This is a genomic window from Variovorax sp. P1_G12 (assembly GCF_056405555.1).
In genome coordinates, this window is the sequence record NZ_JBFUBW010000001.1 from 219,521 (window position 1) to 331,483 (window position 111,963).

Here is a 111,963-nt window from a genome sequence, read left to right on the forward strand (position 1 = left end):
CCACGGCCTTGACGACATCGTTGACGCCGCTGGCGCGACCTTCGATGATCGCGTCGGCGATGCCGCGGGCGTACAGCATGACGGCCTTCGACGAGTCGTCGTTGCCGGGGATCACGTAGTCGATGCCTTCAGGCGAGTGGTTCGAGTCGACCACGCCGATCAGCGGGATGCCGAGCTTCTTGGCTTCGGCCACGGCGATCTTGTGGAAGCCCACGTCGATCACGAAGATGGCGTCGGGCAATGCATTCATGTCCTGGATGCCGCCGATGTCCTTTTCGAGCTTCGCGATTTCGCGCGAGAAGGTCAGTTGCTCCTTCTTGCTCAGGCTGTCGAGGCCGGCTTCCTGCTGGGCCTTCATGTCCTTCAGACGCTTGATCGACGTCTTGACGGTCTTGAAGTTGGTCAGCATGCCGCCGAGCCAGCGGGTGTCGACGAAAGGCACGCCGGCGCGGCGGGCTTCGGCAGCCACGATCTCGCGGGCCTGGCGCTTGGTGCCGACCATCAGGATGGTGCCGCGGTTGGCGGTGAGCTGCTTGGCGTACTTCATCGCATCCTGGAACATCGGAAGCGACTTTTCCAGGTTGATGATGTGAATCTTGTTGCGATGGCCGAAGATGAACGGGGCCATCTTGGGGTTCCAGAAGCGGGTCTGGTGACCGAAATGGACACCGGCTTCCAGCATTTCGCGCATGGTGGTCGACATAGGAATAACTCCAAAGGTTGGGTCTAAAATCCAGCCCGTTTTGTGTGCTTTCCTATTGGAAGAAAGGCGCACAACACCTTGAATGGGCTGGTTTGCGGATGCGTCTCGCTCAAGCGGTTCTTGCTCGGCCTTAGCTCAGCTATGGCTCGGCTTTTGCCTCTGGGCGAAACCCAAGGAGTATAGCACGCACCACCCAGACACCCCTCCCTTCACCCGCCCTCTGACCATGCGCCCAGACCTGCACGCCACCCGCCTCGCCCTGCTGGCGACCTCTTCCGACGCGCGCACCGAAATGGAGCACAGCATCGCCACCGCGGGCTCGCCGGCCTGCGAGCACGCGTTCACCCGCACCCTGTTCGACGAGGCGCGACAGGAGGCCGCCGCCGCCGTACCCGGCCAGCGCCTTGCCGGATTGGCCTTTTCGGTCAAGGACCTGTTCGACGTCGCCGGCCAGCCGACGCCCGCCGGTTCGGTGGTGCTGGCCCATGCACCAGCGGCCCGGGCCGATGCAGTCGCGGTGGCGCGCCTGCGGGCGGCCGGCGGCGCCCTGCTGGGCCGCACCAACATGACCGAATTCGCCTTCTCGGGCGTCGGCGTCAATCCGCACCACGGCACGCCGGCCAATGTCGCCGATCCCGGAACGCCGCGCATCCCGGGCGGCTCGTCCTCCGGGGCCGCGATTTCGGTGGCCAGCGGCGCGGCCTTCGTCGGGCTCGGCTCCGACACCGGCGGCTCGATCCGCATCCCGGCCGCGCTCAACGGCATCGTCGGCTTCAAGAGCACCGCGCGGCTGGTGCCGTCGGACGGCGCCCTGCCCCTGTCGACCACCCTGGACACCGTCTGCGCCATGACGCGCTCGGTCCGCGATGCGGTCACGGCGCACGAAATCCTCGCCGCGCGACGGGTCACGCCTGGTAGCGCGCCGCTGTCGGCCTACCGCCTGGCCGTCGTCCGGAACCTGTTCCTGGACGACCTCGATCCGGTGGTCGCCAGCGCTTTCGAGCGGACCTTGAGCGGGCTCGCCAGGGCGGGCGCCCGGATCGAGGAAATCGACCTGCCGGCGCTGGCCGATCTGCCCGTCATCAACGCCACCGGCGGGTTCTCCGCCGCCGAAGCCTACGCCTGGCACCGCCTGCTGCTGGAACGCAGCGGTGCGGGCTACGACCCGCGCGTGGCGCAGCGCATCCTCAAGGGCGCGACCATGAAGGCGCACGAGTACATCGACCTCGTCAACGCCCGCCGCGGCTGGATCCGGCGCATGGAGCAGGCGCTCGAACCGTTCGACGCCGTGCTGTCGCCGACCGTGCCGATCACCGCGCCGACCATCGCCAGCGTGGCGCCCGGAGAGGTGCGCGACGAGGCCTTCTTCCGCATCAACAGCCTGCTGCTGCGCAATCCCTCGGTGATCAACATGCTCGACGGCTGCGCCATCTCGCTGCCCTGCCAAGCGGCGGGCGAGCTGCCGGTCGGCCTGATGCTGTGGCATGCCGCCCTTCACGACGACGCGGTTCTGGCCGTCGCGCTGCAGGCCGAGCGGGCGCTATAAAGTCGGCAGGGTCGCCGTGCCTTCCGGGGCCGTCGACTCACACATTTCACCGCCAAAGAAACGAATGAAAATCGCGATCGTGGGAGCCGGGATCATCGGCGTCACCACTGCATGGGAGCTGGCCTCGGACGGCCACGAGGTGGTGGTCTTCGAGCGCCGCGGCGCCGCCGCCGAGGAGTCCAGTTTTGCCAACGCCGGCGTGGTCGCGCCCGGCTACGTCACCCCCTGGGCCGGGCCCGGCATGCGCGGCAAGGTGCTGCGCTCGCTGCTGTCGACGCATGGCGCCGTCAAGCTGCGCTGGCCGCTGTCGTCACGAGATCTGGGCTTCATGGCGCGCTGGCAGCGCGCCTGCAAGCTCGAAACCTACCTGGCCAACCGCTCGCGCATGCAGCGGCTTGCCTTCTACAGCCGCAACCGGCTGCATGCCGTCACGCAGGCCTGCGAGCTCGAGTACGAGCGCAGCGACGGCTACCTGGTGCTGCTGCGCTCCAAGCGCGAGAAGAAGCTGGTCCAGGCCGGACTCGAACTGCTGCGCGCCGCCGGCAGCAGCTTCCGCGAGATCGATGCCGACGAAGCCCGGAAGATCGAGCCCGCCCTGAGCACCGACACCGCTCTGGCCGGCGCCATCCATCTGCCGGACGACGAGGTGGCCAACTGCAGGCAGTTCGCGCTGTTGCTGAAGTGGGAGGCCGAGGCGCTGGGCGCCCAGTTCCACTTCAATTGCGACCTGGCGCCGATGAGTCGGTCGGCGCCGACCGCCCTCGCGCTGGCCGCCGGCTCCGAGGCCCACCGCTTCGATGCGGTGGTGGTCTGCGCCGGAGTCGACTCGGCCCGATTGCTGAAACCGCTGGGCCTGCACATTCCGCTCGCGCCGGTCTACGGCCACTCGGTCAGCGCGAACATCCGCGAACCGCTCAATGCACCGCGCAGCGCCGTGATGGACGAACGCTACAAGGTGGCGATCTCGCGGCTCGGCCTGCGCGTGCGGGTGGCCGGGAGCGCCGAGCTCGGCGGCTCGCCGGCCCTCATGAACCCGGCATCGCTGCAGACGCTCTACAAGGTGCTGCACGACTGGTTCCCGGGCGCTGCGACCCTGCGTTCCGGCGTGCAGCAATGGAAGGGCGCGCGCCCGATGCTGCCGGACGGACCGCCGATCATCGGCGCGAGCGGCGTACCGGGCGTCTGGCTCAACCTCGGCCATGGCTCGAGCGGCTGGGCGCTGTCCTGCGGCAGTGCCCGGGTCGTGGCCGACCTCATTGCCGGCCAGGATGCAGGCATCGACCTCGAGGGGCTCGGCATCGAGCGCCTGCTGCTGCGCTGACGCGCCCGCGCCACCATGCAACGCGTCACCACCGCCACCGCCGCAGCACTGTTCGACGTCGCGGCCACGCGGCGGATCGAGCAGGCCGCCGCGGCCGCCCTGCCACCGCACACGCTGATGCAGCGCGCCGGTCTCGCGGTCGCCCGCCTCGCGATGGCGATCGCGCCGCAGGCACGCACGGTCTGGGTCGCCTGCGGCCCCGGCAACAACGGGGGGGACGGCTTCGAAGCCGCGGCGCAATTGCAGCGGCGCGGCTTCAGGCCGGTCGTCACGCGCCTCGGTGACGAAGGCCGCTTGCCGGCCGACGCACGCGCGTCGCTCCAGCGTGCGCGCGACGCCGGCGTGTGCTTCGAGGACGCGCCACCGGCGCAGTTCGATCTGGCGATCGACGCCCTGCTGGGCATCGGCGCCACGCGAGCGCCCGAAGGCCGGATGCTCGAATGGTTGCGTCGCATGCACGCCGGCCCCGCGCCGCTGCTGAGCGTGGACACGCCCTCGGGCCTGAACCCCGACACGGGCACGCTGCCGCCGGATCTGCTGCCCGCGGCGGCGGCTTCGTCGAACGCCCGCCGACTCTGCCTGAGCCTGCTGACCCTCAAGCCCGGCCTCTTCACCGCCCACGGCCGCGATGCCGCCGGCGACGTGTGGTTCGACGACCTCGGCACCGGCCCCGGCGACGAACGGCCGGTGGCGCGCCTGCCCGGCGTGCCGGCCGCGCCCGGCCGATGGCAGTCCTCGCACAAGGGCAGCTACGGCGATGTCGCGGTGATCGGGGGCGCCCCCGGCATGGCGGGCGCCGCCCTGCTGGCCGCCTCTTCCGCCCTCGCGGCCGGCGCGGGACGCGTCTTCGTCGCCCCGCTGGATGCGGGGGTCGCGCCGCTGGATCTGCTGCAACCCGAGCTGATGTTTAGGCGCCCCGACACGCTGGACCTGGGCGCGATGACCGTGGTCTGCGGCTGCGGCGGCGGCACCGCCGTCGCCGAGGTGCTGCCCCGCGTGCTGGCGGAAGCCGGTGCGCTGGTGCTGGATGCAGACGCGCTCAACGCGATCGCCAGCGACGCCGGCCTGCAGCCGCTGCTGCTGGCGCGCCAGCACGCCGGCCGCGCGACGGTGCTGACACCGCATCCCCTCGAAGCGGCCCGCCTGCTGGCGACGACCACCTACGACGTGCAGGCGGACCGGCTGGACGCGGCCGCCCGGCTCGCGTCGCGCTTCGGCGCGGTGGTGATCCTCAAGGGCTCGGGCACGGTCATCGCCGCCACCGGTGAGGTGACGGTGATCAACTCCAGCGGCAACGCGCGGCTGGCCACCGCCGGTACCGGCGATGTGCTCGCCGGCATGGTCGGCGCCGCCCTGGCCGTCGGCCGGCCCGCGCTGGCGGCTGCCTGCGAGGCGGTCTGGACACACGGCGATCGGGCCGACCGCTGGCCCGCCGGCCTTCCGCTCACCGCAGGCGCCCTTGCACGAGGCGGCCTGCCCGTGCCCGCCGGCTGAAGAAACCTAACCCCGCCCAACGAAGGGCATCTTGGTGGCCATGATCGTGTGGAACAGCACGTTGGCTTCCAGCGGCAGGTTGGCCATGTAGAGCACCGACTGGCCGACGATGGCCACATCGATCACGGGCTCGATCGCGATCTCCCCGCTGGCTTGAGGAACGCCCTTGGTCATCCGGGCGGCGAGTTCGGTCATCGCGTTGCCGACATCGACCTGGCCGACGGCGATGTCGTACTTGCGGCCGTCCAGCGAAGCGGTCTTGGTCAGTCCCTTCACCGCATGCTTGGTCGCGGTGTAGGCGATCGAGTTCGGCCGCGGCGTGGTGGCCGAGATCGAGCCGTTGTTGATGATGCGGCCGCCGCGCGGCGTCTGCGTCTTCATGGTGCGAAAGGCCTGCTGGATGCAATAGAACATGCCGGTCAGGTTGATGTCGACCACGCCCTTCCACTGCTCCGGCGTCCAGTCCTCGAACGGGCCCGGCGGGTTGCCCACGCCGGCGTTGTTGAACAGCAGGTCGACCCGGCCGAAATGCTCGACCGCGGCCGCGAACAGCGCCTTCACCGACTCCGGGTCGGCGACGTCGGTCGGCACCGCGAGCGCTCTCGTCTCGGCGCCCGACTCCTTGGCAACCTGCGCCAGCGGCTCCTGCCGGCGGCCGGCCAGCACCACGCTCCAGCCATCGGCCAGCAAGGCCAGCGCGGCCGCGCGGCCAATGCCGCTGCCGGCGCCCGTGACGACCGCGATGCGGCTTGTCTTCTCACCACTCATTCCTGTGTCCTTCTTTTCAGCGGCGCGGCTTGCGCCCCTTCATCTTGTTGGCGGCCTTCTTGACCGCGGTCCTGAACGCCTGCATGGCGGATTGTGGCGCCGCCGCGGCGACCCGCTCCGCGCGCTCCGGACGCTCTGAACGTTCTGATCGCTCGGCACGCTCCGCCCGCTCGACGGGCGCCTCGGCCTTGCTGCGCGAGCGCTTGGCCGATGCCTTGGCGGGCACGCCGGCGGTGGCCGCGCCCTTGTCCTTCGTGGCGCGCGGCGCCAGTTCCTCGCCTTCGCGCACCAGGCGGAAGTCGATCTTCCGGCCGTCCAGGTCGACGCGACTCACCTGCACCCGCACGCGGGTGCCGATCGCATAGCGGATGCCGGTGCGCTCGCCGCGCAGTTCCTGTCGATGCTCGTCGAACTTGAAGTACTCGCCACCGAGCTCGGTGATGTGGACCAGACCCTCGACGTACATCGCATCGAGCGTGACGAAGATGCCGAAGGTGGTCGCGGCCGTGACCACGCCGCCGTATTCCTCGCCCAGGTGTTCGCGCATGTACTTGCACTTGAGCCAGGCCTCGACGTCACGGCTGGCCTCGTCGGCGCGCCGCTCGTTGGCGCTGCAGTGCAGGCCCGCAGCTTCCCAGGCCAGCGTTTCCTTGGTCGGCGCGACGGTCGCCTTCTGCGGCTTGCTCGTCGGCGCCTTGACGCGCGAGGCCAGCCGCTTCGCCAGCTTGGCGTGCGCCTCGCCCGGCGTCGGCAGCATCGGCAACTGGTACTTGGTCTTGCCGAGGATGGCCTTGATCACACGGTGCACCAGCAGGTCCGGATAGCGCCGGATCGGGCTCGTGAAGTGCGTATAGGCCTCGTAGGCGAGGCCGAAGTGGCCGCTGTTGATCGGCGTGTAGATCGCCTGCTGCATCGAGCGCAGCAGCATGGTGTGGATCTGCTGCGCATCCGGACGCTCCTTGGTGGCGTCGGCGATGGCCTGGAACTCGCCCGGCTTCGGGTCGTCGGTGATCGACAGCCCCACACCCATGGCTTTCAGGTAGCCGCGCAGGATCTCCTTCTTCTCGGGCGTCGGGCCTTCGTGCACGCGGTAGAGACCGGGGTGCTTGCCTTCGGCGATGAAGTCGGCGCTGCAGACGTTGGCCGCGAGCATCGCTTCCTCGATCAGCCGATGCGCCTCGTTGCGCGTGCGCGGCACGATCTTCTCGATCCGGCCGGCGTCGTCGCAGATGATCTGCGTCTCGGTGGTCTCGAAGTCGACCGCCCCGCGCTTGCCGCGCTGCTTCAAGAGCGCGCGATAGACGTCATGCAGGTTCAGCAGGTCCTTGACGCGGTCCTTGCGCTTCAGCGCCTCCGGGCCGCGCGTATTGCCGAGGATCGCGGCGACCTCGGTGTAGGTGAAGCGCGCATGGCTCCACATCACGGCGGGGTAGAACTGATAGGCGTAGATCTCGCCATCGGCCGCCACCAGCATGTCGCACACCATGCACAGGCGCTCGACCTCTGGGTTGAGCGAACACAGGCCGTTCGACAGCTTCTCGGGCAGCATCGGGATGACCCGGCGCGGGAAGTAGACGCTGGTGGCGCGGTCGTAGGCATCGATGTCGATCGCCGAGCCGGTCTGCACATAGGCGCTGACGTCGGCGATCGCGACCAGCAGGCGCCAGCCCTTGCCGCGCCCGACCTTCGCAGGCTCGCAGTACACGGCGTCGTCGAAGTCGCGCGCGTCTTCGCCGTCGATCGTGACCAGCGGCACATCGGTGAGATCGATGCGGCCCTGCTTGTCGGCCGGACGCACCTTGTCGGGAATCGCCTTCGCTTCGGCGATGCAGGCCTCTGAGAACTCGTGCGGCACGCCGTACTTGCGCACCGCGATCTCGATCTCCATGCCGGGGTCGTCGATCTCGCCCAGCACTTCCTTCACGCGGCCGACCGGCTGGCCGAACAGCGCCGGTGGCTCGGTGAGTTGCACCACCACCACCTGCCCGACCTTCGCAGTGCCGGTCGCGCCCTTGGGAATCAGGACATCTTGTCCGTAGCGCTTGTCTTCGGGTGCGACCAGCCAGACGCCGCCTTCGTGCAGCAGGCGGCCGATGATCGGCTGCTCGGGGCGCTCGATGATCTCGACCACGCGGCCCTCGGGGCGGCCGCGCCGATCCTGGCGCACGACGCGCGCCTTGACGCGGTCCTTGTGCAGCACCGCGCGCATTTCGTTGGGGGGTAGATAGATGTCGGCTTCGCCGTCATCACGCAGCACGAAACCGTGTCCATCGCGGTGTCCTTGCACCGAACCTTCAATTTCATCCAGCAAGCCGCTGGGATGGCCAATATTTTTGATATGATCTCCTTCGTTCCTGAAATTCAAAACCTGCTGCAAGGATTCATTCCAAGCAGCATGTGGGCCCAGATGGCGGAATTGGTAGACGCACTAGTTTCAGGTACTAGCGAGTAACATCGTGGAGGTTCGAGTCCTCTTCTGGGCACCATAGCTAAAGCCAACGAACCCCGGCAAGTCATAGACTTACCGGGGTTTTTTGCTTTCTGCAGAGACAGAACCAGGGGACGGTTCTGCCCACTTTCGCCATTTCCTGCCGAAAGAGACCTGATTGACACGGACCCGGGGCGTCCCCAACACTGTCCCCCGTCGATCAACTCCCCGGCGCCCCCTATGGCTTCCTTCGAACCTCGCGGCAATTCCATCAGAGTCATTGTCCGCGTGCCTGGTGGCGGAAAAAAGTCAGCCACCTTCGACACACAAGCCGAAGCCCAAGCCTGGGCCGCCCGCATGGAAGCAAAGAAGGCCCTCGGGCGCCTCAGCCCGGCAAAGGGCGCAGGCGCGACGGCGGGTGAACTTTTCGAGGCGTACCTCGAGGCGGTGGCCAAGGACACGGATTCGGGCAAGTGGAACGGACTGCGACTCATGAAGTGGTGTAAGGATCCTCTGGCGAGCAAACGGCTTTCCGACATTCTGACGCACGATATCAACGAATGGATCGCGCGTAACCTGAAGCAGGACAGCACCCGCACTGGCAAGCCGGTTTCGCCTGCCACGGTGAACCGTGAGCTCAACCTGATGAGCGCGGCGTTCAACTATGCCGTCAAGGATCGGAAGTGGATGGAAGTGAACCCCTGCCATGGGGCTCGGCGCCCTGAGCGCGGGCGGGCTCGCAAGAGGCCGCTACTCACACCGGACGAGATCCGCGCTCTGCGCATCTCGACTGGCTATGACACCGACCCGCACCTTAACACGTTGACCGCCCGGGTGGGCGCGTGCTTCCTCTTGTCGCTGGAAACGGGCATGCGCTCGGGCGAGCTGCTGCGTATCCGGCCGGCGGACTATTGCAAGGCCCGGCACCTGGTCCACGTTGCGGCCATCAAGAAGAGCCGCAGGAAGGCCGCACCGAGCGGCCGGGCGTCCGTCGATCCCAGCCGCAATGTCCCTCTCACCGCCCGCGCCGTGGAATTGCTGGATCAGCTGCTGGCCAGCATGCCGAAGGACCAGCCCTATGTCGTGGGCCTGGACGACAGCCAGCGCGACTCGCTCTGGCGCAAGGCCCGCGACCGGGCTGGCATCGAGGATCTGCACTTCCACGACACCAAGCACGAGGCGGCCACCAGGCTGTCGAAGTTCATCGACGTGCTGGCCCTGTCGCACGCGATCGGGACCAAGGATGTGCGGCTGCTGCGCGACACCTACTACAACGACGACGCGGCCGGGGCAGCCGCGCGGCTGCCGGTCCAGCTTTCGCCGGCCCTCAGCTGACTGGCCAAACGGCGTTCGAAGGAGCCCTTTCCGAGCACGATTCCGATGGCGCTCCCTGTTCAAGTCCAAGGCCCCCCTTAACAATGGGGACTGCATATCACCGGAGTCAACATGGACCTAGAAAAAATGGCACGCGGCCCCGCAACGCCGGGCGTCGACCTCGGACCGGCGGATCGAGGACTTGAAGGTGCGTATCGGCGCGGCTACTACCAGGCGGTCGCGGAAATCGCCCATCGACTTCAGTACGGGAGCCCCTTGAACGCCAGGGCATTGAACGGCTGGGTCGAGAACGAAGGCATGAACTGGCGCCGCCACACGCCGCTGGATCGCCACGTGCTGCCGCCTGAGTTCGAAAGCAGGTAGACGGGTAGAGGGAGCAGCGCGCACCCTCGGCCGGCGGACGGGCATCCCTCGTGGCGAGGTGTTGGTCTGTCGTGAGGGTGCCAGCGCAACGATCACCGGCACGATCCAGCCACAGCCGTTGCGGGCCGCCGGAATGGCAGACGCGCGACCGGCGAGCCCAACGCGACCGGCCTCGGGCAAAATCCATCGTGAACCCCAACCCAGCCCCCCCGGATGCCACAACTCCAAGTCACTGTCGCCAACCTCACCGGCCATGCCCAACTGGTCCATGTCTTCGATACGCTCACCGGCGGCACGCGCCCGGTGGAAGGAAGCCCCTTCTCGCTCGCGAATGGAGCCCGCTCGGCAGCCTTCGGCGTCAACGCGGATGCACGCGGGCGCGGCATCCTGGCCTACCGCTGCCAGAGCGGCATCCTCCGTTCCGGCATCGATGTCGCTGACGGCACCGGCGTCGATATCCGCTAGGGCCTGGCCGCGCCCCCGGCAGCCGGTGCAGAATCGGCAGCTTCAATCCTTCTTCTGTCAGGCAGTCTCCCCATGCGCTTGAAAATGGGCCTCTTGGCCATCGTTCTCCTTGCCTCCGCAAGCCCCACCTTCGCGCAGGCCGCGGAACCGACGGATGCCGCCAGCTGCAAAGCCGAGGAAACCGCGCTGGATCAGGACATCGCTCAAGCCCGCGCCCGGGGCCAGATGCTCAGGCGCCGCCAGCTCACCGACTCCCTGGCTGCGCTGCAGGCCCATTGCGAGGCCATGATGGCCGCGAAGGATCCGGCTACGCAGATCAAGCGGCAGGAACAGGAAGTCCAGCAACTGCGCATCGAACTCGAACGCGCCGAGGCCCAGCTGCGCAAGCTCAAAGCCGGAAAGTCCTGAACGCCGCCGCTGGCGGTGGTCCGACCGCCAGCGAGCGAGATCGCTGTCAGACGGGCAGCGCGATCAGGTCGTGTCCCTCGGCGCCGACGATGCGGGCCCGGGTGAACTCGCCCACCTTGAGCGTCTTGCTGATCTTCTCGGGCGGAAGCAGCCGCACGATGCCGTCGATCTCGGGCGCGTCGGCGTAGGTCCGGCCGACGCCTCCCTTGCGCCCCATGCCCGGCGCCGAATCCACCAGCACCTGCATCGTGGCGCCGATGCGCTGACGCAGCTTGGCGATCGAGACGCTTTCGGCCACTTCCATGAAGCGCGCCCGACGGGCCTCGCGCTCGGCCTCGGGCAGCATGCCCGGGATGTCGTTCGCCGCGGCGCCCTGGACCGGGCTGTAGGCAAAGCAGCCCGCACGGTCGATCTCCGCCTCGCGGATGAAGCTCAGCAGGTGCTCGAATTCTTCTTCGGTCTCGCCGGGGAAACCGGCGATGAAGGTGCTGCGGATGACCAGCTCGGGGCAGACCTCGCGCCAGCGTGCGATGCGCTCCAAGTTCTTCTCGCCGCTGGCCGGACGCTTCATGCGCCGCAGCACGTCCGGATGGCTGTGCTGCAGCGGCACGTCGAGGTACGGCAGCACCTGGCCGCTCGCCATCAGGGGAATGACTTCGTCGACGCTCGGATAGGGGTAGACATAGTGCAGGCGCACCCAGGCGCCGTAGGGCTCGGCGATCTCGCCCAGCGTGCGCACCAATTCGAGCATGCGCGTCTTGACCGGCTTGCCGTCCCAGAAGCCGGTGCGGTACTTGAGGTCGACGCCGTAGGCCGAGGTGTCCTGGCTGATCACCAGCAGTTCCTTGACGCCGCCTTCGAACAGCGCCTTGGCCTCCGACAGCACATCGCCGACCGGCCGCGACACAAGGTCGCCGCGCATCGACGGAATGATGCAGAACGTGCAGCGGTGGTTGCAGCCTTCGCTGATCTTCAGGTAGGCGTAGTGGCGCGGCGTGAGCTTGAGCCCCGCGACGCCGAAGGCCTGCGGCACCAGGTCGATGAAGGGGTCGTGCGGCTTCGGCAGGTTGGCGTGCACCGCGTCCATCACTTCCTGGGTGGCATGCGGTCCGGTGACCGCCAGCACGCTCGGGTGCATCTGGCGCACCAGATTGCCGCCCTGCTCCCCGGTCTTCGCGCCCAGGCAGCCGGTGACGATCACCCGGCCGTTCTCGGCCAGGGCCTCGCCGATGGTGTCGAGGCTCTCCTTGACAGCGTCGTCGATGAAGCCGCAGGTGTTGACGATCACCAGGTCGGCGCCCTCGAAGGTCTTGGAGGTCTGGTAGCCCTCGGCGCTCAATTGCGTCAGGATCAGCTCGGAATCGGTCAGGGCCTTGGGGCATCCCAGGCTCACGAAACCGACTTTGGGGGCCGCAGGCGCGGCAATTCGTTCAGGGGAGGCAGCTTCGCTCATATCCCCCCATTGTCCCAGCTATCGGCCGGCGGGGCCGAATCAGGGGCGTTTCAGCCCGAACGCGCCCAAAACCTGCTCGGTGTTCTTCTGCATCTGCTCCTGCATCTGCAGGAAGACGTTCTTCGACTGCTCGACGTAGTTGCCCATCAGGCCCTGCAGCATCGGCGACTGCATCGCCATGAACCTGGACCACATCTCGGGTGTCAGGCCTTCGGCTTTCTCGCTCAGCTGCGCCTGCACCTCGGACATCGCCTGGATGTTCTTCTCGAGGTAGGGCCCCATGTAGCTCTGCATCGTCTGGCCATAGAAACGGATGATGCTGGCCAGCACCTGCTCGGTGAACATCGGCGCCCCGCCGGCCTCCTCCTCGAGGATGACCTGCAGCAGGATGCTGCGCGTCAGGTCGTCGCCGCTCTTGGCATCGCGCACCACGAACGAGGCCTTGTCCATGACCAGCCGCTTGATCTCGGCGAGCGTGATGTAGCTGGACGTTTCCGTGTCGTAGAGCCTTCGGTTCGGATACTTCTTGATCACCCGCTGGACCGGCTTGGCGCCGGACTTCTTGCTCTGCACTAGGAACTCCTTCAGGTTGGGCGCCGTGACGCGCGAGCAATTCTAGGGAGCGGCTTTGCTGCGCCGCGCCAAGGTTTACCCTGACCGGGAAGTCAGTGAATGCACGCAGCTGGCACGGCCGCTCCAAGACGGCCTGCGACGGCGGCGCCTCAATCGAGCGTGGTCGTGTATTCCGCGCCGCAGACCTTGCAGCTGCCGGACTCGGGGCGTTCGTCGGTCTCGTCGCGGTAATGCAGCGGGCTCTTGATGCCGTTGAAGACCCAGCAGCGCGGGCAATGCTCCTGCCCCGCCAGCGGCAGGTAGGCGCGGGCCCGCTGCTCGGCCCGCTCACGCGTGACGGGCACGCCCTGGCGCACCGTGCGCGCGACATCTTCGGCCGCCATGGTGCCGGCGCGGCCATTGGCGCGGTCGTTGAGCCCGTAGACCACCCGCGCGAATTCAAGCGGCGCCTGGCGCACCAGTGCTGCGATGCGGAGCTCTTCGAGCGAAGAATCGAACTCGGCCACGGGCGTGTTCATCGGTTCCCTGGATCAGATGCTGTGGGGGGTGACGGACAATCAAGTTACCACAACTGAAGTCGGACTTGCAGTCGCCGAATGCCATAGGCCCTCTCGGCACACCCGACCTCGCTGTGGGGCATTTGCTCTCGTACCGACGGACGCATCGTTCACACTTCGCCGTCTCTTTCCCTCCACCAGGCCGTGACCGGACTACGCCAAAAGATGAAATACAAGTCGCTCGAAGATTTCCTGAACTGCGCGCAAGCGCGCAATCCCGCCCAGCCCGAGTATCTGCAGGCCATCGCCGAAGTGATGAAGAGCCTGTGGCCGCACATCGAAAAGCATCCCGGCTATGCCGAGCACGGCTTGCTGGACCGGCTGATCGAACCCGAGCGGATCGTCATCTTCAGGGTCTCGTGGGTCGACGACAGCGGCCAGGTCCAGGTTCATCGCGGCTACCGCGTCCAACACAGTTCGGCGATCGGTCCGTACAAGGGCGGGCTGCGCTTTCACCCGTCGGTCAATCTCTCGATCCTGAAATTCCTCGCCTTCGAGCAGACCCTGAAGAACGCCCTGACCACCCTGCCCATGGGCGGCGGCAAGGGCGGCTCCGACTTCGACCCCAAGGGCCGCAGTCCGGGCGAGATCATGCGCTTTTGCCAGGCTTTCGTGACCGAGCTGTTCCGCCACATCGGGGCCGATCGGGACGTTCCGGCCGGGGACATCGGCGTCGGCGCCCGCGAGATCGGCTTCATGGCCGGCATGGTGAAGAAGCTCAGCAACGGCGCCGATTGCGTCTTCACCGGCAAGGGCCTGAGCTACGGCGGTTCGCTGATGCGCCCCGAAGCCACGGGCTACGGCACGGTGTACTTCGCCGAGGAGATGCTGCGGCAGAAGGGCCTCGGCTTCGAAGGCCTGCGCGTCGGCATCTCCGGTTCGGGCAACGTGGCCCAGTACGCAGTGGAAAAGGCCATGGCGTTGGGCGCCAAGGTGGTGACCGTCTCCGACTCGAGCGGCACCGTCTTCGACGAGGCCGGCTTCACGCCGGCCAAACTGGCGCAACTGATGGAGGTGAAGAACCACCTGTACGGGCGCGTGGGCGAATACGCCGAGCAGGTCGGGGCCCAGTTCCTTCCGGGGCGCAGCCCCTGGCATGTGCCGGTCGACGTGGCTCTGCCTTGCGCAACGCAGAACGAACTCGACAAGGACGATGCCGCCACGCTCGTGAAGAACGGCGTGCTGTGCGTCGCGGAAGGCGCCAACATGCCCTCCACGATGGCGGCCATCGAGACCTTCGAACACCACGGCGTTCTCTTCGCGCCCGGCAAGGCCAGCAATGCCGGCGGCGTGGCGACCTCCGGTCTGGAGATGAGCCAGAACGCCATGCGCATTTCCTGGCCGCGCGAGGAAGTGGATGCGCGACTGCGCTCGATCATGCGCAACATCCATGAGGACTGCATGCGGCACGGCCGCCGGGAGGACGGCACGGTCAGCTACGTCGATGGCGCCAACGTCGCCGGCTTCGTCAAGGTGGCGGACGCGATGCTGGCGCAAGGCGTGGTCTGATTCCGGCGCCGGTCTGAGCAGCCTGTGCCGGATCGCCCCGCAGCCACCGCGATGGCTGCGGGGCCTCCAGACACGGAACTGGCGCGCGTTCGCGCGGGATGACGCGACACGCGACCATGCGTCGCATGGCGACGCACGTCTGTGCGATTCGACGGGAACAGGGAGACGGCAGCCGCAAGACTTGCCGAGAAGAGAAAAAAATTTCCCCCGTGGGCCTGAAGACTGGTTCTCTTCAGAGGGGAAATTTGGTAGGCGCGATTGGACTCGAACCAACGACCCCCACCATGTCAAGGTGGTGCTCTAACCAGCTGAGCTACGCGCCTGAGGTTGTATTCGAGAGGCCGAAGTATAGCAGGCTCTTGAGGCACTTTTCAGCGGCGTCGTGCAGAACGCACACCGGCCACCGCGGCGACCACGCCGAGCACCTGCTTGAGCCGCGTGACATCGGCGATCTCGATCGTGAAAGTCATCCATGCGGTGCCCTTCACCGATTGGGTCTGCACGCCAATCACGTTCATCTTCTCGCGCGCGAGCACGTCCGAGATGTCACGCAGCAGGCCCTGCCGGTCGGCCGCCTCCACCGCGATGTCGACGGCGTAGACGGAGCCCGCATCGCCCTTCGGCGCACCCCACTCCACATCGATCACACGCTCGCCGTTCTGCGCCGCCATCGTGCGGAAGTTGCTGCAGTCCGAGCGATGCACGCTCACGCCATGGCCCTTGGTCACGAAGCCGCGGATGGCGTCCGGCGGCGCCGGCTTGCAGCACTTGGCGAGCTGCGTCATCAGCGACGAGACGCCGACCACCAGCACGCCGCCGCGGCCCGCCTGCTCGCTGCCGCGCGACTTCTTGATGATGACGCCGTCATCCGGTCCCGGCGCGGGCTCCGGCGGGCGCAGCAGCATCTCGATGTTGCGCAGCGAGAACTCGTCCTTGCCCACCACCTCGAACAGGTTGTCGGCCGACTTGAAGCCCAGCTGCGAGGCGAGGTCGTCGAGCTTGAGCGCGGTCTTGCCTTCGCGCTGCAGCAGCTTCTCGACCGCCTCGCGGCCACGCGCCACGGTCTCGTGCGTGATCTGCGCGTTGAACCAGGCGCGCACCTTGGCGCGCGCCCGATGGCTGGCCAGATAACCCAGGTCGGCATTGAGCCAGTCGCGCGACGGGCCGCCCTCCTTGACGGCGATGATCTCGACCGTCTGGCCGTTCTGCAGCGGCGTGTTGAGCGGCACCATCGCACCGTCGACGCGCGCGCCGCGGCAGCGGTGGCCGAGGCTGGTATGCACGGTGTAGGCGAAGTCGACCGCCGTCGCGCCCTGCGGCAGCTCGACGATCGCGGCGTCGGGTGTCAGCACGTAGATGCGGTCGTCGAACAGGCCCTGGCCGCGCTGACCGCCCGAGAGGTCGCGCTCCCAGGCCAGCAGTTGCCGCAGCACCGCGATCTTGGCGTCGTATTCACCGCTGGCCCAGACGCCCGCATAGCCCTTGTGGCCGGCCTCCTTGTAGGCCCAGTGCGCGGCCACGCCGTGCTCGGCATGGTCGTGCATCTGCTCGGTGCGGATCTGGATCTCGATCGGCTTGCCGACATGGCCGCCGACCACGTCGCGCACCACCGTGTGCAGCGACTGGTAGCCGTTGGGCTTCGGTCGCGCGATGTAGTCGTCGAACTCCTCGTCGATCGGCTGGAAGTGCGAGTGCACCCAGGCCAGCGCCGCATAGCAGTCCTTGACATCGGCCACCACGACGCGCAGCGCCATGATGTCGAACACCTGTTCGAAGTCGAGCGACTTGCCGCGCATCTTCTTGACGATGCTGTAGATGTTCTTCGGCCGCCCCTGCACCTTGGCCTGGATGCCCTCGGCGGCCAGGTCGCGTTCGAGGCGGACACGCAACTGCTCGACATAGCCTTCGCGCTCGATGCGCTTCTCGTCGAGCAGGCGCGCGATCAGCTTGTAGGTCTCGGGCTCGAGGAATCGAAAGGACAGGTCTTCGATTTCCCACTTGACCTGCCAGATGCCCAGCCGGTTCGCCAGCGGCGCGAACACCTGCAGCGATTCGCGCGCCACGTTCTCGGGCAGCGGCTGCTTGCTGGCCGCTGCGTGCCGCAGGGTCTGCAGCCGCGAAGCCAGTCTCAGCATCACCACGCGCAAGTCGCGCGAGAACGCCAGCAGCATCTTGCGCACGTTCTCGGTCTGCGTGCCGGCACCGTCGGCCAGATGGGCGTTGGCGGCGGCCGTGCGGGCCTGCTTTTGCACGTGCACGAGCTTGGTGGTCTCGACCGCGAGCGCCGCGAAGTTGTCGCCGAACACCTTGGCGATCACCTCCTGCGGACGGTTCAGGTGCTGGCACGAATAGACCAGGTAGCTGGCGGCCTGCATGGCTTCGGAGCCGCCCATCGCGCGAACGATCGCGGCCACCGCATCGGCATGCGCGAGCGTGTTCTCGCCGGTGTCCAGCGTTTCGTCGGCGATCAGGGGCTCGGCGAAGGCGCGCGCGCGGGCCAGCATGTTCTCCATCACCGGCGTGCGCTCGGCGGTCGCCGCGGACAGCGGGTAGTCGACCACCAGCGAGTCGGACGGCGCGGACGCGTGCAGGTTGGACTGTTCGCGCTTCACGGGTTCGACCGCCTCGAAAGCGACTGCCGTCCGGCAAGCCCGCGAGCTTCACGAGGAACGTGAGAAAAGGCGGGCTCGATCATGGAAAGGGCGGAATCTCGATGAAGATAATGGGCTCGTTGCATCCTAATTCATTCGGAGATTGTCATCATGCTCAAAGGCAAAACCGCGCTTGTCACGGGGTCCACCAGTGGCATCGGGCTCGGCATCGCGAAAGCGCTCGCCGGCCAAGGCGCGAACATCGTTCTCAACGGCTTCGGCGATGCGGAGGGACCGAAGTCCGAGATCGCCGCGCTCGGCGTGAAGGTCGAGCACCACGGCGCCGACATGAGCCGCGCCGCCGACATCGAGGACATGATGAAGTTCGCCGCCAGCCGCTTCGGCCGCGTCGACGTGCTCGTGAACAACGCCGGTATCCAGCATGTCGCGAAGGTCGAGGACTTTCCGGTGGAGCGCTGGGACGCGGTGATCGCGATCAATCTCACGAGCGCCTTCCACACCACGCGTCTGGCCGTGCCGGCGATGCGCGAAGCCAACTGGGGCCGCATCATCAACATCGCCTCCGCGCATGGCCTGGTGGCCTCGGCGCAGAAGTCGGCCTATGTCGCAGCCAAGCACGGAATCGTCGGCCTCACCAAGTCGGTGGCGCTCGAGACCGCCACCACCGGCGTCACCAGCAACGCGATCTGCCCGGGCTGGGTGCTGACCGCGCTGGTGCAAAAGCAGATCGACGACCGCTCGGCGCGCGAGGACATTTCGCTGGCGCAGGCGCAGAACGAACTGCTGGGCGAAAAGCAGCCTTCGCTGCAGTTCACCACGGTGGAGCAACTGGCCGGTCTCGCGGTGTTCCTGTGCTCGCCGGCGGCCGACCAGGTGCGCGGCGTCGCCTGGCAGGTGGACGGCGGCTGGACCGCCCAGTAGCCGCGCCCTGCCCGGCTGCCCGCGGCTACTTCAGCTGCACCGAGCCCGAGACGTTGACCACCACGTTGGCCTTGCCGGGCTCGATCGGCACCGGGGCGTCGGAGGCGGACTTCGCCGCCGCTTCCATCGCCATCATGCGCGGCTGCACGGGGCCGCCGAGATGGGCGTTGACCGCCACTTCGCGCAGCGTGTAGCCGCTGAAGCCGAAGCGCTTGGCGAGCTCGTCGGCCCGCTGCTTGAAGTTGTCGATCGCCACGGCCTGCGCCTCGGTCTGGGTCTTCGCCTGCTGTTCGCGGCTCAGGCCGAAGCCGATGTTGGCGATCGTCAGCGTGTTGATCCGGGCCGCGGTCTGAGTGATGCGCGGGAAGTCCCGGCCCTCGAGCACCAGCGAAGCCGTCCCGCGCCAGCCGGTCATCTTGCCATCGCGGCTGTAGCGCGGCGCCAGATTGAAATTGCCGGTGCGAACGTCGAGCTGGCCCGGCTGGGCGTTCTTGCGCGCCTCGGCCAGCGCAGCGTCGAGCGCGGTGCGCAGCTGCGCCTGCACCGTCGCCGCATCCGCCGCCTCGCGCGTGGTGTTGAGCGTCATGCTCAGCAGGTCCTGCTGCACCTCGACCGTCGAATCGGCCGACAGCTGAAGCACGTTCTGGGGCGCAGGCAAGGTCACGCCCTGGGCCCAGGCGGCGCCGGCGCCCATCAAGACGGCACAGGCCGCCATCCATTTGACATTGTTCAAATCAGCAAATCCTCGGATGGAAGAAAGGAAGGCCCCGACAGGCCGCGGCTCAGGGCCGCTGGCTGCGCGGGGTGGTCAGCGCGCCCTTGGACGGCGCGTCCGGCATCATGCGCTCCGCCGGCTGCGACTCTGCCGACCGCACGACGCCCGGCGCCGGCGCCCACTGCTGGCGCACCTGCTGGCGCAGTTGGGCCAGCTCGGCGGGCGACAGGCGCCGCCCGGCGCCGCCATCTCGCGCTTCGACACGCGGGGCGCCGCCCACGCCCAGCATCCCGGCGGAACCGGCCCAGGTCGGCAAGCCCCAGGAGGCAAGCAGCAATGACAGCACGAGGAAGTTGGATTTCATGGCGACAAAAGGTGACGACAGGTCACTGTGCCATTGCCTTGCGAGGCTCAGACGTCCCGACCGCTAGCGTCCGCAAGTTTTGTAACTTAGTGTCAACACCTACCCCAAAGCCGGCCAATGGACCCTTAACGGCTTCAGAATTGGCGCTGTTACAAATTCGGCGTTGTGAAAATGAATCAAGCTCCCGCTCGCACAGACAAGATCGTGATCGTCGACGACGACGCACGCATCCGCGACCTGCTGCGTCGCTACCTGACCCAGGAAGGTTTCGAGGTCATCGTGGCGGAAGACGGCAAGGCTCTCAACCGCATCCTGCTGCGCGACACGGTCGACCTGATCGTGCTCGATCTCATGATGCCCGGCGAGGACGGCCTTTCGGTCTGCCGCCGCCTGCGTGCGGCCAACGACCGCACGCCCATCATCATGCTGACCGCCAAGGGCGAGGACGTCGACCGCATCGTCGGGCTCGAAGTCGGCGCAGACGACTATCTCGGCAAACCCTTCAACCCGCGCGAACTGCTGGCCCGGGTGCATGCGGTGCTGCGCCGGCGGCCGCCGCTGGAGGCGCCCGGTGCCCCGTCGACCGACAACGAGACCGTGAACTTCGGCCCCTTCAGCTTCGACCTCGGCTCGCGCACCCTCAAGAAGGACGGCGAAGAGCTCTCGCTGACCACCGGCGAGTTCGCGATGCTGAAGGCGCTGGTCCGCCATCCGCGGCAGCCGCTGTCGCGCGAGAAACTGGCGCAGCTGGCGCGCGGGCGCGAATTCGAGCCCTTCGACCGCAGCCTGGACGTGCAGATCTCGCGCCTGCGCAAACTGGTCGAATCCGACGCCGCGGCGCCGCGCTACATCCAGACGGTCTGGGGCGTCGGCTACGTGTTCGTGCCGGACGGCACGACCTGAAGCGCTGACGGACGTGGCCGCAGGCATCGGCCCCCAGACCACCCAGCCCAGCCCGCTCGAGGACAGCACCCAGGGCACGCTGCCGAGCCCTCTGGGCAGCATCGGCGCGCGCCGGCGCAGGAAGCGGCTGCACCTGGGGCTCAGTCTCTTCTGGCGCACCTTCTTCCTGCTGGTGCTGCTGCTGGTCGGCTGCACGGTGGCCTGGCTGCAGACCTTCCGCGCGCTGGAGTACGAGCCGCGCGCGATCCAGACCGCCCACCAGATCGCCTCGCTGGTGAACCTGACGCGCGCGGCGCTGGTGTACTCCGACGCCATCACGCGCGTGTCGCTGATCAAGACCCTGGCCGACCAGGAAGGCGTGCGGATCCTGCCGCGCGAGCCTGGCGACCGTTTCATGCCCTACACCAGCGGTGCGCTCGACCAGCGGGTGACCGAGGAGCTGATCGCGCGGCTCGGCGAAGGCACCACCGTCGCGAGCCGCGTCAACGAGGAGTCGGGCCTGTGGATCGGCTTCACGATCGAGAGCGACACCTACTGGCTGCTGGTCGACCCGACGCGCTTCAGCCGCCTCGACCGCCGCACCTGGATGATCTGGCTGGCGACCACGATGGCGCTCTCGCTGGCCGGCGCGGCGTTGATCACCCGGCTGATCAACCGGCCGCTGAAGCAGCTGTCGCAGGCCACGCTGCAGGTGCGCGAGGGCGAGTACGAGGCGCACCGACTCGACGAACGGGCCCGCACCAACGAGATCCGGGCGGTCAACGTCGGCTTCAACCGGATGGCCGACCAGCTCGCCAAGATCGAGCAGGATCGCGCCGTGATGCTGGCCGGCATCTCGCACGACCTGCGCACGCCGCTGGCGCGGCTGCGGCTCGAGACCGAGATGAGCGTGGCCGACGAGGACGCGCGCGACCACATGGCGGCCGACATCGCGCAGCTCGACGCGATCATCGACAAGTTCCTCGACTACGCGCGGCCCGACCACGTCGACTTCCGGCCGGTGCTGCTGCGCGACGTGATCGACGCCTGCACCTACGCGGTGCAGGACCACGAGGACATCAAGATCACGGTTGACGTGCCGGCCGACCTGCGGGTGATGGCCGACGAGGTCGAGCTGCAGCGGGTGATCTCCAACCTGGTCGAGAACGCTCGCCGCTACGGCAAGACGCCTTCCACCGGCGTCGCCGACATCATGATCCAGGCCCAGGCGCACAACGACGCGGTGCTGATCAAGGTGCGTGACCACGGCGCCGGCGTCGCACCCTCGATGCTGTCGCAGCTGAGCAAGCCCTTCTTCCGCGGCGATGTGGCGCGCACCTCGGCGGCCGGCGCCGGCCTCGGGCTGTCGATCGTGACCAAGAACATCGAGCGCATGGGCGGCACCTTCGCGCTCACCAGCACGCCGGGGCGCGGCTTGGCGGCGCACATCCGGATGCCGCGCGCGGCCTCGGTCAAGCCCGACGCCGCGGCGGCCAAGGACAAGCCGGGATCCGCGACCGCGCCGAACCACAAGGCCTGACGGGCTGGCCCCGACGCTGCGTCACTTCGTGTCATGCCGCCTTGCGCCGCGGCTCGCGCGCCGCGCCGCTGATTTCTTCCACCACGTCGGCCAGGATCTCGAATGCCGGCCTGATCCTCTCGCTCGGCACACAGCCGTAGCCGAGCAGCAGCCCGGCCTGGGCGGCCTTGGCCGTGCTGTAGTAGGCGCTCAGCGGCCGGGCGATGATGCCGCGCTCCATGGCCTCGCGGCACACCGCCCAGTCGTCGCGCAGCTGCGGCAGGCCCAGCACCAGATGCAGGCCAGCCTCGTCGCCCATCACCGGCAAGGCTTCGCCGAAGCGGCGCTCGACGGCGGCGATCAGCAGGCTGCGCCGCTCGGCGTAGAGGCCGCGCATGCGCCGGATATGCGAGGTGAGGTAACCCTCGTTGATGAACTCCGCCAGCACCGCCTGCTGCATCAGCTGGCCTTCGCGGTAGAGCTCGGCCAGGCCGAGCGAGAACAGGTCGGCCAGCGGCGCCGGCACGGCCATGTAGCCCACGCGCATGCCGGGAAACAGAGTCTTGCTGAAACTACTGAGGTAGATCACCTGGCCGTTGTTGTCCAGCCCCTGCAACGAGGCCAGCGGGCGGATGCCGAAGCGGAATTCGCTGTCGTAGTCGTCCTCGATGATCCAGCAGTTGTGCAGGCGCGCGTACTCCAGCAGCATGCGCCGCCGCGCCAGGCTCATCACCATGCCCAGCGGGTACTGGTGCGACGGCGTGCAGATGATCAGCCGCGGCGGGCGCGCCAGGTGTTTCGCGTCGGGGTTGATGCCTTCGCCATCGACCGGGATCGGCGTCAGCTTCAGCCCGGACGACAGCAGGATGCCGCGCAGCCCCCAGTAACACGGCTCCTCGATCCACACCTGGTCGCCCACGTCGCAGAGCAGGCGTACCGCCAGGTCCACCGACTGGTGGATGCCGGTGGTGATGACGATCTGCTCGGGCTGGCAGTTGGCCGAGCGGGCCACGCGCAGATAGTCGGCCAGGGCGCGGCGCAGCGGCCGGTAGCCGCCACCGGGCGCGTAGGTCATGAGTTCGGGCTTGGGGTTGCGCCAGATGCGGCTTTGCAGGCGGTTCCATGACTTGAGCGGGAACTCGGTCACGTCCGGCACGCCGGGCATGAAGGCGCCCCACTGCTGCTTGGACACGCCGCTGAGTTCGATGGTGCGCTTGCCGCGCGCCGACAGGCGGTGGCGGTCGCGCACGGCGCGGCGCGGCGCGCCGGCCGGGCCTTCGTCCACGCGGTCGGGCGTGGTGTCGGCCACATAGGTGCCGCTGCCACTTTGTGTTTCGACGTAACCCTCGGCCAGCAGTTGCTCGTAGACCTGGATCACGGTGTTGCGTGCAATCGAGAGATCGGCACCCAATGTGCGCGAGGACGGCAACTTGGCACCGGCGGCCAGCCGCCCGGAGAGGATGGCCTGCTGAAGCAGGCGGAACAACTGGCGGTAGGCGGGCTCCTCGGCAGCGGTGTCAAGATGTTCAAGCAGCCAATCGGACAGGATGGAGTCCATGCTTACCCCTAGAAAGTGGTTCCATGAGAATGCATCAAATGGCTCTTCAGTATAGGACCGAAAGTCTCGACACTCCGGCCACGCTTCAACCGATGCCAGCCGAACCGAGGACCACCCAATGAACAACCAGACACTGCAACAACGCAAAGATGCCGCCACCCCGCGCGGCGTGGGCGTGATGTGCAACTTCTACGCCGACCGCGCCGAGAACGCCGAGCTGTGGGACGTGGAAGGCCGCCGCTACATCGACTTCAGCGCCGGCATCGCCGTGCTCAACACCGGCCACCGCCATCCGAAAGTGGTCGCCGCGATCCGCGCGCAGCTCGACCGCTTCACCCACACCGCCTACCAGATCGTGCCCTACGCCTCGTATGTAGAACTGGCCGAGCGCATCAACAGCGTCACACCCGGCAGCCATGCCAAGAAGACCGCGTTCTTCAGCACCGGCGCCGAGGCGGTGGAAAACGCGGTGAAGATCGCCCGCGCCGCCACCGGCCGCCCCGGCGTGATCGCCTTCGGCGGCGGCTTCCATGGCCGCACCATGCTCGGCATGGCGCTGACCGGCAAAGTCGCCCCCTACAAGGTCGGCTTCGGCCCCTTCCCCAGCGACATCTACCACCTGCCCTTCCCGAACGCGCTGCACGGCGTGACGGTGGATGCGGCACTGCAGGCCCTGCAGCAGCTGTTCAAGGCCGACATCGACGCTGCCCGCGTGGCGGCCATCATCATCGAGCCGGTGCAGGGCGAAGGCGGCTTCTACATGGTGCCGCCCGAGTTCATGCGCGCCCTGCGCGCGGTGTGCGACCAGTACGGCATCCTGCTGATCGCCGACGAGGTGCAGACCGGTTTCGCCCGCACCGGCAAGCTGTTCGCCATGGAGCACTTTGACGTGCTGCCCGACCTGATGACGCTGGCCAAGAGCCTGGCCGGCGGCATGCCGCTGTCGGCGGTGTGCGGCCGCGCCGAGCTGATGGACGCGGCGCAGCCTGGCGGCCTGGGCGGCACCTATGCGGGCAACCCGCTGGCGGTGGCCGCGGCGCATGCCGTGCTCGACGTGATCGCCGAGGAACGACTGGCCGAGCGTGCGCAAGGCCTTGGCGAAAAGCTCAAGGCCCGGCTCGACCGCATCCGCAAGGAAGTGCCGCAGATCACCGACGTGCGCGGCCCCGGCGCCATGGTGGCGGTGGAGTTCGGCCACCCCACCACCGGCGAGCCCGACGTCGAATTCCTGCGCAAGGTGCAGTCACACGCGCTGGCCCATGGCCTGCTGCTGCTGAGCTGCGGCACCTATGGCAACGTGATCCGTTTCCTGTTTCCGCTGACCATTGCCGACACCACCTTCGACGAGGCGCTGGACATCCTGGAAGACGCGCTGCGCCAAGCCTGAAGCCAACCACCCCCCGCTGGAACCCACCATCATGCGCAACGACAACCACAGCGACAACGACGTCCTCGTCAGCTTCCGTGGCGTGAAGAAGACCTACGATGGAGAACACCTGGTCGTCAAACAGCTCGACCTGGACATCTACCGTGGTGAATTCCTGACCCTGCTCGGCCCTTCGGGTTCGGGCAAGACCACCTGCCTGATGATGCTGGCCGGGTTCGAATTCCCCACCAGCGGCGAGATCCGGCTCGACGGCAAGCTGCTCAACCGCGTGCCGCCGCACAAGCGCAACATCGGCATGGTGTTCCAGAACTACGCGCTGTTCCCGCACATGACGGTAGCCCAAAACGTGGGCTACCCGCTGCAGGTGCGCGGCATCGGCGGCGAAGCGCGCCAGCGCCAGGTGCACGAAGCCTTGCAGATGGTGCGCATGGAAACCTTCGGCGAACGTTTCCCCGCGCAACTCTCGGGCGGACAGCAGCAGCGCATCGCCCTGGCCCGCGCGCTGGTGTTCAAGCCGCAGCTGGTGCTGATGGACGAGCCGCTCGGCGCGCTCGACAAGCAGCTGCGCGAACACATGCAACTCGAACTCAAGGCGCTGCACCGCCAGCTCGGCGTGACTTTCGTCTACGTCACGCACGACCAGGGTGAGGCACTCACCATGTCGGACCGCGTGGCCGTGTTCGACCAGGGCATCATCCAGCAGATCGATCCCGTCGGCGCCTTGTATGAAACGCCGGGCAACGCCTTCGTGGCCAGCTTCATCGGCGACAGCAACCGCCTGCAAGGCCAGATCGGCCAGCGCGACGGCGACCGCTGCACGCTGAACCTGCCCGGCGGCCATGTGCTGCGCGGCATGCGCATCGGCGAAGCGACGCCCGGCCAGACGGCCACCGCCAGCATCCGCCCCGAACGCATGCGGCTGGTGGACGCAGCCGACACCGCAGCGGCCGGCAACATCCTGCGCGGCAGTGCCGCCGGCATGATCTATTTCGGCGACCACGTACGCCTGCAGTGCGACTTCGCCGACCAGCCGCAATGCTTCGTCAAGGTGCCGCTCGACACGCCCGCGCTGGCGCGTCTCGCACCGGGGCAACCGGTCGCCCTCGCATTCGAACCCGAACACCTGCGCATCTTTTCCTGAGTCTTCTTCCCCCGCCCCCGCCCCCGCCAAAACTGAAAGGCTTTTCACCATGCAACGCTTCACCCTCTACTCCACCGCGGCTGCCGCGCTGCTGACCTGTGGCCTGGCCAATGCCAAGGATCTGACCGTCGTCAACTTCGGCGGCGCCAACGGCAATGCCCAGAAAGCGGCATTCACCCAGCCCTACGAGAAACAGACCGGCAACAAGATCGTCGGCGTTGAGTACAACGGCGAACAGGCCAAGGTGAAAGCCATGGTCGAGGCCAAGCGCGTGACCTGGGACCTGGTCGAAGTGGAAACCGGCGACCTGGCGCGCGGCTGCGAAGAAGGCCTGTACGAGAAGCTCGACTACAGCAAGATCGGCGCGAAGAGCAGCTTCATCCCCGAAGCTCCGCAGGAATGCGGCATGGGCATCTTCGTCTGGTCCACCGTGCTGGGCTACAACAGCGACAAGCTCAAGACCGCCCCCACCGGCTGGAAGGATTTCTGGGACGTGAAGAAGATCCCCGGCAAACGCGGCATGCGCAAGACCGCGCTGTACAACCTCGAATTCGCCCTGATGGCCGACGGCGTGCCCGCCAAGGACGTGTACAAGGTGCTGGCCACCAAGGAAGGCGTGGACCGCGCCTTCAAGAAGCTCGACGAAATCAAGCCCTTCATCCAGTGGTGGGAAGCCGGTGCGCAGCCGCCGCAGTTCCTGGTGGCCGGCGACGTGGTGATGAGCACCGTCTTCAACGGCCGTATCGACGCCGCGCGCCGCGAAGGCAAGGCGCTGAACGTGGTGTGGGACGGCGGCATCTACGACCTCGACTACTGGGCCATCCCCAAGGGCACGCCGAACAAGGACCTGGCGCTCGAATACATCGCCTTCAGCGTGGCACCGGCGCAGCAGGCCGCCTATGCCAAGAACATCGCCTACGGCCCGGTGAACCAGGCCGCCATCAAGATGCTCGACGCCAAGACCCTGGCCGACCTGCCCAACGCGCCGGCCAACAGCAAGAACGCCGTGCTGCTCGACGGCGCCTTCTGGACCGACCACGGTGAAGAGCTGCAGCAGCGCTTCACCGCCTGGGCGGCCAAGTAAGCCGGTCACTTGTCAAGACTGCCAAGATGAACGCCGTCACCGCCCTGCCGCCATCACCGGGCGGTGCCGCGTCCGCCCCGACCATGAACGACGAAGCCACCCCCACCACGGCGACCGCCGCCAGCCAGCGGCGGCTCAAGCAGGAGCTGCGCCGCGCCGAGATGCGCAAGAGGGCGTCAGCGCTCGCGCTGATCGCCCCGCTCGCGCTATTTCTGCTGGTGGTGTTCGCCGTGCCCATCGCCGCGCTGCTGCAGCGCGCCGTGTCCAGCCCTGAAATTCCGAACGCATTGCCGCAGACCGTGGCGGTGCTCGCCAAGTGGGACCGCCAGGCCCTGCCGCCCGATGCCGCCTACAGCGCCCTGGCCGCCGACCTGGCCACCGCCCGCCAGGGCAACAGCGCGGGCGAACTCGCGCGCCGGCTCAACAACGAGATCAGCGGCTACCGCTCGCTGGTCACCAAGACCGCGCGCGCCATGCCGGTCGACGGTGATGCGGCACACGCCAGGGAAGCCCTGATCGCCATCGACCCGCGCTGGGGCGAGTTGCCCTACTGGCAGGCCATCGCCAAGAATGCCAGCCGCACCACGCCCTTCTTCCTGCTGGCCGCGCTCGACCTGCAGCAGGACAACTTCGGCAACATCCACAAGGCCCCGCCGGATGCCGCCATCTACCTTGACATCTTCGGCCGCACGCTGTGGATCGGCGCGCTGACCACCGGCCTGGCGCTGCTGATCGCGTTCCCGCTGGCTTATTGGGCTTCCACCCTGCCGGCGCGCCAGGCCAACCTGGTGATGATCTGCGTGCTGATCCCGTTCTGGACGTCGGTGCTGGTGCGCATCGCCGCCTGGGTGGTGCTGTTGCAGCAGTCGGGTCTGGTCAACACCGGATTGATGGCGTTGGGCGTTACGAACACGCCGCTGGCCCTGCTGTTCAACCGCACCGGCGTGACCATTTCCATGGTGCACATCCTGCTGCCCTTCATGATCCTGCCGCTGTACAGCGTGATGAAAGCCATTCCGCCGACCTACCAGCGCGCGGCCATCTCGCTGGGCAGCCACCCGTTCGCCGCGTTCTGGCGCGTCTACGTGCCGCAGACCTATGCCGGCATCGCCGCCGGCGTGCTGCTGGTGTTCATCACCGCCATCGGCTACTACATCACCCCCGCGCTGCTCGGCGGTCCGGGCGACCAGATGGTGAGTTACTACGTCGCCTACTTCACCAACCAGGCCGTCAACTGGGGCATGGCCTGCGCGCTCGGTGCCCTGCTGCTGGTGGCCACGCTGGTGCTGTACGCGGCCTACCAGCGCATCTCCAAGACCAATGCCAACGCCAATGTGAGGTGAACCCGATGCGCACACTGCTCCCCACCTTCCCGCCCTATACCTCGCTGGCCGAGCGCGCCTGGTACTACACGCTGCGTGGCCTGTGCGCGCTGGTGCTGCTGTACCTGGTGCTGCCGATCCTGGCCATCGTGCCGCTGTCCTTCAGCGACAGCAGCTTCCTGGCCTACCCGATCACCGGCTTCTCGATGCGCTGGTACCAGAACCTGTTCGAGGCCGAGGAGTGGATGCGCGCCGCCAGGAACAGCTTCATCGTGGCACCGGCCGCCACCGTGATCGCCACCGTGCTCGGCACCTTGGCAGCCACTGGCCTCAGCAAGGCCGAGTTCCGCGGCAAGGGCCTGCTGATGGCCGTGCTGATCTCGCCGATGGTGGTGCCGGTGATCGTGGTCGGCGTGGGCATGTATCTGTTCTTCGCGCCGCTGGGCCTGTCGGACAGCTACACCGCGCTGATCCTGGCCCATGCGGCGCTCGGTGCGCCGTTTGTCGTCACCACCGTGCTGGCCACGCTGCAGGGCTTCAACCACAACCTGGTGCGTGCCAGCCTGAGCCTGGGCGCGGGGCGGCTGACCACCTTCTTTCGCATCACCCTGCCGCTGATCGCGCCGGGCGTCATCTCGGGCGCGCTGTTCGCGTTCGCCACCTCGTTCGACGAAGTGGTGGTCACGCTGTTCCTGGCCGGCGCCGAGCAGGTGACGCTGCCGCGCCAGATGTTCACCGGCATCCGGGAAAACATCAGCCCGACGATTGCCGCGCTGGCGACGATCCTGATCCTGTTCTCTACCTCCCTGCTGCTCGCGCTCGAATGGCTGCGCGGTCGTGCCGCCAAACGCGGCGGATGAGATTGCGCCCCACAACTTGATTGAAGGATTCGTATGTTGAAACTCCGCAAACCGGAGCTCTTCCGCCAACAGGCTTACCTGGACGGCCGCTGGTGCGATGCCGACAGCAGTGCCAGCTTCGCCGTGACGAACCCGGCCACCGGCGACGTGCTCGGCCATGTGCCCGAAATGGGCGCGGCCGAAACCCGCCGCGCGATCTTGGCCGCGCAGGCCGCCTGGGCTGGCTGGCGCCGCAAGACGGCCAAGGAGCGCAGCGCCATCCTGCGCAGGTGGAACGACCTGATGCTGGCGAACGCCGACGATCTGGCCGCCATCATGACGGCCGAACAGGGCAAGCCGCTGGCCGAATCCAAGGGCGAGATCGCCTATGCCGCGTCGTTCATCGAGTGGTTCGCCGAAGAGGGCAAACGCGTCAACGGCGACACGCTGCAGTCACCGGCGAATGACAAGCGACTGCTGGTTGTGAAGGAACCGATCGGCGTCTGCGCCGCCATCACACCGTGGAACTTCCCGGCCGCGATGATCACCCGCAAGGCCGGGCCCGCATTGGCGGCCGGCTGCACCATGGTGCTGAAGCCCGCCGAAAGCACGCCGTTTTCCGCGCTCGCGCTGGCGGTGCTGGCCGAAGAGGCCGGTGTGCCGGCCGGCGTGTTCAGCGTGTTGACAGGCGATGCGCGCGCCATCGGCGGCGAACTGACCGCCAACCCGATCGTACGCAAGCTCAGCTTCACCGGCTCCACCGAGGTCGGCCGGCTGCTGATGGCGCAGAGCGCGCCGAGCATCAAAAAGCTGTCGCTCGAACTTGGCGGCAACGCGCCCTTCATCGTCTTCGACGACGCCGACCTGGACGAAGCCGTGACCGGCGCCATCGCCTCCAAATACCGCAACGCCGGCCAGACCTGTGTCTGCGCCAACCGCCTCTATGTGCAGGACGGCGTGTACGACGCCTTCGCCGCCAAACTCGTCAAGGCCGTGCAGGCGCTGAAGGTGGGCGCGGGCACCGAGCCCGGCGTCGAACAGGGCCCGCTGATCGACGAAGCAGCGGTGGACAAGATCGAGTCGCACATCGCCGACGCCCTCGCCAAGGGCGGCAAAGTGCTGACCGGCGGCAAGCGCCACGCACTCGGCCACACCTTCTTCGAGCCCACCGTGGTGGCCAACGCCAGCCCCGACATGCTGGTGGCACGCGAGGAAACCTTCGGCCCGCTGGCGCCGCTGTTCCGCTTCCGCACCGACGCCGAGGTGGTGCAGATGGCCAACGACACCGAGTTCGGCCTGGCCAGCTATTTCTACAGCCGCGACATCGCCCGCATCTGGCGCGTGGCCGAGGCGCTGGAATACGGCATGGTCGGCATCAACACCGGCCTGATCTCCAATGAGGTGGCACCTTTTGGCGGCGTGAAGCAGTCGGGCCTGGGCCGCGAAGGTTCGTCGTATGGCATCGACGACTACGTGGTGGTGAAGTACCTGTGCATGGGCGGATTGAAGAGCCTTTGAACTCTTCCTGGTGAAAGCAGCAGGCACCGTTGGAAGCGATTCCCCGCCTTGCAGAACGATGCGACGTGGGCAGGCCAAGGTCGCGGCCGCGGTCGCAGACGCCTTTGGCTGCCCAAGGCAGGCGCCGGCCTAACGGTGCAGCAGGACGACGGCGCGCGCTTCCATCGCCCTGCCCTCGCCCACCGGGCCCAGCTTCTCGGCGGTCTTGGCCTTGACGTTCACCTGCTCGACCGCAATGCCGAGCGCGGCGGCGATGCGCTGGCACATCGCCGGGATGTGTGGCGCCAGCTTCGGCGCCTGTGCGATCACGGTGCTGTCGATGTTGCCCACTTGCCAGCCCGCGGCACGCACGCGGCGCGCCGCCTCGGCCAGCAGCACCGACGAGTCCGCGCCGCTGAACTGCGCATCGGTGTCGGGGAAATGGCGGCCGATGTCGCCGAGCCCGGCAGCACCGAGCAGCGCATCGGTGATCGCATGCAGCAGCACGTCGGCGTCCGAATGGCCCAGCAAGCCGGTGCTGTGGGGCACCTCGACGCCTCCGAGGATCAGCTTGCGGCCGGCCACCAGCTGATGGACGTCCCAGCCCTCGCCGATGCGGATGTCGAAACCGTTCATGACGTGCTCCGGCGGCTGCGCAGGATCGACTCTGCGAGCGCGAAGTCCTCCGCATAGGTGAGCTTGAAGTTCTGCGCGCTGCCCGGCACCAGCAGCGGTGCCAGGCCGATGGCCTCGATCGCGCTGGCCTCGTCGGTCACCGCATCGCCGCTGCGCTCCAGCGCGTCGAGCAGCATGCCGATGCGGAACATCTGGGGCGTCTGGGCCAGCCACTTGTCGGCGCGGGTCGGCGTGCTCGCAACCCGGCCTTCGGGCGTGGCGACCTTGAGCGTGTCCGCCAGCCGGTGGGCCAGCAGGCCACCGACCGCGTCGTGCTCGCAGGCCGCGATCAGGGCCTCGATCTGGCTCGGCGTGACCAGGCAGCGCGCGGCGTCGTGCACCAGCACCCAGTCGTGCGGGTCGGCGCCGAGCTGCCGCAGCGAGCGCAGCCCGTTGCGCACCGTCGCGGCGCGGCTGGCGCCGCCGACCCGCAGCAGGTGTTCGCCCGTGGCCGGGAAGCGCGGCAGCACGATGCCGACGTCGGGATCGGCCGGCGCCACCACCAGCGCCAGGCCGGCGAAGGTTCCGGCCAGGGCGCGGAAGGCCTCCAGCGTGTGCTCGACCATCGGACGGCCGGCGATCCGCTGGTACTGCTTGGGGCCGGTGCTGCCGGCACGGCTGCCCGAGCCCGCGCAGGGGATCAGGACGAAAAGACGAGAAGCGGACATGGGATGAATTGCGGCCAGCGACTAAAGGGCAGCCATTCTAGAATCGGGCTTCGCACACCCTTCGCCGACCGGCGCGGGGTGTTCTGCATTTCCCGGGCACCTCCATGGACCTCCCCCAACTCACGGCGGGCAAGCGCTTCACGCTGCCGCGCCCTCCGCTGTCGGCCGACGCGCTGATGCTGGCGCAGCTGGCCGAACGCGAGAAAGCGGCCGGCCGCGCGACCGCGGTGTTCACCGCCGACGCCAACGACGCGCAGCGGCTGATCGACGAGATCGCCTTCTTCGCGCCGGGCCTGCGCTGTGCGCTGTTTCCGGACTGGGAGACCCTGCCCTACGACAGCTTCTCGCCGCACCAGGACCTGATCAGCGAGCGGCTCGCGACGCTCTGGCGCATCAGCCAGAAAGAGGCCGACGTGGTGCTGGTGCCCGCCACCACCGCGCTCTACCGGCTGGCGCCGCCGGCCTTCCTGGCCGGCTACACCTTCCATTTCAAGAGCGGCCAGAAGCTGCAGGATTCGAAGCTCAAGGCCCAGCTCACGCTGGCCGGCTACACCCATGTGACGCAGGTGGTGAGCCCGGGCGAGTACGCGGTGCGCGGCGGCCTGATCGACCTGTTCCCGATGGGTTCGCCGGTGCCGTTCCGGGTCGACCTGTTCGATGACGAGATCGATTCGATCCGCACCTTCGACCCGGACACCCAGCGCAGTCTCTACCCGGTGCCCGAGGTGCGGCTGCTGCCGGGCCGCGAGTTCCCGATGGACGACGACGCGCGGACGCGCTTTCGCAGCCGCTGGCGCGAGCTTCTCGAGGGCGACCCGACCCGCAGCCGGATCTACAAGGACATGGGGCAGGCGGTCGCCACGGCCGGCATCGAGTACTACCTGCCGCTGTTCTTCGAGGAAACCGCGACCGTCTTCGACTACCTGGGCGCCGATGCGACGGTGGTGCTGCACGGCGACCTGGAGCCGGCCTTCCAGCATTTCTGGCAGGACACGGGCGAGCGCTACCGGCTGGTGCAGGGCGACCCCGAACGGCCCGCGCTGCCGCCCGAGGCGCTGTTCCTGAATGCCGAGCAGTTCTACCAGCGCGCCAAACCGCATGCGCAGCTGGCCATCCGCGGCGAGGCGGCCGCCGACGTGCCGCCCTACGCCGAGTTCGACGCCCTGCCGCCCTTCGCGGTGGTGCGCGGCGCCGACGACCCGCTGCTCAAGCTCAAGGAACATATCCGCAGCACGCCGCACCGCGTGCTCGTGATCGCCGAGAGCGATGGCCGGCGCGAGAGCCTGCTCGATTTCCTGCGCGCCAGCGGCGTCGGCCCGCCGGCCTTCGACTCCCTGGCCGAATTCGAGGCCTCGCCCGACGAGAAGATCGGCATCGCGACCGCCGCGCTGGTGGCGGGCTTCGCCTGGCGCGAACAGGGCATCGACTTCGTCACCGAGACCGAGCTGTTCGCCACCGCGCCGGCGACCCGGCGCCGCAACAAGAAGCAGGAACAGGTCAGCGACGTCGAGGCGCTGATCAAGGACCTGAGCGAACTCGCGATCGGCGACCCGGTGGTGCACTCCGCGCACGGCATCGGCCGCTATCGCGGCCTGGTCAACATGGACCTGGGCCAGGGCCTGGACGCCGAAGGCAAGCCGCTGCTGCAGGAGATGCTGCACCTGGAGTACGCCGACCGCGCCACGCTCTACGTGCCGGTGTCGCAGCTGCACCTGGTCAGCCGCTACACCGGCGTCTCTGCCTCCGAAGCGCCGCTGCACAAGCTCGGCTCGGGCCAGTGGGAAAAGGCCAAGCGCCGGGCGGCCGAGCAGGTGCGCGATTCGGCCGCCGAGCTGCTCAACATCTACGCGCGCCGGGCGGCGCGCGAGGGCCATGCCTTCCGTTTCTCGGCCGCCGACTACGAGGTGTTCGCGAACGACTTCGGATTCGACGAGACCGCCGACCAGAAGGCCGCGATCCACGCCGTGATCCAGGACATGATCTCGCCGCAGCCGATGGACCGGCTGGTCTGCGGCGACGTCGGCTTCGGCAAGACCGAGGTCGCCTTGCGCGCCGCCTTCGTCGCGGTCACCGGCGGCAAGCAGGTGGCCTTCCTGGCGCCCACCACGCTGCTGGCCGAGCAGCACTACCAGACGCTGGTCGACCGTTTCGCCAAGTGGCCGCTGAAGGTGGCCGAGATGAGCCGCTTCCGCTCGGCCAAGGAGATCACCGCCGCCGCCAAGGGGCTGGGCGACGGCAGCGTGGATATCGTGGTGGGCACCCACAAGCTGCTGTCGCAGTCGGTCAAGTTCAAGAACCTGGGCCTCTTGATCATCGACGAGGAGCACCGTTTCGGCGTGCGCCACAAGGAGGCGATGAAGGCCATGCGCGCCGAGGTCGATGTGCTCACCCTCACGGCCACGCCGATCCCGCGCACGCTGGGCATGGCGCTCGAAGGTCTGCGCGACCTCAGCGTGATCGCCACCGCGCCGCAGCGGCGGCTCGCGATCAAGACCTTCGTTCGCAACGAGGGCACCGGCGTGATCCGCGAGGCCGTGCTGCGCGAATTGAAGCGCGGCGGCCAGGTCTACTTCCTGCACAACGAGGTCGAGACGATCGAGAACCGGCGCCAGAAGCTCGAGCAGATCCTGCCCGAGGCGCGCATCGCAGTGGCGCACGGACAGATGCCCGAGCGCGAACTCGAACGCGTGATGCGCGACTTCGTGGCCCAGCGCTACAACCTGCTCCTGTGCTCGACCATCATCGAGACCGGCATCGACGTGCCGACCGCCAACACCATCGTGATGAGCCGCGCCGACAAGTTCGGCCTGGCGCAGCTGCACCAGCTGCGCGGCCGCGTCGGCCGCAGCCATCACCAGGCCTACGCCTACCTGATGGTGCCGGACATCGACGGCCTGACCAAGCAGGCGGCGCAGCGGCTCGACGCGATCCAGCAGATGGAGGAGCTCGGCTCGGGCTTCTACCTCGCGATGCACGACCTCGAGATCCGCGGCGCCGGCGAGGTACTGGGCGAGAACCAGAGCGGCAACATGCTGGAGATCGGCTTCCAGCTCTACAACGAGATGCTGGCCGAGGCCGTGCGTTCGCTCAAGGCCGGCCAGGAGCCCGACCTGCTGGCGCCGCTCTCCGTCACGACCGAGATCAACCTGCATGCGCCGGCGCTCCTGCCCGACGACTACTGCGGCGACGTGCACCTGCGCCTGTCGTTCTACAAGAAGCTCGCGACCGCCAGGACGCCCGACCAGATCGACACCCTGCTGGAAGAAATCGTCGACCGTTTCGGCAAGCTGCCGCCGCAGGGACAGACACTGATCGACGTGCACCGGCTGCGCGTGCTGGCGCGGCCCTACGGCGTGGTCAAGGTCGACGCCGCACCGGGCGTGATCCACATCACGTTCAAGAAGGACCCGCCGGTCGATTCGATGAACATCATCCAGCTGATCCAGAAGAACAAGCACATCAAGCTCGCGGGCAACGAGAAGCTGCGCATCGAGCGCGAGCTGAAGGAACCCAGGGAGCGCGCTCAGATGGTGCGCGACGTGCTGCGCAGCCTGGGCCAACCCAAAGTACAGGAGCCGGCACCGGCATGAAAGAACTCTCTCCCGGCCTGGTCGTCCAGCGCTTCACGCCGCCGCTCGCGCTCGCCGATTTCAAACTGATCGCGTTCGACATGGACTCGACGCTGATCAACATCGAGTGCATCGACGAGATCGCCGACGCGGTCGGCAAGAAGGCCGAGGTCGCGGCCATCACCGAGGCCACGATGCGCGGTGAGATCAAGGACTTCAAGGAAAGCCTTCGGCGCCGCGTGGCCCTGCTGAAAGGCGTTCCGGTGGCTTCGCTGCAGCAGGTCTACGACCAGCGGCTGCGGCTGAATCCGGGCGCGGAGCAGTTGGTCGCGGCCTGCAAGGCGGCCGGCCTCAAGGTGCTGCTGGTCTCGGGCGGCTTCACCTTCTTCGCCAACCGCGTGAAGGATCGCTTGGGGCTGGACTTCGCGCGCTCGAACCTGCTCGACGAAGCCGACGGCCAGCTCACCGGCAGTGTCGTGCAGCAGTCCTGGGGCGACATCTGCGACGGTGCCGAGAAGCGCCGCACGCTGCTGGAAGTCGCTTCGCTGCTGGGCATCTCGGCCGCCGAGACGATCGCGGTGGGCGACGGCGCCAACGACCTGCCGATGATGGGCGAGGCCGGCCTCTCGGTGGCCTATCACGCGAAGCCGAAGGTGCGCGAACAGGCGATGGTCGCGATCAACGAAGGCGGCCTCGACCGCCTGCTCGAAGTACTGCGGTGACCACCGTGCCCGACGACGAACTCCCTCCGCCCAGCTCGGAGACGCTGCATGGCGATCGCCGGGGCGGTGTCGAGCATGGTGCGATCCACAAGCCGATCCACACCTCCGTGCAGTACGGATTCGACCGCGTCGAGGACCTGATCGGCGTCTTCCAGGGCACCCTCAAGAACAGCTTCAGCTATGCCCGCCAGGGCACGCCGACGACCGCCGCGCTCGAAGCCAAGATCAGCCGGCTCGAACAGGGCATCGGCAGCATCTGCTTCGCCAGCGGCATGGCCGCGCTGAGCGCCCTCTTCCTGACGCTGCTGCGCGCGGGCGATCACCTGGTGGCCAGCCGCTACGTCTTCGGCAATACCAACAGCCTGTTCGGCACGCTGGGCGATCTGGGCGTGGCGGTCAGCAAGGTCGATGCCGGGTCGGCGGACCAGGTTCGCGCGGCGCTGCGGCCCGAGACCCGCATGGTGTTCGTCGAGACCGTCGCGAACCCCGGCACCCAGATTCCCGACCTCGAGGCCATCGGCGCGCTGTGCCGCGAGCGCGGGCTGCTTTACGTGGTGGACAACACGATCACCTCGCCGGCCCTGTTCCGCCCGAAGACCGTAGGTGCCGGGCTGGTCGTGAACTCGCTGACCAAGACCATCGCGGGGCACGGCGCGGCACTGGGCGGCGCGGTCACCGACACGGGCGAGTTCGACTGGCGGGGCTATCCCAACATCGCGGCCAGCTACCGCGCGATGGACCCGCGGCAATGGGGCCTGCAGCAGATCCGCAAGAAGGGCCTGCGCGACATGGGCGGCACGCTGGCACCCGAGCAGGCCCACCGCATCAGCCTGGGCGCCGAGACCCTGTCGCTGCGGGTGGCGCAGACCAGCGCCACCGCGCTCGCGCTGGCGCGCTTCCTCGAAGCCCATCCGGCGGTCGACCGGGTCCACTACCCGATGCTCGAAAGCCATCCGCAGCATGCGCTCGCGATCCGGCACTTCAAGGCCGGCTCCTGGCTGCTGGCCTTCGAGCTGCGCGACAGCGCACGCATGCCGCCGATGCTCGACCGGCTGCAGCTCGCGATCAAGGCCACCGGCCTGGGCGACAACCGCACGCTGGTGATCCCGGTCGCGCCGACGATCTACTGGGAAGCCGGCCCCGTGGTGCGCGCCGAGATGGGCATCGCCGACGGGCTGGTCCGGGTCTCGGTCGGGCTGGAGTCGGCGGACGAACTCATCGCCGACTTCGACCGCGCCCTCGGCTGAATCGACCTGCATCGCGTCAGGTTTTCGTCAGGTCACAGCCGAGTCACATCTTTTTTCTAGAGTCCCCAGCATTCGCGGCGCTGGACATGGGGTCCGGCGCCTTCGGAATTCGAGGAGCATCGATGAAAAAGAAGGTGATCTATCCGTCCCTGCTGGGCATGTCCCTGCTGTTGGCGGCCTGCGGGGGCGGAAGCGGCGGTAGCGGGATCTTTCCGGTCGCCGGGGGCGGAAACGGCGGCACCACGCCGGCCACGCCGGTCACGCCCGCCGCGCCCGCCGCGCCCGCCGCGCGCGCCAAGAACGTGATCTTCTTCCTGGGCGACGGCATGGGCATCACCACGATGACCGCCGCGCGCATCTACCACGTCGGCGAGGACGGCGAACTGACGATGGACAAGCTGCCCGAGACGGCCTTCGTCCACACCTATTCCAACGACGGCCAGGTGACCGACAGCGCGCCCTCGATGGCCGCCTACATGACCGGCGTGAAGATGAACAACGAGGTCATCTCCATGTCGCCCGAGACCCAGGCCGTCGACGCCGCCGGCAAGCCCTACCACCTCAACTTCGACAGCACCTGCCCGGGCACCGGCAACGGCGTCCCGGCCGAGACCCTGCTCGAGCAGATGAAGGCCGCCGGCTACGGCACCGGCGTCGTCAGCACGACGCGCATCACGCATGCCACGCCAGCCACCACCTACGCCCACGTCTGCCACCGCGATGCGGAGAACACCATCGCCGCCGCACTGGTGCCCGGCGGCGCCGGCTACAACGCCAAGCTCGGCCAGGGCGTGGATGTGATCCTGGGCGGCGGCAGCAGCTACTTCACGCCCAAGGAAGACGGCGGCACCCGCAACGACAAGCGCAACCTGGTCAAGGAGCTGCAGGCCGCGAAGTACAGCTACGCCTCGAACAAGTCCGAGTTCGACAAGCTGCCCGTGGACGGATCGCGCATCGCGGGCCTCTTCACCAAGAGCCACATGAGCTACGACCTGGACCGCGACCCGGCCAAGGAACCGAGCCTGGCCGAGATGACCGGCAAGGCCATCGACGCCCTGGCGACCAAGAAGGCGGGCTTCTTCCTGATGGTCGAGGGCGGCCGCATCGACCATGCACTGCACGCGACCAATGCGCGCCGGGCGCTGCAGGACACGGTGGCCTTCGATGACGCGATCAAGGCCGCGCTGGACAAGATGGAGGCGCTCGATCCGGGCCTGGCGAACACTCTGATCGTGGTCACCGCCGACCACGACCATTCGCTGCAGATGAACGGCTATGCCAGGCGCACCGGCAAGACCGAGCCCGGCAAGCCCGGCGTGCTGGGCCTGGTGAAGAACTACGTCAACGGCGCCGCCTCCACCGACGTGGGCGGCAACCCTTACACGATCCTCGGCTTCGGCAACGGTCCGAACCGCCTGCCCACCCGCGGGCCGATCGACGACGCCATGCTCGAAAGCCCGGACTACCTGCAGGAAGCCGTGGTTCCGATGGCCAGCGAGACGCATGGCGGCGGCGACGTCTTCCTCGGCGCCAAGGGTCTGGGCGCCAGCACCTTCAAGGGCGTGCTCACCAACAACGAAGTGTTCGGCCTCATCAAGACCGCGATCGGCCTCTGAGCCACCCACACAGACAAGGAATCCACTGATGACTCCCACCATTCGAAGCACCGGCCTGGTCCTTTCGCTCGCACTCGCGGGCCTCGCCGGCGCCGCGCATGCCGCCGGCGAGGCGAAGAACGTGATCTTCTTCCTCGGCGACGGCATGGGTCCCGTGACCGTCACCGCGGCCCGCATCTACAAGGGCGAGAAACAGCTTGCCGCCCAGCCCGGCTCGCTGCTCTCGGCCGAGCGAGCGAAGCTGACGATGCAGTCGCTCGGCTACGCCGCCCGCGTGAAGACCTTCTCGAAGGACGGCCAGACCACCGACAGCGCGCCCTCGATGTCCGCCTACATGACCGGCGTGAAGATGAACAACGAGGTCATCTCCATGTCCGAGGACACCGCGGCCTACGCTCCCGACGGCTCGCAGTACATCAGCGGCGAGGACACCACCTGCACCGCCGCCAACGGCAAGCCGGCAGCCACGCTGCTGGAGCTGTCCAAGGCGCTCGGGCGATCGGTCGGCGCCGTCTCCACCACGCGCGTCGGGCACGCGACGCCTGCGGCCACCTATGCGCACATCTGCAACCGCAATGGCTACAACACGATCGCCGAGCAGTCGGTGCCGGGCCATGCGCGCTACAACGCTGCTTTGAAGGACGGCGTCGACGTGCTCCTGGGCGGCGGCCAGCGCAACTACCTGCCCAAGTCGACCAACCCCAGCAGCAAGCGCACCGACAACGTCGACCTGGTCGCGGCGATGCAAGCCAAGGGCTACACCTATGTCGACAGCGGAACCAAGCTGGCCGCCCTCGATGCAACCGCCACGCCGAAGCTGCTGGGCCTGTTCTCCCAGAGCGAGATGGCCTATGAACTCGACCGCGTGAATCAGAACCTGGACCAGCCGAGCCTGTCGCAGATGACCGAGAAGGCGCTGCAGGTGCTCAGCCGCAATGACAAGGGCTTCTTCCTGATGGTCGAAGGCGGCCGCATCGACCACGCGTTGCACGGCAGCAATGCCAAGCGGGCCCTGGAGGACACGCTCGCCATGGACGCCGCGATCGACACCGCGCTGGCCTTCATGGAGAAGAAGGACCCGGGCCTGAAGAACACACTGGTGGTGGTCACGGCCGACCACGATCACGCGATCGCCTTCAATGGCTACAGCAAGATCAACAACCCGATCCTGGGCAAGGTTCGCGACTACCAGACCGGCCAGCTGGCCAAGGCGTCCGACGGCAAGCCCTACACCACGCTGGTCTTCGGCAACGGCGGACGCCCGAACGCGACCGTCGGCAGCGACGTCAATCCGGAGGACGGCAGCAAGCCCTGGGTGGCTCCGGCGCGCGGCGCCTCGCGCGACGACCTGACCAACGTCGACACCACGCAGGACAACTTCCTGCAGGAAGTGGGCATCAACCTGGGCACCCCGGGCTCCGAGACGCACGGCGGCGGTGACGTGATGCTGTTCGCGGGCGGCGCCGGCGCCAGGAACTTCAAGGGCACCATGGACAACACCCGCGTGTTCTTCAAGGTCAAGGAGGCGGCAGGCCTCTGAGGGCCTGCCATTCGTAGATGAAAACCCATTCGAGCCCATTCCGGCCGCAGGTCCTGGCCTTGCTCTCGGCCTTGCTCGCGGCCCCGTACGCGCTCGCGCACGAGACCGCGCCGACGGCGGCGGAGCGCGCGAGCGCCGTGGCCCCGCCGGTCGCCGTCACCACGGCGGCGGTGAACGCCGCGCCCGAACTCAACCTGCGCGTGAGCCATGTCACGCGCGTCGTCGGCATCGATGGCGTGACGCGCGAGACGCGCTACACCAACCACGTGTTCCGCCGCACCGGCACGGTGTGGACCGAGCGCGAACTGCCCGAGGGATTGCGCGCCAGCCTCGAACACGGCCATCCGCACGCCCACGGACCGCACGCCGGCCACGCCCACGACGAGGCGCAGGGTGCGCCTCTGCGCATCACCCGCCGGTCCGACGGCAGCGAGCTCGTCGAGGTGGTGCTCGACAAGACCCGCCGCGTCATCGAAGTCGACCGCGCGCACCATGGCAACGTGGGCTATGGGGGCTCGTGGGATGCCGCCTACTGGCTGATCGCACCAGCCAGCCTGCAGCGCATGGAACGCGTCGGGCCCGTCCGCTCGGGCGTGCAGCGCTATCGCGGCGTCCAGGGCGAGACCACCACGCAGGTGGACTGGGACGTGGCGGGCCAGTTCCCGCGCCGCATCGAGCGCAGCGATGCGCACGGCACGTCGTTCTACCTGCTGACTGCGACGCGCCTCCCGGCGCCCAAGCCGGAACCCTGGGTCGCAAGCAAGGGCTTCGACCACGGGGATTATTCAGACCTGCTGGACTGACCGGCCTGTGCAGCGCTACAGCGCCGCGCCGAGCCGCGCGATGCCTTCGCGGATCTTCTCGACGTTGGCCGTCGCGAAGCTCAGGCGCAAGGTGGCGACATCCGGCTTCTCGGCGAAGAAGGGCGCGCCGGGCACGAAGGCCACGAGCTTTTCGATCGCCCGCTTGGCGAGCACGTTGGCATCGGCGATCTTGCCGTTCGCGCCCGTGAGGCGCGCCCAGAAGAACAGGCCGCCGCCAGGCTGCGTGAAGGTGACGGCGTCACCGAGTTCCTGCTGCAGCGCCTCGCCCATGGCCAGCGCGCGTTCCGCATAGACCTTGCGCACATGGGCCAGCGTGGCCGGCATGCGGCCGCTCTTGAGGTATTGCGCGGCCGTCGCCTGGGCGAAGGTGCTGGTGTGGGCATCGCTGAACTGCTTGCACATGGTCGCCTTGGCCAGCAGCTCGGCCGGGCCGATCATCCAGCCGATGCGCAGACCCGGGCTCAGCACCTTGCTGAGGCTGCCGCAGTGCGCGACGAGCTCGCGGCTGCCGGGCACCTCGCTGGCGAGCGACAGGATCGACGGCGGCGGCGCCTGGTCGAAGTAGAGGTCGCCGTAGGGGTCGTCCTCCACGATCAGCGTCTGGTGCCTGACCGCCATCTCGAGCACCTTCTTGCGCCGCTCCAGGCTCAGCAGCGCGCCGCTCGGGTTGCCGAAGGTCGGGATCAGGTAGACGAACTTCGGCTTGTGCTCGGCGATGAGCCTTTCGAGTTCGTCGGTGCGCACGCCGTGGGCGTCGATCGGCGCACTGATCAGCTGCGCGCCGTAGAGGCGAAAACACTGGATCGTCGCCAGGAAGGTCGGGCCTTCGACGATCACCTTGTCGCCGGGCGAGATCAGCGTCTTGCCGAGCAGGTCCAGCGCCTGCTGGCTGCCGGTGGTGACGATCAGGCCGCTGGGATCGACCTCGACGCCCTTGGTCTTCATGAAGGCACTGAGCTGCGTGCGCAGCGGCTCGTAGCCCTCGGTGGCGCCGTACTGCAGGGCGCCACCCGGTTCTTCCGACAACGCCTTCGCGCTGGCTTCCTTCAGTCCCTCGACATCGAACATCGCGCTGTCGGGAAATCCCCCGGCGAAGCTGATGATGCCGGGCGTTCCGAGCAGCTTGAAGAGTTCGCGGATGGCGGAGGTTTCGACGTTGTCGAGGCGGGAAGCGAATTGCATGAGAGCCTTCTTCGGAGGAGTTGCAGAAGGAGATTGTCGCAGCGTGCGGCAGCGCGGCCGGGCGCCTCACTAAACTCCCGGCCACGATGAAGAAATCAGATATCGAGCCGTTCTTCGCCACGCTCCAGGCCGCCAACCCGACACCCGAGACCGAACTCGAGTACCGCACGCCCTTCGAACTGCTGGCCGCCGTGCTGTTGTCCGCCCAGGCCACCGACATCGGCGTCAACAAGGCGACGCGAAGGCTGTTCCCGGTCGCCAACACGCCGCAGGCGATCCTGGACCTGGGCGTCGAGGGCCTGGAGGGCTACATCAAGACCATCGGCCTCTACCGCAGCAAGGCCAAGCACCTGATCGAGGCCTGCCGCATGCTGGTCGAGCTGCACGGCGGCGAGGTGCCGAGGACACGCGCCGAACTCGAGGCCCTGCCGGGCGTCGGCCGCAAGACCGCCAACGTGGTGCTCAACGTCGCCTTCGGCGAGCCCACCATGGCGGTCGACACGCACATCTTCCGGATCGGCAACCGCACCGGACTGGCCCCCGGAAAGACCCCGCTCGAAGTCGAACTCAAGCTCGAGAAGCGGGTTCCCGAGGCCTACCGCCTGCACGCCCACCACTGGCTGATCCTGCACGGCCGCTATGTCTGCATGGCGCGCAAGCCGCTGTGCTGGCAGTGCGCGGTGGCGCCCTGGTGCGACTACAAGCCCAAGACTCCCGCGCCTTGAGAGCCCCCACGCTCCCCCACTTCGTGTGGGTCGCTGCCCCCCGAGGGGGCCGCAGGCCGCCTTGGGGCGGCCCGGCGCCGGCCTGGATGGCCCCCACGCTCCCCCACTTCGTGTGGGTCGCTGCCCCCCGAGGGGGCCGCAGGCCGCCTTGGGGCGGCCCGGCGCCGGCCTGGATGGCCCCCACGCTCCCCCACTTCGTGTGGGTCGCTGCCCCCCGAGGGGGAGTCAGCAGGCCGCCCGTCAGCGCGAAGCGCGGACTTCGCCGCGCTGGCGGCCCGGCGCCGGCCTGAGAGCGTCGATCAGATCTCGAACGTGACCAGCGCGCCGAAGGCGATCGGCTCGCCCGGCCACTGGTCGGCGCGTTCGACGCATCGCATGCCGCCGTGCAGCAGCCGCACCGCGCGGATCACGCCGGCATGGGTGACCCAGACCGCGTCGCCTGCGCCGTCGCGCCAGGCGTCGAAGGCGCCGGCCACCCGCTGCATGAACTGGCGCGTGCTCTCGCCGCTGCCGCCCGCGCGCGTGTCGGCGAAGTCGCGGCTCCAGGCCTCGAGTTCGGCGCGCTCGATCGCGGCCCAGTCGCGTTCTTCCCAGGCGCCGAGGTCCATCTCGGCGAGCCGCGGATCGGGCACCGCGCGCAGGTCGGGCCGCAGTGCGCAGATGGCCTGCGCCAGGTCGCGGCAGCGACTCAGCGGCGAGCAGGCCATCACGGCGCCGGCCGGCAACCCGGCGGCCACCTGCAGGGCCGCCGCGTGCGTCAGCTCGGCAAGCACGGGCACATCGGTGCGGCCGTAGCAGAGACCGTCGGCAGCGGTCGTCTTCGCGTGCCGGATCAACAGCAGCTTCATGGCTGCCAGACCAGTGCGAAATAGATGGCGAGCTCGCAGACCTGCTGCGTCGCGCCCAGGCCATCGCCGGTGAAGCCGTGCAGCCGGCGCCGGAACAGGTGCGCCATGTACAGCGCGGCCACGGCGCACAGGCCGACGGCGGCGAAGCCGTGCGCCATGCCATGGGCGAGGAACAGCAGCAGGATGGCCGGGACCGACCAGGCGGCGCCGACCAGCAAGGCACCGCCGCTGATCGCATCGGCCAGGGGCTTGGCCTTGCTCGCGCCATTCGCGTCGCCGACATAGGGCAGCCCGCGGATCAGGAACAAGGGCGCGAGCCGCGACAGCACGTGGGCGCTCGCCAGCGCCAGCGCCGCGCCGAGCGCGCCCTGCCCCGCCAGCGCCGCCAACAGCGCCACCTTGAGGCCCAGCGCCAGCACCAGCGCGATCGCTCCGAAGGCCCCGATGCGCGAGTCCTTCATGATCTCGAGCGCGCGCGACAGGTCGGCCGACCCGCCCAGCCCGTCCGCCACGTCGGCCAGCCCGTCCTCATGGAAAGCACCGGTCAGCAGCACGGTCGCGATGGTCGACAGCAGCGCCGCCACGCAAGCGCCGGCCAGGCCCGGAAGGCCCGCCTGAGCCACCAGGAAGACACCCGCCCCGACCGCGCCGACCAGCCAGCCGATGCCGGGAAAATGCGCCGCGCTGGCGCGCAGCATCGCCGGACTGAACCCGACCCAGCCGGCCAGCCCGCCCGTGACCGGGACCCGCGTGAAGAACTGCAGCGCCAGCAGGAAGTGGCGCACGCCGTTCACGATCCGTCCCGCCCCGAAACCCCCGCCGACTCGAAGCTGGCCATCTCGCGCAGGATGCGGCACGCCGACTCGAGCAGCGGCCAGGCCAGCGCCGCGCCCGAGCCTTCGCCCAGCCGCAGGTCGAGCCGCAGCAGCGGTTCGAGCCGCAGGTGATCGAGCAGCAGGCGATGGCCGGGCTCGGCCGATTCGTGCGCCGCCACGCAGCGCTGCACGACCTGCGGCCGCAGCGCCGCCGCGACCAGCACGGCGGCGCTGGCGATGAAGCCGTCGACCACGATCACGCGGCGCTCGTGCGCGGCCTGCAGCACCGCGCCGACCAGCGTCGCGATCTCGAAGCCGCCGAAGGCCGCCAGTGCGTCCAGCGGGGCGGTGGCGTCGGCATGCAGGTCGAGCACGCCGCGCAGCACCTCGCGCTTGCGGGCCCGGCCGGCGGCATCGAGGCCGGTGCCGGACCCGGTGCAGGTGTCGATGTCCTGGCTCGCGAGCCGTGCCAGCAGCATCGATGCCGCGGACGAATTGCCGATGCCCATCTCGCCGAGCAGCAGCGCATTGCCCGGCAGCGCGCGCACCACCGCCATGCCGTTGGCGATGGCCTGCTCGCACTGCGCCGAACTCATGGCCGGGCCGATCGAGGCGTCCGCGGTGCCGGCCGCGATCTTGCGGATCAGGAGCCCCTCGGTCGGTGCGAAGTCATGGCGCACGCCGCAATCCACCACGGACAGCGCCAGTCCGTGCTGCCGCGCCAGTACGCTGACGGCCGCGCCGCCGGCGAGGAAGTTCTGCACCATCTGCCAGGTCACGTCGCTCGGGTAGGCCGAGACGCCGCGTGCGGCCAGGCCGTGGTCGGCGGCGCAGACCAGCATCTGCGGCGCCGCCAGTGACGGCGTCTCGCTGCCGAGAATGCAGCCGAGCCGCAAGGCCAGCGCTTCCAGCCGGCCGAGGGCGCCGACCGGCTTGGTCTTGCCGTCGAGCCGCTGCTGCAGTCGTGCGGCGAATGCCGGGTCGTCGAGGTCGTCGATGGGGGAAATTTCTAGCGTCATTAGATCAAGGAGCGCAGCACGCCCGCTTCAAAGTGGGAATCGATGTGGTCGGCCAGGCCGTCGAACACGGCGTCGAGTGTGCGCGCAGCCACGCCGAAGAGCGCGTTCAGCGCCGCCGGATCCTCGAACAGGCCGTGCAGGTAGAGCCCGAGCACGTTGCCGGCACCGTTCTGCCAGGCGAGTCCGTCGGGCATCACGGCCACGGCGTGGTCGCCGCTTGCGGCCATGGCGGGATGCTCGGCCGTCTGGCCGTGATGGATCTCGTAGCCGCGCACCGCGACGCCCGAGAGCGCGGCCCAGGGGCCGGCCAGGGTGCCGAACGCCGCCTCGCGCTGGCGCACCGTCTTGTCCTGCGCAAACGTGGTGACCACCGGCAGCAGGCCCAGGCCCGGTCCGTTGCCATCGACGCCGTACGGGTCGATCAGCGCCTCGCCCAGCATCTGCAGCCCGCCGCAGACACCCAGCACCGCCCCGCCGCGCGCCGCATGCGCGGCCACCGCGCGGTCCAGGCCCTGGCCCCTGAGCCAGGCCAGGTCGCCGCTGGTGTTCTTCGAGCCGGGCAGCACGATCCAGTCCGCGTCCGCCACGTCGGCCGGGCTGCGCGCCCAGCGCAGGCGCACGCCGGCGATGTTCTTCAGCGGCTGGAATTCGTCGAGGTTGCTGATCCGGGGATAGGCGATCACGGCGATGGTGCGGGTGACCTCCCCGCTGGACCTGCTGCGGTCGTCGAACACGCCGTCCTCCTCGGGCAGCCCGTGCTGCCACCACATCGGCAAGGTCGCGACCGTGGGCACGCCGGTCAGTGCCTCGAGCTGCTGCGGCGCCGGCGCAAGCAGCGCCGCGTCGCCGCGGAACATGTTGAGGACGAAGCCGGCGAGCAGCGCGCGGTCTTCTTCCGGCATCAGGGCCCAGGTGCCATAGAGGTGCGCGAAGGCGCCGCCGCGGTCGATGTCGGTCACCAGCAGGCAGCGCGCCGCGGCATGGCGCGCCACGCGCAGATTGACGATGTCGCTGGCCATCAGGTTGATCTCGGCCGGCGAGCCGGCACCCTCGATCACCACCACGTCGTTCTCGGCGCGCAGTTCGTCGAGCGCCTGCGCGATCTGCGGCCAGACCCGCTCGCTGCGCCCGCGCCAGGGCAGCGCCGAGAGCGCGCTGCTCACCTGCCCCATCAGCACCACCTGGCTGTGCGTGTCGCGCTCGGGCTTGAGCAGCAGCGGGTTCATGCGCACGTCGGGCTCGGCACGCGCCGCCAGGGCCTGGAAGTACTGGGCGCTGCCGATCTCGCCGCCCGCCACCACGCGCGCGTTGTTGCTCATGTTCTGCGCCTTGAACGGCGCCACCCGCAGCCCCTGGCGCGCGAACCAGCGGCACAGCGCGGTCGCCAGCCAGCTCTTGCCCGCGCCGCTGGTGGTGCCCAGCACCATGACGCAGCGGGCCCGGCCGCCTTGCATGTTTGAAATCATGGAGAGATTGTGCTTTACGTGAACTCTGTCACGTTCGGGCGTGCGCTCTCAAACGAAGTCGAAAGCATTCACTTGTTTCGCCCTTAGCTTCGAGGCATCCACGAGAACGAGGACTCCGGCGAATGCCAGCACTACGCGATATCGCGCTCACGGTCGAAGAGCGCGGCACCCATCAGTTCTTCTGGGTCATCCTGGAAGCCCTCCACAGCGACGCCGCCGAGGCGATCCACTACAGCCGCATCTTCACGGCCGCGGCGCCGCAAGCCACTTATTCGAGCGCGCTCGTCATGGGGGCCAACGCGCTGCGCAAGCTGGTGGATCCGGCCTCGGCACCGGAGAGCCGCATGTGAGCGCCAGGTTCAGCGCGCCGCCATCTGCGCCTTCGCCTCGCCCGGCGGCGCGGCCTGCGCCACCTGAGTCTCCCAGCTTCCGCCCAGGGCGCGGATCAGTCCCACCGTCGCCTGGTACTGGGCCGCGCGCACCTGCAGGGCCTGCCGCCGGTTCTGCAGTTCGCTGCGGCGGGCATCGAGCAGGTCGAGCTGGCTGATCATGCCGTTGCGGTAGCGCGAATCCGACAGCGTGGTCGCGCGGATCGCCGAAGCCACCGCCTTGGCCTGCACGCCCGACTGCTGCTCGAGGATGCGCAGCGACGACAGCTGATCCTCGACCTCCCGGAACGCCGCCAGCACCTGCGCCCGATAGTTGGCCAGGGCGCCGTCGAGCAACGCCGATGCGCCTTGCACGCCGGCTTCGCGTCGGCCGCCGTCGAAGACCGGCAGCGCGAGCAAGGCGCCGATGCCCCAGGAGCGGGCCGACCACTTCAGCAGGTCGGCGATGTCCGCGGACGCGTAGCCGGCGCCGCCGGTGATCGCAATGTCCGGGAACCACGCCGCCTGCGCGACACCGACTCGCGCCTGCGCCGCCAGCACGGCCTGCTGGGCCGCCGAGATGTCGGGCCGCCGCGTCAGCACGGTGGCCGGCACGCCCGGCGGAATGGTGGGCAGCGCGGTCGCCCACTCGTCCGTGCCGACGCCGAAGTCGGAGGCAAGGTCGCCGGCCAGCACGGCCAGCGCATGCTCGAGCTCGGCCCGGCGCCGGTCGAGCGTCATGGCATCGGACTCGTTGGAGGCCACCTCGGTCTCCACCCGGACGACGTCGAGTTCGGCCACGTCCCCTGCCCGCTCGCGGCTCTGCGTCAGGCGCAGCGTGTCGCGGTAGGCCTCGACCGTGTCGCGCACCAGCGCGCGCTCGGCATCGATCGCGCGCAGCGCCAGGTAGGTCTGCGCCACTTCGGCCTGCACCAGCAGCCGAGTGCTCTGCAGCAGGCCGGCGCGCGAATCGGCGTCGAGCTGCGCCGCCTCGCTGGCGCGCGACAGCTTGCCGAACAGGTCCAGCTCGTAGGAGAAGTCGAAGCCGGCAGTGACCAGCGTCGAGGGCCGCGGAGTCGGATTGCGGTTCAGGCCGGCGCTGCGCACGCCGCCGGCGGCCAGCCCGATCTGCGGTGCGCGGTCGGCGTCCTTGTCGCGGGCCAGCGCCCGGGCCTCGGCCAGCCGGGCCGCCGCGGCCTGGATGCTGGTGTTGCGGGCATCCGCGCGTTCGATCAGCCGGTCGAGCACCGGGTCGTCGAAGGCGCGCCACCATTCGCCGCGCGGCTGCGCCTCGGCGGGCTGCACGCGGGTCCAGGCACCTTCCGGGGCGGCCGCCGCCTGCTCCTTGAATTGCGCAGGCGGCGTGAAGGACGGCAGCTCGGCCGGCGCCGTCGCGCAGCCGGCCAGCACCAGTGCGGCGAACAAGGGCAGCCACGCGGCGCGCCATGGCCGGCCTCGGGTTTCAAGTCTTGGATTCATGATGAACTTTCTGGGGGAAGACGCCATGGCGCCTACTCGTTGTCGCGCAGCGGCGCCGCGGGCGACGGGTGCAGTCCGGCGCTTGCGCCACCGCCGCGCGCGGGCTGGTCGGCCGACACGAAGGCATCGAGATGCGGCACCTCGCCATGCAGCTTGAGTGGGCGGTTGCCCGTCAGGCGCCGCAGCAGCACGTAGAACACCGGCGTCAGGAACAGGCCGAACGCGGTCACGCCGATCATTCCGGAGAACACCGCGATGCCCATCGCCTTGCGCATCTCGGCCCCGGCGCCGGTCGACAGCACCAGCGGCAGCACGCCCATCACGAAGGCCATCGAGGTCATCAGGATCGGCCGCAGGCGCAGCCGGCTGGCCTCGATCGCCGCCTGCAGCGGCGTGCGCCCGGCGAACTCCAGCTCGCGCGCGAACTCGACGATCAGGATCGCGTTCTTGGCCGACAGCCCGACCAGCACCATCAACCCGATCTGCGTGAAGACGTTGTTGTCGCCGCCCGACAGCCACACGCCCGTCATCGCAGCCAGGATCCCCATCGGCACGATCAGGATGATCGCGACCGGCAAGGTCAGGCTCTCGTACTGCGCCGCCAGCACCAGGAACACCAGCAGGATGGCGAGCGGGAACACCCACAGCGCCGAATTGCCGGCCAGGATTTCCTGGTAGGTCAGCTCGGTCCATTCGAAGCCGATGCCCGGCGGCAGCGTCTCGGCCGCGATGCGCTCGATCGCCGCCTGCGCCTGGCCCGACGAGAAGCCCGGCGCCGGGCCGCCGTTGATGTCGGCCGCGAGGAATCCGTTGTAGCGCATCGCGCGCTCCGGCCCGTAGCTGGGCTGGATGTTCATCAGCGCCGACAGCGGCACCATCTCGCCGCTGGCCGAGCGCACCTTGAGCAGGCCGACGTCCTCGGCCCGCGCACGGTAGGGCGCATCGGCCTGGACGCGCACGCTGTAGGTGCGGCCGAAGCGGTTGAAGTCGTTCGCGTAGAGGCTGCCGAGGTAGATCTGCATGGTGTCGAACACGTCGGTCACGGACACGCCGAGCTGGCGCGCCTTGGTGCGGTCGATGTCGGCATAGAGCTGCGGCACGTTGACCTGCCAGCTGGTGAACATGCCCGCGAGCTCGGGCGTCTGGTAGGCCTTCGCCATGAAGGCCTTGACCGCGCCGTCCATCGCCGCGTAGCCGAGCGAGCCGCGGTCCTCGAGCTGCAGCTTGAAGCCGCCCGTGGTGCCGAGGCCCTGCACCGGCGGCGGCGGGAAGATCGCGATGAAGGCGTCCTGGATGCCGGCGAACTGCTGGTTGAGCTGGCCCGCGATCGCGCCGGCGCTCAGGTTCGCCGACTTGCGCTGGTCGAAGTCCTTCAGGCTCACGAACACGATGCCGGAGTTCGAGCTGTTGGTGAAGCCGTTGATCGACAGTCCCGGGAAGGTGATCGCATGCTCGACGCCGGGCTGCTTCAGGACGATGTCGTTCATGCGCCGCGTCACCTCTTCGGTACGGTCCAGCGTGGCGCCGTCGGGCAGCTGTGCGAAGCCGATCAGGTACTGCTTGTCCTGCGCCGGCACGAAGCCGCCGGGCACCGCCTTGAACAGGCCGAAGGTCAGGCCCACCAGCGCCAGGTAGATCGCCATCATCAGCGCCTTGCGCGAGATGGCGCCCTTGACGCCGCGGCTGTAGCCCTCCGCGCCGCGATGGAACACGCGATTGAAGGCGCGGAAGAAGCGGCCGAAGACCCGGTCCATGCCGCGCGTCAGCGCGTCCTTGGGCGCATCGTGGCCGCGCAGCAGCAAGGCGGCGAGCGCGGGCGACAGGGTCAGCGAGTTGATCGCAGAGATCACGGTCGAGATCGCGATGGTCAGCGCGAACTGCTTGTAGAACTGTCCCGTGAGGCCGCTGATGAAGGCCAGCGGCACGAACACCGCCACCAGCACCAGCGCGATGGCGATGATCGGCCCCGACACCTCGCGCATCGCGCGGTAGGTGGCCTCGCGCGGCGTCAGGCCGGCCTCGATGTTGCGCTCGACGTTCTCGACCACCACGATCGCGTCGTCGACCACGATGCCGATCGCCAGCACCAGCCCGAACAGGCTCAGCGCATTGATCGAGAAACCGAACAGGTGCATCACCGCGAAGGTGCCGATGACCGAGATCGGCACCGCCAGCAGCGGGATGATCGAGGCGCGCCAGGTCTGCAGGAACAGGATCACGACCAGCACCACCAGCGCAATGGCCTCCAGCAGCGTGTGGATCACCGATTCGATCGAGGCGCGCACGAACTGGGTCGGGTCGTAGACGATGCTGTAGTCCACGCCGTCGGGCATGTTCTTCTTGAGCTCGGCCATGGTGGCGCGCACGTCGTTCGAGATCTGGATCGCGTTCGAGCCCGGCGCCGCGAAGATCGGCACCGCCACCGCGTCCTTGTTGTCCAGCAGCGAGCGCAGCGCATAGCTCGAGGCGCCGAGTTCGAGCCGCGCGACGTCGCGCAAGCGGGTCACGGCACCGTCGCCGCCGGTCTTCACGATGATGTCGCCGAATTCGTCCTCGGTCTGCAGCCGGCCCTGGGCGTTAATCGAGATCTGCATGTCGACGCCCGAGAGGCCCGGCGAGGCGCCGACCACGCCGGCCGCCGCCTGCACGTTCTGCTCGCGGATCGCGCGCACCACGTCGCTGGCCGAGAGGCCGCGCTGCGCCACCTTCTGCGGATCGAGCCAGACCCGCATCGAGTAGTCGCCCGATCCGAACAGCTGCACGTCGCCCACGCCCTGCACGCGCGCCAGCCGGTCCTTGACGTTGAGCACCGCGTAGTTGCGCAGGTAGGTCATGTCGTAGCGGCCGTTGGGCGACAGCAGGTGCACCACCATCGTCAGGTCGGGCGAGCTCTTGATGGTCGTGATGCCGAGTCGGCGCACCTCCTCGGGCAGCCGCGGCTCGGCCTGCGAGACGCGGTTCTGCACCAGCTGCTGGGCCTTGTCCGGATCGGTGCCGAGCTTGAAGGTCACGGTCAGCGTCATCAGGCCGTCGGTGGTCGCCTGGCTGCCCATGTAGAGCATGCCCTCGACGCCGTTGATCGACTCCTCGAGCGGGGTCGCCACGGTCTCGGCGATGACCTTCGGATTGGCGCCGGGATAGTTGGCCCGCACCACGACCGAGGGCGGCACCACCTCGGGGTACTCGGAGATCGGCAGGCCGCGCAGCGCGATCAGGCCCGCGATCAGCATCAGCACCGACAGCACGCCGGCAAAGATCGGCCGGTCGATGAAGAACTTGGAAAGGTTCATGAGAGTTTCCCCCGAGCCGGGATCAGGACTTCGCGTCCGCCACGTGCTGGGCTTGCGGTTGAACTTCGGACTTCGCGTCCATGGTCACGGCCTGCGGCGCCACCAGCGCGCCCGGACGGATGTGCTGCAGGCCGTTGACGACCACGCGCTCACCGGCCTTCAGGCCCCTGGAGACGACGCGCAGACCGTTGACCGGCGCGCCGAGCGCCACTTCGCGGTACTCGGCCTTGTTGTCCTCGCCGACCACCAGCACGAACTTCTTGTTCTGGTCGGTGCCGACCGCGCGCTCGTTCACCAGCAAGGCCGCTTCGTCGCGCGCCTGGCCCATGCGGATACGGGCGAACTGGCCCGGGATCAGGCTGCCGTCGGCGTTGTCGAAGGCCGCGCGCACGCGCACCGTGCCGCTCTTGGCGTCGACCTGGTTGTCGATCAGCTGCAGGCGGCCCTGGTAGGGCGTGCCGTCGCTGCCGGCGGTCCCCATCTGCACCGGGATGCCTTCGATGCGGCCGCGTGCGCTGGCACCGCCCGGCAGGTCCTTCAAGGCCCGCACCACGATCTGCTCGTCGGCATCGAAGCTCGCATAGATCGGGCTGACCGAGACCAGCGTCGTGAGCACCGGCGCGCCGGGGCCGGCGGCCACCAGGTTGCCCGCAGTCACCTCGAGCTTGCCGGTGCGCCCCGACACCGGGGCGCGCACCTGCGTGTAGCCCAGGTTCAGGCGCGCGCTCTGCAGCGAGGCCTGCGCGGCGCGCAGGTTGGCCTCGGCCTCGCGGCCGGCGTTGCTGCGCTCGTCGAGCTCGCGCTGGGCGATGGCCTTCTCCTCCCACAGGCGGCGGGCCCGCTCCTGCTCGCTGCGGGTGAACGAGACCCGGGCCTGGGCCGAGGCGACCTGCGCCTCGGCGCGTTCCACTTCGGCCGCGTACGGTGCCGGATCGATGGTGATCAGCAGTTCGCCCTGCTTCACCAGGGAACCCTCGCGGAAGTGCACGGCCTGCACCGCGCCGGCCACGCGCGAACGCACGTCGACCCGCTCGACCGCCTCGAGCCGGCCCGAGAACTCGTCCCAGGTGTTGATGTCGGTCGCGACCACCGTGGCCACCGAGACCGGTGTCGCGCGCGGCGCCGCGACGGTCGTGACATCGTTCGCCTCGGCATTGAGGCTGTGGAAGCCGAGCGCCGCGGAGGCGATCGCCACCAGGGCCGTGACGCCGGTCACCGCGGGCCAGAGGCCGCGGCGGGCCGGGGAGGAGTGTTGAGGGTTCGACATGATGGTGGTCCTTTTGGTGACTCTTGGGAAAACACGACGCCCTCCCGCGCGGGTGGCGCAGGACAGCGGGAAGCAGCAGTTGTTGCAGGGCGCACGGCACCCCGCGGCGGGGCAGTCGCCGTTCGGGTCGAGGTGCCGTCACCTCGGTGTTGGGAAGGGCTCCGCGCGAACGGAACCGTCAGTCAGCGCACGGCCGCCGTGCGCCGTCGCTCAGTGCGGCGGTGGGGCCGCGCTGAAGAAGTCGCGGAAGTGCTTCTGCACCACCGCCTCGCAGGCGGCGCAGCCCGAACCTTCCGGCTCGTAGAGCGCCGCGGGCCAGTTCGCAGCGCCGGGCAGCACACTGCTGGTCACCAGGATGCCGGCCTCGCCGAGGCGGCGCGCGAAGTTCAGCGCCTCGTCGCGCATTGGGTCGTCCTGGCCGACCAGCACCAGCGTCGGCGCCACCTCGGCCAGCCGCAGCGACCCGCCGGGCACCGCATAGGGATGCGTGGCGTTCATCGGCCGGCGCAGGTACTCCTGCCAGCCCGAGGCCCACTTGCACTGCGTGGCATCGCCCGAGGCCTTGCGCAGCGACGCGGTGCCGGCGCAGGGGTCGAGCATCGGCGACAGCAGGATCTGGCCGGCCAGCGGCGGATGCGCACGATCGCGCGCCATCAGCGCCACCGCGGCGGCCAGGTTGCCGCCGGCCTCCTCGCCCGCCAGGAACACGCGGGCTCCCTTTCCCGCCAGCTTCACGCGCTGCTTGTAGAGCCACTCGAGGGCCGCGTAGCCGACCTCGATCGGCTCCGGGAACGGTGCCTTGGGCGCCAGCGGATAGTCGAGCGAGACCACCACGGCGCCGGCACCCGCCAGCAGGCGGGCGACGCTGCGGCCGTTGTCGAGGTCGCCGCAGACGAAGGTGCCGCCATGGAAATGCAGCACCAGGGGCACCGTGGCACCCCGCGAACGCTCGCCATACAGGCGGGCCTGCACCGGCTCGCGGTCCGGCAGCTCGATCCGGATGTCGGTTTCTGTGCCGCGCGCGGCGGCCGGGGCGGCATCAGCGGCTGACAGGACGGGACGGGTGGGCATGGCAGGCTCGGTGGGTTGAACGATGACTGAAATATAAGGCCGTGCCTTGTCGCTCCAACAGGGCACCTTCCCCCACTCTGTTTCCAATCGGCTAACAATCGCATACAGGCGCCGTGTGAGAATTCCGCTCCCCCGGCCCCCCAGCCACCCCCCAGGAGCAGCACAGATGGATCAGATCCAGGGCATGCGGATCTTTGTCCGTGTCGTCGAAGCAGGCACGTTCACCCGCGCCGCAGACTCGCTCGGCCTGCCCAAGGGCACGGTCACCAAGCAGATCCAGGCGCTGGAGTCGCGCCTGCACGTGAAGCTGCTGAACCGCACGACGCGGCGCGTCACCGTCACGCCGGACGGCGCCGCCTATTACGAGCGCACGGCGCGGCTGCTCAACGATTTCGACGACATCGAGGCCAGCATGACCAATGCGCAGGCCAATCCCACGGGGCGACTGCGCATCGATGTCGGCTCGTCGATGGCCCGGCTGGTGATCCTGCCCGCGCTCTCGACTTTCTGTGACCGCTATCCCGACATCCAGGTCGACGTCGGCGTCAGCGACCGCACGGTCGACCTGATCACCGACAACGTCGACTGCGTGATTCGCGGCGGCGACCTCACCGACCAGTCGCTGGTGGCGCGGCGCATCGGCAACCTGCCCTGGATCACCGTGGCCTCGCCGGCCTACCTGAAGCGCTACGGCGCGCCGCAGCATCCGTCGGACATCGAGAAGCGCCACCTGGTGGTGAGCTTCTTCTCGGGCAGCACGCGCCGCATTTACCCCCACGAGTTCCACCGCGGCGAGGAGCAGCTCGAGATCGCGGGGCCCTACCGCGTCTCGGTCAACGACAGCAATGCCCACATGACGGCGGTGCTCGGCGGCTTCGGGCTGTCGCAGGTCATCACCTACATGGCCGAGCCCTACCTCGCGAGCGGCGAGCTGGTGCAGATCCTGCCGGACTGGACCCGGCCGCCGCTGCCGGTGCACGTCGTGTATCCGCCGAACCGCCACCTGAGCGCCAAGGTGCGGGCCTTCGTCGACTGGGCGGCGGAGCTGTTCGCCAAGCACCCGCAGCTGCAGCGGCTCTGATTCAGGGGCGCGCCGCGATCCACGCGCGCTGCAGCGCCTGCTGGCTGGCGGGCGGCAGCACGCCGAGCCGCAGATGCCCGGGAAGCCCGAACGAGGCCGTGTCGCGCAACTGGATACCGGCCTGGCGCAGGGCGGCGGCGCGCCCGGCGGTGTAGACCGCATCCGGTTCGGCACAGAAGAAGTTGGCGACGCTGGGGAAACAGCGCCAGCCCAGCGATTCGCACAGCGCGTGCTGCTCGGCCTTCCAGGCCCGGAGCGTGGGCAGGCTCTCGGCCAGCCAGTGCTGCGCCGGCTCGCCGGCCCAGGCCTCGAGCAGCGCCACGCCGTGGGCGCCCAACGGCCAGGAAGGCGCGAGGCGCACCAGACGCGCGGCCATGTCCTGCGCCCCCAGGGGCGCGATCGCATAGCCCGCTCGCACACCGGTCAGGCCGAGCGCCTTGTTGGGCGTCCAGAGCTGCCAGGCGCTGTCGCGTTGCGCGTCGCTCAAGGCCAGCGCGCCCTCGAGGCGCAGCGGTTCGTAGGCGAGATCGAGCACGCAGGTGGCGCCCCCGCTCAACGGGCCGACCCGGCTCATCAGGTCCTCCTGCGGCTGGCCCAGCGGGCTGCCGGGGTCACAGCACCAGACCAGATCGGCCGCGCCGTCCGCCGTCGCGATCTCGAAGTGCCAGGCCTTGGCGGCCCGGAGGTAGTCGCCATAGCCGTGCCGCGGGACCCGGACCCGCCCGCCCCCGCCCTGCGACACGGCGGCCGTGACTCGGCCGATGAATTCGCTGGCGCTCGCGGCGATCACGATGCGGCAGACCTCGACGCCGTGAAGGCGGGCCAGCCGCTCGCGCAGCCTCAGGTAGTGCGGATCGGGATAGCGGCTGGCGTCCGCCGCCTGCAACGCCTGCAGCGCGGAGGGACACGGTCCGCAGGCATTGCCGTTGGTCGAGAAGTCGTGCGGCACCGCGCCCTGGGCATCGGGTCCGCCGTGCATGAGTTCGAACATTTCGGAGGCCTTCATGCCCCTCCCATCAGTAAAAGGCAGGCGCTTGCTGCCGTTGCGCACAGGCCGGCGACGACCACCACACGCGCTGCGAGTTGCACCGCTTTCGCCGTATCGTCGGCCGAGGCGCCACGGCCTTCTGCGTTGAGCACATAGACGCCGGGCTTGGCCAGCCGGACGCCCAGCTGCAGCGCCATCGCGGCCATCGGCCAGCCGCTGTTGGGCGACGGGGTTCGGCGCGCTTCGCGGAAGAGGGCCCTCCCCCCTGCGCTTGCCGGGCGGGAACGCGCGCAGGACCACAGGAACAGTGCCGTCAGGCGGGCCGGCAGCCAGGACAGCAGGTCGTCGGCGCGCGCGGCCCATTTGCCGGCCCATTCCCACTGCCGCCCCTCGCGCTCGCCGCGGTAGCCCCACATCGCATCCGCCGTGTTGGCGAACCGATAGACCGCCGCGCCCGGCAGGCCGAACAGGACGAACCAGAACAGCGGCGCGACCAGCGAATCGTTGAGGTTCTCGGCCAGCGACTCGATGGCGCTTTCGCGCACCTCGGCGGCGCTCAGCGAAGTCACGTCACGGCTCACCAGCCTGCCCAGCTGCACGCGGCCTTCATCGAGCGAGCGTCCCAGCGCCGCTTCGACCGCCAGCACCTCGTCGCGAAGCATGCGCCAGGCCAGCAGCGGCTTGAGGGCGACGCCCGCGAGCAGCACCCCGGCCCAGATCGGCAGGCGGCTCACGCCTGCCGCCACTGCGCAGGCAGCGGCCGCAACCAATGACGCGCCCACACACCACCCGATCGCGCCGCCGGCCATGGACGCGAATTTGCGCGCCGGCATGCCCGCGGGCGGCGCGATACGCCGTCCGACCCCACCCAGGTAGCGCCCCATCCAGACCACCGGGTGCCAGCGCGCAGGCGGCTCCCCGACCCACCGGTCGATGGCCAGCGCGAGCCAAAGGGCACCCACAGAACTCAGCACCGCCATGTCTTCACCCATATCTCCCCGCCCCCGGCCGGCGCAGCCAGGCCCGTTCGTGAGACACCGCGGAACCGGCTTCGCCGGGCCGAAGGTGTTGCCCCCGGCAGGGGGTGGGCGCCCGGACACGCAGTGCCGGGCAACCTGGGGGCGAGCTCAATCTTCTATGCCGCGCTGCGCCGGAATGCCGGCCTTGAACGCGTGCTTGATCATCTGCATCTCGGTCACCGTGTCGGCCAGCTCGACGATCTCGGGCGGGCAGCGCCGGCCGGTCAAGACCACGTGCACCTCCTTCGGCCGTGCGCGCAAGGTCTCGAGCACGCCTTCGAGCGGCAGCCAGCCGTAGATGAGCGGGTAGGTGATCTCGTCGAGCACGACCAGGAAGTGCTCGCCCGAGAGGATCGCCGATCGGGCCCTCTCCCAGCCATCGCGGGCCAGCTGCGCGGAGCGTTCGAGATCCTGGGTCTTCCAGCTGAAGCCGTCGCCCAGGCCCTCGATCGGAATCCCGATCTGTTCGAACATGCGGTGCTCGCCGAAGCGCGCGCTCGGCACCTTCATGAACTGGAAGATCTTCACCGGCTTGCCTCGGCCATGGGCCCGCAGTGCCAGGCCGAAGGCGGCCGTGCTCTTGCCCTTGCCGTCGCCGGTGTTGACGATCACAAGGCCGCGGCGCTCGCCTTCGGGCTTCTCGTAGGGCTTTTCGGTGGGGGGTGTTTCGATCTGCATGGGGTTCCTGATTGAGCTTTGTTTGTCTAGTGCATGACAGCCAGCCACCGGCCTTCCACGCGATGAACGACCACGCGCCGGTCGAACACCGCTTCCAGCGCAAGGTGGGTGGCCGGATCGTCGCAGGCGCCATGGTGCAACACGCGGCCCTGTGCCATCACGACCATCGCATCGGCGCACAGCGCGGCGTTGAGCTCGTGCAGCACGCTGACCACCGTCCGGCCAGCGGCCACCAGCGCGCGCACGGTCTGCATCCAGTCGGCCTGGTGCGGCGGATCGAGGTTGGCCAGCGGCTCGTCCATCAGCAGCAGTTCGGCCTCGACCGCCAGCGCGCGCGCCAGCAAGACGCGCTGGCGTTCGCCGCCCGAGAGCTGGCCGAGCGGCCGCTCGCGCCATTCCCAGGCCTGGGTGCTGCGCAGCGCCCGCTCGACCGCCGCGCGGTCGGCCTCGCTGGGGGCCGCCAGCCAGCGCTGGTGCGGCAGGCGGCCGAGCATTGCGACGTCGTGCACCAGCAGGTCGTCCGCGCTGCCCTCGCCCGCGCCGCCCTGGCCGAGCCAGGACAAGCGCTGCGCGCGCGCGCGCCCCGACCAATCCGCCAGCGGCCGGCCGAGCGCGCTGAGTTCGCCGCCATGCGCCAGCAGGCCCGCCAGCACCTTGAGCAGGGTCGACTTGCCGGCGCCGTTCGGTCCCACGATGCTGGTCCAGCGACCGCCCGCCAGCGACAGGTCGATGCCGTGCAGCACCTCGGCCTGGCCCAGCCTGGCCGTGATGCCGCGCGCCTCCAGCGCGGGCCCGTGAATGACGACCGGCGCGCTCACAGGCCCCCCCGCGCGCTGCGCCGGTGCATCAGCCACAGCAGGTAGCTGCCGCCGAGCACCGCGGTCAGCACGCCGACCGGCAGCTCTAGCGGCGCGACCAGCCAGCGCGCGAGCAGGTCGGCGGCCATCAGCAGCAAGCCGCCCATGGCGGCCGACAGGACGATGAGTCGTGCGTGCGTGGTCTTCACGACCGAGCGCACCAGGTGCGGCGCCGCCAGGCCGACGAAGGCGATCAGCCCGGTCTGCGCCACGGCCGTGCCGGTGGCCAGCGCCAGCACCGCGACCAGCGCGGCGCGCATCGCGCCCAGCGGCAGCCCGAGGCTGGCGGCCGTGGCTTCGCCGAGCGCCAGCCCGTCGAGCACCGGCGCCAGCGCCCAGGCCAGCAGCAGGCACAGCGCACCCAGGCCGCCCATCACGGCACAGGCGCTCCAGCCGACCAGGCCGGTGCTGCCGAGCATGAAGCCCTGGATGGCCTGCAGGATGTCGGCCGAGGCGATCGTGAGCAGGTCCTTGGCCGCGCCCAGCACCACGCCGACGATCACGCCGGCGAGCAGCAGCCTGAGCGTCTGCTGCACGCCGCGCGCCAGCAGCAGCGTCAGCATCACCGCGAGCACGGCGCCGAGGAAGGCCGCCCCCGTGAGGCCGAGCCGCACCACCCATTGGGTGCTGACCGGCGAGAGTCCGAACAGCGACAGCGCCAGGGCGACGCCGAGCGAGGCCCCGGACGCGCTGCCCAGCAGGTACGGGTCGGCCAGCGGATTGCGGAACAGCCCCTGCGCCACCGCGCCCGCCAGGCCCAGCAGTGCGCCGGCAAGCCAGGCGCCCAGCGTGCGCGGCAGGCGGATGTCCCAGACGATCTGCAGCGCCACCGGATCGTGTCCTGCCGCCAGCATGTTCTCGAAGCCGGTGCTGCCGACGCCCGCGCCGAGCAGCAGCAGCAGCAGCGCCAGGATGACGAGGGCGATGCCCAGCGCCAGTGCGCGGCGGTGCTGGCTCTTCACCGGCAGCCTCGCGTCGCATGCGCGCGGGAACCCGTCACCGCGCCTTCTCCTGCAGGCACTGCGCCATCAGCCGCGCGGCTTCGCCCATGCGCGGCCCGGGACGCACCAGCACGTCCGACTCGGCAGCGCTGAAACGGCAGATGCGGCCTTCGCGCACCGCCCGGATGGCGCCCCAGCCCGGCCGCTGCTCCAGCCCCTGCGCGCTGCGTTCGCCGACCATGATCAGGTCGGGATTGGCCCGGACCACGAACTCGGGGTTGAGCTTCGGAAACGGGCCGAGCGCGGCCGGCACGATGTTCTTCACGCCGAGCCGCGCGAGCGTCTCGCCGATGAAGGAGACTTCGCCCGCCGCATAGGGCGCGCTGTTGACCTCGAAATACACGCGCGTGCGCGCCACGCGCGCGGGCAGCGACTGCGCCGCCGCCGAGACGCTGGCGTCGATCGCGCGCCACACCGCCTGCGCGTCGTCCACGTCCAGCACCCGGCCCAGTGCGTCGAGCACGCGGCGCACGTCCGCATGGTTCTTCGGCTCGAGCACCAGCACCCGGAGCCCGAGGCCCTCGAGCCGCTCGGTGACCCGGGACGACCTCGACAGCAGCACCAGGTCGGGCTTGAGCGCGACGATCGCCTCCACGTTCGGGTCCAGCCCGCCGCCGACTTGCGGCAATGCCCGTACCGGCGCAGGCCAATTGGAATAGCGGTCGACGCCGATCAGCCGGTCGCAGGCGCCCAGCGTGCAGACGGCCTCCGTCAGCGAAGGCAGCAGGCTCACGATGCGCTGCGGCGGCCGCGGCAGGTCCACCGGGACGCCCCGTTCGTCGGTCACGACCACGGCCTGGGCCGCCACGCCCAACCAGCACAGGGCGGCGCAGGCCAGCCGCGCAAACATCTTCATGCAAGCTCCTTCAAGGTCAGCGGCAGTCCGGCCGCCATCAGCGTGACACGCTCGCAGGCTGCGGCGACCTGCTGGTTGAGGCCGCCGAGCGCATCGACGAACCGGCGCACCTCCCGGCCCAGCGGGATCACGCCCAGCCCGATCTCGTTGCCGACCAGCACCAGCGGACCGGGCGCGTCGGCGATCGCGCCCAGCAGTTCGGCGATCGCGCGGTCGGCGCCCAGGCTCGCAGGCGGTGGTCCGGGGGGCGCCATGAGGTTGGTGAGCCACAGGGTGAGACAGTCGACCAGCACCAGCGTGCCGGGAGCGCCGTGGTCGCGGATCGCCTGCGCCAGCGCCAGCGGCTCCTCGACCGTGGTCATCGCCGGCACCCGCACCGCGCGGTCGTCGCGGTGCCTGGCGATGCGCGCCTGCATCTCCGCGTCCAGGGCCTGCGCGGTCGCGATCAGCACCGCGCGATGCGCGGGCGAGCGGGCGAGCCACGCCGCGGCGAGTTGCTCGCCGCGGCGCGATTTGCCGCTCTTCTGACCGCCGAGGATCAGTTCGCGGCGGGCCATGCTCATTTCGGCTGCCACCGGACGGTCAGGTACGCAGCGCGCCCTTGCTGGTTGTAGCCAAACGCGGTTTCATACTGCTCGTCGGTCAGGTTCGTGACCCGGGCCTGGACCGACCAGTCCTTGGCAAAGCGATAGTCCACATAGAGATCGACCGTGGTGTAGCTGCCGAGTGTGCGCGTGTTCGCCGCATCGTCAAAGCGGCTGCCCACGTTGAGCGCCGATCCGCCGAACTTCCAGGCGCCGACCGCGTAGTCGACGCCCAGCGACGCCTGGTTCCTCGCCCGGCGCGGCAACTGCTTGCCGGTGCCCTCGTTGCGCGGGTCGAGCGAGTCGTAGCTCGCGTGCAGGCCCAGGTCGCCGAACTGCCCGTCGTAGCTCAGCGTCCCGCCCTCGATGCGCGCGCGCGGAATGTTCTGCGGCAGCGTCGTGTTGGTGATGAAGCCCTGGATCTTGTTGTCGTAGCCCACCAGCTTGACCGTGTGGGCGCCCTGGGTCCAGGTGATCCCGAGGTCGGTGTTCTTGCCCTCCTCCGGCTGCAGCGCCGGATTGCCGAAGGCCGGGAAGTAGAGCTGGTTGAACGAGGGCGCCGTGAAGCTGGTGCCCTGCGACACGTTGACGCGCCAGTTCGGCGTGATGCGGTAGGCATAGCCGGCGAACCAGGTGTTGCTGTCGCCGAACTGCGAATTGCTGTCGTGCCGCGCGTCGAGCTGCCAGCTGTGGGCGCCCGAATTGCCGTTGAGGCCGACGAAGCCCGAATCGATGGCGCGGTCGGTCACGGTGTAGCGGGTGTCGCTCCTCACGTCCTGCTCGCGGCGCTCGAGCCCGGCGACCACGGTGCCGATCGGTGTCACGATGTCGTTCTGCCAGAGGTACTGGTCCTGGACGGTCTCGAACAGGCCCGGCAGGTTGAAAGGCGCGGCCACGATCGCGCGCGTGTAGTCCTCGCTGCGTGAATAGCGCAGCTGGGTGGTCCAGTTCGACATCACGAGGCCGCGGACGCCGACGTAGCCGGTCTGGGTGCGCAGGGTGCCGCGCGTGTCGCGGTTCGGGCCGTCGTCGAAGCGGTTCAGCCCGTCGGCGTAGAGCATGGCGGCGTCGAATTTCCAGTCCGGGTTGAGCTGGTAGCCGAATGACGCATTGACCGCGGTCTGGTTGAAGGGGTCGTCGTCCGGATTGAAGTTGCCGAACTGCACCTTGGGGTTGGTCGACGAGAACTTCGCGTTGAGTGTGCGCGCGACGTCGAGCGAATAGGTCGCGGCCCCCGCGGCGCCGCTGAAGCCGCCGGTGATCTGCTTGTAGCTCTCGCTGCCGACCGTGGTCGAGGCGTGCGGGGCGAACACCGGTTGACCCGGGCTCGCCCTGCGCGTGAAGATCTGCACCACGCCGCCGACGCCGTCGCTGCCGTAGAGCGCCGAGGCCGGCCCCTTGACCACCTCGATCCGGTCGATCATCTCGACCGGGATGTTGTCCCACACCGGTGTGCCGAGCGTGGCGGAGCCGTAGCGGACGCCGTCGATCAGCAGGATCGTGTGGCGCGGCTCGGCGCCGCGGATGTACACGCTGCTCGCTTTGCCGGCGCCGCCGTTGGCCGAGATCTGCACGCCGGCCAGCCGGGCCAGGATTTCGGGCAGCGTGCGGCTCGCCTGCTGCTCGATCTGCTCCCGGTCGATGACCACGGTGTCCGACACCAGTTCGTCGGCGCGGGTCGGCACCCGCGTCGCGGTGACCACCATCTCGGGCAGCGCTGGCGCCGCCTCCTGGGCCGACGCCAGCGTGGGGACGCCGACAGCACCGGCAATCAAGGCCGCGACGGCCGACGAAACGGCATGGGCGCGGGGCCGCAGCCGCGGCAAGGCGCACCGGGAGGCGGGCGTGGAAAGAACGCAGGATTTCATGGGGGCGACAAAAGGTCAAAGTCCTTCGCCGGCTTCCCCGCCAGCGCTTGGACGTCATGGCCGCCTGCATGCATCGCGCATGCGGCAGCCGCCTCGTTGGCCGGTATCCGGGCTGGCAGTGCAACCCTCGTCGCCTTCCCGTGCACCTGTTTCAGGGCACCCAGTGGCTGATTGACGAGGGCGGCGCCCGAGTGCGCCGACTGCTTGACCGTTGCGGGGGCAGCGCAGGTTGGTTCGGCCCCGGGGGGCTTCGACTCCTGCTTCCCGTTGAACTGCGACGCGTGAACCGCGGCGCGAGCACCAACGAGCGGAATTGTAGGGTTTGTCGGCATGTGCCCGGAACAACCGGGCGCGAACGCGCCGGCGGCGGAACCTACAATCGCCCTCCATGCCAGCATCGAGCCGTATTGACCAGATCGCCGAGCGCGTCGAGCGCCTGCTCGTGCGCCACGAAGAAGTACAGCGCACCAATGCGTTGCTGCAGGACCAGGTCGACGCGCTCACGCGCGAACGCGACACGCTCAAGTCGCGGCTCGCCGCGGCCCGCACGCGCCTCGACGCCCTGCTCGATCAGCTCCCGGTCGATCCCACCCAAGACGCCAGCTCTTCCTGATGAAACAAATCGAAGTCCAGATCATGGGCCAGAGCTACCTGCTCGGCTGCCCCGAAGGCGGCGAGGCGCAATTGCGCGACGCGGTCGAACGCGTCGACGGTGCGATGTGCAAGATCCGCGATGCCGGCAAGGTCAAGGCCCGCGACCGCATCGCGGTGCTGGCCTCGCTCAACCTGGCCTTCGACCTGGTGCAGCGCGAAGCGGCGCCGGCGCCGGCCCAGGTGCCTGCACCTGTACCTGCGCCCGCGCCCGCGGCGGACGCCACCGAAGACGAGGTCCGCGCCGTGCAATTGATCCAGCGCCTGGACCAGGCCCTGGCCGGCGACGGACATCTCCTCTGAAGATCCGGCGCGCCCGCGGCTGCAGGGCGTAAAATACGCATCGTCTGCGGTGCGAGGCTGGGCTCTATATTTCCTTGTACCAATGCTCTCCGGAGCAGGGCTTGGAATATCGCTTGGCAGGTGTGATCATCTCGCGTCAGATGAACCCGAAGCCTTGCTGACCTCGCCCACCTGAACCCTGGTTCAGGATGCGGGTTCGGCTCACACTCGCAGACACCTCTCACTGACAGCCACGGCCCCGCGATCGGCGCCGTGGCTTTTTTCTGGATCCTTGCGAATGACCATCGAACCCCTGCTGATCGCCGAACTCGCCCTGCTCGGCATTGGCACCGGATTCCTCGCCGGCCTGCTCGGCATCGGCGGCGGCATGCTGATGGTGCCGTTCATCACGATCATCCTCGGCCAGCGCGGCGTCGCCGCCGACCTCGCGGTCAAGATGGCGATCGCGACCTCGATGGCGACCATCATCTTCACTTCGATCTCCAGCGTGCGCGCCCACCATCGGCGCGGCGCGGTGCGCTGGGACATCGTCAAGCGGCTCGCCCCCGGCATCGTGATCGGCAGCCTGGCCGGCAGCCTGGGCGTCTTCAGCCTGCTCAAGGGCACCGCGCTGGCGATCTTCTTCGCCCTCTTCGTCGGCTTCTCGGCCACGCAGATGTTCCTCGACAAGAAGCCCAAGCCGACGCGCCAGATGCCGGGCACCGCGGGCCAGCTCGGGGCCGGCGGCGCGATCGGTTTCATCTCCGGCCTGGTCGGCGCCGGCGGCGGCTTCATCAGCGTGCCTTTCATGACCTGGTGCAACGTCGCGATCCACAACGCGGTCGCCACCAGCGCCGCGCTCGGCTTCCCGATCGCGGTCGCCAACGTGGCCGGCTACGTGGCCAGCGGCCAATCGGTGCAGGGCCTGCCGGCGGGCTCGTTCGGCTACATCTGGCTGCCGGCGCTGGCGGTGATCGCGGTCTGCAGCTTCCTCGTGGCGCCGCTCGGCGCCCGGGCCGCGCACAGCCTCCCGGTGGGCAAGCTCAAGCGCGTATTCGGAAGCATCCTCTATCTGCTGGCGGCCTACATGCTCTGGAAAGGGCTGCACGGCTGAGCGACCGGGCGCATTCACCCCGCCGCTTGACATGGATCAAGCCGAGGCGCGCGAAACCTGCTTTAAGCTCAGGTGATCCACCCACCACCGGAGAACCCATGTTCAAGCGCATCCTGGTCGCCACCGACGGCTCCCCTCTCTCGGAGAAGGCCGTGACGAGCGCCATCGCCCTGGCGGCCCTGAGCGGCGCCGAGCTGGTCGCGCTCACCGTGGTGCCCCGCTATCCGACCAACTACTTCGATGGCGCCGCGGTCTTCACGCCCGAAGACATCGGGCGCATCGAGCGACAGTGGACGGAGGCGGCGCAGACCACGCTCGACACGATCGCCAAGCAGGCCGAGGCCAGCGGCGTCAAGATCCGGACGGCGACGGTCAGCGCCGACCTCGTGGCCGAATCGATCATCAGCGCCGCAAAGAAGCACCAGTGCGACATGATCGTGATGGCATCGCACGGCCGCCAGGGCATCAAGCGCCTGCTGCTGGGCASCGAGACCCAGCACGTGCTCACGCATTCCGACCTGCCCGTCTTGGTCTTGCGCTGAGCTGACCCCCACGCTCCCCCACTTCGTGTGGGTCGCTGCCCCCCGAGGGGGCGTCCCCAGGCCGCCCTTCCGTGCGAAGCGCGGACGTCGCCGCGCAGGCGGCCCGGCGCCGGCCTGAAGGACCCCCACGCTCCCCCACTTCGTGTGGGTCGCTGCCCCCCGAGGGGGCCGCAGGCCGCCTTGGGGCGGCCCGGCGCCGGCCTGAATCGGGTTTATAACCACGGCACGCGGTGCCATCACCGCGCGCCACGCAACAAAGAGAGGCTACAAATGAAGATTCTGATCGCCGTCGATGGCAGCGCCCACACGCAGAAGGCGCTCGACTACCTGGCGAAGCATCGCAAGATGTTTGTCGACGGCAATGAACTGGTCGTGGCGCACGTCTGCGTCGGCGTGCCGGGGCACGTCACCCGCCATCTGAGCAAGGAAATCGTCAGCGACTACTACGCCGAGGAAGCCGCCAAGGTTCTCGAGCCGGTCAAGGCCGCCCTGGCCGGCCTCGGCATCACCGATTTCAAGGTCGACCAGCGCCACGGCCATGCCGCGGAAGAGATCCTCAAGGCGGCTGCCGCCTTCAACGCCGAACTGATCGTCATGGGCACGCACGGCCACGGCCTCTTCGGCCGCGCGCTGATGGGGTCGGTCGCGACCAAGGTGGTGTCCGAGACCGACATCTCGGTGCTGCTGGTGCAGTAGGCGCAGCTTCTCAATCCCTTGGGGCGAAGAGCCCCTTGTGCTGCTCGCGCAGCAGCGCCTTCTGCACCTTGCCCATCGCATTGCGCGGCAGTTCGGGCACCACGAAGCAGCGCTTCGGGATCTTGAAGTTGGCGAGCTTCGCCTTGAGCTCGGCGATGATCGCCTCGCCGTCGAGCGCCGCGCCGGCCCTGGCCGTCACGATGGCCACCCCGACCTCGCCGAAGTCGGCGTGCGGCACGCCAACGATGGCGCTCTCGGCCACGCCGGACATCTCGTTGATGTAGCCCTCGATCTCGGCGGGATAGACGTTGTAGCCGCCGCTGATGATCAGGTCCTTGCTGCGCCCGACGATCGTGACGTAGCCGAGCCCATCCACCATGCCGACGTCGCCGGTCTTGAAATAGCCGTCCGCCGTGAACTCTTCCTTCGTCTTTTCGGGCATGCGCCAATAGCCGGCGAACACGTTCGGCCCGTCGACCTCGATGTGGCCGATCTCGTCGCTCGGGCATGGCTCGCCGGCGTCGTCGCGCACCCGCAGCTGAACGCCCGGCAGCGGGAAACCCACCGTGCCGCCGCGCCGTTCGCCCTGCACCGGGCTGTAGGGGTTGGAGGTCAGCATCGCGGTCTCGCTCATCCCGTAACGCTCGAGAATCGTGTGACCCGTGCGCTCGCGCCATTCGTTGAAGGTGTCGATCAGGAGCGGTGCCGAGCCCGAGATGAAGACCCGCATGTGGCGACAGGCCTTGCGGGTCAGCCCGCGCTCGGCCAGCATGCGCACGTAGAGCGTGGGCACGCCCATGAAGACGGTCGCCTCGGGCAGCCGGGCCACCACGCGCGCCGGGTCGAAGCGGTTGAGCCAGATCATCTTGCTGCCGCTGATCAGCGCGCCGTGGATCGCGACGAAGAGGCCGTGCACATGGAAGATCGGAAGCGCATGGATCAGCACATCGCCACTGCGCCAGCCCCAGTAGTCCTTCAGCACCTCGGCGTTCGAAGACAGGTTGCGGTGCGTGAGCATCGCGCCCTTGCTGCGGCCGGTGGTGCCGCTGGTGTAGAGGATGGCGGCGAGGTCGTCTTCCTGCTTCGCAGCCACCGCATGCCGGTCGCCGCACTGCGCGGCCGCTTCGAGCAGCGTGCCCGTGCGGTCGTCATCGAGCGTGAAGACATGGCGGGTGCCGGCCGCGGTCGCGATCGGCGCCACCCAGGACGCGTTGGCGCTGCTGCAGACCACCACAGCCGGCTCGGCGTTGCCGATGAAGTACTCGATCTCGGCATTCCGGTAGGCCGTGTTGAGCGGCAGGAAGACATAGCCCGCGCGCAGCGTGGCGAGGTACAGCATCATGGCCTCGACCGACTTCTCGACCTGCACCGCGATGCGGGCGCCTTCCTCGAGATCCAGCGCGTCCAGCAGGTTGGCGATCATCGCGCTCGCGCGGTCCAGGTCGCGCCACGAATAGAAGAGGCCGTCGTCGGTCTCGACCGCGATCGCGTCGAGGTCGGCGGGGAAGGCCGCGCGCAGGGCGGCGAAGAGATTGGCGTTGGGGATATCGGTCATGTCGATCTCAAAAAACAGGGGCCCGCTTGGCCAGGAAGGCGGCGATGCCCTCGCGATGCTCGGCGGAGTCGGCGTAATCGTAGGCAGTGGGCAGCAGCGGCGCGACCGCGTCCTGCGCAGCACCTTGCCGCAGGACGGAGAAGGTGGTCTTGTTGAGGCGCGCGGCCTCGGGCGCCAGCACCGCGATGCGCTGCGCATGCGCCAGCACCTCCCCCGCCAGTTCGGCGTCGGGCAGCACACGCAGCAGGAAGCCGGCGTCGTACAGCCGGGCCGCATCATGGACGCTCGCGGCCAGCAGCATGTCGCGCGCCAGCACGTCGCCGACGGCGCGCTGCACCAGTGCCGCCTCGCGCGGCGCCATCGGGAATCCGAGCTTCGCGATCGGCGCGCCGAACCTGGCAGACGCACCGGCCAGGCGGATGTCGCAACAGCTCGCAATCTCGATCCCGGCGCCCATGCAGGCGCCCTCGATCCGGGCCACCAGCGGCAGCTCGCAAGCCAGCATGGCGGCCAGCGCGGCCCAGACCTCGTTCTCGTGGAATTCGCGCAGGCTGGCGGCGTCGAAACGGAACGAGGGGTACTCCGAGATGTCGCCGCCGGCGCAGAAGGCGCCGCCCTCCCCGCCGACGACCACGCAGCGCAGCGCGGGCTCCCGCGCCAGGCGCTCGAAGGTGTCGCGCAATGCGCGCCACATGCCGCGCGTCATGGCATTGAGCCGGCCCGGGTTCACGAGCGTCACGAAGGCCAGCGGGCCGTCGATGCGCAGTCCGATCGAAGCCGTCATTCGAGCTTGGCCCCCGATTCCTTGACCACCGTGGCCCAGCGCTTGATCTCCGCATGCACGAAACTGCCGTAGGCCGGACCGGACACATTCGCAAGCTCCGAGCCGTTGTTGGCCCAGATCGCCTTCAGTTCCTCGGTGGCCAGCGCCTTCTTCATGTCGTCGACGATCCTCGCCTGCACCTCCGCGGGCGTGCCCTTGGGCGCCCACAGGCCGTACCAGGTGGTCACGGTGTAGTCGGGCAACCCGACCTCGGTGGCGCAGGGCACGTCCGGGAAGGCGGGATTGCGCTTGCTGCCGGCCACCATCAGCGCCTTGATCCGCCCGGCCTTGACGTGCTGGGCCGACGAGCCCAGCCCGTCGAACATCACGTCGACGTTGCCGGCGATCAGGTCCTGCAGCGCCGGCCCCGCACCGCGATAGGGAATGTGCGTGATGTACGTGCCGGTCTGCAGCTTGAACAGCTCGCCGGCCAGGTGGTGCGAGGTGCCTGCGCCGGCCGATGCGTAATTGAGCTTGCCCGGGTTCTGCTTGGCGTTGGCGACGAAGGCCTGGAGCGTGGTCGCGCTGACGCGCTTCGGATTCACCACCACCACCTGCGGCACATTGGCCAGCAACAGCAGCGGCACGAAATCCCGCTCGAGGTCGTAGTCGAGCTTGGGATAGATCGAGGGCGCGATCGCATGGTGCACCGCGCCCATGAAGAGCGTGTAGCCGTCCGGCGCCGCCTTGGCCGCGATGCTCGCGCCCAAGGTACCGCCCGCGCCGCCCCGGTTGTCGATCACCAGCGTCTGCCCGGTGATCCTGCTGAACTGCGCCGAGAGCGGCCGCGCGAAGGCGTCGGTGCCGCCGCCGGCCGGGAACGGCACGATCATGGTCACGGGCCGGGTCGGCCAGCCCGACTGGGCGCGCGCGCCGACGGCAAGGGTTGCAGCGCTCGCCGCGGCCAGGCGCAGAAAGTCACGCCGCTGAAAGCCAGGGGTCATCGGAAGTCTCCTGTTGTTGTTCGAAATGGTGGTGCGCCGCGGCCGGCGGCGTGCCGTGCGGACGAGGCCCTGCATCAGCCCCTGAGGATTTGATCGTCAATGCCGCCCGATACCGCCACCTTGCCCTGCGCGAGAAGGGCCCGGTGCTTGTCGAGCCGCTTCAGATCGTAGAGGTAGTTGACCATCAGGCCGTAGGACTGCTTCTGCCCTTTCGGCGACGGGTCGCCGCCCCAGTTGAGCCGCTCCACCCGGGCACCGTTTCCGAGATGGAAGCGCGCCACCGGATCGACCGGCTTGCCATCGGCAGTGGCGCGCCCGAGGTACTCGGCGGCCGCGTTCAGCATCAGTTGCCGCACCGGCGATTTCACGTCGAGCACCATCGCCTCGTCGGCCGCGGCGAGGAAGCGCTCGGCCGAGGGCGGCAGCGAACCGATGACACGCCCCAGCTCGGCGGCCCGCTTCTCATCGAGCCGCGCGAGCAGGCCGGCGGCGTGTTTGCCCAGCCAGCTGCGAAAGCCCGGGATCGGCGACAGTGTCGCGAAGGTCTTCAGGCGCGGCAGTTCTTGCTGCAGCGTCTCGACCACGCGCTTGATCAGCGAATCGCCGAAGCTCACGCCCTTGAGCCCGGTCTGGGTGCTGCTGATCGAATAGAAGATCGCGGTGGTCGCCCGGTCGGGCTTGACCAGCGCGGCGGCCTCGTCGAGCAGCGGCTCGATGCCCTCGCTGATGCGGTCGACCAGCGCCACCTCGACGAAGATCAGCGGCGTGTTGGGCAGGCGCGGATGGAAGAAGCCATAGCAGCGGCGATCGCTGTCGAGCCGGTTCTTGACGTCGGCCCAGCTCTTGATGTCGTGCACCGCCTCGTACTGGATCAGCTTCTCGATCAGCGAGGCCGGCGAGTCCCAGCTGATGCGCCGCAGGTCCAGGAAGGCCATGTCGAACCAGGTCGAGAACAGGTGCTCGAGTTCGGCATCCAGCGGCAGCAGCCGGCGATCGCCCTTCAGGTGCGGCAGCAGCTCGGCGCGCAGGTCGACCAGGAAGCGCATGCCATCCGGATCGATCGCGAAGCGCTGCAGCAGCCGCGCGCGCGGCGACGCCAGTGCACGCCGAAGCTGAACCTCGGCCTGGCCCTCGTCGGCCGTGCCGACCGCCGCCTCGTGCTGGTCGCGCGCACTGCTGAGCGTCTGCACATCGGGTGCGAAGCGCTCGCTCATCAAGAGCCAGATGTCGCGGCGCTCATCGAGTTCGCGGGCGGCATACCACTGCACCACCGCATGGGCACGCCGTCCGGCCTCGACCTCGCTCACACTGGGATCGACCACCGCCTGCAGCTCGACCAGCGCACGGCGCAACGCGCGCGGCGCGAGCGCTTCGCCCGGCCGGCGCAGCGTGGCTTCGAGCCGCTCCGCGAGCGGGCGCGGTCCGAGGGCGGCCTTCCTGGCCTTGCTTGCATCCGCGGCCTTGCCTGCGTCGGGCGAACTGCCCGGACGCAGCAGCGAGACGCCGCGCGTGATCCAGTCACTGGCATTCATGAGATGAGTTTCGCTTTCTGTTGCAGCGCGACGGCCCGCAGGGCTTCGCGCTGGCGGTTCAGGTGGGTGCGCATCGCGGCCTCGGCGCCGTCGCTGTCGCGCGCCTTGAGCGCGGCGAACACCGCGAGATGCTCGGACAGGCTTTGGTCGAGCCGCCCCGGCGCGTGCAGCTGCTGCTGCCGCGCCAGTTTGAGAATCTTGCGCAGGTCGCCGATCACCTGTGCCAGCCAACGGTTGTCGGCCAGCATGATGATGGCCTCGTGGATCGCGAAATTGGTCGCGTAGTAGTCGTTGATGCGCCGGGCCCGCGCATGCTTGGCGAGCCGGCCGTGCAGAGCCTCGAGGGCATCGAGGTCGGCATCGCTCGCATTGCGTGCAGCCTCCCAGGCGCAGCGGCCTTCGAGCAGCGCGATCACCGGGAAGATCTCGTCGAGGTCGCGCTGGGTGACCTCGGCGACGAAGCAGCCACGGCGCGGCTCGTGCCGCAGCAGCCCCTCGGCCGTGAGCACCTTGAGGGCCTCGCGCAAGGGCGTGCGCGAGATCTGGAGGCGGTCGCACACGGCAGCCTCGTCGATGAAGCTGCCCGGCGCCATCTCGCCGCCGAAGATCTCTTCGCGCAGCGCGGCGGCAACCTCATCGTGCAAGGAGTTCTGGACCAGGCGCATGGCTGAGCTTTCCGTAATTACGCGTAATTATCAGAATTCAGGGGCCACGTTGCAATGCCTTTCGACCTCCGTGGATACCCTCGCGCCGCCCCGGGGGCCAGGGCGATCAGCCCCGTGCCACGCCCGCCGCCTGCGCCGGCCGTGCGCTGGCATAGAGCCAGAGTCCGAAGGCGATCATCGGCACGCAGAGCCACTGGCCCATGCTCATGTTGAGCGCCAGCAGGCCCAGGAAGTCGTCGGGCTCCCTGAAATACTCGGCGATGAAGCGCATCAGGCCATAGCCGATCAGGAACACCGCCGATACGCGGCGCTCGCCGCGATCCTTGCGCGCGTAGAGCCACAGCAGCACGAACAGCAGCAGGCCCTCGAGCAGGAACTGGTAGACCTGCGAGGGATGGCGCGGCAGCATCGAGCCGCTCTGCGGGAACACCATGCCCCAGGGCAGGTCGGGACTGCTGAAGCGGCCCCACAGTTCGCCGTTGATGAAGTTGCCGACGCGCCCCGCCGCGAGTCCGGTGGGCACACAGGGCGCGACGAAATCCATCACCTGCCAGAACGGCCTGGCGCGCGAGCGCGAGAACCACACCATCGAGGCAATGACGCCGAGCAGCCCGCCATGGAAGCTCATGCCGCCCTGCCAGACGAAGAAGATCTCCAGCGGATGCGTGAGGTAGTAGCCCGGCTTGTAGAACAGGCAGTAGCCCAGCCGGCCGCCGACGATCACGCCCATCACGCCCAGGAACAGGATGTCTTCCACATCCTTGCGGGTCCAGGCGCCCGGGCCGGTGACCGAACGGAAGGGTTCGTGCCGAAGGCGGCGCGTGCCGAGGAAATAGAACAGCGCGAAGGCGGCCAGATAGGTCAGGCCATACCAGTGGATGGCGACCGGGCCGAGTTGCAGCGCGACGGGATTGATCTGCGGGTACATGAGCATGGGGAGATTGTGCCGCCCCGCGCCGCGGTCCCGAATGCGAACGCTTCTGATACCCACACCCATGCAGACTGCCGGCACGGGGTCATCGACCCCGCTGCCCCCCATCGCCGCGATACTTCTGGGTTCCAAGAACAACAAGGCACAGGCTCATGCAGGGAAATCCTCAAGTCATCGACTACTTCAAGCAACTGGTGCGCGGCGAACTCGCCGCACGCGACCAGTACTTCATCCATTCGCGCATCTACGAGGATCAGGGCTTCGTGAAGCTCTACACGCGCCTCGACCATGAGATGCAGGAGGAGACCCAGCACGCCGACGCGCTGATCCGCCGCATCCTGTTCCTCGGCGGCCTGCCGGACATGCGCCCGAAGGAATTCACGCCGGGCCTGACCGTGCCCGAGATGCTGAAGAAGGACCTGGCGACCGAGTACGAAGTGCGCGCCGCGCTGCAGGAAGGCATGGCGCTGTGCGAAAGCGTCGGCGACTATGTCAGCCGCGACCTGCTGCTGACCCAGCTTCGGGATACCGAGGAAGACCACGCCTACTGGCTCGAGAAGCAGCTCGGCCTGATCGACAAGGTCGGGCTCGAGAACTACCTGCAATCCCAATCGCAAGGCTGAAGGCGCTCAGCCGCCCGCTGCCATCCGCTCGCGCACGAAAGCCACGAAGCGCGCCAGCGCCGGGTGCCCGTCGCCGTCCAGCCAGACCATGCTGGTCTCGCACAGCGGCACGGCGGGCGGCCGCTTCTTGCCGCGCGAGCCCGCCGCGTCAGGCGTCCGGTAGACCACGCCAGGCCGCCGAAACTGCATGACGCTCTCGGGCACCCAGGCCAGTCCGAGCCCGGCCGAGACCAGGTTGACGATGGTCTGCATCTGGATCGCCTCCTGCGCCACCACCGGCAGCCGGCCCGCCGCGTGGTAGAGCCCGAAGACCGCATCGTGCAGCGAAGGCGCAATGCGGCGCGGAAAGATCACCAGCGGCTCGCCGAGCACCGCGTCCCACGCCAGCTGCGGCGCCGCGGCCAGCGGATGGTGTTCGGGCAGCGCCAGCACCAGCGGCTCGACCGCCACCCGCAGGTGGTGCAGGCCCGGCGGCGCAAAGCCCGGCGAATGCAGCATCAGGCCGGCGTCGATGGCGCCACGCTCGAGGTCGCGCAGTTGCACGTCGCCCGTGGCCTCGACGAGCTCCAGCACCACCTGCGGGCTGTGTTCGCGGAACGCCCGCACCCAGCCCGGCAATTGATCGAAGCCGATGGTCGAGACGAAGGCCAATCGCACGCGCCCGACCTCGCCGGCCGCCGCCGCGCGGGCCCGCGCCGGCAGCGCCTGGGCGCGGGCCAGCAGTTCGCGCACCTCGGGCAGCAGCGCCTCGCCGGCCGGCGTCAGCGCCACGCGGCGCCGGGTGCGGTCGAACAGCGGCACGCCGAGCGTCTTCTCGAGCTGGGCGATGGCTTGCGTGACCGGCGGTTGCGTCATGTGCAGGCGCAGCGCGGCCCGCCCGAAATGGAGTTCCTCGGCGACGGCCACGAACTGGCGCCAGGCGCGCAGGTCGATCGATGCTTCTTTCATATGCCAAGCATATCAATAGCACCCCGAAATAGGATTGGAAGCAATCAATCAATCGTCCGATACTTGGCATCCCCCGATCACGAACCCGAGAACCACGATGGACACCAAACCGCTCCAGATCAACCGCCGCAGCGCCAACATCGTCGAAGGCAAGAGCCGCGCGCCGAACCGCTCGATGTTCTATGCGATGGGCTACCAGGAAGGCGACTTCAAGAAGCCGATGGTCGGCGTCGCCAATGGCCACAGCACGATCACGCCCTGCAACTCGGGCCTGCAGAAGCTGGCCGATGCCGCGATCGCGGGCATCGAGGAGGCCGGCGGCAACGCGCAGGTGTTCGGCACGCCCACCATCTCCGACGGCATGGCGATGGGCACCGAAGGCATGAAGTACTCGCTGGTGAGCCGCGAGGTGATCTCCGACTGCATCGAGACCTGCGTCGGCGGCCAGTGGATGGACGGCGTGCTGGTGGTCGGCGGCTGCGACAAGAACATGCCCGGCGGCCTGATGGGCATGCTGCGCGCCAACGTGCCGGCGATCTACGTCTATGGCGGCACCATCCTGCCGGGCAGGTACAAGGGCCAGGACCTGAACATCGTGAGCGTGTTCGAAGCCGTCGGCCAGAACGCCGCGGGCAACCTGAGCGACGAGGACCTGCGCGAGATCGAGATGCGCGCGATCCCCGGTACCGGCTCCTGCGGCGGCATGTACACGGCCAACACGATGAGCTCGGCCTTCGAGGCGCTGGGCATCTCGCTGCCCTACTCGTCCACGATGGCGAACCCGCACGACGAGAAGGCCAACTCGGCCAAGGAATCGGCCAAGGTGCTGATCGAGGCGATCAAGAAGGACCTCAAGCCGCGCGACATCGTGACCAAGAAGGCGATCGAGAACGCGGTGGCCGTGATCATGGCCACGGGCGGCTCGACCAACGCGGTGCTGCACTTCCTGGCGATCGCGCACGCCGCCGGCGTCGACTGGTCGATCGATGACTTCGAGCGCATGCGCAAGAAGGTGCCGGTGCTGTGCGACCTCAAGCCCAGCGGCAAGTACCTCGCGGTCGACCTGCACCAGGCCGGCGGCATCCCGCAGGTGATGAAGGTGCTGCTCAACGCCGGCCTGCTGCATGGCGACTGCATCACGATCACCGGCCAGACCATCGCCGAAGTGCTCAAGGACGTGCCCGACCAGCCGCGCGCCGACCAGGACGTGATCCGTCCGATCGGCAAGCCGATGTACGCCGAAGGCCACCTCGCCATCCTCAAGGGCAATCTGTCGCCCGAAGGCGCGGTGGCGAAGATCACCGGCCTCAAGAACCCGGTCATCACCGGGCCGGCGCGCGTCTTCGACGACGAGCAGTCCGCCCTCGAAGCCATCCTTGCCGGCAAGATCAAGGCCGGCGACGTGATGGTGCTGCGCTACCTGGGACCCAAGGGTGGCCCCGGCATGCCGGAGATGCTGGCACCGACCGGCGCGCTGATCGGCGCCGGTCTGGGCGAGAGCGTGGGCCTGATCACCGACGGCCGCTTCTCGGGTGGCACCTGGGGCATGGTGGTCGGCCACGTGGCACCCGAGGCAGCGGCCGGCGGCACCATCGCCTTCGTCAACGAGGGCGACTCGATCACCATCGACGCGCACGAACTGAAGCTCGAGCTCAACGTGCCCGAGGCCGAGATCGCCAAGCGCCGCGAAGGCTGGAAAGCGCCGGCACCGCGCTACACGCGCGGCGTGCAGGCGAAGTTCGCGTTCAATGCCTCCAGCGCCAGTTCCGGCGCCGTGCTCGACAAGTATTGAGCTCGCCCCCAGGTTGGGCTCACTTCGTGTAGCCCGCCCACCCCCTGCCGGGGGCAACACCAGCGGCCCGGCAAAGCCGGTTCCGCGGTGTTTCTGGTGAAGAGCGCGTTGGAAGCGCCGCTGCGGCTCAGCGCCGCTTTCGGTTCGAACGGCTGTTGAGCATGCCGAGGTTGCTGCGCTGCCGATCGATCCGGTCCTGGCGGCGCTGGTTCTCCTTCTCGACGACCTTGCGCTTGGTATAGCCGGAGGCATCGGCCCACGCCCACCAGGCGATCGCGAGCGCGAACGGGACCAGGACGATCCACCAGCTCAGGGTGGCGACGAAGCCGATCTCGAAATATTTGAGAGCCACACCGAGCAGACCCAGCATCAGAAACCACATCGCGAACTTCTCCGTTGTGTCAGAGGCGCGCCGGCCGAAGCGGTCCACCGCCCTGCCTACAATCGCGTTGGATCGACTTTAACGCACCCACGACTGCCAGCCTCCATGAAAAAAGCGCTCGTCCTCGCTGCCGCCGGCCTCCTCTGCGCCGCGCCCGCCCTCGCCGATCTGGCGCTGGCCACCTCGAAGAACTGCATGAGCTGCCACGCGGTCGACCGCAAGGTGCTGGGGCCGTCCTTCAAGGACGTGGCCGCGAAGTACAAGGACGCCAAGGGTGCCGCCGACATGCTGGCAGGCAAGATCATCAAGGGCGGTTCGGGCGTCTGGGGGCCGGTGCCGATGCCGGCCAACAACCAGGTCAACGAAGCCGATGCGAAGAAGCTCGCCGCCTGGGTGCTGTCGGCCAAGTAGGGCCGAACGGACAGCGCGGCTCAGACGGCCGGCGGCATCGCGGCCGGCGTGGGCACCGGTCGGCGTTCGAGACGGTCTTCCAACTGGCCCATGTGGGCCGCAATGGTGTTTTCGGACTGCTCGGCACGCTGCTTCGCGGCAGCCTCGAACTGCTCGATCCGTGCCAGCAGCGCCGCGTGTCGTTCGGCATTGCGCGCCATGTGGGCGTTCTCCTGGGTCTCGAGAAAATTTCGCAGCTCGGTGAACCGCGAGGCCTCGGCCTTGTCGGCCAGCTCGCGCTGCGCCTGCATCTCCTTGGTGTGCCTGCGCGTCTCCAGGAGGATCGAGCTTTGCAGGTAGACCACGTAGGCGACGAAGAAGATGCCCAGCAGCGCGGTCAGCCCGAGCATGATGAGCCCGAACGGCGCCGTCACCTGCATGAAGCCGACAGACATCAGCGTCGGCGAAACCAGCAGACCCCAGTTCAAGGCGGCCAGTGCCGCGATCAGCAGCACGACCACCAGCAGCACAGCGGTTCTCAATCCCATTTTTCTTTTCCCTGTAGTTGATTGGACTGCCGCTGCGCCAGGAGGACGAGGCGCTCAATAGGCCTTGCCGAGCTGTTCCAGAATGGCCGGATTCTCGAGCGTCGAGGTGTCCTGGGTGATGGCCTCGCCCTTGGCAAGGCTGCGCAGCAGGCGCCGCATGATCTTRCCGCTGCGGGTCTTCGGAAGATTCTCTCCAAAGCGGATGTCTTTGGGYTTTGCGATGGGTCCGATTTCCTTGGCCACCCAGTTGCGCAGTTCGGCGGCGACCTTGCGGGCCTCCTCTTCCGTGGCCGGGCGCCCGCGCTTGAGCACCACGAAGGCGCAGACCGCCTCGCCCGTCACGTCGTCGGGCCGGCCCACCACGGCCGCCTCGGCCACCAGGTCGGTCTTGGCGACCAGGGCCGATTCGATYTCCATGGTGCCCAGCCGGTGGCCCGAGACGTTGAGCACGTCGTCGATGCGCCCCGTGATGCGGAAGTAGCCGCGGTCCGCGCTGCGCACCGCRCCRTCGCCCGCGAGGTAGATCGTGCCGCCCATCTCCTCGGGGAAGTAGCTCTTCCTGAAGCGCTCGGGGTCGTTCCAGATGGTGCGGATCATCGAGGGCCAGGGCCGCTTGATCACCAGCATGCCGCCGGCGCCGTTCGGGATGTCCTTGCCGGTCTCGTCGACGATCGCGGCCATGATGCCCGGCAGCGGCAGCGTGCACGACCCCGGCACCAGCGGCGTSGCGCCCGGCAGCGGCGTGATCACGTGGCCGCCGGTCTCGGTCTGCCAGAAGGTGTCGACGACCGGGCAGCGCTCGGCGCCGACATGGCGGTGGTACCACATCCAGGCTTCGGGATTGATCGGCTCGCCCACGGTGCCSAGGATGCGCAGCGASSWCAGGTCCCAGTTCYTCGGGTGCACCTTCTCGTCGCTGTCGGCGGCYTTGATCAGCGAACGGATCGCGGTCGGYGCGGTGTAGAAGATCGAGACCTTGTGCTTCTCGATCATCTGCCAGAAGCGGCCCGCATGCGGGAAGGTCGGGATGCCCTCGAACACCACCTGCGTGGCGCCGGCGGCCAGCGGGCCGTAAGCGACGTAGGTGTGGCCGGTGATCCAGCCGATGTCGGCGGTGCACCAGAACACGTCTTCGGGACGGATGTCGAAGGTCCAGTCCATCGTGAGCTTGGCCCACAGCAGGTAGCCGCCGGTCGCGTGCTGCACGCCCTTGGGCTTGCCGGTCGAGCCGGAGGTGTAGAGGATGAAGAGCGGGTGCTCCGCGCCCACCGGCACCGGCGGGCATTCGCTCGCCTGGCCCTGGAGGGCCTCGGCGAAGGTCTTGTCGCGCCCGGCCTCCATGTGGCAGGCGGTCGCGGTGCGCTGGTAGACCAGCACGCTCTTGATCGATTCGCAGCCGCCCAGGGCGATGCCGTCGTCGACGATCGCCTTCAGCGGCAGTTCCTTGCCGCCGCGCAACTGGTAGTTGGCGGTGATCACGGCCACCGCGCCGGCGTCGATGATGCGTTCCTGCAGCGCCTTGGCCGAGAAGCCGCCGAACACCACGCTGTGGGTGGCGCCGATGCGGGCGCAGGCCTGCATCGCGATCACGCCTTCGATGGTCATCGGCATGTAGATGACGACCCGGTCGCCCTTGCGGATGCCTTCGGCCTTGAGCGCATTGGCGAACTGCGAGACGCGCGCCAGCAGTTCCTTGTACGTGACCTGGGTGACCACGCCGTCGTCGGCCTCGAAGACGATCGCGGTCTTGTGCTCGACCGGCGTGCCGATGTGCTTGTCCAGGCAGTTGGCCGAGGCGTTGAGTTCGCCGTCCTCGAACCACTTGTAGAAAGGCGCATTCGATTCGTCGAGCGTGCGCGTGAAGGGCTGGGTCCACACCACGTTGGCTTGCGCCTGGCGGGCCCAGAAGCCGTCGAAGTCGTCCGCGGCTTCCTTGCAGAGCGCGTCGTACGCCGCCATGCTGGCGATGCGCGCGCCCTGGGTGGCGCGGGCGTCGGGGGAAAACACGCGGGTTTCGATCAAGACCGATTCGATGGTCTTCGATGTGTTCGTCATCACTGCTTCATCTCTCTTCCTTCGGGCATTGGAGTCGGACGAACGCGCAAGATCGATGCCCAGGCTCGCGAGCCCGGCACTGGCTCAATCTGCAACACCTGCTCCGCTTCGGCACAGGACCAGGCACAACGCGGTCACGCCGATGTGGAGCACTCCAATCCAAAAGGCATTTCCTGACAACGACTTGGATCGCCTGGCACGTGCTGGCCCGCCGATTGCGGGACAGTCCATGCGTTCCTTCCTCAACTTCAACGGAGATGATTTCATGGACATGGCAGAAATGCGCAACCTCGGCATTGCGAACCCCTTCAAGAAGCAGTACGGCAACTACATCGGCGGCCAGTGGGTCGCGCCGATCGACGGGCAGTACTTCGACAACCTGACGCCGGTGACCGGTCAGCCCTTCACAAGCATCCCGCGCTCGAACGCGAAGGACATCGAGGCGGCGCTCGATGCCGCGCACAAGGCCAAGGCCGCCTGGGGCCGCACGTCGCCGACCGACCGCGCCAACATCCTGCTGAAGATCGCCGACCGCATGGAGCAGAACCTCCGGACGCTGGCCGTGGCCGAGACGCTCGACAATGGCAAACCGCTGCGCGAAACGATGGCCGCCGACATGCCATTGGCCATCGATCACTTTCGCTATTTCGCATCGTGCGTGCGGGCACAGGAAGGCGGCATCAGCGAGATCGACCACGAGACCTATGCGTACCATTTCCATGAGCCGCTCGGCGTGGTGGGACAGATCATTCCGTGGAACTTTCCGATCCTGATGGCGGTGTGGAAACTGGCGCCGGCGCTGGCTGCGGGCAACTGCATCGTGCTGAAGCCGGCCGAACAGACGCCCGCTTCGATCCTGGTGCTGATGGAGATCATCGGCGACCTGCTGCCCGCGGGCGTGCTCAACGTGGTCAACGGCTTCGGCCTGGAGGCCGGCAAGCCGCTCGCGTCGAGCCCGCGCATCGCCAAGATCGCCTTCACCGGTGAGACGACCACGGGCCGGCTGATCTCGCAGTACGCGAGCCAGAACCTGATCCCGGTCACGCTGGAGCTCGGCGGCAAGTCGCCCAACATCTTCTTCGAGGACGTGCTTGCGGCCGATGACGCCTTCTTCGACAAGGCCCTGGAAGGCTTCGCGATGTTCGCGCTGAACCAGGGCGAAGTGTGTACCTGCCCGAGCCGCGCGCTGATCCAGGAATCCATCTACGACCGATTCATGGAACGCGCGATCCAGCGCGTCGAGGCGATCACGCAGGGCCACCCGCTGGACACCGCCACCATGCTGGGTGCGCAGGCCTCGCAGGAGCAGATGGAAAAAATCCTCTCGTACATCGACCTCGGCAAGCAGGAGGGCGCCCAGTGCCTGACCGGGGGCGAGCGCAACCTGAAGAACGGCGAGCTGGCGGCGGGCTACTACATCAAGCCGACTGTGTTCAAGGGCCACAACAAGATGCGCATCTTCCAGGAAGAGATCTTCGGGCCGGTGGTGTCGGTGACGACATTCAAGACCGAGGAGGAGGCCCTCGAGATCGCGAACGACACGTTGTACGGCCTGGGCGCTGGCGTGTGGAGCCGCGACGGCGCACGCGCCTTCCGCATGGGCCGCGGCATCCAGGCCGGCCGTGTGTGGACCAACTGCTATCACCAGTACCCGGCCCATGCGGCCTTCGGCGGCTACAAGCAGTCGGGCATCGGCCGCGAGAACCACAAGATGATGCTCGACCACTACCAGCAGACCAAGAACCTGCTGGTGAGCTACAGCCCGAACAAGCTGGGCTTCTTCTGAGAGAGCGACCCATGTCGCCCGGCACGCACCCTCACGCGCCGGCCATCGCGCCGGTGGGTCGCGTGTCCGCGACGCCGGCCGCGCAGGCGCTCATCGAGCGTCTGCGCGCGCAGCATGGTCCGTTGATGTTCCACCAGTCGGGGGGCTGCTGCGATGGCAGCGCGCCGATGTGCTTCACCCTGGGCGAGTTCATCACGGGCGATGCCGACATCTGCCTCGGCGAGATTGCGGGCACGCCCTTCTACATGAGTCGATCCCAGTTCGAATACTGGGAGCACACGCACCTGATCATCGATGCGGTGCCAGGCAACGGCGGCATGTTCTCGCTGGAACGTCCGACCGGGCTGCGCTTTCTGACGCGCTCGCGGCTCTACGACGACGCCGAATGGCAGGCGCTGGAAGCACAGGGCCGGCCGTAGCCGGACCCGCGCACTGTTTCTTTCACGGCGCCAGCCAGGCGACGTTGGCGCGTTCGAACATGCTGCGCAGTCGCCCGCTGCTGGCGAGGTCGTTGATGCCGGCTTGCAGTGCCTGCGCCAGGTCGGTCGCGTCCTTCTTCACCGCCATGCCCACCGCCCAGCCGTTGCGTGGGGCGCGCGGCGAGGGCAGGGGCGCGATCGCAAACCGCGCGTCGCCGCGCAGCACCGACTCCAGCTCCGACGCAAGACCCGCGGCAGCGGCCACCTCGCCGCGCTGGAGGGCATGCGCGGCCGCGGTCCCGTCCTTCCATTGCGTGCTGAGCTGGTTGCGATAGGCTCCGCCTTCGGCGCCGATCATCAACCAGCCGGCCAGCGTTTGGCCGGGCACAGCCACCTTCGCATCGCCCAGGTCCGAGAATCGATCGAGCCGCGGCAGGCGGTCGAGCTGCCGTGCCAGAACGACGCGCTCGCGACAGTACGGCGCGAAGATGGTGGCCTGTGGCGTCTCGTCGATCAGAGGCTTGTCGACCGGCACGTGCATCAGCACGTCGGCCGGGCCGAAACCCAGGTAGTGCCCGCGCCACACCATGTTGCGCAGGTCGTCGCCCATGTTTTCATCGGCGTGGAACGGCAGCATCGACAGCTTGACGCCGAGCGTGTCCGCCAGCGCCTGCGCCAGATCGACGTCGATGCCCATGCCGTCGTCATGGAATGGCGGCATGTCCTTGTAGATCGCGACGATGAGCGTCCCGCGCGCGCGAATGCGCTCCAGCGGCAAGGCGCGCGCGATGAGCGGCGCACCCGCAAGGCCGGCTGCGCCGAGCCAGCGCAGGCAGTCGCGGCGCGACGGTGGAGAGGCGTGCATGGTCGGCCCCTACATCGGCTTGTCGCGACGGGTCTCGAGGTAGGCCTTGATCGACCAGATGGCCTCCTGGCTCATCACGCCTTCGAATGGGGGCATGTAGACCGCACCGTTGCGCGTGCGGCCGTGGCGTACGGTGGTCAGGAAGTAGTCGTCCATCTCCTTGATGCACGCGGCCTTCTTGGCGGCGTCCTTCAGCGCCGCACAGTCGTTGTCGATCTTGCGCAGATCGGGCGCGATGCCACCGGAGATCGCCTCGATGCCATGGCAGCGCGCGCAGTTCTGGTTGTAGGCGGAGGTGCCGATCTTGATGGCCGGCGCGTTGCCGCGATAGGGGTTCTCGGGGCGCCATTCCTTGCCCAGTCCGGGCAGTCCGCTGGTGTCCACGGCCTGTGGCGTCACGTCGCCATGCGACCACGCCACGGTGGCGCCGGCCATGCAGATGGCTGCACCGAGCAGCACGCCGGCCTTTCGGCCCGCCCAACCCCACGTTGCCTTCCTGCGAATCAGGCTGCCCAGCCGCCACCCGGCGCTCGGATCGAAACTCGTCATGTCAGTCTCCGTTCGTGCATAAGTAGAAACATGACCAGATCCGCAAACGCCGTGCCACTCGGAGTTGTTGCAAGCGGGTACACAAATTGCGTGGAAAGCTCCGTCATGTGGCATCCTTGTCGTCTGGCAGCCGACGTGTGACAGCGAGGGTCGGCTTCCGATGTATCAAAACGGAACACATTGGCCGATCCCACGATGTTTTTCGAACGAGAGAACCTGCTCGCCTAGAAGCAGAGGAGACAGACAAATGGTTGACAACCACCGTGCGCTGGCCACGACCGCCAAGACCTGGACCACGCCTGCAGTGCTGCCCGTCCCACCGCAGCCGGCGCGAACGGAGCTGATCGAGCAGTGGCATCAACGCTGCGCAGCCCTGGGTCTGACCCGCATGGAAAGGCCCGACTTCGAGCCCCTGATGCGCAGCGATCTCACCGTGGCGCGCGAACGAAACCAGCGCCTGTTCACCCACGCCGCACCCGTGATGGAAATGCTCTTCGAGCAGATCGTGAACACCGAGAGCATGATCGTGCTGGCCGACATGACGGGCACCATCCTTCATTCCGTCGGCGACGACAAGTTCCTGCAGCGCGCCGACAAGGTCGCGCTGACGCCGGGCGTGAACTGGGCAGAGCACTCCAAGGGCACCAACGCGATCGGCACCGCGTTGTTCGAGGAGGCGCCCACCGTGGTCCACGGCGGCGAGCATTTCATCCACGCCAACCACTTTCTCACCTGCTCGGCGGCGCCCATCTTCGACCCGCGTGGCAACATGCTCGGCGTCCTCGACGTCACCGGCGACCAGCGCTCCTACCATCAGCACACGATGGGCCTGGTCCGCATGTCAGCGCGCATGATCGAGAACCAGTGGTTGTCCGACGACTATGGCAACCGGTTGCGCCTGCATTTCCATAGCCGTGTGGAGTTCATCGGCACGCTGCTCGAGGGGATCATCGTTGTCGGCGCGGACGGCAAGATCCTCGGGGCCAATCGCAGCGCGCTCGACCAGCTCGACATGAGCAGCGCCGCGCTGCGCATGCACAGTCTCACCAGCCTGTTCGGCACGACCGCTTCAGCCGTGTTCGATCACTTCCGCACGCCCCTGCCCGTGCCGATGGCGCTGAGCCTGGCCGGCGGGCGGCAGTTTCATGTCAACGCGCGGTTCAACGGGCCACAGCGGTCTGTGGTCATGGAGCCGACGTTGTCGCCGGCAGCCACCGATGTGGCCGTCGAGCGCAGGGCGGCCGGGGCCGAGAGCGGCAAGCGCTCGGGCTCGCTGGCCGGCGACACGGCGCATTCCGCCGACGGCACGCTGTTCTCGGGCCTGCACTACCTGAACACGGGCGACCCGCAGATCGGTGCGCTGGTCCGGAAGGTGCAACGCGTCATCAACCGCGACATTCCGCTGCTGATCCTCGGTGAGACGGGCACGGGCAAGGAATTGCTGGCGCGCGCGGTCCACCAGGATTCGAACCGCGCCAAGCAGCCCTTCGTGGCCGTCAACTGTGCATCGATTCCGGAGTCGCTGATCGAGGCCGAGCTGTTCGGCTATGAAGACGGCGCCTTCACGGGCGCTCGCCGCAGGGGATCGGTCGGGCGCATCGTGCAGGCCAACGGCGGCACGTTGTTCCTCGACGAGATCGGTGACATGCCGCTGGCCCTGCAGGCCCGTCTGCTGCGGGTGCTGCAGGAGCGCAACGTGACGCCACTGGGCAGTCTCAAGTCGATTCCGGTGGACATCGCGGTGATCGGTGCGACCCACCGCAAGCTGCGCGAGATGATCGAGGCCGGCTCGTTCCGCGAAGACCTGTACTACCGCCTGAACGGCCTGGTGGTGAAGCTTCCCGCACTGCGTGAGCGCAACGACCTGGATGTGGTGGCGCGCCGGATCCTGCTGGCCGAGTGCCCGCATGGCACACCGGACATCAGCGCGGCGGTGATGTCGCTGTTCCAGGGCTACCCCTGGCCGGGCAACGTGCGCCAGCTTGCGAACGTCCTGCGCACGGCGTCGGTCATGGCCGCGGGCGAACGAGAGATCGCGGAGCACCATCTGTCGGATGACTTCCTCGAGGATGTGCGATGCACACGCCAGCGACCGGAGCCCGTGGCGTTCGTGGCGATGCCGGTCGCGCCGCCCGCGCTCGACGCTGCCCCTGTCCGTTTCGCGCCCGTGCCCGACGAGCGCGCGGCGCCGCCTACCGTCACGCCCGCACCGTCCCCGGCGATGAACGAGGCCGCTGCGCCCCGTACGCTCGGCGAGTCGGAAGTCGAGCTGATCCGCAACGCCGTTGCCGCCGCCAACGGGAACATCTCGGTCGCCTCCAAGCAGCTGGGCATCAGCCGCAACACGATCTATCGGAAGCTTCGCTGGGCCAAGTGAAGCGCGCCAGCGCCCGACGGTCCTAAGGGACTACCCTGTACCGCCGTCGCACGGCGCTGTACCACCCTGGAACACTCCCCCCCGGGCATCGGCCCCCAGGGCCCTTCCGACGTCCCATTCCCGCCCTCTGACGTCTTCGAAATAGGGGCAATCCCGAGTCTTTTCGCCCATGCGGCACCCTGCCGCCGCAGGCATGCGATTTGCGAAACAGCACAGGCCCCAAAGGCAATTCCGCCTGGGCCTGTTCTGCTCTGAAGGAGACTCCATGAAATGGTCGCAACCCGCGTTTGAAGACATGCGCTTCGGCTTCGAGATCACGATGTACATCTCGCACCGCTGACCCCTCGCAAGCCGGTGGCGGGCGGCCTCCCGTCGCCCTGCCGCCGGCCCGAATCTTCCCTCCTCATCATGCAAATACTCGTGCTCGGATCCGGCGCCGGTGGCGGATTTCCGCAATGGAATTGCAACTGCCGGCAGTGCGCCGGCCAGCGCCTGGGCGCATTCCCCTCGCAGGCGCGCACGCAGAGCTCCATCGCCGTGTCGAGCGACGGCGAATCGTGGGTGCTTCTCAATGCCTCGCCCGACATCGGCCAGCAATTGCGCAGCCATGCAAAACTGCATCCACGCCACGGCGTGCGCGACACGCCGATCAAGGCCGTCGTGTTGATGGATGCGCAGATCGACCACGTCACCGGCCTGCTCGGCATGCGCGAAGGCCCGTGCATCGACATCTATGCGACGCCCTGCGTGTTCGAGGACCTGACCACCGTCTTCCCGGTGCTCAGCGTGCTCGAACACTATTGCGGCACACGCTGGCACATGCTTGCGGTGGCCGGCACCAGGACCAGCGCTGCCTTCACCGTCGAACGGTTTCCTTCGCTTCGCTTCACGGCGGTGGCCATTCCGGGCAAGGCGCCACCCTATTCGCCCCACCGCCGCGAGCAGACGGTCGGTGACAACATCGCGCTCCTGATCGAAGACCTCGCAGACGGCAAGTGCCTGTTCTACGCGCCGGGCCTGGCGGAGGTTGGCGCGCACGAACTGCAGTGGATGCACGGCGCCGACTGCCTGCTCGTCGACGGCACCTTCTGGGTCGAGGACGAAATGCTGAACGCCGGCCTCAGCCGCAAGACGGCCAGCGAGATGGGCCACCTGCCGCAGATGGGCAGCGACGCACGCCTGGGCATGGTCGACGTGATGCTGGCCACGGCCGCGCGGCGCAAGGTTCTGATCCACATCAACAACAGCAACCCGATCCTGGACGAGGCCAGCGAGCAGCGCCGCCTGCTCGACAGCCACGGCATCGAGGTGGCCTACGACGGCATGGAGATCACGCTATGACGGCAACTTGTCTGAATCCGCGCGAAGCGGCGCGCGACGAACTGCAGCGCCTGTGGGCCTTCGACGAGTTCGAGGCCCGCCTGCGCGCCTGCGAGTCGCGTTACCACATCCACCATCGTTTCAACCGGCGGCTCAATCGCGGCGAACTGCAGCCCTTCCAGGTGCGCGCCTGGGTGGCCAACCGGTTCTACTACCAGGTCAACATCCCCCGCAAGGACGCGGCGGTGATGTCCAACTGCGACGACCGCGCCGAACGCCGACGCTGGATCCTGCGCATGCTCGATCACGACGGGCGTGGCGACTACGCGGGAGACGACGCAGGTGGCATCGAGGCCTGGGTCCGCCTCGCAGAGGCCGTGGGCCTGGATCCGGCCGACCTCTGGGCGCATCGCCACGTGCAGCCCGCCGTGCGCTTTGCCGTCGACGCCTATGTCAACTTCGCGCGCCAGCGCCCCTGGGAGGAAGCGGCCATCTCGTCACTGACCGAGATGTTCGCACCGAAGATCCATGCCGACCGGCTCGCCGGCTGGCCTGCGCTGTACCCGTGGATCGACGTCGAGGGCCTGGCCTACTTTCGCAGCCGCATCCCGCTCGCCACGCGCGACGTCGAACACGGACTCGACGTTGCAAGGCGCTGGTGCACCACACGCGCGCGTCAGGAACGCGCACTGGCCATCCTGCACTTCAAGCTCGACATCCTGTGGTCGATGCTCGATGCGATTGAACGCGGCTTTCCGGACGACCTGCCAGCGGCACAACGACCATGATCACGCCCGACGCCCAGCCCCGCCTGTCGAGCCTGTACCGGATGCAGTTCGAGCCGGCCCAGGACAGCTGGATCCTGCTCTACCCCGAGGGCATGGTGCGCCTCAACCCCCCGGCCGCCGAGATTCTGCAACGCTGCGACGGTCGGCGCACGGTGGACGAGATCGTCACCGACCTGGAAATCGCCTTCGCGCAATCCCCTCTGCACGACGACGTGATGGTCTTCCTGAGCCAGGCACTGCAACGCGGCTGGCTGCAAGAGGCGCCATCATGACCGGCCACGGCGCGGCAGGGCCACCGCTGTGGCTGCTCGCGGAGCTGACCTATCGCTGCCCTCTGCACTGCGCGTTCTGCTCGAATCCGGTCGACTATGCGCGTCACCAGGACGAGCTCGACACCGCAAGCTGGCAGCGCGTGCTGACCGAAGCACGCGCGCTCGGCGCCGTGCAGCTCGGCTTCTCGGGCGGCGAGCCGCTGCTGCGGGACGACCTCGAGGAACTCGTCGCGCACGCGCACGGCCTGGGCTTCTACACCAACCTCATCACGTCCGGCGTCGGGCTCACCCGTGCGCGCGCCAGCGCGCTGAAGACGGCCGGCCTCGATCACATCCAGCTCTCTTTCCAGGACTCGACGCGCGAACTCAACGACTTTCTCAGCTCCACGAAGACCTTCGACCTGAAATCGAAGGTTGCCGGGATCATCAAGGCCGAGGGCTATCCGATGGTGCTGAACTGCGTGATGCACCGCTTCAACCTGCAGCATGTCGAGCGCATCATCGGGATGGCCGAGCGCATGGGCGCGGAATTTCTGGAGTTGGCCAACACGCAGTACTACGGCTGGGCCTGGCTCAACCGCGCCGCCTTGATGCCGACGCCGGCTGAACTGCGCGATGCGGAGGCCATCGTTGACATGCACCGCGCGAGGCTGGCGGGCCGGATGAAGATCCTCTGGGTCTCCCCCGACTATGCGGATGCCAAGCCCAAGCCGTGCATGGCCGGCTGGGGTTCGGTGTTCATGGTGGTCGCGCCGGATGGCATCGCCATGCCCTGCCACAGCGCCCGCATGCTGCCGGATCTGGCGCTGCCGAATCTGCAAGAGATGTCCGTGCGCGAGGCCTGGCACGGAAGCGAGGCCTTCAACCGCTACCGCGGCCAGGGCTGGATGGACCCGACCTGCAGCGATTGCGACGAACGGCATCGTGACTTCGGTGGCTGCCGTTGCCAGGCCTTTCTGGTCACGGGCGACGCGGCCGCGACCGACCCGGTATGCCCGAAGAGTGCGCACCGAGGGCGCGTCGACGACATGCTGGACGCCGCCGTCAGGGCGCGCGCCGATGGCGTGTCCATGCACACGTTGCGCTTCGTGCCGGGTGCAGGGCGAGGTGCAGGCCTGATGTTCCGCAGCGACGAGAACTCGCTCGCCTGCAGCGCGGCGGGCGCCCTCCCATGCTGAAGATCCGCGGCCTCACGCAGCGCTACGGTGCATGCGTCGCGCTGGATGCGCTGAGCCTTTCGATCGCGCGCGGCGCCTTCGTCGTGCTGCTGGGGCCGAACGGGGCGGGTAAGTCCACGCTGTTCCAGGTGCTGACCGGCTTGTTCGCGGCCGATGAGGGCGACATCGAGGTGGCCGGCCTGTCGATGCGCAACGATGCGCGCCGTGCGCTCGCGCACATCGGCGTGGTGTTTCAGCAGCAGTCGCTGGACCTCGATCTGAGCATCGCGCGCAACCTGCAATTCCATGCCGACCTGCAAGGCCTGCCATGGCATGTGTCTCGCGAGCGGATTGCCTTCGAGGCTGCGCGCCTCGGACTCACGGCGGACATGCAGCGCAGCGTGCGCGAGCTCTCCGGCGGCAACCGGCGCAAGGTCGAGTTGGTACGCGCGCTGCTGCACCGGCCCGACCTGCTGCTGATGGATGAGGCCACGGTCGGACTCGATCCCCGATCGCGCCACGACCTGGTCCATGGCCTGCAGGACGAGGTGCGCCAGCGCGGTGTGACCGTGCTGTGGGCCACGCACCTGGTGTCGGAAGCGGAGCATGCCGACCGTGTGCTGGTGCTGCACCGCGGGCGCCTGCTCGCCGACGGCACCCCCGCCGAAGTGAGGGCCACGCTGGGCGGCGCGACGCTGGAGGCGGCCTTCCTGAGCGCCACGCGTTCTCCTGCAACGACAGCAATGTGAGCGACAACCCGCGAGGCACCACCGCATGACCTGGTACACCCCCCTCCAGTCGGCCCCCTTGGTCGCTTTGGTCGCTTTGGCCGCTGCACTCGCGGCGCTGCCTGCGGCCGCCAGAGACAGCCAGCTCGCCTTCGTCTCCAGTGAGAAGGACCACGCGATCACCATGGTGGACCTGAAGACGCTGGCCGTCGTCGGCGTCATCCCGACCTGCAAGCGTCCGCGCCACATGCAAAGACTGAACGGCAACACCCAATTGATGGTGGCGTGCAGCGACTCGGGCCGGGCCGACATCATCGACCTGGCGACGCGCAAGTCGGTCGCGAGCGCGCCGCTCGGCGACGATCCGGAGGTATTCGACCTCTCGGCGGACGGCCGGACCGCCTATGTGTCGGCCGAGGACGACGGCACGCTCAACGTGTTCGACCTGACGGCGAAGAAGCTGGTCAAGGGCGTGCCCGTCGGCAAGGAACCCGAAGGTGTGAAGGTGTCGCCTGACGGCAAGCGCGTGTACGTGAGCTCGGAGATCGCGAACATGGTGCATGTGATCGACGCGGGCTCGCTCAAGGTGATCCGCAACATCCCGGTCGGCCCGCGCCCGCGTCGGTTCGCCTTTTCGGCCGACGGCAGCGAGCTGTGGGTGACCAACGAACTGGGCAGCAGCGTCAGCGTGATCTCGACGGGCGAGCTGAAGGTGCTGGCCACCATTCCCTTCGCGGTCAAGGGCCTGCGTCCGGACGACATCACGCCGGTCGGCATCACCTTGTCGCGCGATGGCAGGACGATGTACGTCGGGCTGGGCCGTGCCAACCAGGTGGCCTTCGTCGACGTGGCGTCGCGCGCCACGACGGCCCTGGCCCTGGTGGGCAAGCGGGCCTGGGGCGTGGCGATCAATCGAGATGGTTCTCGTCTGTTCGTGGTCAACGGCTTGTCGGATGACATGACGGTGATCGATGCCGCCACCGCGAAGCCGATCAAGACCATCGCCGTTGGACGCGTGCCGCACACGGTGGTCGTCGATGACTAGGATGAAACACCCCCCGACGCGCCTGCGGCGCCCCGAGTCGCTGCCAGAGACAGCGGCTCTTCGGGTCCGTCCAAGCCTGCGCAGGCAGGCTTGGAGCCGCGGACCTCAGCCCCCTCAAGGGGGGCGATACCGGCGGCCCGGCAAAGCCGGTTCCGCGGTATCCCTGGTATCGGACTGCGCCGGTTTCATGGGTCGTGGATCGCGCACCGCGCGGTGGAGCAACTGAAATGAAACTCGCCCCCAGGCTCGCGCACTTCGCGTCGCTCTCCACCCCCTGCCGGGGGCAACCCCGGCGGGCCGGCAAAGCCGGTTCCGCGGGGTTCCTGGCTTTGGCTGCGTCGGTTTCGTGTGTCGTGGGCGGTGCGTCTGCCCTCGCCGGCACGTTGACGCTCGGCATCGTCCAGCGCGCCGACGACGATCGCCTGGAGCCGGCGCGTGTCGCGCTCGCCTACCCGGGCCAGCCCGGCGGGCGCGCACGCGACGGCGTCGACATGGCCATCCAGGAGCGCCGGTTCGAGCTGGAGACAGCGGGCTTGCAGGTGGCCGTCATCGTGCGCGCGGCCAGGTCGGCGGACGACGCAGTCATGCAACTGCGCCAGCTCGAAGCGACCGGCACGGCGGCTGCCCTGCTCGATCTCCCTGCCGATTGGATCGCCGGCGCGTCGGCCGCGGCCGCCCTGCCCCTGCTCAATGTCGGCGACAGCGCCGATGCGTCGCGCCAGCAGGGCTGTCGAGCCAACCTGTTCCACACGCTGCCGAGCGACCGCATGCGCGTGGATGCCCTGGCGCAGGCCTTGCTCGCCCGCAAATGGCTGCGTGTGCTCCTGATCTCCGGTCCGCGACCCGAGGACGCAAGCCGGCTTGCCCTGGCGCAGGCTGCGCTGAAACGCTACGGCCTGAAGCAGGTGGCGAGCCGGAACTTCACGCTTTCCGCCGACCCGCGCAAGCGCGAATCGGCCAACCCCTTGCTGCTGACCGGCACTGCGGCGGTCGGCGGCGACTATGACGTCGCCTGGGTGGTCGACAGCGACGGCGAGTTCGCGCGCGCATTGCCCTACCGCATCGCTCTGCCGCGCCCCGTCGTCGGCGATGCCGGCATGACCGCGCTGGCCTGGGCACCGCATTTCGAGCGCTATGGCGCGCCGCAGCTCGCGCGCCGCTTCGCCCGCGCGACGCAACGCCCGATGACCAGCCACGACTGGGCGGCCTACATCGCCATCAAGGCCTTGTTGAATGCCGCGCTGGAACAGCCCGCTGCACCCACGGCCGCAAGACTGAACGCTGCGCTCAACCAGCCTGATTTCACGCTCGACGGCTTCAAGGGCGTTCGCCTGAGCTTCCGCGCCTGGGACCATCAGCTGCGCCAGCCGATGCTGCTGACCGACGGCGTCGCCGTGATCGGGACCGCGCCGGTCGACGGCGTCATGCACGCGAAGAACGTGCTCGACACGCTCGGCACCGACGCAGCTGAATCGCCTTGCAAGGGCGCGCCGTGACGAGGGCCAAGCGCCACGGCGACATCGGCCATGCGCTGCAGGCGCTGCGCGCCATCGTCATGCGCGAACTGCTCAAGTTCTGGCAGCAGAAGGCCCGCCTGGTCTCGGCGCTGGTGCGGCCGCTGCTGTGGCTCGCGGTGTTCGCGGCCGGGTTTCGCAATGTGTTCGGCGTGGCGATCGTCGAGCCCTACGACACCTACGTCCCCTACGACATCTACATCGCCCCGGGGCTGATCGGCATGGTGCTGCTGTTCAACGGCATGCAGTCGTCGCTGGCCATGGTGTACGACCGCGAGATGGGCCTGATGCGGCTGCTGCTCACGGCGCCGCTGCCGCGCTGGTGGCTGCTGCTGTCGAAGATGCTCGCCACCGCGCTGCTCAGCCTGGTGCAGGTGCTGGCCTTCGCCGTGGTGGCCGCGCTGCTCGGCACCACGCTGCCGATGGCGCCGCTCGCGCTGCTGCATGCCCTGTTCGCGACGCTCGCCTCGGCGCTGATGCTCGCTTCGATCGGGCTGCTGCTCTCGGTCTACGTCAGGCAGCTGGAAAACTTCGCCGGCACGATGAACTTCGTGATCTTTCCGATGTACTTCCTCTCCACCGCGCTCTACCCGCTGTGGAAGCTCGAGGAGTCGGGTGCGACCTGGGTGTATCGGGTGGCGCAGTTCAACCCGTTCACCCATGCGGTCGAGTGGATCCGCTTCGCGCTCTACGACAAGGACCCGGGCAGCGCGCCGCTGATCGTGCTGGGCACGCTCGTCGCGTGCTTCATGCTGGCCTGCCGGGGCTACGATCCTCAGCGCGGTTTCGGCGGGCTGACGCAGCGGGGCGCCACATGACGACGCGGCGCAGCCTGCTGCGCCTCGGCGCATCCTTGGCGGCGGTCACAGCCTCTCCATGGGTTCGCACGCAGCCGGGTGACGCCGCGTTCCCGCGGCGCCCGGTGTTCCTGTGGGTGCCATGGTCCGCCGGCGGTGGCACGGACGTCACCCTGCGCCTGCTGGCCGAACTGGCGGCGCATCAGCTGGGCCAGCCCATCCTCATCGAGAACCGCGGCGGTGCCGGCGGCACGCTCGCGATGCCGATCCTGCAACAGTCCCTGCCCGACGGCTACACGCTGGCGCAGATGCCGCAGCCGGTGTTTCGCGCGCCCTTGACGCAGAAGGTCGCGTGGGATCCGATCCGCGACACCACGCCGATCCTGCAGGTGAGCGGCGTGACCTTCGGCCTGCTGGTTCCCGCGGCCAGCCCGCTGCGCAGCGTGGCCGACCTGCTGGCCCACGCGGCGGCATCCCCGGGCCGGTTGACGATCGCGACCAACGGCATCGGCACCACGCCCCACGTCGCGCTCGACGCGCTGTTCGCCCGCCACGGACTGAGCTTCATCCACGTGCCGTACAAGGGCGCGGCCGAGCAGATGATCGCGCTGTCGGCGGGCCAGGTCATGGCCGGCGTCAACGCCAACGGTTTCGCACCCTTCGTCGACTCGGGCCGCCTGCGGCTGCTGGCGACCTTTGGCGCGGCCCGCTCCCGGCGCTGGCCCGACGTGCCGACCATGAGCGAACTCGGGCACGGCATCGTCGCGATGTCGCCCTACGGCCTGGCCGGGCCGCGCGGCGTGCCCGACCCCATCGTGCGGCGACTGCACGATGCCTTCAAGGGCGCGCTGTTCGACCCGCGGCACATCGCCGAACTGGCCAAGTACGACCAGGAGGTCGCCTACCTCGACAGCACCGACTACGGCCTCAGCATGCGCGAGGCGTATGCCGCCGAGAAACGCACCGTGGAGCGCCTGGGTCTGGGCCCGGTGTAACGGCGATGTCGCGACTGTGGGTCGTCTGGCTGATCGCGCTCCTGCAAGGTCTCGCGAGCGACGCACAGGCCGGGGTGATGACGCGCGCCACTTTGCAGGCGCGCTTTCCTGCGCCGCTGGTGGTCGGAGAGAGAGACCCGCAGCTGCCGGTGTGGCCCGTCTTCAAGCAGGATGCGACCGCGACGGCGCTGGTGGGCTACGTCTTCGAATCGATCGACTTCGCGCCGATCCCCGGCTTCTCCGGCACGCCGTTCAACCTGCTTGTCGCGCTCGACCCCAGGGGCGGCTTCCTCGACGTGCAAGTGCTCTCCCACCACGAGCCGGTGTTCCTCGAAGGGCTGGGCGAGGCGCCGCTGTTGCGCTTTGCCGCCCAGTACCGAGGGCTCTCGCTGCAGCAGAACATCAAGATCGGCTCGAACGCCAATCGCGGCGAGGAGCGCGGCAGCGCGAACGTCTATATCGACGGCGTGGCCAAGGCGACCGCCTCGGTGCGGATCCTCAACCAGAGCCTGCTTTCCTCGGCGCTGCGCGTGGCGCGCGCCCGGCTGGGTTTCGCGGCAGGGCGCGACCCGGAGCTGGTGGCACGCGTGCGGCGCGACACCTATGCACCGATGCATTGGGACGCCATGCTGCGCGACGGCCTGGTCCGGCACGTCCGGATCACGCAGGGCATGGTCGAGAAGGCCTTCGAGGGCAGTGGTGTCGAACCGCCCGTCGCCGGCCAAGCGGACGATAGCTTCTGCGACCTGTACGTCGCCTACCTCAACGCCCCGCCGGTGGGCCGCAACCTGCTGTCGGACGCAGGCTGGCAGCACTTGCTCGGGCGCATCGACGACGGCGACCATGCCTTGCTGGTGATCGCCGTCGGCCCCTACACCTTCGTTGGTGACAAGTTCGTGCGCGGCGCCGTGCCCGACCGGCTGACGCTGCGGCAGGGCGACCTGCCCCTGGAACTGCGGGATCTCGACCTGGACGACCCGCTCGCTCTGCCGGCGGACTTGCGCGGCGCCGATGCGAAAGTCTTCCGCGTCATCGGCCCGGCCGGACTCGACCCGGCGCAGACACTGAACTTCGCGCTGCGGGTGACGCGCGACAAGGGGATGATCTACCCCGAGCGCGTCAGCCGCGACTTTGCCGTGCCCTACACGCTGCCCGCCAGCGAAGTGATCCTGCCCGACATCGACAGCAACGGCTGGCAGGGGATCTGGCGCTCACGGGCCTGGGAGCTGGTGGTGCTGGCCGGTGCGCTGGCCTTGCTGGCGGTGGTCCTGGCCCGGCCGACGTGGATCGTTGCCACACCGGCGCGGCTGGCGCGCTTTCGCACCGGCTACCTGCTCTTCACGCTCGCATTCATCGGCTGGTTCGCCCAGGGGCAACTGTCGATCGTCAACGTCACGGCCCTGATCCAGGCGGCGGTGGCTGGGCGGGACCTCAGCTTCTTCCTCCACGACCCGATGACGGTGGCGCTGTGGACCTTCGTCGCGGTGACGCTGGTGGTGTGGGGCCGCGGCACCTTCTGCGGATGGCTCTGCCCGTTCGGCGCCCTGCAGGAACTCGTCGCCCAGGCCGCGCGACGCCTCGGCATCAAGCGCATCAAGCTGCGCCGAGGCCTCGACGCCAGGCTCAAGCGGGTCAAGTACGCGGCGTTCGCGCTCCTCGTCGGGCTGGCCGTGGTGTCGCCGACCTGGACCGATCGGGCGGTGGAGATCGAACCCTTCAAGACCGCGATCACGCTGAACTTCATGCGTTCATGGCCGTTCGTGGCATGGGCGCTCGGATTGCTTCTCGTGAACGCCGTCCTCTACAAGGGATTCTGCCGTTACCTGTGTCCGCTGGGTGCAGGGCTGGGCCTGATCGGCCGACTGCGACTGCTGCGCTGGATTCCACGCCGCAGTGAATGCGGCACGCCGTGTCAGACCTGCCGCCATCGCTGCGAGTACCAGGCCATCCAGCCCGGTGGTGCCATCGTCTATGAAGAGTGCTTCCAATGCCTGGATTGCGTGGCGATCCACGACAGCCCCGAGCGGTGCGCACCGCTGATCGCCCATCGCCGCGACCGGGTCATCGCGATCCGTCCGTTGCCGGCGTCGGCCCGGAGCGACGCATGAAGCGGCGACAGTGGCTGCGCGCGACACTGGGGCTGGGCGCGCTTGCCGGCGTCTCGGGCCTGGCACCTGCGGTGAGCTCGCTGCACTGGGGCCGACGTTCGATGCTGGGCTTCGGCACCACGCTCTCGCTGCAGGCCGCGCACGAGGATGCACAGATGCTGGAACGTGCGCTCGATGCAGGGACGCAGGCGCTGCGCCGCATCGAGAGCCTGATGAGCCTGTTCGACCCCGACAGCGCCCTGTCGATGCTCAATCGCAACGGCAGGCTGCAGTCACCGCCTCCCGAGCTGGTCGACATCCTCGACATCGCGCATGCCGTCTCCCGCGACAGCGACGGTGCGTTCGACGTCACGGTGCAACCGCTGTGGCTCGCCTTCGACGGGGCGCGGCGCGCGGGACGCCTGCCCGCACCGCGCGAAGTCGACGCCGCGCGTGCCAGGGTGGACTGGCGCGCACTCGACGTCGGGCGACGTCTCATCCGCTTCGACATGCCCGGCATGGCCGCAACGCTCAACGGCATCGCGCAGGGCTATGCGGCCGACCGGGTGCGTGCCGTACTCGCTTCGCACGGTATTCGCCACGCGTTGGTCGATGCGGGCGAATTCGCTCCCCTCGGGCGCAACAGCGAGGCCAGACCCTGGACGCTCGGCATCGCCGACCCGCGCGAAGAGTCCGTGTTGATCGCGCGCCTGATGGCGGACGGTCGATGCATCGCGACGTCGGCCGACAATCTCACAAGCTTCAGCGCCGACCACCGCCATCACCACATCTTCGACCCGCGCACGGGCTATTCGCCGCCCGCGCTCTCGGCCGTGACCGTCGTGGCCGACACCGGTGCCATGGCCGATGCCCTGACCAAGGTGTTCTTCGTGGCCGGCCCAGCGCTGGCGCGTGCGCTCGCGCACCGGTGGAAGGTCGACGTCCTGTGGGTCGACAAGGCCGGCCGCTGGGAAGCCACGCCCGGCCTTCGGCTCGACCGGGCTTGAGCTTCCCGTTTCAGGCGCCGAAGGTGTAGCGGACGCCCACCCAGGCCGCGCGCGGTGCAGCGGGCGACATCAGGCTGGCCCGGCTCACCGGGTAGTCGCCGTTGGCGTTGCGCGGCAGCCCGCGCGCGAGATAGGCCCCGTTGGCCGTGAAAGCATCGGTGCCCAGTTGCCCACCGGTCGTGTACTTGCGGTCGAACAGGTTGGCGATCTGCACGAAGAACTTCAGGCCGGGCCGCGGCTTGTAGTCGACGCCAAGATTGAACACCGCATAGCCCGCACTGTGCCCCGGCCCGGCGTAGTACACCCCGTCGGGCGCATGCAGACCGTTCTCGTTGCCGCGCAGGTTGGCGCCGCTCGATGCGACCATGTCCAGGCCGATGCGCCATTGCGCGTTCGGCTCGTGGTCGGCATACAGCTTGAGCACCTGCCGCGGCAACATCGGGATGCGGTCGCCCGGCCGGATCTGGATATTGCCGGTGGTTCCGGGGAAGCCGGCCAGTGCCTGGTCGTTGCTGCTGTTGCCCGACCCACCGACCGTTTCCACGCTGCGGTAGGTCGCGTCGAGCAGCATGAAATTGCCGCCCAATGTCAGGCCGCCGGCGGGCTGCGCGTTCAAGCCCATTTCGATGCCCTGCCGGCGCGTCTTGCCGAAGTTCTTGAAGTAGCCGAAGCCGCTCGAATCATCGGCCACGAACAACAGGTCATCGCGGTTGTCGGAACGGAACACGCCGAAGTTCCATGTCGTATTCGGCTGCACCACCCCGCGAAGGCCGGCCTCGTAGGTCGTTGTCACCACCTGCTTGAGCGGGGGGTCGCCGGCGAAGGAATTGGGCAGCTTGCACGGGCTCGCCGGATCGGCGCAACCCAGCTCGATCGCCGTCGGCGCGCGGCTGCCCTGGTTGGCCCCGGCATAGAGGGTGACGGCTTCGCTCGGTGCGAAGGTCAGCCCGATCGCGGGGTTGAGGCGGCTGAAGGTGTAGCGGCCATCCAGCGAGCCCGGGCCGCCACCGGGCATCAGGCCATCGGTATTGTTGACCGAAGTACGGTTGTAGCGGCCCGAGAGCGTGAGGTGCGTCTTCGCATCGAGCGCCATGGTGTCGGTGGCATACACGCTGTAGGTGCTCGACCGGCTCGACAAGGCGACGCGCGCATCGAAGGCGTTCTCTGAATCCTGCGTGCCATCGGCAAAGGCGCCGGGGCCGAACACCGGCGTCACGCTGCGGTCGGGGTTGATGTAGCCGAACTGCGTGCTCTGGCCGAAGCGCACGCGGCTCGCATCGTAGGCTGCGCCCAGCACGACCAGGTGTTCGACGCTCCCCGTCTTCGCTGCCGCGGAAAATTGTCCCGCGAGGCCCTGGTTCTGCTGCTTTGTCTCGGTGCGGTTGATCAGGCCGTTGCACTTCTCGTTGGGTTCAGTGTTGAGCAGCGCGTTGGCGATGCAGCGCCACTTCGGAAACGGCGTATTGGAGGCGTTGGCGCCGCTCGTCGGCACGCCCGTGAAGCCCGCGGCGGCGAGTGCCGCCCGCTCGGCCGGGCTGGGTTGATAGACCGATTCGCTCAAGGCATCGTCGTTGACGTCGCCGTTGAAAGTGTTCGTCCTGATGTTGCGATAGTAGGCGTTGCCCGACAGCGTCCAGGTGTCGTTCAAGGCCTGGGTCATCGCGAGGTTCAGGAAGGTCGACTTGTTCCTGGTGTTGTCGGGAATCGTGCGCACGCTGGCCAAGTCGCGCTGCAGTGCGCCCAGCTCCTGCGTGCCGTTGCCCGTGAGGTCGTTGTCGGCGAAGGCCGCGGTGAGCGAGATGCTGCCGTCGCGCGTCACCCGTCCGACCTTGGTGAAGAGCTGGCTCACATCGGTGGGCGAAGCGACGCGCCAGCCATTCTCGTGAAAGCGGTTGCCGGCGATGAACCAGTTCCAGCCGCTGTCCTTGTCGCTGCCGCCGGTCTCGAACTCGGCGGCGGCGCGGCCCCATGAGCCGCCCACCACCTGCATCGACGTCCCCGGATTGTGCAAGCCATCCTTGGTCTGGATGGCCAGCGCGCCGCCGAGCGTGTTGAGGCCGAACAGCGGATTGCTGCCGGGCATCAAGGCGATCGTCGAGATGACCGTGCGCGGAATCAGGTCCCAGCTCACGACGTCGCCAAAGGGTTGATTCAGGCGCACGCCATCCATGAACACCGACAGGCCCTGCGGCGTGCCCAGCAGCGGCGATGCCGTGAAGCCTCGGTAGTTGATGTCGGGCTGGAACGGGTTGCCTTGCGTCTCGTTCACCGTCACGCCGCCGACCGCGCGAAGAAGGTAGTTCGTCAGGTCGGGCGCATGAAGGCGTTCGAGGTCGGCACCGGTGGCCGTTTGCACGTTGGACGGCACGGCGTCACGCGGCACGTCGAGGCCGGGCAGCGGCGTCGGCGCGACCACCTCGATGGTCGGCAGTTCGTGCGACTCGGCCGCCTCTTGCGCCGCTGCGCCTGTCCAGTTGCACAGCAGCAGACTGACCGCGGCGAGCGACGTGAAGGAGAAGGCGGGAAGGCGACCGCGACGGTTCATGGGTGAGGCTCAGCCCGGCTTTTTAACCCAGGCCGTACACCAACCCTCGCCCGCGACCTGCTTGCGCCCGAACATCGCGCAGCCCGCCCACGGGTCCGAGGACGCGCCTTGCCACATCGCGCAGTTCACGCAGCGCTGCGTCGCCGCATGCTTCGGATACTTCTTCGCATCGACGGCCTTGGTGTCCTGCTTGTAGCCCAGCGCCACCGCGGTCTCGTCGGACTCCTCGACGCGTGCGGCCGCCCATGCCGCAACGGGCACCAGCGTCACGACGCAGGTGCCGCCCATCATCCGTCCGGCGAACACCCTTCTGGTGATCCCGGCGCCCATGCTTTGGTTGGTTTCGTGCATGACGTGGGCCTCAGTGGGATGCGACCTTGGTCGCGCCGCTGGCTTGCACCGTGCGCGGCGCGCCTGTGGCACCGGGGATCTTGAAGACCCAGACCATGCCACCCTGCTCGAGCAGGTTGACCTTCTTGGCCACCTCGCCGCCCCAGAGTGGCACCGCTCCGCCCCAGCCCGAAACCACGCTGACGTACTGTTCGCCACCCTGCATCCAGGTGACGGGCGGCGCGACGACGCCGGAGCCGGTCTGGAACTGCCAGACCACCTTGCCGGTCTTGGCGTCGGCCGCCTTCAGGTAGCCCTCGGGCGTGCCCCAGAAGACGAGGTTGCCGCCGGTGGTCAGCACGCCGCCCCAGAGCGGCGCGCCATTCTTGACTTCCCAGGCCATCTTGCCGGTCTTCGGGTCGAAGGCGCGCAGCGATCCGATGTAGTCCTCGTTGAGCGGCTTGATCGTGAAGCCGGCGCCGAGGTAGGCCGCGCCCTTCTTGTATGCGACCGGTTCGTTCCAGATGTCCATGCCCCATTCGTTGGCCGGCACGTAGAACATCTTCGTGTCGGGGCTGTAGGCCATCGGCATCTGGTTCTTGCCACCAAGGAAGCCGGGCGCCGCGAACACCGCGCTGCCCTTCTTGCCATCGGATGTTGCGGTCGGGTCGCCGGGGCGGTTGTCCGCGATGAAATTGGGCCGCCCGGTCTTCAGGTCGATGCCACTGGCCCAGGTGATCTTCTTGACGAACGGAAAGGCGTTGATGAGCTTGCCGGTGGTGGCGTCATTGACATAGAAGAAGCCGTTGCGGTCGGCCTTGCCGCCGACGCGCTTGCCGTCCATGTCGAAGGTGACGAACTCATTGACGCCGTCGAAGTCCCAGCTGTCATTGGGCGTACTCTGGTAGCTCCACTTGATCTGGCCGGTCTTGACGTCGATGGCCACGGTCGAACACGAGTAGAGGTTGTCGCCCTCCCGCAGGTGGCTGTTCCAGGGCGCCGGGTTGCCGGTGCCGAAATAGGCCAGGCCGGTCTTGGCGTCATAGGTTCCGCCGAGCCAGGTGGCCGCGCCGCCGGTCTTCCACAGGTCGCCGGGCCAGCTCTTGTTCAGCGTGCCGGAGATGCCGTTTTCCTTCTTGTTTCCATCCTTGTCGTAGGTGTAGCCCATGTGGCCTTCGACGGTGGGGCGCATCCACAGCAGCTTGCCGGTCTTCGGGTCCCGCGCCTCGACGCGGCCGACGACGCCGAACTCGCCGCCCGATACGCCGGTCAGCATCACGCCGCCGGCGATGATCGGCGCCGCGGTGGCCGAATAGCCGGCGGCGTAGTCGTCGATCTTCTCCTTCCAGACCACGTCGCCGGTGTTCTGGTCGAGCGCAACGAGTTGCGCGTCGAGGGTCGCGAAGATCACGAGGTTGTCGTAGAGCGCGGCACCGCGGTTGACCACGTCGCAGCACGGCATGATGCCCTCGGGCAGCCGGTGCTCGTACTTCCACAGCTTCTTGCCGGTGGTCGCGTCGAGCGCAAAGATCCGCGAGTAGGACGCGGTGACGAACATCTTGCCGTTCATGATCACCGGCTGCGACTCCTGCCCGCGCTGCTTCTCGCCGCCGAACGAGAAGGCCCAGACCGGGAGCAGCTTGGCGGCGTTGGTCGCGTTGACCTGCTTCAGCGGCGAGTAGCGCTGGCCCTGGGTGTTGATGCCCCAGGTCAGGACATTGCCTGTGGCCGTGGCCTCCGACTGGATCATCTTGTCCGTGACCTGCGCGTGGGCGACAGCGTTGGCCAGGCCAACCGCGATGAGTGCGGCTAAGAGCTTCGATTGCATGGTGTCTCCTGATGGTGGAACTTGGGGTCGATGAAGCGCGCGAAGCGCGCCCTCCACGGCTCAGGGGGCAAGGGCCATGCCAAGCACCCAGACTCCGACCCTGTCGCAATACGGGTCCCTTTGCCTCCTGGTATGCGGGTTTTCCCGTTGGACTGCTACAAGGTTGAACAGTCGAGGCGCATAGGAGCGTGACATCGCGTCACAGTCCCACCGGATGCTGCGGCGGACCCACGGCTGGTGGAACAATCCGCGCATGCCCCACCCCATCACTGCACCCTTCGGCACCTGGGTGTCACCGATCAGCCCTGAACTCGTGGCTTCGGCACGGACCACGGTGGTCGACGTGCTGCTTGATCAGGGCGAGGTGTATTGGATCGAAGGAAGACCCTTGGAGGCCGGGCGGCAGGTACTGGTCCGGCTGGGACCGGACGGCGTAGGGGTCGACCTCACACCGATGCCCTTCTCGATGCGCACGCGGGTCCACGAGTATGGCGGCGGCGCGGTCCTCGCGGCCGCGGGCACGGTCTACTTTTCGAACTTCTCCGACCAGCGGCTCTATCGCCTCGATGGCGACAGTTCCCCGGTCGCGCTGACCCCGACGTCCGATGGTGCCGCGCTGCGCTTTGCCGATGGCTTGCTCGACACCCGGCGCCAGCTCTGGATCGGCATTCACGAAGACCACCGCGCATCGGGGACGGACGCGATCAACAGCATCGTCGCTGTCGATCTCGGCGGGGGCGACGCAGGAAGCGTGCTCGTTCAGGGCAACGACTTCTATGCTTCTCCGCGGCTCAGCCCCGATGGAACAAGGCTCGCGTGGCTGACATGGAACCATCCTGACATGCCGTGGACCGCCGCAGAGCTGTGGATCGGCGATTTCGATGGCACTGCCGTCGCCAACCCGGCGCATGTGGCGGGCGGCCCAGGCGAATCCGTGTTTCAGCCCGAGTGGTCCGCCGACGGCCTGCTGCACTACGTGTCCGATCGGTCGGGCTGGTGGAACATCTACCGGCGCGATGCGAGCGGCTCCAGCACCAACCTCTGCCCGATGGCCGCGGAGTTCGGCCGCGCCCAATGGACCTTCGGGATGTCGACGTATGCCTTCCTGTCGACGGATCAGTTGGTATGTGCCTACGTTGAAAACGGCAGAGGCAGACTCGCTCGCCTGGACTTGCGCGACCATTCGCTCGTACCGTTCGATCTGCCGTATACGGACTTTTCCGCGATTCGGGCGAACGACGGCAAGGTGGCTTTCAAGGCCGGCGGGCCGAGCGTCGGGAGCGCGGTCGTTGTCCTCGACGTGGCCTCCGGCGGCGCGACGGTTGTCAAGCGTGTTTCGGACATGCAGAGTGATCCCGCGATGCGGGACCACGTTTCGGTGGCCCAAGTCATCGAGTTTCCGACCCCTCGAGGTGACATCGCGTTCGCCTTGTTCTATCCGCCCGCCAATGCAAACTATCGAGGCCCGACCGGGGCGCTGCCGCCGCTGGTCGTCAAGTGCCACGGCGGACCCACCTCCTCGGCGTCGAGCAGCCTCGACCTGCGCACACAGTTCTGGACCAGTCGCGGCATCGCCGTCGTCGACGTGGACTACGGAGGAAGCACCGGCTACGGCCGCCCCTACCGCGATCGCCTGCATCGGATGTGGGGCCTCATCGACGCGGAAGATTGCGCAGCCGCCGCCTCGTACCTGGCCATGGGTCAGCGGGTCGATGCCGAGCGTATGGTCATCACCGGCAGCAGTGCCGGGGGATATACGGCGCTGCGCTGCCTCACGCATGCCGACCCGGAGGTGCGAAGGCTGTTCAAGGCCGGCGCAAGCCACTACGGCGTGAGCGACCCCATGGCGCTGGCGCGTGAAACGCACAAGTTCGAGTCGCGCTATCTCGACTGGCTGATCGGACCGCTTGCCGACCAGCAGACCTACTTCGACAGATCGCCCGTGCGCCACGCGGATCTGTTGAGCGCGCCGATGGCATTCTTTCAGGGGATGGAAGACAAGATCGTCCCTCCCAGCCAAACCGAGGGGATGGTGCAAGCGCTGCGTGCACGAGGCATCCCGGCCGTCTACCTCCTTTTTGTCGGGGAGCAGCACGGCTTTCGACAGGCCTCGCATATCGAACAGGCGCTGCGGGCAGAGTCCGCCTTCTTTGACGCCGTGGCGTTCAGCGCCTCCGCCAACGCCATGCCGCCGAGCGGCCTGTGAGCGTGGCCGACAATCGACCGCAGGCGGCAGTGAAGGCGCGACAGTTCGCCGGGGCAACTCAGGGAGATCGGACTTTCCCCAAAGTTCGTGGACGATCAACGCACAGCATCGAGCAGGACCGCTACGGCCCCCGATCGATGTGGACAGGGCGCCTGGGGCCGCAGGACCTCATGCTGCTGCGCAACCACGGGACGCTGGCCGTCTCCGCCTTGAAGGTCAGTGCCGTGACCGGGCTTACACCGGGGAAGGTCATCAGGCGCATACACAGCGGGTCGGCCTTGACCAGGGCCTTGATGGCGTTGTCGAGCTTGAGGTAGGTCTTGTAGAGCACGGTTCGTGCATCCAGCAGCGGTGTGAGCGCACAGGAAAGCATCTCGTCATGGGCGAAGGTCTCTCGCACTTGGGCGTCGAAGGAACCGTGGCCGACCCGGCTGGCTAAACGGGTGCCGAAGACACGAAGCAGGCCACGCAGTTCGTTCTCGAGGTCCACGCACTTCTTCAGGATGGCTTTGCGGCTGGCGAGCAGCGCACGCACACGGTGGCTGGGTTTACGAGTCTAGGAAGAGAACTCTGCGGGTCAACCAACCCGCCCGATCACCGCTGCGGCCGTCGCTCGGCCGCGTGCCTGCCTACAACCCGAGCGCCGGCAGCGAGCGCCCGGTTGTCTTGCAGCTCACTTCGGTGCAAGGCCCGCTGGCGCGCAGCGTGGCCGACTTGCGGCTGTCACTGTCCGCCATGGCGGCAAGGGACTGGCGCGACCCATGGTGGACGCCCGTCGCCGATGTCGATCCGGCAACGACGTCGCGTCGCGTGGCGCTGTGCACTGCGGTCCCGGGCATTCCGGCCGATCCGGCAGTGGTGCAAGCCTTGCGGCAAGCGGCCGCCTGGCCATGGGCGTGCAACTGGTCGCAGGTCGGTTCGGTGCAGGATTGTGCTTGGGGAAGGCTGCAGCCCCGTTGAGCGTCTTGGAATCGGTCGGTCGATGCCTTCAGGCTACGCGTTGCAGCCAACTCAAGTCAGACGCTCCTGATTCTCGAGATGTACTCGGTACCGCTCTCGGGCAACCACACCTCGCCCGCGCGGCCGTGGATCTGGCGGATGCTGGCGGCGTTTCGTGGAAGCCCGAAGCGCTGGAACTTCTCGTCGCCGGGATTGAAACGGAAAACCGCGTTGCCTCCGAAGTCGCTGACCCAGACCTTGTCGCGCTCGTCGACGTAGACGGCGTACGGCCGCGGGCTATCGCCGGGGAGTTTCCAACTGCGCCAACTCATGCCTGATGGATCGTGCATCGAAAGGTTGCCGCTCAGCCATTCGCTGACCCAGATGCGACCGCTGCTGTCACTCCACACGCGGCGCGCACCCTGGTTCTTTGTCGGTGGCTCGACGATTGTCGAATTACCGGTGCGGCGGTCGATACGGGCGATGAACGAACCTGCCAACGAGCACCACCACACATCGCCGCTCGGTGTGGTGCATATGCCGTATGGCCCCGGTCCTCGAGGTGCGTCCTTGATCGTCACGACGCCACTCTTCACTGCGAGCCTGCCTACAAGGCCGCTCTGCCCGGTAAACCACAGGTCGCCGTCAGCGTCGAAAGTCGCTGTGTTCAGATTGGCGTGGGGCGTTCCCTCAGGAAGCGCAAAGGCGCGAACCTCGCGGTCGGGCCATCCCACGCGCACGATGGCGCCCAGACCGCCGTCCGTGATCCATGCCGCCTTGTCGGGGCCCGGGATGACGCCGTGCGGGGCGGCGCCGGCGCCCAGCGCAACAAGCTCGGTGCGCCCAGTGCGCGGATCGAACCAGCCGAGATGGCCACTGCTCTGCGCGGTGAACCACACACCGCCATCAAACGCCGGGGCCACGTCATGGATACCGGTGCGCTGTCGCGTGCCAAGCGGCCAGGATTGCAGCACTGCGGACTGTGCGGCCCCTGACAGCGGAACGAATGCTGAAAGCGCCGTCGCACCGATCGCACCAATCGCGCCTATCGCGTGGCGTCGAGAAACCGAATCCATGTTCCACCTCCTTCGCGCGAAGCCTCGTGCTTCTGGCCGGGTGCCCCAGGCATTGAAGGACCACGAATGAAGCGCAGGACGACAGCCCGTACTTCGCAGCGTCATTCGATCACCTCGTCGGCACCCAACGATGATTGGCGCGGGCAAAAGGTTGAAGTGCCACTGTACTCCCCGCAGGTCCCGAGTCCAGCGCCTGGGCACCCCCCAGCAGTCGCAGGGCTTACCGACTTCGACGAACACTTTGTGGCCGCTGAAACGAACCGATTCCCCGACGAGCGACTCGTTGCGCCTCACGCCCGACCCCGAGGCGTACAGTAAGCAAGTTGGACTTCCTGTGCGCCTCTCAAGGCACGCGCAGCCTCTCGAAGGCATCCGCAGCATGAAAGGAAGTCCAGGCCCGGCGACGCAACTCCGCCGGGCCTCTTTCGCGTCCAGCCACGGTTCATTGCGCCCCTTTCTCCTCCTTCGTCCTCCCAGAGGCACCGAGTTCCCAGCCCGGCCAATCGCTGGGCTTCTTTTTTGCCGCCATCGCGGCATCACCTCCCACGGAGCCGCTCGCCGCGCACAGTAGGATCCCGCCATATGAACAACCACGACCTCTTCGCCCGCCCGCCGACGCTGCTTCGCATGCCTTCCTGGCTCGGCCCCGGCGTGCATGAGGAAAGCGAACTCCCGCTCGAGCCTGGCGACTACAAGGTCACGCCCGGCGAGCGCTGGACCGTCACCGCGCTGAAGTCCGGCGAGACCGTCTACTCCGGGATCGGGCCGGTGGAAGTGGTCCGGTCGAGCGTCTGACGTAGGCGCCGGGCACCGCCGCTGGGCGGCCCGCCACATGTCACCCTTCGAAGCAACGGGGGGCGAATCCGAATCTGCCCCTTCCCGGCCGTCAGTAAAGGTACACGGCCCCCCGGGATGGCACGCTGTTGTCGGCCTGGTCGCCGCCGATGCCCGTGGCCGCGCTACTTTCTCCGATCGCACTGACGGCGACCGTTCGACCATCCGGCGTGATGGCGAGTTGCCGTCCGAAGCTGTCATTGGCTCCCGTGTTGCTCGCCTTGAGGTAGTTCACATGCACGAAGGCACCGCCTGTCAGCCTGAACAAGTGCACGGCCCCGGAGTACGGGGCGGCGCCTGGCGTCGGGTCGGCACCTATCCCACTGCCACCGCTGGAGTCGTAAGGCGCGGCAATGGCCAACCCAGTGCCGTCCGGCGTGAGCGCCGAGCCAAAGCCGCCGAAAGCGGCTCCGGTGGTCGGCTGGGGCGCAGTGATCGTCTGGGCCAGCGTGTAGGCCCCGGCGGAACGCCGGAACACGTAGGCAGCGCCCGCATAGGCCACTCCAGCGACTGGCTGATTGCGCGCGCCGATGACCACCGTGGCGCCGTCCGACGAAATGGCCGTCGAGGTGCCGAACCAATCGCCGGCCGTGGGCGTCGAGGCCTTGAGATAGGCACGCTTGGTCCAGGTACCCGCATCGTAGCCATAGATGAAGGCCGCGCCGGCACTGCCGGCGCTGGTGTCGGTCTCGTCGGTGAGCGAGCCGCTGCTCTCGTACTGGGCGCCCACCACGATCGTGCTGCCGTCCGCCGAGATCTTGGCATAGACCCCGAACTGGTTTCGGCGCCGGGCTACAAGCGTTTGCTCGTCGGATCCAGCTCCTTGCGCAGCGATTCCCCAAGGCTGTTGAAGGCCAGCGCAGTGCAGAGGATCGCCAGCCCTGGGGCGTACATCTGCGAGGGTGCGATTTCCATGCTCTGGTATGCGCGCGCGAGCATCGCGCCCCAGCTCGGGTTCGGCGGCTGGATCCCGAGCCCCAGGAAGCTCAGGCTGGCTTCGGCCAGCAGAGCGGCGGCAAGCAGGATGGTCACCTGCACGATCACCGGCTGGATGGCATTGGGCAGCACATGGCGCCACAGGATGTGCGGCAGCGAGGCCCCATAGCAGCGCGCCGCGTCCACGTAGAGTTCCTGGCGCACGACCAGGGTCCGCGCCCGCACGATACGGGCCAGTTGCGGCGCGAAGACGATGCCCACCGCGATCATGCCGTTGGTCAGGCCAATACCCAGCGCGCCGGTCACTGCGATGGCGAGCACGATTGCCGGGAATGACAGCAAGGTGTCGATCACGCGGCCCGTGGTTTCGTCGAACCATCCACCCAGAAAGCCAGCCAGGATGCCGATGGGCACGCCCAGGACCACGGCGATGCCGACCGCCAGCAGGCTCGCGTACACCGCCACACGCCCGCCGTGAATGAGCCGGCTGAGGATGTCGCGCCCAAGGTCGTCCGTGCCCAGCCAGTGTTGGGCGGAAGGCGCCGCCAGCGTGTCGTTCAGATCCTGGACGGTCGGCGAGTACGGCCCAATCCACGGCGCCGCCAGCGAAACTGCGACCAGTAGCGCCAGGAAGCCGAGACTCAGGCAGGCGCGGGGATCACGCGCCAGCCAATCGCGCATTCGCGCGAGGAAGGAGGGCCGGGCCGGGCCCTGAACGTCGATGCGCATGTCAGGACTCCACGCGAGGGTCGATCGCGCCGTAGAGAAGATCGGCCAGGAGGTTGATGCACAGCACGATCATCACCATCACGAGGATCACGCCCTGCACCACCGGCACGTCGCGCTGAATGGCGGCATTCACGATGAGGCTGCCCATGCCGGGGATGGCGAACACGGCTTCGAGCACGACGGTCGCCGCCAGCATGCGGTTGGCCAGCAGCGTGAGCACGGTGAGCAGGTTGATGCCTACGTTCTTCAGCCCGTGTTTCCAGAGAATGAGCGCAGGAGACAGGCCCTTGGCGTGCAGTGTGCGGACCTGCTGCGACGACAGCAGTTCCATGAGCGAGCTGCGCAGCTGGCGCGCGATCTCGGCCACGCCGCCGGCGGCCAGTGCCGCGGCCGGCAGGAGCGCGTGGTGCAGGGCATCGCCAACGTTGGTGCCCAGGGGCACCGCGCCCGTTGCGGGAAACCAGCCCATGTCCAGCGCAAGGAAGGAAATCAGGATCATCGCCAGCCAGAAGTTTGGCACCGCGATGCCCAGCGATGCGATGGTCATCACAACCCCGTCGATCCAACTGCCCTGCCGGCTCGCCGCCAGGATGCCCAGCGGAGCGCCGACGGCGAACGCGATGGCCATTGCCAGTGCCACGATAAGCAGCGTGTTGGGCAGGCAGCGCGCGATCGCCACGGCGACCGATTCGCCCGACAGCAGCGACTTCGACAAGTCGCCCTGCAGTGCGTTTCCGATCCATGACAGGTACTGGACCAGAAAAGGCCGGTCCAGGCCGTACAGCTGCCGGATCTCGGCAATGCGCGCGTCCGAGGCGTTGTCGCCCGCCAGCGTGACGGCGACGTCGCCCGGAATCAGCTTCAGCAGGCCGAAGGCGACGAAGGTGGCGAAGACCAGCACGGGCAGAACCTGCACCAGCCGGCGCCACAGCAGGGCGCCGCCGTGGCGGCCGCTGAAGAGTTGCGCGAACTTTTTCATCGGATGACGGCCGGACGCCCGTGCTCAGCTGTCGAGCCAGATGTCGTTGAACTTGGGCTTACCCAACAGATTGGGCCTGAAGTCTTTGACGCTCGCGGCGCTGGCGCCCACCTCGACCTGGAAGGCCAGAGGCGCCACGTAGGCCCCCTCCATGACGATGCGCTGGATCTTTGCGAACACCTGGCGACGCGCTTCGATGGACTCCACCGCCCTGCTCTCCTGGAGCAGCGCCGTGAGCTCGGGCGACACCTCGGTGCGCCCTGCATTGAAGTAAGCGCCCTTGGCGTACAGCAGCCCATACGACATGCTGGGATCGGGCCGGCCTGTCCAGGCCGAAAGCAGCGCGTCGAACTTCTTCTCGTTGCCGAAGAACTGGCCCGCCACTTCCGCCACCGCCCCCACGGTGAACTTCGCGCGAATGCCGACCTTGCCGAGCTGCTCCATCACGATCTCATTGCGGCGCAGCGAATCCTGGTCGTTGTTGCCGCCGATGCTGATCTCCACGTCCTTGAGGCCCGACTCGGCCACGAGCTTGCGTGCGCGCTCGGGATCGTGCTTGTACAGGTCCGCCAGCGATTTGTCGTAGGCCCAGTGCGACGAGGGCAGCTGCATGGCAGCGGGCTCGCCCAGGCCGCCCATGCCCGCCTTCACGAAGGCATCCCGGTCCAGTGCGAAGTTGATGGCCTGCCTGATCTTCACGTTGGCGAGTGGCCCGCGCGCGAAGTTGAAGTACACCTGATTGCAGTAAAGCGTCGGGCCGGTCACGAAGCTCAGGTTCTTGGCGCGGTCGATGATCGGCTTGTAGCGCGCCGACAGCCCGTACACCAGCAGGTTCTGATTCGCCACGACCGAGCGCAGCGCCGTGGCGTTGTCGGTGATGATGGCGAAGTCGATACCGTCCACGCGCGGCTCATTGGGCTTCCAGTATTTCTCGTTTCGGGTCACGACCACGTTCTGACCGTCGGCCCACTTCACGAACTTCCAGGGACCTGCGCCGACCGGCTTGCGGTCGTGGTCGGCGCCCAGCTCCTTGGCGGCCTTGGGCGACACCATCATGCCCGCACGGTCCGACAGCACGGCGGGCATCGCCACGTCGGGCAGGTTCAGCAGGAGCTTGACCTGCAAGGGGCCGGTCACTTCCACGCCGGTCACGTTGGAGAGGTCGGCCTTCAGGTTCGAGCGCGGGTCCTGCCGGTTGCGGTCGAGGTTGAATTTGACTGCCTGTGCGTCGCAGAGCGTGCCATCGTGGAAGATCACGTTCGGGCGGATGTCGAGCACCATCGTCTTCGGATCGG

The 111,963-nt window shown here is 68.2% G+C and carries 102 protein-coding genes, 2 tRNA genes and 1 riboswitch (2 of these 105 only partly in view); of the genes, 52 read left to right on the plus strand and 52 right to left on the minus strand.

Going from position 1 to position 111,963, the window contains the following annotated elements; genetic code table 11:
• Positions 1-703, minus strand: the 5' portion of a protein-coding gene (rpsB, locus tag AC1D2O_RS01110) for a 30S ribosomal protein S2 (RefSeq protein ID WP_478093968.1). The gene continues 53 nt to the left of window position 1, outside the view; only the first 703 of its 756 coding nucleotides appear in the window; the start codon lies at positions 701-703; its stop codon lies beyond the left edge, outside the window.
• Positions 704-929: 226 nt separating this feature from the next.
• Between rpsB and AC1D2O_RS01115 the strand changes: the two genes are divergently transcribed.
• The 3 genes from AC1D2O_RS01115 (at position 930) to AC1D2O_RS01125 (ending at position 5,064) form a co-directional block, all read left to right on the plus strand.
• The gene (locus tag AC1D2O_RS01115) at positions 930-2,249 is read left to right on the plus strand and encodes an amidase (protein WP_478155999.1); all 1,320 of its coding nucleotides are present in this window, start codon (positions 930-932) and stop codon (positions 2,247-2,249) included.
• A gap of 64 nt (positions 2,250-2,313) precedes the next feature.
• A complete protein-coding gene (locus tag AC1D2O_RS01120; RefSeq protein ID WP_478093970.1) occupies positions 2,314-3,570 on the plus strand; it encodes a D-amino acid dehydrogenase in 1,257 nt (418 codons plus the stop codon).
• A 15-nt stretch (positions 3,571-3,585) separates the two neighbouring features.
• The gene (locus AC1D2O_RS01125) at positions 3,586-5,064 is read left to right on the plus strand and encodes an NAD(P)H-hydrate dehydratase (protein ID WP_478156001.1); all 1,479 of its coding nucleotides are present in this window, start codon (positions 3,586-3,588) and stop codon (positions 5,062-5,064) included.
• Between the two features lie 6 nt (positions 5,065-5,070).
• Here AC1D2O_RS01125 and AC1D2O_RS01130 read toward each other — a convergent pair whose 3' ends face one another.
• A complete protein-coding gene (locus AC1D2O_RS01130) occupies positions 5,071-5,832 on the minus strand; it encodes an SDR family oxidoreductase (RefSeq protein WP_478092907.1) in 762 nt (253 codons plus the stop codon).
• Between the two features lie 16 nt (positions 5,833-5,848).
• Entirely contained in the window at positions 5,849-8,143 is a 2,295-nt protein-coding gene (gene rnr / locus AC1D2O_RS01135) for a ribonuclease R (RefSeq protein WP_478156003.1), read from the minus strand.
• Between the two features lie 90 nt (positions 8,144-8,233).
• On the opposite strand from rnr, the gene AC1D2O_RS01140 reads away from it, so the two are divergent.
• The 5 genes from AC1D2O_RS01140 (at position 8,234) to AC1D2O_RS01160 (ending at position 10,831) form a co-directional block, all read left to right on the plus strand.
• A tRNA-Leu gene (locus tag AC1D2O_RS01140) sits at positions 8,234-8,318 on the plus strand.
• A 182-nt stretch (positions 8,319-8,500) separates the two neighbouring features.
• Positions 8,501-9,595: a tyrosine-type recombinase/integrase gene (locus AC1D2O_RS01145; protein ID WP_478156005.1), complete on the plus strand. Its 1,095-nt coding sequence runs from the start codon at positions 8,501-8,503 to the stop codon at positions 9,593-9,595.
• Between the two features lie 111 nt (positions 9,596-9,706).
• A complete protein-coding gene (locus AC1D2O_RS01150) occupies positions 9,707-9,958 on the plus strand; it encodes a hypothetical protein (RefSeq protein ID WP_478095092.1) in 252 nt (83 codons plus the stop codon).
• Between the two features lie 213 nt (positions 9,959-10,171).
• Entirely contained in the window at positions 10,172-10,423 is a 252-nt protein-coding gene (locus AC1D2O_RS01155; RefSeq protein ID WP_478095095.1) for a hypothetical protein, read from the plus strand.
• Between the two features lie 93 nt (positions 10,424-10,516).
• Positions 10,517-10,831, plus strand: coding sequence for a DUF1090 family protein (locus AC1D2O_RS01160; RefSeq protein ID WP_478156006.1), 315 nt, complete (start codon positions 10,517-10,519; stop codon positions 10,829-10,831).
• A gap of 46 nt (positions 10,832-10,877) precedes the next feature.
• Here AC1D2O_RS01160 and rimO read toward each other — a convergent pair whose 3' ends face one another.
• The 3 genes from rimO to AC1D2O_RS01175 form a co-directional block, all read right to left on the minus strand.
• Complete coding sequence (gene rimO, locus AC1D2O_RS01165; RefSeq protein WP_478090369.1) at positions 10,878-12,284, minus strand: 30S ribosomal protein S12 methylthiotransferase RimO; 1,407 nt, start codon at positions 12,282-12,284, stop codon at positions 10,878-10,880.
• A 39-nt stretch (positions 12,285-12,323) separates the two neighbouring features.
• On the minus strand, positions 12,324-12,857 hold the full coding sequence (phaR, locus tag AC1D2O_RS01170) for a polyhydroxyalkanoate synthesis repressor PhaR (protein WP_478090368.1): 534 nt from the start codon (positions 12,855-12,857) through the stop codon (positions 12,324-12,326).
• Positions 12,858-13,006: 149 nt separating this feature from the next.
• A complete protein-coding gene (locus AC1D2O_RS01175) occupies positions 13,007-13,375 on the minus strand; it encodes a hypothetical protein (protein WP_478090367.1) in 369 nt (122 codons plus the stop codon).
• Positions 13,376-13,579: 204 nt separating this feature from the next.
• Between AC1D2O_RS01175 and gdhA the strand changes: the two genes are divergently transcribed.
• A complete protein-coding gene (gene gdhA / locus AC1D2O_RS01180) occupies positions 13,580-14,923 on the plus strand; it encodes an NADP-specific glutamate dehydrogenase (RefSeq protein WP_478090366.1) in 1,344 nt (447 codons plus the stop codon).
• A 246-nt stretch (positions 14,924-15,169) separates the two neighbouring features.
• On the opposite strand, the gene AC1D2O_RS01185 is transcribed toward gdhA, so the two are convergent.
• Both AC1D2O_RS01185 and AC1D2O_RS01190 read right to left on the minus strand, forming a co-directional pair.
• Positions 15,170-15,246 (minus strand) — tRNA-Val (locus tag AC1D2O_RS01185).
• 48 nt (positions 15,247-15,294) lie between these two features.
• Positions 15,295-17,436, minus strand: a complete 2,142-nt coding sequence (locus tag AC1D2O_RS01190; protein WP_478090372.1) for a RelA/SpoT family protein — start codon at positions 17,434-17,436, stop codon at positions 15,295-15,297.
• 249 nt (positions 17,437-17,685) lie between these two features.
• Between AC1D2O_RS01190 and AC1D2O_RS01195 the strand changes: the two genes are divergently transcribed.
• A complete protein-coding gene (locus AC1D2O_RS01195) occupies positions 17,686-18,456 on the plus strand; it encodes a 3-hydroxybutyrate dehydrogenase (RefSeq protein WP_478090365.1) in 771 nt (256 codons plus the stop codon).
• Positions 18,457-18,481: 25 nt separating this feature from the next.
• Here AC1D2O_RS01195 and AC1D2O_RS01200 read toward each other — a convergent pair whose 3' ends face one another.
• Both AC1D2O_RS01200 and AC1D2O_RS01205 read right to left on the minus strand, forming a co-directional pair.
• Positions 18,482-19,171: an SIMPL domain-containing protein gene (locus AC1D2O_RS01200; RefSeq protein ID WP_478156082.1), complete on the minus strand. Its 690-nt coding sequence runs from the start codon at positions 19,169-19,171 to the stop codon at positions 18,482-18,484.
• Between the two features lie 67 nt (positions 19,172-19,238).
• A complete protein-coding gene (locus AC1D2O_RS01205; protein ID WP_478090364.1) occupies positions 19,239-19,535 on the minus strand; it encodes a hypothetical protein in 297 nt (98 codons plus the stop codon).
• 171 nt (positions 19,536-19,706) lie between these two features.
• On the opposite strand from AC1D2O_RS01205, the gene ompR reads away from it, so the two are divergent.
• Both ompR and AC1D2O_RS01215 read left to right on the plus strand, forming a co-directional pair.
• Positions 19,707-20,438: an osmolarity response regulator transcription factor OmpR gene (gene ompR / locus AC1D2O_RS01210; protein ID WP_028250078.1), complete on the plus strand. Its 732-nt coding sequence runs from the start codon at positions 19,707-19,709 to the stop codon at positions 20,436-20,438.
• Positions 20,439-20,517: 79 nt separating this feature from the next.
• Entirely contained in the window at positions 20,518-21,957 is a 1,440-nt protein-coding gene (locus AC1D2O_RS01215) for a sensor histidine kinase (protein WP_478090370.1), read from the plus strand.
• Between the two features lie 31 nt (positions 21,958-21,988).
• On the opposite strand, the gene pdxR is transcribed toward AC1D2O_RS01215, so the two are convergent.
• Positions 21,989-23,494 carry a MocR-like pyridoxine biosynthesis transcription factor PdxR gene (pdxR, locus tag AC1D2O_RS01220; protein ID WP_478156008.1) on the minus strand — a complete coding sequence of 502 codons (1,506 nt, stop codon included), beginning with the start codon at positions 23,492-23,494 and terminating at the stop codon, positions 21,989-21,991.
• A gap of 118 nt (positions 23,495-23,612) precedes the next feature.
• On the opposite strand from pdxR, the gene AC1D2O_RS01225 reads away from it, so the two are divergent.
• The 6 genes from AC1D2O_RS01225 (at position 23,613) to gabD (ending at position 30,785) form a co-directional block, all read left to right on the plus strand.
• The gene (locus AC1D2O_RS01225; RefSeq protein ID WP_478156009.1) at positions 23,613-24,881 is read left to right on the plus strand and encodes a 4-aminobutyrate--2-oxoglutarate transaminase; all 1,269 of its coding nucleotides are present in this window, start codon (positions 23,613-23,615) and stop codon (positions 24,879-24,881) included.
• Between the two features lie 31 nt (positions 24,882-24,912).
• On the plus strand, positions 24,913-26,022 hold the full coding sequence (locus tag AC1D2O_RS01230; protein ID WP_478087869.1) for an ABC transporter ATP-binding protein: 1,110 nt from the start codon (positions 24,913-24,915) through the stop codon (positions 26,020-26,022).
• A gap of 49 nt (positions 26,023-26,071) precedes the next feature.
• A complete protein-coding gene (locus AC1D2O_RS01235) occupies positions 26,072-27,106 on the plus strand; it encodes an ABC transporter substrate-binding protein (protein ID WP_478156011.1) in 1,035 nt (344 codons plus the stop codon).
• 83 nt (positions 27,107-27,189) lie between these two features.
• Positions 27,190-28,449: an ABC transporter permease gene (locus AC1D2O_RS01240; protein WP_478087875.1), complete on the plus strand. Its 1,260-nt coding sequence runs from the start codon at positions 27,190-27,192 to the stop codon at positions 28,447-28,449.
• Positions 28,450-28,454: 5 nt separating this feature from the next.
• Positions 28,455-29,288 carry an ABC transporter permease gene (locus AC1D2O_RS01245; RefSeq protein ID WP_478087866.1) on the plus strand — a complete coding sequence of 278 codons (834 nt, stop codon included), beginning with the start codon at positions 28,455-28,457 and terminating at the stop codon, positions 29,286-29,288.
• Between the two features lie 33 nt (positions 29,289-29,321).
• Positions 29,322-30,785 carry an NADP-dependent succinate-semialdehyde dehydrogenase gene (gene gabD / locus AC1D2O_RS01250; RefSeq protein WP_478087864.1) on the plus strand — a complete coding sequence of 488 codons (1,464 nt, stop codon included), beginning with the start codon at positions 29,322-29,324 and terminating at the stop codon, positions 30,783-30,785.
• A 129-nt stretch (positions 30,786-30,914) separates the two neighbouring features.
• Here gabD and ispF read toward each other — a convergent pair whose 3' ends face one another.
• Complete coding sequence (ispF, locus tag AC1D2O_RS01255) at positions 30,915-31,400, minus strand: 2-C-methyl-D-erythritol 2,4-cyclodiphosphate synthase (RefSeq protein WP_478087863.1); 486 nt, start codon at positions 31,398-31,400, stop codon at positions 30,915-30,917.
• Positions 31,397-32,107, minus strand: a complete 711-nt coding sequence (gene ispD / locus AC1D2O_RS01260; RefSeq protein WP_478087862.1) for a 2-C-methyl-D-erythritol 4-phosphate cytidylyltransferase — start codon at positions 32,105-32,107, stop codon at positions 31,397-31,399. Before ispD ends, ispF begins: the two co-directional genes overlap by 4 nt.
• Positions 32,108-32,211: 104 nt before the next feature.
• On the opposite strand from ispD, the gene mfd reads away from it, so the two are divergent.
• The 6 genes from mfd (at position 32,212) to AC1D2O_RS01290 (ending at position 41,604) form a co-directional block, all read left to right on the plus strand.
• On the plus strand, positions 32,212-35,697 hold the full coding sequence (gene mfd / locus AC1D2O_RS01265) for a transcription-repair coupling factor (RefSeq protein ID WP_478087860.1): 3,486 nt from the start codon (positions 32,212-32,214) through the stop codon (positions 35,695-35,697).
• Positions 35,694-36,398, plus strand: coding sequence for a phosphoserine phosphatase SerB (gene serB / locus AC1D2O_RS01270; protein WP_478087859.1), 705 nt, complete (start codon positions 35,694-35,696; stop codon positions 36,396-36,398). Before mfd ends, serB begins: the two co-directional genes overlap by 4 nt.
• Positions 36,395-37,645: a cystathionine gamma-synthase family protein gene (locus tag AC1D2O_RS01275; protein ID WP_478087858.1), complete on the plus strand. Its 1,251-nt coding sequence runs from the start codon at positions 36,395-36,397 to the stop codon at positions 37,643-37,645. The genes serB and AC1D2O_RS01275 overlap by 4 nt, the downstream gene beginning before the upstream one ends.
• Before the next feature lie 158 nt (positions 37,646-37,803).
• Positions 37,804-39,261: an alkaline phosphatase gene (locus AC1D2O_RS01280; RefSeq protein ID WP_478087874.1), complete on the plus strand. Its 1,458-nt coding sequence runs from the start codon at positions 37,804-37,806 to the stop codon at positions 39,259-39,261.
• A 28-nt stretch (positions 39,262-39,289) separates the two neighbouring features.
• Positions 39,290-40,801, plus strand: coding sequence for an alkaline phosphatase (locus AC1D2O_RS01285; protein WP_478087856.1), 1,512 nt, complete (start codon positions 39,290-39,292; stop codon positions 40,799-40,801).
• A 17-nt stretch (positions 40,802-40,818) separates the two neighbouring features.
• Positions 40,819-41,604, plus strand: coding sequence for a hypothetical protein (locus tag AC1D2O_RS01290; RefSeq protein WP_478156014.1), 786 nt, complete (start codon positions 40,819-40,821; stop codon positions 41,602-41,604).
• Between the two features lie 15 nt (positions 41,605-41,619).
• On the opposite strand, the gene AC1D2O_RS01295 is transcribed toward AC1D2O_RS01290, so the two are convergent.
• Positions 41,620-42,807 carry an aminotransferase-like domain-containing protein gene (locus tag AC1D2O_RS01295; RefSeq protein WP_478087854.1) on the minus strand — a complete coding sequence of 396 codons (1,188 nt, stop codon included), beginning with the start codon at positions 42,805-42,807 and terminating at the stop codon, positions 41,620-41,622.
• Between the two features lie 86 nt (positions 42,808-42,893).
• Here AC1D2O_RS01295 and nth point away from each other — a divergent pair, with 86 nt between their 5' ends.
• Positions 42,894-43,532: an endonuclease III gene (gene nth, locus AC1D2O_RS01300; RefSeq protein ID WP_478087852.1), complete on the plus strand. Its 639-nt coding sequence runs from the start codon at positions 42,894-42,896 to the stop codon at positions 43,530-43,532.
• A 299-nt stretch (positions 43,533-43,831) separates the two neighbouring features.
• Here the strand turns inward: nth and AC1D2O_RS01305 are convergent, their stop codons facing one another.
• From AC1D2O_RS01305 to AC1D2O_RS01320, 4 genes are read right to left on the minus strand one after another with little or no spacing between them, the layout of a single operon-like run.
• Complete coding sequence (locus AC1D2O_RS01305; protein WP_478088532.1) at positions 43,832-44,380, minus strand: histidine phosphatase family protein; 549 nt, start codon at positions 44,378-44,380, stop codon at positions 43,832-43,834.
• Positions 44,377-45,174 carry an adenosylcobinamide-GDP ribazoletransferase gene (locus AC1D2O_RS01310; RefSeq protein WP_478088529.1) on the minus strand — a complete coding sequence of 266 codons (798 nt, stop codon included), beginning with the start codon at positions 45,172-45,174 and terminating at the stop codon, positions 44,377-44,379. The genes AC1D2O_RS01305 and AC1D2O_RS01310 overlap by 4 nt, the downstream gene beginning before the upstream one ends.
• Entirely contained in the window at positions 45,171-46,214 is a 1,044-nt protein-coding gene (cobT, locus tag AC1D2O_RS01315) for a nicotinate-nucleotide--dimethylbenzimidazole phosphoribosyltransferase (RefSeq protein ID WP_478088527.1), read from the minus strand. Before cobT ends, AC1D2O_RS01310 begins: the two co-directional genes overlap by 4 nt.
• Complete coding sequence (locus tag AC1D2O_RS01320) at positions 46,214-47,668, minus strand: cobyric acid synthase (protein ID WP_478088540.1); 1,455 nt, start codon at positions 47,666-47,668, stop codon at positions 46,214-46,216. Before AC1D2O_RS01320 ends, cobT begins: the two co-directional genes overlap by 1 nt.
• 134 nt (positions 47,669-47,802) lie before the next feature.
• On the opposite strand from AC1D2O_RS01320, the gene AC1D2O_RS01325 reads away from it, so the two are divergent.
• Positions 47,803-48,030: a hypothetical protein gene (locus tag AC1D2O_RS01325; protein ID WP_478088525.1), complete on the plus strand. Its 228-nt coding sequence runs from the start codon at positions 47,803-47,805 to the stop codon at positions 48,028-48,030.
• A gap of 9 nt (positions 48,031-48,039) precedes the next feature.
• Here the strand turns inward: AC1D2O_RS01325 and AC1D2O_RS01330 are convergent, their stop codons facing one another.
• The 4 genes from AC1D2O_RS01330 to AC1D2O_RS01345 form a co-directional block, all read right to left on the minus strand.
• Positions 48,040-49,527 (minus strand): efflux transporter outer membrane subunit, encoded by a 1,488-nt coding sequence (locus tag AC1D2O_RS01330; protein ID WP_478088524.1) that lies wholly within the window; start codon positions 49,525-49,527, stop codon positions 48,040-48,042.
• Between the two features lie 32 nt (positions 49,528-49,559).
• The gene (locus AC1D2O_RS01335; RefSeq protein WP_478088522.1) at positions 49,560-52,817 is read right to left on the minus strand and encodes an efflux RND transporter permease subunit; all 3,258 of its coding nucleotides are present in this window, start codon (positions 52,815-52,817) and stop codon (positions 49,560-49,562) included.
• Between the two features lie 22 nt (positions 52,818-52,839).
• The gene (locus AC1D2O_RS01340) at positions 52,840-54,084 is read right to left on the minus strand and encodes an efflux RND transporter periplasmic adaptor subunit (RefSeq protein ID WP_478088519.1); all 1,245 of its coding nucleotides are present in this window, start codon (positions 54,082-54,084) and stop codon (positions 52,840-52,842) included.
• A 210-nt stretch (positions 54,085-54,294) separates the two neighbouring features.
• Positions 54,295-55,155, minus strand: coding sequence for an alpha/beta hydrolase (locus AC1D2O_RS01345; protein WP_478088517.1), 861 nt, complete (start codon positions 55,153-55,155; stop codon positions 54,295-54,297).
• A gap of 166 nt (positions 55,156-55,321) precedes the next feature.
• On the opposite strand from AC1D2O_RS01345, the gene AC1D2O_RS01350 reads away from it, so the two are divergent.
• The gene (locus AC1D2O_RS01350; RefSeq protein WP_478088514.1) at positions 55,322-56,236 is read left to right on the plus strand and encodes a LysR family transcriptional regulator; all 915 of its coding nucleotides are present in this window, start codon (positions 55,322-55,324) and stop codon (positions 56,234-56,236) included.
• A 1-nt stretch (position 56,237) separates the two neighbouring features.
• Here AC1D2O_RS01350 and AC1D2O_RS01355 read toward each other — a convergent pair whose 3' ends face one another.
• From AC1D2O_RS01355 to AC1D2O_RS01390, 8 genes are all read right to left on the minus strand, one after another.
• Positions 56,238-57,242 (minus strand): aminotransferase class I/II-fold pyridoxal phosphate-dependent enzyme, encoded by a 1,005-nt coding sequence (locus AC1D2O_RS01355; protein ID WP_478088512.1) that lies wholly within the window; start codon positions 57,240-57,242, stop codon positions 56,238-56,240.
• The gene (gene cbiB / locus AC1D2O_RS01360) at positions 57,239-58,204 is read right to left on the minus strand and encodes an adenosylcobinamide-phosphate synthase CbiB (protein ID WP_478088537.1); all 966 of its coding nucleotides are present in this window, start codon (positions 58,202-58,204) and stop codon (positions 57,239-57,241) included. Before cbiB ends, AC1D2O_RS01355 begins: the two co-directional genes overlap by 4 nt.
• Before the next feature lie 147 nt (positions 58,205-58,351).
• Entirely contained in the window at positions 58,352-58,921 is a 570-nt protein-coding gene (gene cobO / locus AC1D2O_RS01365; RefSeq protein ID WP_478088509.1) for a cob(I)yrinic acid a,c-diamide adenosyltransferase, read from the minus strand.
• Positions 58,922-58,947: 26 nt separating this feature from the next.
• Positions 58,948-59,739: an ABC transporter ATP-binding protein gene (locus AC1D2O_RS01370; RefSeq protein WP_478088506.1), complete on the minus strand. Its 792-nt coding sequence runs from the start codon at positions 59,737-59,739 to the stop codon at positions 58,948-58,950.
• Positions 59,736-60,740, minus strand: a complete 1,005-nt coding sequence (locus tag AC1D2O_RS01375; RefSeq protein ID WP_478088504.1) for a FecCD family ABC transporter permease — start codon at positions 60,738-60,740, stop codon at positions 59,736-59,738. The genes AC1D2O_RS01370 and AC1D2O_RS01375 overlap by 4 nt, the downstream gene beginning before the upstream one ends.
• 34 nt (positions 60,741-60,774) lie before the next feature.
• On the minus strand, positions 60,775-61,629 hold the full coding sequence (locus tag AC1D2O_RS01380) for an ABC transporter substrate-binding protein (protein WP_478088534.1): 855 nt from the start codon (positions 61,627-61,629) through the stop codon (positions 60,775-60,777).
• A gap of 2 nt (positions 61,630-61,631) precedes the next feature.
• A complete protein-coding gene (locus AC1D2O_RS01385; protein ID WP_478088502.1) occupies positions 61,632-62,198 on the minus strand; it encodes a bifunctional adenosylcobinamide kinase/adenosylcobinamide-phosphate guanylyltransferase in 567 nt (188 codons plus the stop codon).
• The gene (locus AC1D2O_RS01390; protein ID WP_478156016.1) at positions 62,195-64,087 is read right to left on the minus strand and encodes a TonB-dependent receptor domain-containing protein; all 1,893 of its coding nucleotides are present in this window, start codon (positions 64,085-64,087) and stop codon (positions 62,195-62,197) included. Before AC1D2O_RS01390 ends, AC1D2O_RS01385 begins: the two co-directional genes overlap by 4 nt.
• 81 nt (positions 64,088-64,168) lie before the next feature.
• Positions 64,169-64,406, minus strand: a riboswitch (cobalamin riboswitch).
• Between the two features lie 69 nt (positions 64,407-64,475).
• On the opposite strand from AC1D2O_RS01390, the gene AC1D2O_RS01395 reads away from it, so the two are divergent.
• The 5 genes from AC1D2O_RS01395 to AC1D2O_RS01415 all read left to right on the plus strand — a co-directional run bounded on the left by AC1D2O_RS01395 (position 64,476) and on the right by AC1D2O_RS01415 (position 67,372).
• Positions 64,476-64,700 (plus strand): DUF904 domain-containing protein, encoded by a 225-nt coding sequence (locus AC1D2O_RS01395; protein WP_478094838.1) that lies wholly within the window; start codon positions 64,476-64,478, stop codon positions 64,698-64,700.
• Complete coding sequence (locus AC1D2O_RS01400) at positions 64,700-65,041, plus strand: cell division protein ZapA (protein ID WP_478094840.1); 342 nt, start codon at positions 64,700-64,702, stop codon at positions 65,039-65,041. The genes AC1D2O_RS01395 and AC1D2O_RS01400 overlap by 1 nt, the downstream gene beginning before the upstream one ends.
• 277 nt (positions 65,042-65,318) lie before the next feature.
• The gene (locus AC1D2O_RS01405) at positions 65,319-66,134 is read left to right on the plus strand and encodes a sulfite exporter TauE/SafE family protein (protein WP_478156017.1); all 816 of its coding nucleotides are present in this window, start codon (positions 65,319-65,321) and stop codon (positions 66,132-66,134) included.
• 98 nt (positions 66,135-66,232) lie between these two features.
• Positions 66,233-66,676: a universal stress protein gene (locus tag AC1D2O_RS01410; RefSeq protein ID WP_478156018.1), complete on the plus strand. Its 444-nt coding sequence runs from the start codon at positions 66,233-66,235 to the stop codon at positions 66,674-66,676.
• 270 nt (positions 66,677-66,946) lie between these two features.
• A complete protein-coding gene (locus tag AC1D2O_RS01415; protein WP_478093135.1) occupies positions 66,947-67,372 on the plus strand; it encodes a universal stress protein in 426 nt (141 codons plus the stop codon).
• 10 nt (positions 67,373-67,382) lie between these two features.
• Here AC1D2O_RS01415 and AC1D2O_RS01420 read toward each other — a convergent pair whose 3' ends face one another.
• From AC1D2O_RS01420 to lgt, 6 genes are all read right to left on the minus strand, one after another.
• A complete protein-coding gene (locus tag AC1D2O_RS01420) occupies positions 67,383-68,927 on the minus strand; it encodes a malonate--CoA ligase (RefSeq protein ID WP_478156020.1) in 1,545 nt (514 codons plus the stop codon).
• Positions 68,928-68,934: 7 nt separating this feature from the next.
• The gene (locus AC1D2O_RS01425) at positions 68,935-69,711 is read right to left on the minus strand and encodes an enoyl-CoA hydratase/isomerase family protein (RefSeq protein ID WP_478093139.1); all 777 of its coding nucleotides are present in this window, start codon (positions 69,709-69,711) and stop codon (positions 68,935-68,937) included.
• Entirely contained in the window at positions 69,708-70,694 is a 987-nt protein-coding gene (locus AC1D2O_RS01430; RefSeq protein ID WP_478093141.1) for a Bug family tripartite tricarboxylate transporter substrate binding protein, read from the minus strand. Before AC1D2O_RS01430 ends, AC1D2O_RS01425 begins: the two co-directional genes overlap by 4 nt.
• A 74-nt stretch (positions 70,695-70,768) precedes the next feature.
• Positions 70,769-72,226: a malonyl-CoA decarboxylase gene (locus AC1D2O_RS01435; RefSeq protein ID WP_478156022.1), complete on the minus strand. Its 1,458-nt coding sequence runs from the start codon at positions 72,224-72,226 to the stop codon at positions 70,769-70,771.
• Positions 72,223-72,891, minus strand: coding sequence for a GntR family transcriptional regulator (locus AC1D2O_RS01440; RefSeq protein WP_478156024.1), 669 nt, complete (start codon positions 72,889-72,891; stop codon positions 72,223-72,225). Before AC1D2O_RS01440 ends, AC1D2O_RS01435 begins: the two co-directional genes overlap by 4 nt.
• Positions 72,892-72,997: 106 nt before the next feature.
• Positions 72,998-73,825: a prolipoprotein diacylglyceryl transferase gene (gene lgt / locus AC1D2O_RS01445; RefSeq protein ID WP_478094101.1), complete on the minus strand. Its 828-nt coding sequence runs from the start codon at positions 73,823-73,825 to the stop codon at positions 72,998-73,000.
• 149 nt (positions 73,826-73,974) lie between these two features.
• Between lgt and bfr the strand changes: the two genes are divergently transcribed.
• On the plus strand, positions 73,975-74,445 hold the full coding sequence (gene bfr, locus AC1D2O_RS01450; protein ID WP_478094103.1) for a bacterioferritin: 471 nt from the start codon (positions 73,975-73,977) through the stop codon (positions 74,443-74,445).
• A gap of 6 nt (positions 74,446-74,451) precedes the next feature.
• Here bfr and AC1D2O_RS01455 read toward each other — a convergent pair whose 3' ends face one another.
• The gene (locus AC1D2O_RS01455) at positions 74,452-75,393 is read right to left on the minus strand and encodes a LysR family transcriptional regulator (protein WP_478156026.1); all 942 of its coding nucleotides are present in this window, start codon (positions 75,391-75,393) and stop codon (positions 74,452-74,454) included.
• Positions 75,394-75,490: 97 nt separating this feature from the next.
• Between AC1D2O_RS01455 and ilvD the strand changes: the two genes are divergently transcribed.
• Positions 75,491-77,185, plus strand: coding sequence for a dihydroxy-acid dehydratase (gene ilvD / locus AC1D2O_RS01460; RefSeq protein WP_478156027.1), 1,695 nt, complete (start codon positions 75,491-75,493; stop codon positions 77,183-77,185).
• A gap of 127 nt (positions 77,186-77,312) precedes the next feature.
• On the opposite strand, the gene AC1D2O_RS01465 is transcribed toward ilvD, so the two are convergent.
• A complete protein-coding gene (locus AC1D2O_RS01465; RefSeq protein ID WP_478094511.1) occupies positions 77,313-77,567 on the minus strand; it encodes a TIGR04438 family Trp-rich protein in 255 nt (84 codons plus the stop codon).
• Positions 77,568-77,672: 105 nt separating this feature from the next.
• Between AC1D2O_RS01465 and AC1D2O_RS01470 the strand changes: the two genes are divergently transcribed.
• Positions 77,673-77,978, plus strand: a complete 306-nt coding sequence (locus tag AC1D2O_RS01470; RefSeq protein WP_478094505.1) for a c-type cytochrome — start codon at positions 77,673-77,675, stop codon at positions 77,976-77,978.
• A 20-nt stretch (positions 77,979-77,998) separates the two neighbouring features.
• On the opposite strand, the gene AC1D2O_RS01475 is transcribed toward AC1D2O_RS01470, so the two are convergent.
• Together AC1D2O_RS01475 and acs are read right to left on the minus strand one after the other, a co-directional pair.
• The gene (locus AC1D2O_RS01475) at positions 77,999-78,505 is read right to left on the minus strand and encodes a LapA family protein (RefSeq protein WP_478094507.1); all 507 of its coding nucleotides are present in this window, start codon (positions 78,503-78,505) and stop codon (positions 77,999-78,001) included.
• Positions 78,506-78,559: 54 nt separating this feature from the next.
• Complete coding sequence (acs, locus tag AC1D2O_RS01480) at positions 78,560-80,560, minus strand: acetate--CoA ligase (protein WP_478156028.1); 2,001 nt, start codon at positions 80,558-80,560, stop codon at positions 78,560-78,562.
• Between the two features lie 265 nt (positions 80,561-80,825).
• On the opposite strand from acs, the gene adh reads away from it, so the two are divergent.
• Both adh and AC1D2O_RS01490 read left to right on the plus strand, forming a co-directional pair.
• Positions 80,826-82,346, plus strand: a complete 1,521-nt coding sequence (gene adh, locus AC1D2O_RS01485) for an aldehyde dehydrogenase (protein WP_478092324.1) — start codon at positions 80,826-80,828, stop codon at positions 82,344-82,346.
• 11 nt (positions 82,347-82,357) lie between these two features.
• Positions 82,358-82,765 carry a DUF779 domain-containing protein gene (locus AC1D2O_RS01490; RefSeq protein WP_478092326.1) on the plus strand — a complete coding sequence of 136 codons (408 nt, stop codon included), beginning with the start codon at positions 82,358-82,360 and terminating at the stop codon, positions 82,763-82,765.
• A 22-nt stretch (positions 82,766-82,787) separates the two neighbouring features.
• On the opposite strand, the gene AC1D2O_RS01495 is transcribed toward AC1D2O_RS01490, so the two are convergent.
• Together AC1D2O_RS01495 and pedF are read right to left on the minus strand one after the other, a co-directional pair.
• Positions 82,788-83,630 carry a substrate-binding periplasmic protein gene (locus tag AC1D2O_RS01495; RefSeq protein ID WP_478092327.1) on the minus strand — a complete coding sequence of 281 codons (843 nt, stop codon included), beginning with the start codon at positions 83,628-83,630 and terminating at the stop codon, positions 82,788-82,790.
• A gap of 9 nt (positions 83,631-83,639) precedes the next feature.
• Entirely contained in the window at positions 83,640-84,065 is a 426-nt protein-coding gene (pedF, locus tag AC1D2O_RS01500; protein ID WP_478092340.1) for a cytochrome c-550 PedF, read from the minus strand.
• A 361-nt stretch (positions 84,066-84,426) separates the two neighbouring features.
• On the opposite strand from pedF, the gene AC1D2O_RS01505 reads away from it, so the two are divergent.
• The 13 genes from AC1D2O_RS01505 to AC1D2O_RS01565 all read left to right on the plus strand — a co-directional run bounded on the left by AC1D2O_RS01505 (position 84,427) and on the right by AC1D2O_RS01565 (position 98,266).
• On the plus strand, positions 84,427-86,556 hold the full coding sequence (locus AC1D2O_RS01505) for a sigma-54-dependent Fis family transcriptional regulator (RefSeq protein WP_478156029.1): 2,130 nt from the start codon (positions 84,427-84,429) through the stop codon (positions 86,554-86,556).
• A 265-nt stretch (positions 86,557-86,821) separates the two neighbouring features.
• Positions 86,822-86,896, plus strand: a complete 75-nt coding sequence (gene pqqA, locus AC1D2O_RS01510) for a pyrroloquinoline quinone precursor peptide PqqA (RefSeq protein ID WP_478092343.1) — start codon at positions 86,822-86,824, stop codon at positions 86,894-86,896.
• A gap of 68 nt (positions 86,897-86,964) precedes the next feature.
• Complete coding sequence (gene pqqB, locus AC1D2O_RS01515) at positions 86,965-87,897, plus strand: pyrroloquinoline quinone biosynthesis protein PqqB (protein WP_478092329.1); 933 nt, start codon at positions 86,965-86,967, stop codon at positions 87,895-87,897.
• Positions 87,894-88,664 carry a pyrroloquinoline-quinone synthase PqqC gene (gene pqqC / locus AC1D2O_RS01520; protein WP_478092331.1) on the plus strand — a complete coding sequence of 257 codons (771 nt, stop codon included), beginning with the start codon at positions 87,894-87,896 and terminating at the stop codon, positions 88,662-88,664. The genes pqqB and pqqC overlap by 4 nt, the downstream gene beginning before the upstream one ends.
• Positions 88,661-88,936 carry a pyrroloquinoline quinone biosynthesis peptide chaperone PqqD gene (gene pqqD / locus AC1D2O_RS01525; protein WP_478092332.1) on the plus strand — a complete coding sequence of 92 codons (276 nt, stop codon included), beginning with the start codon at positions 88,661-88,663 and terminating at the stop codon, positions 88,934-88,936. Before pqqC ends, pqqD begins: the two co-directional genes overlap by 4 nt.
• Complete coding sequence (pqqE, locus tag AC1D2O_RS01530) at positions 88,933-90,114, plus strand: pyrroloquinoline quinone biosynthesis protein PqqE (protein WP_478156031.1); 1,182 nt, start codon at positions 88,933-88,935, stop codon at positions 90,112-90,114. The genes pqqD and pqqE overlap by 4 nt, the downstream gene beginning before the upstream one ends.
• Positions 90,108-90,842: an ABC transporter ATP-binding protein gene (locus AC1D2O_RS01535; protein WP_478092336.1), complete on the plus strand. Its 735-nt coding sequence runs from the start codon at positions 90,108-90,110 to the stop codon at positions 90,840-90,842. The genes pqqE and AC1D2O_RS01535 overlap by 7 nt, the downstream gene beginning before the upstream one ends.
• Before the next feature lie 25 nt (positions 90,843-90,867).
• Entirely contained in the window at positions 90,868-91,866 is a 999-nt protein-coding gene (locus AC1D2O_RS01540) for a PQQ-dependent catabolism-associated beta-propeller protein (protein ID WP_478092338.1), read from the plus strand.
• A 227-nt stretch (positions 91,867-92,093) separates the two neighbouring features.
• Entirely contained in the window at positions 92,094-93,362 is a 1,269-nt protein-coding gene (locus tag AC1D2O_RS01545) for a type 1 periplasmic-binding domain-containing protein (RefSeq protein WP_478156033.1), read from the plus strand.
• On the plus strand, positions 93,359-94,198 hold the full coding sequence (locus AC1D2O_RS01550; RefSeq protein WP_478086404.1) for an ABC transporter permease: 840 nt from the start codon (positions 93,359-93,361) through the stop codon (positions 94,196-94,198). The genes AC1D2O_RS01545 and AC1D2O_RS01550 overlap by 4 nt, the downstream gene beginning before the upstream one ends.
• Complete coding sequence (locus tag AC1D2O_RS01555; protein ID WP_478086403.1) at positions 94,195-95,172, plus strand: tripartite tricarboxylate transporter substrate binding protein; 978 nt, start codon at positions 94,195-94,197, stop codon at positions 95,170-95,172. The genes AC1D2O_RS01550 and AC1D2O_RS01555 overlap by 4 nt, the downstream gene beginning before the upstream one ends.
• 5 nt (positions 95,173-95,177) lie before the next feature.
• Complete coding sequence (locus tag AC1D2O_RS01560) at positions 95,178-97,280, plus strand: 4Fe-4S binding protein (RefSeq protein ID WP_478086402.1); 2,103 nt, start codon at positions 95,178-95,180, stop codon at positions 97,278-97,280.
• Positions 97,277-98,266, plus strand: a complete 990-nt coding sequence (locus AC1D2O_RS01565) for an FAD:protein FMN transferase (protein ID WP_478086400.1) — start codon at positions 97,277-97,279, stop codon at positions 98,264-98,266. Before AC1D2O_RS01560 ends, AC1D2O_RS01565 begins: the two co-directional genes overlap by 4 nt.
• A 10-nt stretch (positions 98,267-98,276) precedes the next feature.
• Here the strand turns inward: AC1D2O_RS01565 and AC1D2O_RS01570 are convergent, their stop codons facing one another.
• The 3 genes from AC1D2O_RS01570 to AC1D2O_RS01580 are packed head-to-tail and all read right to left on the minus strand — an operon-like array spanning position 98,277 to position 102,969.
• A complete protein-coding gene (locus AC1D2O_RS01570; protein WP_478156035.1) occupies positions 98,277-100,811 on the minus strand; it encodes a TonB-dependent receptor in 2,535 nt (844 codons plus the stop codon).
• 9 nt (positions 100,812-100,820) lie between these two features.
• Positions 100,821-101,162, minus strand: coding sequence for a high-potential iron-sulfur protein (locus AC1D2O_RS01575; protein ID WP_478086396.1), 342 nt, complete (start codon positions 101,160-101,162; stop codon positions 100,821-100,823).
• Positions 101,163-101,172: 10 nt separating this feature from the next.
• Positions 101,173-102,969 (minus strand): PQQ-dependent methanol/ethanol family dehydrogenase, encoded by a 1,797-nt coding sequence (locus tag AC1D2O_RS01580; RefSeq protein ID WP_478086394.1) that lies wholly within the window; start codon positions 102,967-102,969, stop codon positions 101,173-101,175.
• 253 nt (positions 102,970-103,222) lie between these two features.
• Here AC1D2O_RS01580 and AC1D2O_RS01585 point away from each other — a divergent pair, with 253 nt between their 5' ends.
• Entirely contained in the window at positions 103,223-105,175 is a 1,953-nt protein-coding gene (locus AC1D2O_RS01585; protein ID WP_478156036.1) for a S9 family peptidase, read from the plus strand.
• 121 nt (positions 105,176-105,296) lie between these two features.
• Here the strand turns inward: AC1D2O_RS01585 and AC1D2O_RS01590 are convergent, their stop codons facing one another.
• The 3 genes from AC1D2O_RS01590 to AC1D2O_RS01600 all read right to left on the minus strand — a co-directional run bounded on the left by AC1D2O_RS01590 (position 105,297) and on the right by AC1D2O_RS01600 (position 107,190).
• Positions 105,297-105,710 (minus strand): hypothetical protein, encoded by a 414-nt coding sequence (locus AC1D2O_RS01590; RefSeq protein WP_478086390.1) that lies wholly within the window; start codon positions 105,708-105,710, stop codon positions 105,297-105,299.
• A 94-nt stretch (positions 105,711-105,804) separates the two neighbouring features.
• Positions 105,805-106,014, minus strand: a complete 210-nt coding sequence (locus tag AC1D2O_RS01595; protein WP_478156038.1) for a hypothetical protein — start codon at positions 106,012-106,014, stop codon at positions 105,805-105,807.
• Positions 106,015-106,191: 177 nt separating this feature from the next.
• On the minus strand, positions 106,192-107,190 hold the full coding sequence (locus tag AC1D2O_RS01600) for a Vgb family protein (RefSeq protein ID WP_478156039.1): 999 nt from the start codon (positions 107,188-107,190) through the stop codon (positions 106,192-106,194).
• A gap of 582 nt (positions 107,191-107,772) precedes the next feature.
• Between AC1D2O_RS01600 and AC1D2O_RS01605 the strand changes: the two genes are divergently transcribed.
• Positions 107,773-107,985 carry a hypothetical protein gene (locus AC1D2O_RS01605; protein ID WP_478086386.1) on the plus strand — a complete coding sequence of 71 codons (213 nt, stop codon included), beginning with the start codon at positions 107,773-107,775 and terminating at the stop codon, positions 107,983-107,985.
• Between the two features lie 91 nt (positions 107,986-108,076).
• Here AC1D2O_RS01605 and AC1D2O_RS01610 read toward each other — a convergent pair whose 3' ends face one another.
• From AC1D2O_RS01610 to AC1D2O_RS01625, 4 genes are all read right to left on the minus strand, one after another.
• On the minus strand, positions 108,077-108,754 hold the full coding sequence (locus tag AC1D2O_RS01610; RefSeq protein WP_478086385.1) for a hypothetical protein: 678 nt from the start codon (positions 108,752-108,754) through the stop codon (positions 108,077-108,079).
• Between the two features lie 62 nt (positions 108,755-108,816).
• Complete coding sequence (locus AC1D2O_RS01615; RefSeq protein ID WP_478086384.1) at positions 108,817-109,689, minus strand: ABC transporter permease; 873 nt, start codon at positions 109,687-109,689, stop codon at positions 108,817-108,819.
• 1 nt (position 109,690) lies between these two features.
• Positions 109,691-110,668: an ABC transporter permease gene (locus tag AC1D2O_RS01620; protein ID WP_478086382.1), complete on the minus strand. Its 978-nt coding sequence runs from the start codon at positions 110,666-110,668 to the stop codon at positions 109,691-109,693.
• Between the two features lie 24 nt (positions 110,669-110,692).
• Positions 110,693-111,963: the 3' portion of an ABC transporter substrate-binding protein gene (locus AC1D2O_RS01625; RefSeq protein ID WP_478086381.1), read on the minus strand. Its footprint extends 316 nt past the window's final position; only the last 1,271 of its 1,587 coding nucleotides appear in the window; its start codon lies off the right edge, out of view — the gene reads right to left on this strand; it ends in the stop codon at positions 110,693-110,695.

Excerpts from the sequence above, each read along its gene's own strand:
- AC1D2O_RS01115 (WP_478155999.1), top strand. The coding sequence starts at position 930 with ATGCGCCCAGACCTGCACGCCACCCGCCTCGCCCTGCTGGCGACCTCT.
- AC1D2O_RS01120 (WP_478093970.1), top strand. The coding sequence starts at position 2,314 with ATGAAAATCGCGATCGTGGGAGCCGGGATCATCGGCGTCACCACTGCA.
- AC1D2O_RS01125 (WP_478156001.1), top strand. The coding sequence starts at position 3,586 with ATGCAACGCGTCACCACCGCCACCGCCGCAGCACTGTTCGACGTCGCG.
- AC1D2O_RS01130 (WP_478092907.1), bottom strand. The coding sequence starts at position 5,832 with ATGAGTGGTGAGAAGACAAGCCGCATCGCGGTCGTCACGGGCGCCGGC.
- AC1D2O_RS01145 (WP_478156005.1), top strand. The coding sequence starts at position 8,501 with ATGGCTTCCTTCGAACCTCGCGGCAATTCCATCAGAGTCATTGTCCGC.
- AC1D2O_RS01150 (WP_478095092.1), top strand. The coding sequence starts at position 9,707 with ATGGACCTAGAAAAAATGGCACGCGGCCCCGCAACGCCGGGCGTCGAC.
- AC1D2O_RS01155 (WP_478095095.1), top strand. The coding sequence starts at position 10,172 with ATGCCACAACTCCAAGTCACTGTCGCCAACCTCACCGGCCATGCCCAA.
- rimO (WP_478090369.1), bottom strand. The coding sequence starts at position 12,284 with ATGAGCGAAGCTGCCTCCCCTGAACGAATTGCCGCGCCTGCGGCCCCC.
- AC1D2O_RS01175 (WP_478090367.1), bottom strand. The coding sequence starts at position 13,375 with ATGAACACGCCCGTGGCCGAGTTCGATTCTTCGCTCGAAGAGCTCCGC.
- gdhA (WP_478090366.1), top strand. The coding sequence starts at position 13,580 with ATGAAATACAAGTCGCTCGAAGATTTCCTGAACTGCGCGCAAGCGCGC.
- AC1D2O_RS01190 (WP_478090372.1), bottom strand. The coding sequence starts at position 17,436 with ATGGAGAACATGCTGGCCCGCGCGCGCGCCTTCGCCGAGCCCCTGATC.
- AC1D2O_RS01195 (WP_478090365.1), top strand. The coding sequence starts at position 17,686 with ATGCTCAAAGGCAAAACCGCGCTTGTCACGGGGTCCACCAGTGGCATC.
- AC1D2O_RS01200 (WP_478156082.1), bottom strand. The coding sequence starts at position 19,171 with ATGGCGGCCTGTGCCGTCTTGATGGGCGCCGGCGCCGCCTGGGCCCAG.
- AC1D2O_RS01205 (WP_478090364.1), bottom strand. The coding sequence starts at position 19,535 with ATGAAATCCAACTTCCTCGTGCTGTCATTGCTGCTTGCCTCCTGGGGC.
- ompR (WP_028250078.1), top strand. The coding sequence starts at position 19,707 with ATGAATCAAGCTCCCGCTCGCACAGACAAGATCGTGATCGTCGACGAC.
- pdxR (WP_478156008.1), bottom strand. The coding sequence starts at position 23,494 with ATGGACTCCATCCTGTCCGATTGGCTGCTTGAACATCTTGACACCGCT.
- AC1D2O_RS01225 (WP_478156009.1), top strand. The coding sequence starts at position 23,613 with ATGAACAACCAGACACTGCAACAACGCAAAGATGCCGCCACCCCGCGC.
- AC1D2O_RS01230 (WP_478087869.1), top strand. The coding sequence starts at position 24,913 with ATGCGCAACGACAACCACAGCGACAACGACGTCCTCGTCAGCTTCCGT.
- AC1D2O_RS01235 (WP_478156011.1), top strand. The coding sequence starts at position 26,072 with ATGCAACGCTTCACCCTCTACTCCACCGCGGCTGCCGCGCTGCTGACC.
- AC1D2O_RS01240 (WP_478087875.1), top strand. The coding sequence starts at position 27,190 with ATGAACGACGAAGCCACCCCCACCACGGCGACCGCCGCCAGCCAGCGG.
- AC1D2O_RS01245 (WP_478087866.1), top strand. The coding sequence starts at position 28,455 with ATGCGCACACTGCTCCCCACCTTCCCGCCCTATACCTCGCTGGCCGAG.
- gabD (WP_478087864.1), top strand. The coding sequence starts at position 29,322 with ATGTTGAAACTCCGCAAACCGGAGCTCTTCCGCCAACAGGCTTACCTG.
- ispF (WP_478087863.1), bottom strand. The coding sequence starts at position 31,400 with ATGAACGGTTTCGACATCCGCATCGGCGAGGGCTGGGACGTCCATCAG.
- ispD (WP_478087862.1), bottom strand. The coding sequence starts at position 32,107 with ATGTCCGCTTCTCGTCTTTTCGTCCTGATCCCCTGCGCGGGCTCGGGC.
- mfd (WP_478087860.1), top strand. The coding sequence starts at position 32,212 with ATGGACCTCCCCCAACTCACGGCGGGCAAGCGCTTCACGCTGCCGCGC.
- serB (WP_478087859.1), top strand. The coding sequence starts at position 35,694 with ATGAAAGAACTCTCTCCCGGCCTGGTCGTCCAGCGCTTCACGCCGCCG.
- AC1D2O_RS01280 (WP_478087874.1), top strand. The coding sequence starts at position 37,804 with ATGTCCCTGCTGTTGGCGGCCTGCGGGGGCGGAAGCGGCGGTAGCGGG.
- AC1D2O_RS01285 (WP_478087856.1), top strand. The coding sequence starts at position 39,290 with ATGACTCCCACCATTCGAAGCACCGGCCTGGTCCTTTCGCTCGCACTC.
- AC1D2O_RS01290 (WP_478156014.1), top strand. The coding sequence starts at position 40,819 with ATGAAAACCCATTCGAGCCCATTCCGGCCGCAGGTCCTGGCCTTGCTC.
- AC1D2O_RS01295 (WP_478087854.1), bottom strand. The coding sequence starts at position 42,807 with ATGCAATTCGCTTCCCGCCTCGACAACGTCGAAACCTCCGCCATCCGC.
- nth (WP_478087852.1), top strand. The coding sequence starts at position 42,894 with ATGAAGAAATCAGATATCGAGCCGTTCTTCGCCACGCTCCAGGCCGCC.
- AC1D2O_RS01305 (WP_478088532.1), bottom strand. The coding sequence starts at position 44,380 with ATGAAGCTGCTGTTGATCCGGCACGCGAAGACGACCGCTGCCGACGGT.
- cobT (WP_478088527.1), bottom strand. The coding sequence starts at position 46,214 with ATGACGCTAGAAATTTCCCCCATCGACGACCTCGACGACCCGGCATTC.
- AC1D2O_RS01320 (WP_478088540.1), bottom strand. The coding sequence starts at position 47,668 with ATGCAAGGCGGCCGGGCCCGCTGCGTCATGGTGCTGGGCACCACCAGC.
- AC1D2O_RS01325 (WP_478088525.1), top strand. The coding sequence starts at position 47,803 with ATGCCAGCACTACGCGATATCGCGCTCACGGTCGAAGAGCGCGGCACC.
- AC1D2O_RS01330 (WP_478088524.1), bottom strand. The coding sequence starts at position 49,527 with ATGAATCCAAGACTTGAAACCCGAGGCCGGCCATGGCGCGCCGCGTGG.
- AC1D2O_RS01335 (WP_478088522.1), bottom strand. The coding sequence starts at position 52,817 with ATGAACCTTTCCAAGTTCTTCATCGACCGGCCGATCTTTGCCGGCGTG.
- AC1D2O_RS01340 (WP_478088519.1), bottom strand. The coding sequence starts at position 54,084 with ATGTCGAACCCTCAACACTCCTCCCCGGCCCGCCGCGGCCTCTGGCCC.
- AC1D2O_RS01345 (WP_478088517.1), bottom strand. The coding sequence starts at position 55,155 with ATGCCCACCCGTCCCGTCCTGTCAGCCGCTGATGCCGCCCCGGCCGCC.
- AC1D2O_RS01350 (WP_478088514.1), top strand. The coding sequence starts at position 55,322 with ATGGATCAGATCCAGGGCATGCGGATCTTTGTCCGTGTCGTCGAAGCA.
- AC1D2O_RS01355 (WP_478088512.1), bottom strand. The coding sequence starts at position 57,242 with ATGAAGGCCTCCGAAATGTTCGAACTCATGCACGGCGGACCCGATGCC.
- cbiB (WP_478088537.1), bottom strand. The coding sequence starts at position 58,204 with ATGGCGGTGCTGAGTTCTGTGGGTGCCCTTTGGCTCGCGCTGGCCATC.
- cobO (WP_478088509.1), bottom strand. The coding sequence starts at position 58,921 with ATGCAGATCGAAACACCCCCCACCGAAAAGCCCTACGAGAAGCCCGAA.
- AC1D2O_RS01380 (WP_478088534.1), bottom strand. The coding sequence starts at position 61,629 with ATGTTTGCGCGGCTGGCCTGCGCCGCCCTGTGCTGGTTGGGCGTGGCG.
- AC1D2O_RS01385 (WP_478088502.1), bottom strand. The coding sequence starts at position 62,198 with ATGAGCATGGCCCGCCGCGAACTGATCCTCGGCGGTCAGAAGAGCGGC.
- AC1D2O_RS01390 (WP_478156016.1), bottom strand. The coding sequence starts at position 64,087 with ATGAAATCCTGCGTTCTTTCCACGCCCGCCTCCCGGTGCGCCTTGCCG.
- AC1D2O_RS01395 (WP_478094838.1), top strand. The coding sequence starts at position 64,476 with ATGCCAGCATCGAGCCGTATTGACCAGATCGCCGAGCGCGTCGAGCGC.
- AC1D2O_RS01400 (WP_478094840.1), top strand. The coding sequence starts at position 64,700 with ATGAAACAAATCGAAGTCCAGATCATGGGCCAGAGCTACCTGCTCGGC.
- AC1D2O_RS01405 (WP_478156017.1), top strand. The coding sequence starts at position 65,319 with ATGACCATCGAACCCCTGCTGATCGCCGAACTCGCCCTGCTCGGCATT.
- AC1D2O_RS01415 (WP_478093135.1), top strand. The coding sequence starts at position 66,947 with ATGAAGATTCTGATCGCCGTCGATGGCAGCGCCCACACGCAGAAGGCG.
- AC1D2O_RS01420 (WP_478156020.1), bottom strand. The coding sequence starts at position 68,927 with ATGACCGATATCCCCAACGCCAATCTCTTCGCCGCCCTGCGCGCGGCC.
- AC1D2O_RS01425 (WP_478093139.1), bottom strand. The coding sequence starts at position 69,711 with ATGACGGCTTCGATCGGACTGCGCATCGACGGCCCGCTGGCCTTCGTG.
- AC1D2O_RS01430 (WP_478093141.1), bottom strand. The coding sequence starts at position 70,694 with ATGACCCCTGGCTTTCAGCGGCGTGACTTTCTGCGCCTGGCCGCGGCG.
- AC1D2O_RS01435 (WP_478156022.1), bottom strand. The coding sequence starts at position 72,226 with ATGAATGCCAGTGACTGGATCACGCGCGGCGTCTCGCTGCTGCGTCCG.
- AC1D2O_RS01440 (WP_478156024.1), bottom strand. The coding sequence starts at position 72,891 with ATGCGCCTGGTCCAGAACTCCTTGCACGATGAGGTTGCCGCCGCGCTG.
- lgt (WP_478094101.1), bottom strand. The coding sequence starts at position 73,825 with ATGCTCATGTACCCGCAGATCAATCCCGTCGCGCTGCAACTCGGCCCG.
- bfr (WP_478094103.1), top strand. The coding sequence starts at position 73,975 with ATGCAGGGAAATCCTCAAGTCATCGACTACTTCAAGCAACTGGTGCGC.
- AC1D2O_RS01455 (WP_478156026.1), bottom strand. The coding sequence starts at position 75,393 with ATGAAAGAAGCATCGATCGACCTGCGCGCCTGGCGCCAGTTCGTGGCC.
- ilvD (WP_478156027.1), top strand. The coding sequence starts at position 75,491 with ATGGACACCAAACCGCTCCAGATCAACCGCCGCAGCGCCAACATCGTC.
- AC1D2O_RS01465 (WP_478094511.1), bottom strand. The coding sequence starts at position 77,567 with ATGTGGTTTCTGATGCTGGGTCTGCTCGGTGTGGCTCTCAAATATTTC.
- AC1D2O_RS01470 (WP_478094505.1), top strand. The coding sequence starts at position 77,673 with ATGAAAAAAGCGCTCGTCCTCGCTGCCGCCGGCCTCCTCTGCGCCGCG.
- AC1D2O_RS01475 (WP_478094507.1), bottom strand. The coding sequence starts at position 78,505 with ATGGGATTGAGAACCGCTGTGCTGCTGGTGGTCGTGCTGCTGATCGCG.
- adh (WP_478092324.1), top strand. The coding sequence starts at position 80,826 with ATGGACATGGCAGAAATGCGCAACCTCGGCATTGCGAACCCCTTCAAG.
- AC1D2O_RS01490 (WP_478092326.1), top strand. The coding sequence starts at position 82,358 with ATGTCGCCCGGCACGCACCCTCACGCGCCGGCCATCGCGCCGGTGGGT.
- AC1D2O_RS01495 (WP_478092327.1), bottom strand. The coding sequence starts at position 83,630 with ATGCACGCCTCTCCACCGTCGCGCCGCGACTGCCTGCGCTGGCTCGGC.
- pedF (WP_478092340.1), bottom strand. The coding sequence starts at position 84,065 with ATGGCCGGCGCCACCGTGGCGTGGTCGCATGGCGACGTGACGCCACAG.
- AC1D2O_RS01505 (WP_478156029.1), top strand. The coding sequence starts at position 84,427 with ATGGTTGACAACCACCGTGCGCTGGCCACGACCGCCAAGACCTGGACC.
- pqqB (WP_478092329.1), top strand. The coding sequence starts at position 86,965 with ATGCAAATACTCGTGCTCGGATCCGGCGCCGGTGGCGGATTTCCGCAA.
- pqqC (WP_478092331.1), top strand. The coding sequence starts at position 87,894 with ATGACGGCAACTTGTCTGAATCCGCGCGAAGCGGCGCGCGACGAACTG.
- pqqD (WP_478092332.1), top strand. The coding sequence starts at position 88,661 with ATGATCACGCCCGACGCCCAGCCCCGCCTGTCGAGCCTGTACCGGATG.
- pqqE (WP_478156031.1), top strand. The coding sequence starts at position 88,933 with ATGACCGGCCACGGCGCGGCAGGGCCACCGCTGTGGCTGCTCGCGGAG.
- AC1D2O_RS01535 (WP_478092336.1), top strand. The coding sequence starts at position 90,108 with ATGCTGAAGATCCGCGGCCTCACGCAGCGCTACGGTGCATGCGTCGCG.
- AC1D2O_RS01540 (WP_478092338.1), top strand. The coding sequence starts at position 90,868 with ATGACCTGGTACACCCCCCTCCAGTCGGCCCCCTTGGTCGCTTTGGTC.
- AC1D2O_RS01545 (WP_478156033.1), top strand. The coding sequence starts at position 92,094 with ATGAAACTCGCCCCCAGGCTCGCGCACTTCGCGTCGCTCTCCACCCCC.
- AC1D2O_RS01555 (WP_478086403.1), top strand. The coding sequence starts at position 94,195 with ATGACGACGCGGCGCAGCCTGCTGCGCCTCGGCGCATCCTTGGCGGCG.
- AC1D2O_RS01560 (WP_478086402.1), top strand. The coding sequence starts at position 95,178 with ATGTCGCGACTGTGGGTCGTCTGGCTGATCGCGCTCCTGCAAGGTCTC.
- AC1D2O_RS01565 (WP_478086400.1), top strand. The coding sequence starts at position 97,277 with ATGAAGCGGCGACAGTGGCTGCGCGCGACACTGGGGCTGGGCGCGCTT.
- AC1D2O_RS01570 (WP_478156035.1), bottom strand. The coding sequence starts at position 100,811 with ATGAACCGTCGCGGTCGCCTTCCCGCCTTCTCCTTCACGTCGCTCGCC.
- AC1D2O_RS01575 (WP_478086396.1), bottom strand. The coding sequence starts at position 101,162 with ATGCACGAAACCAACCAAAGCATGGGCGCCGGGATCACCAGAAGGGTG.
- AC1D2O_RS01580 (WP_478086394.1), bottom strand. The coding sequence starts at position 102,969 with ATGCAATCGAAGCTCTTAGCCGCACTCATCGCGGTTGGCCTGGCCAAC.
- AC1D2O_RS01585 (WP_478156036.1), top strand. The coding sequence starts at position 103,223 with ATGCCCCACCCCATCACTGCACCCTTCGGCACCTGGGTGTCACCGATC.
- AC1D2O_RS01595 (WP_478156038.1), bottom strand. The coding sequence starts at position 106,014 with ATGCCCGGGACCGCAGTGCACAGCGCCACGCGACGCGACGTCGTTGCC.
- AC1D2O_RS01600 (WP_478156039.1), bottom strand. The coding sequence starts at position 107,190 with ATGGATTCGGTTTCTCGACGCCACGCGATAGGCGCGATTGGTGCGATC.
- AC1D2O_RS01605 (WP_478086386.1), top strand. The coding sequence starts at position 107,773 with ATGAACAACCACGACCTCTTCGCCCGCCCGCCGACGCTGCTTCGCATG.
- AC1D2O_RS01615 (WP_478086384.1), bottom strand. The coding sequence starts at position 109,689 with ATGCGCATCGACGTTCAGGGCCCGGCCCGGCCCTCCTTCCTCGCGCGA.
- AC1D2O_RS01620 (WP_478086382.1), bottom strand. The coding sequence starts at position 110,668 with ATGAAAAAGTTCGCGCAACTCTTCAGCGGCCGCCACGGCGGCGCCCTG.